113 protein-coding genes, 5 tRNA genes, 1 pseudogene and 1 riboswitch (1 of these 120 running past the window's edge) are annotated in these 112,568 nt (G+C 53.9%); of the genes and pseudogenes, 53 read left to right on the top strand and 66 right to left on the bottom strand.

The features are described 5' to 3' along the window. Positions 1–96 precede the first annotated feature (96 nt). From ACK4HN_RS01480 to ACK4HN_RS01490, 3 genes are read right to left on the bottom strand one after another with little or no spacing between them, the layout of a single operon-like run. Positions 97–630: a CRR6 family NdhI maturation factor gene (locus ACK4HN_RS01480; RefSeq protein WP_409877125.1), complete on the bottom strand. Its 534-nt coding sequence runs from the start codon at positions 628–630 to the stop codon at positions 97–99. A 29-nt stretch (positions 631–659) separates the two neighbouring features. After that, positions 660–902: a NifU family protein gene (locus ACK4HN_RS01485; protein ID WP_181495240.1), complete on the bottom strand. Its 243-nt coding sequence runs from the start codon at positions 900–902 to the stop codon at positions 660–662. Between the two features lie 45 nt (positions 903–947). Further along, a complete protein-coding gene (locus ACK4HN_RS01490; RefSeq protein WP_409877126.1) occupies positions 948–1,082 on the bottom strand; it encodes a hypothetical protein in 135 nt (44 codons plus the stop codon). On the opposite strand from ACK4HN_RS01490, the gene efp reads away from it, so the two are divergent. The 3 genes from efp to ilvB all read left to right on the top strand — a co-directional run bounded on the left by efp (position 1,081) and on the right by ilvB (position 4,153). After that, positions 1,081–1,638 carry an elongation factor P gene (gene efp / locus ACK4HN_RS01495; protein WP_297049585.1) on the top strand — a complete coding sequence of 186 codons (558 nt, stop codon included), beginning with the start codon at positions 1,081–1,083 and terminating at the stop codon, positions 1,636–1,638. The genes ACK4HN_RS01490 and efp overlap by 2 nt on opposite strands. An 11-nt stretch (positions 1,639–1,649) precedes the next feature. Next, positions 1,650–2,129: an acetyl-CoA carboxylase biotin carboxyl carrier protein gene (accB, locus tag ACK4HN_RS01500; RefSeq protein WP_409877127.1), complete on the top strand. Its 480-nt coding sequence runs from the start codon at positions 1,650–1,652 to the stop codon at positions 2,127–2,129. A 215-nt stretch (positions 2,130–2,344) separates the two neighbouring features. Beyond that, complete coding sequence (ilvB, locus tag ACK4HN_RS01505) at positions 2,345–4,153, top strand: biosynthetic-type acetolactate synthase large subunit (RefSeq protein WP_409877128.1); 1,809 nt, start codon at positions 2,345–2,347, stop codon at positions 4,151–4,153. On the opposite strand, the gene ACK4HN_RS01510 is transcribed toward ilvB, so the two are convergent. From ACK4HN_RS01510 to ACK4HN_RS01530, 5 genes are all read right to left on the bottom strand, one after another. Continuing rightward, positions 4,150–5,271 (bottom strand): glycoside hydrolase family 10 protein, encoded by a 1,122-nt coding sequence (locus tag ACK4HN_RS01510; protein ID WP_409877129.1) that lies wholly within the window; start codon positions 5,269–5,271, stop codon positions 4,150–4,152. The genes ilvB and ACK4HN_RS01510 overlap by 4 nt on opposite strands. Beyond that, positions 5,198–5,638, bottom strand: coding sequence for an ATP-binding cassette domain-containing protein (locus ACK4HN_RS01515; RefSeq protein ID WP_409877130.1), 441 nt, complete (start codon positions 5,636–5,638; stop codon positions 5,198–5,200). Before ACK4HN_RS01515 ends, ACK4HN_RS01510 begins: the two co-directional genes overlap by 74 nt. A gap of 3 nt (positions 5,639–5,641) precedes the next feature. Further along, positions 5,642–6,913 (bottom strand): dihydrolipoamide acetyltransferase family protein, encoded by a 1,272-nt coding sequence (locus ACK4HN_RS01520; RefSeq protein WP_409877131.1) that lies wholly within the window; start codon positions 6,911–6,913, stop codon positions 5,642–5,644. A gap of 65 nt (positions 6,914–6,978) precedes the next feature. Next, positions 6,979–7,425 carry a YlqD family protein gene (locus ACK4HN_RS01525; RefSeq protein ID WP_409877132.1) on the bottom strand — a complete coding sequence of 149 codons (447 nt, stop codon included), beginning with the start codon at positions 7,423–7,425 and terminating at the stop codon, positions 6,979–6,981. A 5-nt stretch (positions 7,426–7,430) separates the two neighbouring features. Next, entirely contained in the window at positions 7,431–9,407 is a 1,977-nt protein-coding gene (locus ACK4HN_RS01530; protein ID WP_409877133.1) for a long-chain fatty acid--CoA ligase, read from the bottom strand. A 114-nt stretch (positions 9,408–9,521) separates the two neighbouring features. Between ACK4HN_RS01530 and ACK4HN_RS01535 the strand changes: the two genes are divergently transcribed. From ACK4HN_RS01535 to ACK4HN_RS01545, 3 genes are all read left to right on the top strand, one after another. Next, on the top strand, positions 9,522–10,124 hold the full coding sequence (locus ACK4HN_RS01535) for a nucleoside triphosphate pyrophosphatase (protein WP_409877134.1): 603 nt from the start codon (positions 9,522–9,524) through the stop codon (positions 10,122–10,124). Positions 10,125–10,176: 52 nt separating this feature from the next. Further along, a complete protein-coding gene (gene rplS, locus ACK4HN_RS01540) occupies positions 10,177–10,539 on the top strand; it encodes a 50S ribosomal protein L19 (protein ID WP_181495230.1) in 363 nt (120 codons plus the stop codon). Positions 10,540–10,547: 8 nt separating this feature from the next. After that, a tRNA-Trp gene (locus tag ACK4HN_RS01545) sits at positions 10,548–10,620 on the top strand. Here ACK4HN_RS01545 and ACK4HN_RS01550 read toward each other — a convergent pair. Continuing rightward, positions 10,621–11,823, bottom strand: coding sequence for a site-2 protease family protein (locus ACK4HN_RS01550; RefSeq protein WP_409877136.1), 1,203 nt, complete (start codon positions 11,821–11,823; stop codon positions 10,621–10,623). A gap of 141 nt (positions 11,824–11,964) precedes the next feature. Here ACK4HN_RS01550 and ACK4HN_RS01555 point away from each other — a divergent pair, with 141 nt between their 5' ends. Both ACK4HN_RS01555 and ACK4HN_RS01560 read left to right on the top strand, forming a co-directional pair. Next, positions 11,965–12,177 carry a hypothetical protein gene (locus ACK4HN_RS01555; protein ID WP_409877137.1) on the top strand — a complete coding sequence of 71 codons (213 nt, stop codon included), beginning with the start codon at positions 11,965–11,967 and terminating at the stop codon, positions 12,175–12,177. 18 nt (positions 12,178–12,195) lie between these two features. Continuing rightward, positions 12,196–12,555: a phage holin family protein gene (locus ACK4HN_RS01560; protein WP_409877139.1), complete on the top strand. Its 360-nt coding sequence runs from the start codon at positions 12,196–12,198 to the stop codon at positions 12,553–12,555. Here ACK4HN_RS01560 and cobJ read toward each other — a convergent pair. The 7 genes from cobJ to ACK4HN_RS01595 all read right to left on the bottom strand — a co-directional run bounded on the left by cobJ (position 12,529) and on the right by ACK4HN_RS01595 (position 19,179). Beyond that, a complete protein-coding gene (gene cobJ, locus ACK4HN_RS01565; RefSeq protein ID WP_409877140.1) occupies positions 12,529–14,376 on the bottom strand; it encodes a precorrin-3B C(17)-methyltransferase in 1,848 nt (615 codons plus the stop codon). The two genes, ACK4HN_RS01560 and cobJ, sit on opposite strands and share 27 nt — an antisense overlap. A 3-nt stretch (positions 14,377–14,379) precedes the next feature. Continuing rightward, positions 14,380–14,898 (bottom strand): TM2 domain-containing protein, encoded by a 519-nt coding sequence (locus ACK4HN_RS01570; RefSeq protein ID WP_409877142.1) that lies wholly within the window; start codon positions 14,896–14,898, stop codon positions 14,380–14,382. 87 nt (positions 14,899–14,985) lie between these two features. Next, positions 14,986–15,660 carry a GTP cyclohydrolase I FolE gene (gene folE / locus ACK4HN_RS01575; RefSeq protein WP_409877144.1) on the bottom strand — a complete coding sequence of 225 codons (675 nt, stop codon included), beginning with the start codon at positions 15,658–15,660 and terminating at the stop codon, positions 14,986–14,988. Positions 15,661–15,707: 47 nt separating this feature from the next. Next, positions 15,708–16,415, bottom strand: a complete 708-nt coding sequence (locus ACK4HN_RS01580) for an SDR family oxidoreductase (RefSeq protein ID WP_409877145.1) — start codon at positions 16,413–16,415, stop codon at positions 15,708–15,710. Beyond that, on the bottom strand, positions 16,412–17,386 hold the full coding sequence (locus ACK4HN_RS01585; protein WP_409877146.1) for an acetyl-CoA carboxylase carboxyltransferase subunit alpha: 975 nt from the start codon (positions 17,384–17,386) through the stop codon (positions 16,412–16,414). Before ACK4HN_RS01585 ends, ACK4HN_RS01580 begins: the two co-directional genes overlap by 4 nt. A gap of 23 nt (positions 17,387–17,409) precedes the next feature. After that, complete coding sequence (locus ACK4HN_RS01590) at positions 17,410–18,438, bottom strand: long-chain acyl-[acyl-carrier-protein] reductase (protein ID WP_409877147.1); 1,029 nt, start codon at positions 18,436–18,438, stop codon at positions 17,410–17,412. Positions 18,439–18,483: 45 nt separating this feature from the next. Then, positions 18,484–19,179: an aldehyde oxygenase (deformylating) gene (locus tag ACK4HN_RS01595; protein ID WP_409877148.1), complete on the bottom strand. Its 696-nt coding sequence runs from the start codon at positions 19,177–19,179 to the stop codon at positions 18,484–18,486. 437 nt (positions 19,180–19,616) lie between these two features. On the opposite strand from ACK4HN_RS01595, the gene grpE reads away from it, so the two are divergent. After that, positions 19,617–20,318, top strand: coding sequence for a nucleotide exchange factor GrpE (gene grpE / locus ACK4HN_RS01600; protein WP_409877149.1), 702 nt, complete (start codon positions 19,617–19,619; stop codon positions 20,316–20,318). A 15-nt stretch (positions 20,319–20,333) separates the two neighbouring features. Next, positions 20,334–21,689, top strand: a complete 1,356-nt coding sequence (gene miaB, locus ACK4HN_RS01605) for a tRNA (N6-isopentenyl adenosine(37)-C2)-methylthiotransferase MiaB (protein WP_409877151.1) — start codon at positions 20,334–20,336, stop codon at positions 21,687–21,689. Here the strand turns inward: miaB and ACK4HN_RS01610 are convergent. Beyond that, a complete protein-coding gene (locus ACK4HN_RS01610) occupies positions 21,686–22,795 on the bottom strand; it encodes an ATP-dependent 6-phosphofructokinase (RefSeq protein ID WP_409877152.1) in 1,110 nt (369 codons plus the stop codon). The genes miaB and ACK4HN_RS01610 overlap by 4 nt on opposite strands. Positions 22,796–22,988: 193 nt before the next feature. Between ACK4HN_RS01610 and dnaG the strand changes: the two genes are divergently transcribed. Next, complete coding sequence (gene dnaG / locus ACK4HN_RS01615; RefSeq protein WP_409877154.1) at positions 22,989–25,091, top strand: DNA primase; 2,103 nt, start codon at positions 22,989–22,991, stop codon at positions 25,089–25,091. Here the strand turns inward: dnaG and ACK4HN_RS01620 are convergent. The 3 genes from ACK4HN_RS01620 to ACK4HN_RS01630 form a co-directional block, all read right to left on the bottom strand. Continuing rightward, positions 25,080–25,892 (bottom strand): ABC transporter ATP-binding protein, encoded by an 813-nt coding sequence (locus ACK4HN_RS01620; protein WP_409877155.1) that lies wholly within the window; start codon positions 25,890–25,892, stop codon positions 25,080–25,082. The genes dnaG and ACK4HN_RS01620 overlap by 12 nt on opposite strands. Next, positions 25,882–27,132, bottom strand: a complete 1,251-nt coding sequence (locus ACK4HN_RS01625) for a branched-chain amino acid ABC transporter permease (protein ID WP_409877156.1) — start codon at positions 27,130–27,132, stop codon at positions 25,882–25,884. The genes ACK4HN_RS01620 and ACK4HN_RS01625 overlap by 11 nt, the downstream gene beginning before the upstream one ends. Before the next feature lie 190 nt (positions 27,133–27,322). Next, complete coding sequence (locus tag ACK4HN_RS01630) at positions 27,323–28,648, bottom strand: PrsW family glutamic-type intramembrane protease (RefSeq protein WP_409877158.1); 1,326 nt, start codon at positions 28,646–28,648, stop codon at positions 27,323–27,325. 185 nt (positions 28,649–28,833) lie between these two features. Between ACK4HN_RS01630 and ACK4HN_RS01635 the strand changes: the two genes are divergently transcribed. Together ACK4HN_RS01635 and ACK4HN_RS01640 are read left to right on the top strand one after the other, a co-directional pair. Next, positions 28,834–28,906, top strand: a tRNA-Ala gene (locus tag ACK4HN_RS01635). Between the two features lie 26 nt (positions 28,907–28,932). Further along, positions 28,933–29,454, top strand: a complete 522-nt coding sequence (locus ACK4HN_RS01640) for a hypothetical protein (protein WP_409877159.1) — start codon at positions 28,933–28,935, stop codon at positions 29,452–29,454. Here ACK4HN_RS01640 and ACK4HN_RS01645 read toward each other — a convergent pair. Together ACK4HN_RS01645 and chlG are read right to left on the bottom strand one after the other, a co-directional pair. Continuing rightward, positions 29,451–30,380, bottom strand: coding sequence for an RluA family pseudouridine synthase (locus tag ACK4HN_RS01645; protein ID WP_409877160.1), 930 nt, complete (start codon positions 30,378–30,380; stop codon positions 29,451–29,453). The genes ACK4HN_RS01640 and ACK4HN_RS01645 overlap by 4 nt on opposite strands. A gap of 9 nt (positions 30,381–30,389) precedes the next feature. Next, complete coding sequence (chlG, locus tag ACK4HN_RS01650) at positions 30,390–31,385, bottom strand: chlorophyll synthase ChlG (protein ID WP_409877161.1); 996 nt, start codon at positions 31,383–31,385, stop codon at positions 30,390–30,392. Between the two features lie 205 nt (positions 31,386–31,590). Between chlG and ACK4HN_RS01655 the strand changes: the two genes are divergently transcribed. The 5 genes from ACK4HN_RS01655 to ACK4HN_RS01675 all read left to right on the top strand — a co-directional run bounded on the left by ACK4HN_RS01655 (position 31,591) and on the right by ACK4HN_RS01675 (position 35,227). Continuing rightward, complete coding sequence (locus ACK4HN_RS01655) at positions 31,591–34,398, top strand: CHASE2 domain-containing protein (RefSeq protein WP_409877163.1); 2,808 nt, start codon at positions 31,591–31,593, stop codon at positions 34,396–34,398. Positions 34,399–34,537: 139 nt separating this feature from the next. Further along, positions 34,538–34,792, top strand: coding sequence for a cytochrome b559 subunit alpha (psbE, locus tag ACK4HN_RS01660; protein ID WP_409850592.1), 255 nt, complete (start codon positions 34,538–34,540; stop codon positions 34,790–34,792). Positions 34,793–34,799: 7 nt separating this feature from the next. Further along, a complete protein-coding gene (psbF, locus tag ACK4HN_RS01665; RefSeq protein ID WP_011057382.1) occupies positions 34,800–34,937 on the top strand; it encodes a cytochrome b559 subunit beta in 138 nt (45 codons plus the stop codon). 12 nt (positions 34,938–34,949) lie between these two features. After that, complete coding sequence (locus tag ACK4HN_RS01670; protein WP_149820459.1) at positions 34,950–35,063, top strand: photosystem II reaction center protein L; 114 nt, start codon at positions 34,950–34,952, stop codon at positions 35,061–35,063. Between the two features lie 41 nt (positions 35,064–35,104). After that, positions 35,105–35,227 (top strand): photosystem II reaction center protein J, encoded by a 123-nt coding sequence (locus tag ACK4HN_RS01675; RefSeq protein WP_181495209.1) that lies wholly within the window; start codon positions 35,105–35,107, stop codon positions 35,225–35,227. Here ACK4HN_RS01675 and ACK4HN_RS01680 read toward each other — a convergent pair. Next, positions 35,224–36,120, bottom strand: a complete 897-nt coding sequence (locus ACK4HN_RS01680) for a carbohydrate ABC transporter permease (RefSeq protein ID WP_409877204.1) — start codon at positions 36,118–36,120, stop codon at positions 35,224–35,226. The two genes, ACK4HN_RS01675 and ACK4HN_RS01680, sit on opposite strands and share 4 nt — an antisense overlap. A gap of 117 nt (positions 36,121–36,237) precedes the next feature. Between ACK4HN_RS01680 and ACK4HN_RS01685 the strand changes: the two genes are divergently transcribed. From ACK4HN_RS01685 to ACK4HN_RS01700, 4 genes are all read left to right on the top strand, one after another. Further along, on the top strand, positions 36,238–37,227 hold the full coding sequence (locus tag ACK4HN_RS01685) for a ribose-phosphate pyrophosphokinase (RefSeq protein WP_409850598.1): 990 nt from the start codon (positions 36,238–36,240) through the stop codon (positions 37,225–37,227). 36 nt (positions 37,228–37,263) lie between these two features. Continuing rightward, positions 37,264–38,820, top strand: coding sequence for a bifunctional phosphoribosylaminoimidazolecarboxamide formyltransferase/IMP cyclohydrolase (gene purH / locus ACK4HN_RS01690; protein WP_409877164.1), 1,557 nt, complete (start codon positions 37,264–37,266; stop codon positions 38,818–38,820). 9 nt (positions 38,821–38,829) lie between these two features. Then, positions 38,830–39,924: a metallophosphoesterase family protein gene (locus ACK4HN_RS01695; RefSeq protein WP_409877165.1), complete on the top strand. Its 1,095-nt coding sequence runs from the start codon at positions 38,830–38,832 to the stop codon at positions 39,922–39,924. 88 nt (positions 39,925–40,012) lie between these two features. Next, positions 40,013–41,152, top strand: a complete 1,140-nt coding sequence (locus tag ACK4HN_RS01700; RefSeq protein WP_409877166.1) for an AI-2E family transporter — start codon at positions 40,013–40,015, stop codon at positions 41,150–41,152. A 1,252-nt stretch (positions 41,153–42,404) separates the two neighbouring features. Here ACK4HN_RS01700 and apcD read toward each other — a convergent pair. After that, a complete protein-coding gene (gene apcD / locus ACK4HN_RS01705) occupies positions 42,405–42,890 on the bottom strand; it encodes an allophycocyanin subunit alpha-B (protein WP_409850606.1) in 486 nt (161 codons plus the stop codon). Positions 42,891–43,112: 222 nt separating this feature from the next. Between apcD and serS the strand changes: the two genes are divergently transcribed. The 3 genes from serS to ACK4HN_RS01720 all read left to right on the top strand — a co-directional run bounded on the left by serS (position 43,113) and on the right by ACK4HN_RS01720 (position 45,865). Beyond that, positions 43,113–44,405, top strand: a complete 1,293-nt coding sequence (gene serS / locus ACK4HN_RS01710; protein WP_409877167.1) for a serine--tRNA ligase — start codon at positions 43,113–43,115, stop codon at positions 44,403–44,405. Then, a complete protein-coding gene (gene murF / locus ACK4HN_RS01715) occupies positions 44,375–45,745 on the top strand; it encodes a UDP-N-acetylmuramoyl-tripeptide--D-alanyl-D-alanine ligase (RefSeq protein WP_409877168.1) in 1,371 nt (456 codons plus the stop codon). The genes serS and murF overlap by 31 nt, the downstream gene beginning before the upstream one ends. A 48-nt stretch (positions 45,746–45,793) precedes the next feature. Continuing rightward, positions 45,794–45,865: transfer RNA gene (locus tag ACK4HN_RS01720), tRNA-Asn, on the top strand. A 1-nt stretch (position 45,866) separates the two neighbouring features. Here ACK4HN_RS01720 and ACK4HN_RS01725 read toward each other — a convergent pair. The 3 genes from ACK4HN_RS01725 to ACK4HN_RS01735 form a co-directional block, all read right to left on the bottom strand. Next, positions 45,867–46,481 carry a response regulator gene (locus ACK4HN_RS01725; protein WP_409877169.1) on the bottom strand — a complete coding sequence of 205 codons (615 nt, stop codon included), beginning with the start codon at positions 46,479–46,481 and terminating at the stop codon, positions 45,867–45,869. Positions 46,482–46,600: 119 nt separating this feature from the next. Next, positions 46,601–47,509, bottom strand: a complete 909-nt coding sequence (locus tag ACK4HN_RS01730) for an AAA family ATPase (protein WP_409877170.1) — start codon at positions 47,507–47,509, stop codon at positions 46,601–46,603. Further along, positions 47,502–48,449, bottom strand: coding sequence for a bifunctional riboflavin kinase/FAD synthetase (locus ACK4HN_RS01735; RefSeq protein WP_409877171.1), 948 nt, complete (start codon positions 48,447–48,449; stop codon positions 47,502–47,504). Before ACK4HN_RS01735 ends, ACK4HN_RS01730 begins: the two co-directional genes overlap by 8 nt. Before the next feature lie 113 nt (positions 48,450–48,562). Beyond that, positions 48,563–48,701, top strand: a riboswitch (cyclic di-AMP (ydaO/yuaA leader). Positions 48,702–48,794: 93 nt separating this feature from the next. Between ACK4HN_RS01735 and ACK4HN_RS01740 the strand changes: the two are divergent. Then, positions 48,795–49,604, top strand: a pseudogene (locus ACK4HN_RS01740) (SLC13 family permease). A 23-nt stretch (positions 49,605–49,627) separates the two neighbouring features. Here ACK4HN_RS01740 and ACK4HN_RS01745 read toward each other — a convergent pair. The 6 genes from ACK4HN_RS01745 to ACK4HN_RS01770 all read right to left on the bottom strand — a co-directional run bounded on the left by ACK4HN_RS01745 (position 49,628) and on the right by ACK4HN_RS01770 (position 54,472). After that, on the bottom strand, positions 49,628–49,873 hold the full coding sequence (locus tag ACK4HN_RS01745) for a 2Fe-2S iron-sulfur cluster-binding protein (RefSeq protein ID WP_409850618.1): 246 nt from the start codon (positions 49,871–49,873) through the stop codon (positions 49,628–49,630). Continuing rightward, positions 49,870–50,865 (bottom strand): aspartate carbamoyltransferase catalytic subunit, encoded by a 996-nt coding sequence (locus ACK4HN_RS01750; protein WP_409877172.1) that lies wholly within the window; start codon positions 50,863–50,865, stop codon positions 49,870–49,872. The genes ACK4HN_RS01745 and ACK4HN_RS01750 overlap by 4 nt, the downstream gene beginning before the upstream one ends. After that, positions 50,862–51,380, bottom strand: coding sequence for a phosphoribosyltransferase (locus tag ACK4HN_RS01755; protein ID WP_409868768.1), 519 nt, complete (start codon positions 51,378–51,380; stop codon positions 50,862–50,864). Before ACK4HN_RS01755 ends, ACK4HN_RS01750 begins: the two co-directional genes overlap by 4 nt. Positions 51,381–51,385: 5 nt before the next feature. After that, entirely contained in the window at positions 51,386–52,321 is a 936-nt protein-coding gene (locus tag ACK4HN_RS01760) for a phytoene synthase (protein WP_409868769.1), read from the bottom strand. Then, positions 52,305–53,738, bottom strand: coding sequence for a 15-cis-phytoene desaturase (pds, locus tag ACK4HN_RS01765; protein ID WP_409868770.1), 1,434 nt, complete (start codon positions 53,736–53,738; stop codon positions 52,305–52,307). Before pds ends, ACK4HN_RS01760 begins: the two co-directional genes overlap by 17 nt. Before the next feature lie 98 nt (positions 53,739–53,836). Then, positions 53,837–54,472: a chorismate lyase gene (locus ACK4HN_RS01770; protein WP_409868771.1), complete on the bottom strand. Its 636-nt coding sequence runs from the start codon at positions 54,470–54,472 to the stop codon at positions 53,837–53,839. Between the two features lie 129 nt (positions 54,473–54,601). On the opposite strand from ACK4HN_RS01770, the gene ACK4HN_RS01775 reads away from it, so the two are divergent. From ACK4HN_RS01775 to ACK4HN_RS01785, 3 genes are all read left to right on the top strand, one after another. Next, positions 54,602–55,258, top strand: coding sequence for a Mo-dependent nitrogenase C-terminal domain-containing protein (locus ACK4HN_RS01775; RefSeq protein WP_409868772.1), 657 nt, complete (start codon positions 54,602–54,604; stop codon positions 55,256–55,258). Positions 55,259–55,277: 19 nt separating this feature from the next. Next, positions 55,278–56,600 carry a 30S ribosomal protein S12 methylthiotransferase RimO gene (gene rimO, locus ACK4HN_RS01780; protein WP_409877173.1) on the top strand — a complete coding sequence of 441 codons (1,323 nt, stop codon included), beginning with the start codon at positions 55,278–55,280 and terminating at the stop codon, positions 56,598–56,600. A 76-nt stretch (positions 56,601–56,676) separates the two neighbouring features. Continuing rightward, on the top strand, positions 56,677–57,915 hold the full coding sequence (locus ACK4HN_RS01785) for a sensor histidine kinase (RefSeq protein ID WP_409868774.1): 1,239 nt from the start codon (positions 56,677–56,679) through the stop codon (positions 57,913–57,915). Here the strand turns inward: ACK4HN_RS01785 and ACK4HN_RS01790 are convergent. Both ACK4HN_RS01790 and ACK4HN_RS01795 read right to left on the bottom strand, forming a co-directional pair. Next, positions 57,885–58,739, bottom strand: a complete 855-nt coding sequence (locus ACK4HN_RS01790; RefSeq protein ID WP_409868775.1) for a DNA-formamidopyrimidine glycosylase — start codon at positions 58,737–58,739, stop codon at positions 57,885–57,887. The genes ACK4HN_RS01785 and ACK4HN_RS01790 overlap by 31 nt on opposite strands. A gap of 11 nt (positions 58,740–58,750) precedes the next feature. Then, a complete protein-coding gene (locus ACK4HN_RS01795) occupies positions 58,751–58,981 on the bottom strand; it encodes a photosystem I reaction center subunit IV (protein WP_011057407.1) in 231 nt (76 codons plus the stop codon). Between the two features lie 199 nt (positions 58,982–59,180). Between ACK4HN_RS01795 and ACK4HN_RS01800 the strand changes: the two genes are divergently transcribed. Beyond that, complete coding sequence (locus ACK4HN_RS01800; protein WP_409868776.1) at positions 59,181–59,519, top strand: STAS domain-containing protein; 339 nt, start codon at positions 59,181–59,183, stop codon at positions 59,517–59,519. A 14-nt stretch (positions 59,520–59,533) separates the two neighbouring features. On the opposite strand, the gene ACK4HN_RS01805 is transcribed toward ACK4HN_RS01800, so the two are convergent. Genes ACK4HN_RS01805 through ACK4HN_RS01820 form a run of 4 tightly spaced genes read right to left on the bottom strand, consistent with a single transcriptional unit; the run spans position 59,534 to position 62,964 of the window. Beyond that, positions 59,534–60,595 (bottom strand): 3-deoxy-7-phosphoheptulonate synthase, encoded by a 1,062-nt coding sequence (locus tag ACK4HN_RS01805; RefSeq protein WP_409868777.1) that lies wholly within the window; start codon positions 60,593–60,595, stop codon positions 59,534–59,536. A 35-nt stretch (positions 60,596–60,630) separates the two neighbouring features. Further along, complete coding sequence (locus tag ACK4HN_RS01810) at positions 60,631–61,767, bottom strand: LptF/LptG family permease (RefSeq protein WP_409868778.1); 1,137 nt, start codon at positions 61,765–61,767, stop codon at positions 60,631–60,633. Positions 61,768–61,769: 2 nt separating this feature from the next. Further along, complete coding sequence (lptB, locus tag ACK4HN_RS01815) at positions 61,770–62,558, bottom strand: LPS export ABC transporter ATP-binding protein (RefSeq protein WP_409877175.1); 789 nt, start codon at positions 62,556–62,558, stop codon at positions 61,770–61,772. Next, the gene (locus ACK4HN_RS01820) at positions 62,515–62,964 is read right to left on the bottom strand and encodes an LptA/OstA family protein (protein WP_409868780.1); all 450 of its coding nucleotides are present in this window, start codon (positions 62,962–62,964) and stop codon (positions 62,515–62,517) included. The genes lptB and ACK4HN_RS01820 overlap by 44 nt, the downstream gene beginning before the upstream one ends. Positions 62,965–63,022: 58 nt before the next feature. On the opposite strand from ACK4HN_RS01820, the gene holA reads away from it, so the two are divergent. Further along, positions 63,023–64,030 (top strand): DNA polymerase III subunit delta, encoded by a 1,008-nt coding sequence (holA, locus tag ACK4HN_RS01825; RefSeq protein ID WP_409868781.1) that lies wholly within the window; start codon positions 63,023–63,025, stop codon positions 64,028–64,030. Here the strand turns inward: holA and ACK4HN_RS01830 are convergent. Further along, positions 63,967–64,422, bottom strand: coding sequence for a hypothetical protein (locus tag ACK4HN_RS01830; RefSeq protein WP_409849240.1), 456 nt, complete (start codon positions 64,420–64,422; stop codon positions 63,967–63,969). The genes holA and ACK4HN_RS01830 overlap by 64 nt on opposite strands. A gap of 305 nt (positions 64,423–64,727) precedes the next feature. On the opposite strand from ACK4HN_RS01830, the gene ACK4HN_RS01835 reads away from it, so the two are divergent. The 3 genes from ACK4HN_RS01835 to ACK4HN_RS01845 are packed head-to-tail and all read left to right on the top strand — an operon-like array spanning position 64,728 to position 66,229. Continuing rightward, the gene (locus ACK4HN_RS01835) at positions 64,728–65,051 is read left to right on the top strand and encodes a metal-sensing transcriptional repressor (RefSeq protein ID WP_181495181.1); all 324 of its coding nucleotides are present in this window, start codon (positions 64,728–64,730) and stop codon (positions 65,049–65,051) included. A gap of 27 nt (positions 65,052–65,078) precedes the next feature. Then, positions 65,079–65,372 (top strand): YggT family protein, encoded by a 294-nt coding sequence (locus ACK4HN_RS01840; protein WP_409849236.1) that lies wholly within the window; start codon positions 65,079–65,081, stop codon positions 65,370–65,372. Positions 65,373–65,407: 35 nt separating this feature from the next. Next, entirely contained in the window at positions 65,408–66,229 is an 822-nt protein-coding gene (locus tag ACK4HN_RS01845; RefSeq protein ID WP_409868817.1) for a DNA adenine methylase, read from the top strand. Positions 66,230–66,266: 37 nt separating this feature from the next. Here the strand turns inward: ACK4HN_RS01845 and ACK4HN_RS01850 are convergent, their stop codons facing one another. Further along, on the bottom strand, positions 66,267–66,692 hold the full coding sequence (locus ACK4HN_RS01850; RefSeq protein WP_409868782.1) for a DUF4388 domain-containing protein: 426 nt from the start codon (positions 66,690–66,692) through the stop codon (positions 66,267–66,269). A 172-nt stretch (positions 66,693–66,864) separates the two neighbouring features. On the opposite strand from ACK4HN_RS01850, the gene ACK4HN_RS01855 reads away from it, so the two are divergent. Then, positions 66,865–67,089, top strand: coding sequence for an IS630 transposase-related protein (locus ACK4HN_RS01855; RefSeq protein WP_409868818.1), 225 nt, complete (start codon positions 66,865–66,867; stop codon positions 67,087–67,089). Positions 67,090–67,183: 94 nt separating this feature from the next. Here ACK4HN_RS01855 and ACK4HN_RS01860 read toward each other — a convergent pair whose 3' ends face one another. Further along, positions 67,184–70,054, bottom strand: coding sequence for a UPF0182 family protein (locus ACK4HN_RS01860; protein WP_409868783.1), 2,871 nt, complete (start codon positions 70,052–70,054; stop codon positions 67,184–67,186). A gap of 75 nt (positions 70,055–70,129) precedes the next feature. Here ACK4HN_RS01860 and ACK4HN_RS01865 point away from each other — a divergent pair, with 75 nt between their 5' ends. Then, positions 70,130–70,669, top strand: coding sequence for a peroxiredoxin (locus ACK4HN_RS01865; protein ID WP_409868784.1), 540 nt, complete (start codon positions 70,130–70,132; stop codon positions 70,667–70,669). A gap of 7 nt (positions 70,670–70,676) precedes the next feature. Here the strand turns inward: ACK4HN_RS01865 and ACK4HN_RS01870 are convergent, their stop codons facing one another. Beyond that, a complete protein-coding gene (locus ACK4HN_RS01870) occupies positions 70,677–71,522 on the bottom strand; it encodes a tetratricopeptide repeat protein (protein ID WP_409868785.1) in 846 nt (281 codons plus the stop codon). 122 nt (positions 71,523–71,644) lie between these two features. Between ACK4HN_RS01870 and ACK4HN_RS01875 the strand changes: the two genes are divergently transcribed. The 3 genes from ACK4HN_RS01875 (at position 71,645) to ACK4HN_RS01885 (ending at position 73,415) form a co-directional block, all read left to right on the top strand. Continuing rightward, entirely contained in the window at positions 71,645–71,872 is a 228-nt protein-coding gene (locus ACK4HN_RS01875; protein ID WP_409849224.1) for a hypothetical protein, read from the top strand. Positions 71,873–71,884: 12 nt separating this feature from the next. Beyond that, positions 71,885–72,910 (top strand): ABC transporter permease, encoded by a 1,026-nt coding sequence (locus ACK4HN_RS01880; RefSeq protein ID WP_409868786.1) that lies wholly within the window; start codon positions 71,885–71,887, stop codon positions 72,908–72,910. Between the two features lie 67 nt (positions 72,911–72,977). After that, positions 72,978–73,415, top strand: coding sequence for a peroxiredoxin (locus ACK4HN_RS01885; RefSeq protein WP_409868787.1), 438 nt, complete (start codon positions 72,978–72,980; stop codon positions 73,413–73,415). Between the two features lie 78 nt (positions 73,416–73,493). Here ACK4HN_RS01885 and ACK4HN_RS01890 read toward each other — a convergent pair. Continuing rightward, a tRNA-Ser gene (locus ACK4HN_RS01890) sits at positions 73,494–73,580 on the bottom strand. An 82-nt stretch (positions 73,581–73,662) separates the two neighbouring features. Between ACK4HN_RS01890 and ACK4HN_RS01895 the strand changes: the two genes are divergently transcribed. Next, on the top strand, positions 73,663–73,926 hold the full coding sequence (locus ACK4HN_RS01895) for a zinc ribbon domain-containing protein (RefSeq protein ID WP_409868819.1): 264 nt from the start codon (positions 73,663–73,665) through the stop codon (positions 73,924–73,926). 120 nt (positions 73,927–74,046) lie between these two features. On the opposite strand, the gene ACK4HN_RS01900 is transcribed toward ACK4HN_RS01895, so the two are convergent. From ACK4HN_RS01900 to ACK4HN_RS01920, 5 genes are all read right to left on the bottom strand, one after another. Beyond that, positions 74,047–74,385: a hypothetical protein gene (locus ACK4HN_RS01900; protein ID WP_409868788.1), complete on the bottom strand. Its 339-nt coding sequence runs from the start codon at positions 74,383–74,385 to the stop codon at positions 74,047–74,049. 19 nt (positions 74,386–74,404) lie between these two features. Beyond that, entirely contained in the window at positions 74,405–75,508 is a 1,104-nt protein-coding gene (cbiD, locus tag ACK4HN_RS01905; protein WP_409868789.1) for a cobalt-precorrin-5B (C(1))-methyltransferase CbiD, read from the bottom strand. Between the two features lie 5 nt (positions 75,509–75,513). Next, positions 75,514–76,194, bottom strand: coding sequence for a HEAT repeat domain-containing protein (locus ACK4HN_RS01910; protein ID WP_409868790.1), 681 nt, complete (start codon positions 76,192–76,194; stop codon positions 75,514–75,516). Between the two features lie 107 nt (positions 76,195–76,301). After that, positions 76,302–78,707 (bottom strand): phosphoenolpyruvate synthase, encoded by a 2,406-nt coding sequence (gene ppsA / locus ACK4HN_RS01915; protein WP_409868820.1) that lies wholly within the window; start codon positions 78,705–78,707, stop codon positions 76,302–76,304. A 359-nt stretch (positions 78,708–79,066) separates the two neighbouring features. Further along, the gene (locus ACK4HN_RS01920) at positions 79,067–80,362 is read right to left on the bottom strand and encodes a glutamate-5-semialdehyde dehydrogenase (protein ID WP_409868791.1); all 1,296 of its coding nucleotides are present in this window, start codon (positions 80,360–80,362) and stop codon (positions 79,067–79,069) included. 121 nt (positions 80,363–80,483) lie between these two features. On the opposite strand from ACK4HN_RS01920, the gene glgA reads away from it, so the two are divergent. The 5 genes from glgA to ACK4HN_RS01945 all read left to right on the top strand — a co-directional run bounded on the left by glgA (position 80,484) and on the right by ACK4HN_RS01945 (position 86,534). Then, positions 80,484–81,908 (top strand): glycogen synthase GlgA, encoded by a 1,425-nt coding sequence (glgA, locus tag ACK4HN_RS01925; RefSeq protein WP_409849210.1) that lies wholly within the window; start codon positions 80,484–80,486, stop codon positions 81,906–81,908. A 20-nt stretch (positions 81,909–81,928) separates the two neighbouring features. Beyond that, positions 81,929–83,227: a recombinase family protein gene (locus ACK4HN_RS01930; protein WP_409877177.1), complete on the top strand. Its 1,299-nt coding sequence runs from the start codon at positions 81,929–81,931 to the stop codon at positions 83,225–83,227. A 134-nt stretch (positions 83,228–83,361) separates the two neighbouring features. Continuing rightward, on the top strand, positions 83,362–84,417 hold the full coding sequence (hrcA, locus tag ACK4HN_RS01935; RefSeq protein WP_409868793.1) for a heat-inducible transcriptional repressor HrcA: 1,056 nt from the start codon (positions 83,362–83,364) through the stop codon (positions 84,415–84,417). A gap of 93 nt (positions 84,418–84,510) precedes the next feature. Further along, complete coding sequence (gene carA, locus ACK4HN_RS01940) at positions 84,511–85,659, top strand: glutamine-hydrolyzing carbamoyl-phosphate synthase small subunit (RefSeq protein WP_409868794.1); 1,149 nt, start codon at positions 84,511–84,513, stop codon at positions 85,657–85,659. Continuing rightward, positions 85,656–86,534: a carbohydrate ABC transporter permease gene (locus ACK4HN_RS01945; RefSeq protein WP_409877178.1), complete on the top strand. Its 879-nt coding sequence runs from the start codon at positions 85,656–85,658 to the stop codon at positions 86,532–86,534. Before carA ends, ACK4HN_RS01945 begins: the two co-directional genes overlap by 4 nt. On the opposite strand, the gene ACK4HN_RS01950 is transcribed toward ACK4HN_RS01945, so the two are convergent. The 8 genes from ACK4HN_RS01950 to ACK4HN_RS01985 all read right to left on the bottom strand — a co-directional run bounded on the left by ACK4HN_RS01950 (position 86,527) and on the right by ACK4HN_RS01985 (position 96,138). After that, on the bottom strand, positions 86,527–88,551 hold the full coding sequence (locus ACK4HN_RS01950) for an IMS domain-containing protein (RefSeq protein WP_409877179.1): 2,025 nt from the start codon (positions 88,549–88,551) through the stop codon (positions 86,527–86,529). The genes ACK4HN_RS01945 and ACK4HN_RS01950 overlap by 8 nt on opposite strands. Positions 88,552–88,760: 209 nt before the next feature. Continuing rightward, positions 88,761–89,213, bottom strand: a complete 453-nt coding sequence (locus tag ACK4HN_RS01955; protein WP_409868797.1) for a hypothetical protein — start codon at positions 89,211–89,213, stop codon at positions 88,761–88,763. Positions 89,214–89,244: 31 nt separating this feature from the next. Next, on the bottom strand, positions 89,245–89,775 hold the full coding sequence (locus tag ACK4HN_RS01960; protein WP_409868798.1) for a hypothetical protein: 531 nt from the start codon (positions 89,773–89,775) through the stop codon (positions 89,245–89,247). A 50-nt stretch (positions 89,776–89,825) separates the two neighbouring features. Continuing rightward, positions 89,826–90,419 carry a prolyl hydroxylase family protein gene (locus tag ACK4HN_RS01965; protein WP_409877180.1) on the bottom strand — a complete coding sequence of 198 codons (594 nt, stop codon included), beginning with the start codon at positions 90,417–90,419 and terminating at the stop codon, positions 89,826–89,828. Positions 90,420–90,452: 33 nt separating this feature from the next. Then, positions 90,453–91,682, bottom strand: a complete 1,230-nt coding sequence (gene lptC / locus ACK4HN_RS01970) for an LPS export ABC transporter periplasmic protein LptC (protein ID WP_409868800.1) — start codon at positions 91,680–91,682, stop codon at positions 90,453–90,455. Beyond that, a complete protein-coding gene (locus ACK4HN_RS01975; RefSeq protein ID WP_409868801.1) occupies positions 91,669–92,364 on the bottom strand; it encodes an NYN domain-containing protein in 696 nt (231 codons plus the stop codon). Before ACK4HN_RS01975 ends, lptC begins: the two co-directional genes overlap by 14 nt. Positions 92,365–92,429: 65 nt before the next feature. Then, the gene (gene metG, locus ACK4HN_RS01980; RefSeq protein ID WP_409868802.1) at positions 92,430–94,019 is read right to left on the bottom strand and encodes a methionine--tRNA ligase; all 1,590 of its coding nucleotides are present in this window, start codon (positions 94,017–94,019) and stop codon (positions 92,430–92,432) included. Between the two features lie 13 nt (positions 94,020–94,032). Next, positions 94,033–96,138 (bottom strand): recombinase family protein, encoded by a 2,106-nt coding sequence (locus tag ACK4HN_RS01985; protein WP_409868803.1) that lies wholly within the window; start codon positions 96,136–96,138, stop codon positions 94,033–94,035. A gap of 65 nt (positions 96,139–96,203) precedes the next feature. Here ACK4HN_RS01985 and pxcA point away from each other — a divergent pair, with 65 nt between their 5' ends. Next, on the top strand, positions 96,204–97,598 hold the full coding sequence (gene pxcA, locus ACK4HN_RS01990; RefSeq protein WP_409868804.1) for a proton extrusion protein PcxA: 1,395 nt from the start codon (positions 96,204–96,206) through the stop codon (positions 97,596–97,598). On the opposite strand, the gene ACK4HN_RS01995 is transcribed toward pxcA, so the two are convergent. Continuing rightward, complete coding sequence (locus ACK4HN_RS01995; RefSeq protein WP_409868805.1) at positions 97,599–98,015, bottom strand: heavy metal-responsive transcriptional regulator; 417 nt, start codon at positions 98,013–98,015, stop codon at positions 97,599–97,601. Between the two features lie 129 nt (positions 98,016–98,144). On the opposite strand from ACK4HN_RS01995, the gene ACK4HN_RS02000 reads away from it, so the two are divergent. The 5 genes from ACK4HN_RS02000 to ACK4HN_RS02020 all read left to right on the top strand — a co-directional run bounded on the left by ACK4HN_RS02000 (position 98,145) and on the right by ACK4HN_RS02020 (position 102,504). Next, positions 98,145–98,225 (top strand) — tRNA-Leu (locus tag ACK4HN_RS02000). A 193-nt stretch (positions 98,226–98,418) separates the two neighbouring features. Then, complete coding sequence (gene folB / locus ACK4HN_RS02005; protein ID WP_409849178.1) at positions 98,419–98,808, top strand: dihydroneopterin aldolase; 390 nt, start codon at positions 98,419–98,421, stop codon at positions 98,806–98,808. Continuing rightward, positions 98,792–100,843 carry a thioredoxin domain-containing protein gene (locus ACK4HN_RS02010; RefSeq protein ID WP_409868806.1) on the top strand — a complete coding sequence of 684 codons (2,052 nt, stop codon included), beginning with the start codon at positions 98,792–98,794 and terminating at the stop codon, positions 100,841–100,843. The genes folB and ACK4HN_RS02010 overlap by 17 nt, the downstream gene beginning before the upstream one ends. Then, positions 100,836–101,912 carry a glycine cleavage system aminomethyltransferase GcvT gene (gene gcvT / locus ACK4HN_RS02015; RefSeq protein ID WP_409868807.1) on the top strand — a complete coding sequence of 359 codons (1,077 nt, stop codon included), beginning with the start codon at positions 100,836–100,838 and terminating at the stop codon, positions 101,910–101,912. Before ACK4HN_RS02010 ends, gcvT begins: the two co-directional genes overlap by 8 nt. Before the next feature lie 49 nt (positions 101,913–101,961). Continuing rightward, entirely contained in the window at positions 101,962–102,504 is a 543-nt protein-coding gene (locus tag ACK4HN_RS02020) for a hypothetical protein (RefSeq protein WP_409868808.1), read from the top strand. Here ACK4HN_RS02020 and ACK4HN_RS02025 read toward each other — a convergent pair. The 8 genes from ACK4HN_RS02025 to ACK4HN_RS02060 form a co-directional block, all read right to left on the bottom strand. Beyond that, positions 102,501–102,968, bottom strand: a complete 468-nt coding sequence (locus ACK4HN_RS02025) for an EVE domain-containing protein (protein WP_409868809.1) — start codon at positions 102,966–102,968, stop codon at positions 102,501–102,503. The genes ACK4HN_RS02020 and ACK4HN_RS02025 overlap by 4 nt on opposite strands. A 17-nt stretch (positions 102,969–102,985) precedes the next feature. After that, positions 102,986–103,939 carry an NAD-dependent epimerase/dehydratase family protein gene (locus ACK4HN_RS02030; RefSeq protein ID WP_409868810.1) on the bottom strand — a complete coding sequence of 318 codons (954 nt, stop codon included), beginning with the start codon at positions 103,937–103,939 and terminating at the stop codon, positions 102,986–102,988. Next, complete coding sequence (hemE, locus tag ACK4HN_RS02035; protein ID WP_409868811.1) at positions 103,939–104,970, bottom strand: uroporphyrinogen decarboxylase; 1,032 nt, start codon at positions 104,968–104,970, stop codon at positions 103,939–103,941. Before hemE ends, ACK4HN_RS02030 begins: the two co-directional genes overlap by 1 nt. A 158-nt stretch (positions 104,971–105,128) precedes the next feature. Beyond that, a complete protein-coding gene (locus ACK4HN_RS02040; RefSeq protein WP_409868812.1) occupies positions 105,129–105,686 on the bottom strand; it encodes a hypothetical protein in 558 nt (185 codons plus the stop codon). 185 nt (positions 105,687–105,871) lie between these two features. Continuing rightward, positions 105,872–107,575, bottom strand: a complete 1,704-nt coding sequence (locus tag ACK4HN_RS02045; protein ID WP_409877182.1) for a R3H domain-containing nucleic acid-binding protein — start codon at positions 107,573–107,575, stop codon at positions 105,872–105,874. After that, positions 107,568–108,596: an LdpA C-terminal domain-containing domain gene (locus ACK4HN_RS02050; RefSeq protein ID WP_409877183.1), complete on the bottom strand. Its 1,029-nt coding sequence runs from the start codon at positions 108,594–108,596 to the stop codon at positions 107,568–107,570. The genes ACK4HN_RS02045 and ACK4HN_RS02050 overlap by 8 nt, the downstream gene beginning before the upstream one ends. Before the next feature lie 19 nt (positions 108,597–108,615). Beyond that, a complete protein-coding gene (locus ACK4HN_RS02055; RefSeq protein WP_409877185.1) occupies positions 108,616–109,401 on the bottom strand; it encodes an RNA polymerase sigma factor SigF in 786 nt (261 codons plus the stop codon). 273 nt (positions 109,402–109,674) lie between these two features. After that, the gene (locus ACK4HN_RS02060) at positions 109,675–110,496 is read right to left on the bottom strand and encodes an undecaprenyl-diphosphate phosphatase (protein WP_409877186.1); all 822 of its coding nucleotides are present in this window, start codon (positions 110,494–110,496) and stop codon (positions 109,675–109,677) included. A 161-nt stretch (positions 110,497–110,657) separates the two neighbouring features. Here ACK4HN_RS02060 and ACK4HN_RS02065 point away from each other — a divergent pair, with 161 nt between their 5' ends. Continuing rightward, complete coding sequence (locus ACK4HN_RS02065) at positions 110,658–111,518, top strand: hypothetical protein (RefSeq protein ID WP_409868867.1); 861 nt, start codon at positions 110,658–110,660, stop codon at positions 111,516–111,518. Positions 111,519–111,533: 15 nt separating this feature from the next. Next, positions 111,534–112,568, top strand: the 5' portion of a protein-coding gene (recG, locus tag ACK4HN_RS02070; protein WP_409868866.1) for an ATP-dependent DNA helicase RecG. 1,353 nt of this gene lie beyond the right edge of the window; the window shows 1,035 of its 2,388 coding nt (coding positions 1–1,035); the start codon lies at positions 111,534–111,536; its stop codon lies beyond the right edge, outside the window.

Here is a 112,568-nt window from a genome sequence, read left to right on the forward strand (position 1 = left end):
CACTTGTCTAGAAACTTCCAGCTCGCAAACCCTCTATTCATTGTCGCTACGGCACTATCGCGAATCCCTTCTATCACTTCATCTTATAAACTTAGGTCATGCTTCACCTTTTTTCGATCCTCTCAAACTGTCGTTCAACGGTTTTGAGTGTGACTGAAGCAATGTAAAGAGTTCTCTATCTAGCTCGTAGCCAAACATCGCCGCCATTCCCTTAATCTTTTCAGCCGCAGGATACCCCTGTGCCTGCAGCCACTGCCAAAGGACAAATACTTTGGACATCACAAAAATATCAAGGGCTTGAGGATTGAAGATAATGCCCTGCTGGGGATGAAATTCGTGGGGCACCAGCATTGCCCCATAACGCACCAGCTCGCCTGCTGACCAATCCAGTAAGTAGGGTAGCCACGGATAGCAGACATCGGCACGAATAAACCAAAGGCGAACCGACGGTAATTCCGAAAGCTCTAGGTTAGGCTCATCCGCCGGCCGAGGATAGTCAATTGTAAAACGCAGCGCTTGATGGTAATCCAACAGTCGCCGCTCAGTAATCAGGGGTTCTAGGAACTGTTGCAGGGGAGAGAGGTCTAAACGATCGATCTCCTCCGGGGTTAACTTGATCGCGATCGCCACTTTCTGTCTCTCCCCAGCAGACAGCTAGGTTAAAGAACCTGCTGGACTTCAGCAATCTCTGGAATGGCTTCCTTCAACTTGCGCTCAATACCCATGCGCAGCGTCATCGTCGAACTAGGGCAGGAACCACAGGCGCCCTGTAGGCGCAGTCGTACCACAGGTCCTTCAATTTCCACGAGTTCGACATTACCACCATCGGCCATCAAATAGGGGCGGAGTTCATCAAGGACTTTTTCGACGTTTTCTTGACTCAATTCAAGGGTTGCAGCCATGGTTACTGTCCTTGGCGTATCGTTCACACTTCCTTAGTCTAGCATTTACAGGGGCGATCGCCCTTTGGGAATTCCAAGGGGTGCCAATGGATCTGGCTCTAGGGAAATCTGCTCAACAGTGTTAGGAACGGCAACGCTCAAGGCTACAATAATAGCTTGGTGAACTGCACGGTAGGACATGATTTCCAGTAATGATTTTCGCCCCGGTGTAAGTATTGAGCTGGATGGTGCCGTCTGGCGAGTCGTCGAATTCTTGCACGTCAAACCCGGTAAAGGCTCGGCCTTTGTGCGCACCAAACTTAAAAATGTGCAAACGGGCAACGTGATTGAGCGCACCTTCCGCGCTGGCGAGACCGTCCCCCAAGCTACCCTTGAAAAACGCACCATGCAGCATACCTACAAAGATGGCGAAGACTATGTCTTTATGGACATGGAAAGCTATGAGGAGGCTCGCCTCACGCCTGCCCAGATTGGCGATCGCGCCAAGTATCTCAAGGAAGGTATGGAAGTGAATATCGTCAAATGGGGTGAGCAAGTCCTTGAGGTGGAGCTACCCAACTCCGTTGTTTTAGAAGTGGTGCAAACCGATCCCGGTGTCAAAGGGGATACGGCCACCGGTGGATCAAAGCCTGCTATTGTCGAAACCGGTGCCCAAGTCATGGTACCGTTATTTATCTCCGTAGGCGAGCGGATTCGCATTGATACTCGCTCAGATACGTATCTTGGCCGCGAATAGGAGTAACGGGTGTGGAGCTTGACCTCAACCAAGTACGCGAACTGCTACTAATGTTTGACCAGACCAGCGTCACCGAACTCAACCTCAAGAGTGGCGAACTGGAACTTCAACTCCGCAAGCGTGAACAGATCAGTGGCAGCGCCCCTGTGGTTGTGGCTCCAGCTCCTGCATCAACCATCACGCCCACCCCTGCGCCTTCGCCAGCTATGCCAGCTGATCCTGAGCCGCCACCCCCCCCTGGGAATCGCAAAACCGTGGACATTGTGGCGCCGATGGTTGGCACCTTTTATCGCGCCCCCGCTCCCGACGAACCCCCCTTTGTGGAAGTGGGGGACACAGTCAGAAAAGGCCAAGTAGTCTGCATTATTGAGGCTATGAAGCTAATGAACGAGATTGAATCTGAAGTCAATGGGCAAGTGGTGGAAATTTTGGTGCAAAACGCTGAACCCATTGAGTATGGCCAAGTCTTGATGCGGATTTTGCCGAACTAGAATTTTTGACAAGTTTTAATCATTTGGAGGTCCATTTAGGCAACTCACCGCTTGCGCTTCCGAAAGATAAAGCTTTAATTGCAAAGATATGTTAAGCATTGAGGAGTTCAAGGCCAACGATTCAATGCTTTCAAGCCTTTGCGCCCTTGCCGAGACCCTAATTGAAAAATTAGAATTTAGAAACATCTACCACCACTGCCTGACGAGGTTGGCCTGTGCAAGCAACTGGAGCATACATTCTTATTGATACCCTATGCCGTCACGGCGTTAAGCATATTTTTGGCTATCCTGGTGGAGCAATTTTACCGATTTACGATGAACTGTACCGGGCTGAGTCCAAGGGAATTATTCAGCACATTCTGGTGCGTCACGAACAGGGGGCAGCCCATGCCGCTGACGGCTACGCTCGTGCTACAGGTCAAGTGGGGGTGTGTTTTGGCACATCAGGGCCGGGGGCGACGAACTTAGTGACAGGCATTGCCACAGCCCACATGGATTCCATTCCACTGCTGGTGATCACAGGTCAGGTGCCTCGCTCTGCCATTGGTACCGATGCCTTTCAGGAAACGGATATCTTTGGCATTACGCTGCCGATTGTCAAGCACTCCTACGTCGTGCGTGCAGCCAAGGACATGGCACGGATTGTTGCTGAAGCGATTTACATTGCCACCACCGGTCGGCCAGGGCCTGTGCTTGTGGATATTCCCAAAGATGTGGGGCTAGAAGTCTGTGAGTATGAACCGATTGAGCCGGGTCAAGTCAAGCTGCGGGGCTATCGTCCCACGATTCGCGGTAATGCCCGTCAAATTGCCCAAGCCGTTCAACTGATCCGTGAGGCCAAGCGACCCTTGCTCTATGTGGGAGGTGGTGCGATTACCGCGGGTGCCCACGAGGAAGTGCTCAGGTTAGCAGAGCTATTCCAGATTCCGGTGACCACAACCCTCATGGGTAAGGGGGCGTTTCCTGAGTCCCATCCCCTCTCTGTGGGAATGTTGGGGATGCACGGCACCGCCTATGCCAACTTTGCCGTCAGTGAATGTGATTTACTGATTGCTGTGGGAGCGCGGTTTGACGATCGCGTAACCGGTAAGCTGGATGAATTTGCCTCCCGCGCCAAGGTGATTCACATTGACATTGATCCTGCCGAGGTAGGCAAAAACCGTGTGCCCGATGTGCCGATTGTGGGCAGTGTTAAACCCGTGCTTCAGCAAATCCTCAAACACATTGAAGACAGCGGGGAACCTGTGGAACCTGCCACCCAAGCATGGCTAGAGCGGATCAGAGTCTGGAAAGAGGACTATCCCCTTGTCGTGCCACAGCCTAGCGGTGAACTCTCCCCTCAAGAGGTGATTGTTGCCTTTGGTCGCCATGCGCCTGATGCCTACTACACCACGGATGTGGGTCAGCACCAGATGTGGGCGGCGCAATTTCTGAAAAATGGCCCTCGGCGGTGGATTTCCAGTGCGGGCTTAGGTACGATGGGCTTTGGCATGCCCGCAGCAATGGGGGTGAAGGTGGCATTACCAGATCAGCAGGTCATCTGTATTAGTGGCGATGCCAGTTTCCAGATGAATTCCCAAGAGTTGGCTACATTGGCGCAGTACGGCATTGCCGTCAAGACGGTGATTATTAACAATTTCTGGCAGGGAATGGTGCGGCAGTGGCAGCAGGCCTTCTATGGGGAGCGTTATTCCCATTCCAATATGGCCAAGGGGATGCCCGATTTTGTGAAACTAGCGGAGGCCTACGGCGTCAAGGGGCTACGGGTCACAGATCGCCACAATTTGGATGCGATTGTCCAAGAGGTTTTGGCTTACGATGGCCCTGTGCTCCTCGATGCCCATGTCACCCGCGATGAAAACTGCTATCCAATGGTCGCCCCCGGTAAGCCCAACTCCCAAATGCTCGGTTTGCCGGAACGCAAGGTACTTGAGAAAGCAGCCGAGTTGATTTATTGTGCCAACTGTGGGGCAAAAACCATCTCTACTCATCGCTTTTGTCCAGAGTGCGGCAGTAAGCTCTAGGCCTTTGGACACGCTTGAGCAAACAATCGCCTTGGTAGGGGCTGGCGAAAGTGAAAAAGAATCGTGTTTTGACGGCGATCGCGGGGTTCCGGTCCTCGCCCCCACAGGGTCTCAAAGGAGAAAAAGGACACCCCGAACCCTGATCGCAGGGCAACTTCCACCTTGGCATCCACCAGTTCAATGGGCACAGGGTTAGTACGCAGTCCCGTGAGGACACCAACGGCAGTGGGAATTTTGGTTTGCGCATGCAGAATTTCCGGTTGCGTTAACTGCTGCACAAAGCTGGGAAGATTGTAGCGATAGACCTGCATAATCACTTCATCAAGGAGTCCAAGGGCGACCCACTGTGGCCAATCTTGGAGAAATGTTTGGTAGGCGGTGGGCAATGTGGTCGGTGCAACGGAAAAAATGGCATTGGGAAATTCCTGCTTTACCCGCTGCCGCAACCTTTGCACAAAGGCGGTGAGTTTGTCTGCGCGCCAACGCATCCAGTCCGGATCGCGGGGATTGTCGGGAACGGGCTTTTGGGTTTCCTGCTGATAGAGGGCACGGGTATAGGTATCGTAGCCAAACTCCACGGGCAGGCTGAGGTGGTCATCAAACTGCACACCATCCACTGGGTATTGTCGCAATACCTCAAGAACAATATTGGTGAGAAATTCTTGGACTTGCGGATGAAAGGGATTGAGCCACGCCACTTCCCCGGCCGCCGTCAAGCGAGTCGTTTGACCATTGACCCCTTGGGTGAGCCAGTTGGGATGGACAAGGGCGAGTTCTGAGGTTTCCGGCACCATGAAGCCAAATTCAAACCAAGGAATGACTAAGAGATTACGACAATGCGCCTGCTGGGTGAGTTCGGCGAGAATGTCATAGCCCTGAATTCCCCGCAGTACAAAGGGCTGAATGCCTAGATTTCTCGCTGTGGCACTGGGGAAACCCACATAGCCAGCATTCCAGACAACAGGATAGAGGGTGTTGAAGTTCAGCCGCTGTAATTCATTGAGGGTTGCCACCAAGCGAGGGCGATCGCGCAGGATCGGTAAATCATTGGTTGTCAGCCAAACGCCGCGAATCAGCGTTGAGTTTTGCGCCTGTACGGGCCAAATCGTCCAACACAAACTCCAACAGAAGAGAAAGAACAACAGCCAAATGCGACGATGCAGCATAAATTACAACGCCAGTGGATGGAGATATCCTGACTCTCACGGTCGCGCCAATTAATTGATCCGCCGGCTGCTGCAACACAACGCCCACCGCTGGTTGAAACTGTCCAGCCACCACTGACTGTCCCAAGCAGGTAATCGTTCCCCGCTGTGGCTTGAGAACAGCAGCACAGAGAAGCAGGAGTGTGGTTTTGCCAGAGCCATTGTCACCAATAATGCCAAGGCGATCGCCCGCCTTTACGGTCAGATCAATCCCTTGCAGTAGCGAGGGCGTTGCTCCATAGCCAAAATGCAGATCTCTAATTTCCAACAGGGCAGTCACAGCCTAGAGCGTCAGTGCTTGGGGATTGGTTTCAATCAGTTTCGCCAAGTCCTGAAGGAAAGCGGCGGCATCGGCACCATAGATCACGCGGTGATCGCAGGTAAGATTCACCTTCATTTGCCGTTTTACCCCCAGCAGGCCATCCTCTGTGGCAACGACCGTCGGCCGCGATGCCCCCACCGCCATAATCGCCCCTTGACCGGGCGTGAGAATGGCATCAAAGGAGTCAACGCCAAACATGCCGAGGTTCGAGAGGCTAAAGGTGCCCGTGCTGTACTCCTCGGGTTGCAGTTGCTTGGCGCGTGCCCGCTCCACCAAGTCTTTCCAAGTACGAGAGAGGCTGTAGATGTCAATTTGATCCGCGTTCTTCAGCACCGGTGTAATCAGACCCCCCCCCGGCATCGCCACAGCCACAGCAATGTTAATGTCGCGGCGGTATTGAATCCCTTGCTCCGTGTAATAGGCATTCATAATGGGGTGTTTTTGCAGCGTCAGGGCGATCGCCTTCGCCAGCAGAGCTGTCATCGTCACCCCTTTGGCTTTAATTTGCTGGTACAGCCGATCCAGTGCATCCGTGGTAATTGTGTAGGCCACATGGAAGTCAGGAATGCTAAGGCTGGCTACCATATTCCGCACAACGGCATTTTGTAGCGTTGTCAGGGGCACCAAATCCTCTTTCGCCACAACTGGAGCCGTGGCAGTGGATGCTGTGGGGACAGGGGCAGGGGGCGTCGCCACTGGTGTAACAGGAGTTGCGGGCGCACCAATCAAGGCTTCCACATCGGCAGCGGTAATCCGACCATTGGGACCCGTTCCCTTAAGCGTCTTCAAATCAATTTTGTGTTCCTTGGCCAATTTGCGGGCACGCGGCGAAGCAATCACCCGTCCAGTCGGCGCAGTGGGAGCACTAGGGGGAGAAGCTACTGCGACAGAGGTTGTTCCTGAGCCATTACTTGTAGCCGCAGAAGGAGCAGCCGTAGAACCTGTCGCCGCCCCAAGGGATTTGGCCTTTGCCTGTGCTTCAGCAATTTCTGCTTCTGTTTCTGCCACCAGACCAATGGTGGCGCCGACGGGTGCCACTTCGCCAGCCGGTACGGTAATCACTGCCAAATAACCGTCGTAGAAGGACTCCACATCCATATCGGCCTTGTCAGATTCCACAATCAGCACGGTTTCCCCTTTGGCCACCTTATCGCCAGGAGATTTCAGCCAAGAGACAATTTTCCCTTCGGTCATGGTGGAGCTAAGGGCGGGCATGAACAGTTCACGAATCATAGAGGCTGCTATCCTTCGTTGGCAATCGAGAGGGAGTCAAACTTACTAGAAATGAAAGGTAAAAGTTAGAGCGTGCCGCGAATTTCTTCGATGACGCCGTTGCGCAGGAGAATTTCCACCTGCATTTTTTGGATCAGGTTGTCCCCTTTCGTGACATAGAAGAAATTATCTACCTGACCTTGATCTACCTCCTGACCCATTTCTAAGCGCTGCACCTGATCCAGTTGCTGCAGAATTACATTTTTTTGCTGCAAAAGTTGCGCTTTTTGGTCGTTGGCTTGCGCCTTAATGTCCTGAATACGGGGGTTGATTGCCTCTGGTGCTTCACTACTTTTGCGCAGCTCCTCAATCACCTTCTGCAATTGAAAATCCAACTGCTGAATTTGGCCATCCACCTGATTCAGTTGGGCTTGAAGCTGCCTTTGGGCATCCTCTTTCCACTCAGGTGTCACGATGGCTTTGACTGTAATCTGGCGCCGCAGGAGCAGTTTTGTGTCCATAGGGTCTGTCATGGAGATTACTCAAACATGGCGTTAATCATATCGCGGTAGCGATCGCTCACGACATGACGGCGAATTTTTAGGGTTTGGGTCAAAAGACCATTCTCTATCGTAAAGGGTTCGAGGACAAAGCGAAATGTAGCAATGCGATCATCTGGGCGATAGCCAGGGCGATTTTGCACTTCCCGCAACAGTTCTTGACGGTAGAGATCAATAATCACTTTACTCTCCAGCGTCACCAGTTCACCACTGCCCGTCGGTGCCGGTCGGTTAGGCAAGGCCAGTCGGTACCCCTTGGCAGCCACCCACTGCTCTAGCGCCTCCAAATTGGGCACAATCAGCGCACCTAGCGCCTTTTGATCTTGTCCCACGAGCATGATTTGATCAATGTAGGGGCTGCGCACACAGGCATCCTCAATGGGCTGTGGTTCAATATTTTCACCGTTGCTCAGCACAATAGTGTCCTTTTGCCGCCCCGTTAGTACCAGATCGCCGTTGGGGGTGAGGTAGCCCAAGTCCCCCGTGTCCAACCAACCCTCCGCATCCAGTACTTTAGCAGTGGCCTCCGGCTTGTTGTAGTAGCCGCGCATCACCTGCGGCCCTTTAGCCATCACCAGTCCCTTTTGACCAAACTCAACCGTAGCTTTGGTTTCTGGATCTACAATCTTGATGGCGGTATCAGGAATGGGACGACCCGCGGATCCGCGCAGGTTTGCCCAAGAGCGGCGAGCAGTCAGCACCACCGCCGTTTCCGTGAGGCCATAGCCCACCAGCACTTCTAGGTTGATGGCTTCATAGAAGGTATCCAGATGGGGAGCGAGGGCACCGCCACCACTGATCACCTGTTTAATTTCACCGCCCGTGGCTTCGCGAATTTTGCTATAGACCCGCTTCTCCCCCACTGCGTAGAGGGGCTTCAGGAAGAAGGTTTGCAGGCGGGCAAGAAATTTCTGCCAACGGCTGGGATGGGGGTTGTTTAGGCTCAGCCCTGTAAGCAGTCGCCGTTGCAGGACATATTGCTGGCCGACACTGAGGAAAAACTGGGCAAGGTATCGTTTGAGGGGCGGGGCATCCCGCAGTTGCCTTTGCAGCCCTTCATAAAAGCCTTCCCAGATGCGCGGTACCGCAACCATGTAGTGGGGTTTGCAACGTTTTAAGTCATTCTTGAAGTGGCGCAGGTTGGTGTAGGTTTGGCTACAGCCACAGGCAAAGAGAAAGTACTCAACCACCCGTTCGTAGGCGTGCCAAATAGGTAAGATACTGAGGACGCGATCGCCCACCTGCGGTTGCACAATGGCCCAAAGATTGACGATTTGACTCAGTAACCCCCCATGGGTGACCATTACGCCCTTGGGTTGCCCCGTGGTACCAGAGGTGTACATCAGCGTTGCTAAGTCATCGCGGGTAATGGCTACCGCCCGCACGGTGCCATATTGTCCTTCGGTAAAGACTTGGCCAAAGTTCAAAAGCCGCAGGGGAAAATGCTCAAGTTCTGGGGGTTCGGCACTCAAGAGAACAACCGTTGCCACCTGTGTATCTGCTAAACCCTCTTGGAGCTTGCGCAGGGTAGCCAAGTTTTCAATCAGTAGGAGGGTTGAACCACTGTCACGCAAAATGTAGAGAAGCTCTGGGGCGTCAGCAGTCCCACTGCGCACGACATTAATGGCACCGGCCATCATGCTGCCTTGATCGGCAATCAGCCAGCGGGGACTATTGTCCGCAAATAAGGCCACGCGATCGCCCGCAGCAACACCCAGGGCTTGGAGACCAGCGGCAAAGCGTTGGATGCGTTGATAAAGCTCACTGTAGGTAATGCGAGTTGGCGGGTTTTCGTAGGGAGCATCAAGCGCCACCACATCGCCATGGCGGTGCGCCAAAAGAGGCCATATTTCCGGTAAGGACTGAAGCGTTTTATAGGGCAAAAAGTGATCGGGTAACGGCGCATCCTGGGGCAATCCGCCGGGGGGCGTGTAGGTGTAGGCCGCACTGGTCATTTGTTTGGCTCCAGACGCAACACCTAGATAATAAGTCCTCAATGGCTTAGTGCATGCAGTTTTAATAATTTCAATATGAGATCATGAAGATTTGGTGACTTTGCAAACAGTGCTATGGTGCCCTTTATCCTTGCTTCTGCCTCCCCTGCCCGCCGCCAATTACTGCAACAAATCGGTATTGAGCCAATCATTCAACCCAGTCACTTTGATGAATCAGTGATTCAGGCAACAACACCGACAGAACTGGTGCGCTTACTGGCACGGTGTAAAGCAGAGACGGTAGCTCGAAGCTGCTCTCCCCCTGCCTTAATTTTGGGCTGTGATTCTGTCTTAGTTCTTGGCAGCGAAATTCACGGTAAGCCGGCCTCGCCAGAGGTGGCGATCGCCCGCTGGCAACAAATGCGCGGCCAAACAGGAGAGCTGCTCACTGGTCATGCCTTGATTGATCTGGGGCAGGGCCGCACCTGTGTTGAGGTGGAGTCTACCCAAGTCGTTTTTGCAGATATTAGCGATGCGGAGATTGCGGCCTATGTCGCTTCGGGTGAACCCCTTGCCTGTGCGGGTTGCTTTGCCCTTGATGGCCAAGGTGGCGCCTTTGTCGAGAAAATTGTTGGTACTCCCAGCAATGTCATTGGCTTGAGCTTACCCCTGCTACGGCGGATGCTGCTGAGCTTGGGATACACCCTTGGCGATGTGCAAACCCAAAAATTGGCCTAGACAAGTCTAAATGCTTAGGGTATGCTAAGAGATTGCGAGTTAAGGAACTGTCATGAACGCCCAAGACATTATTCGCTCGATTGAAGCGGAGCAAATGAAGACTGACTTGCCCGTGATTCATGTGGGCGATCGCGTTCGGGTTGGAGTCAAAATTCAAGAAGGGGGTAAAGAGCGCGTCCAACCCTATGAAGGGGACGTGATTGCCATGCGCGGTACGGGGATTAATCGCACAATCACGGTGCGCCGGGTCTTTCAAGGTGTGGGCGTTGAGCGTGTCTTTTTGCTACATTCGCCGCGAATTGATAGTATAAAAGTAATTCAGCGGGGTAAAGTCCGCCGTGCCAAACTCTACTACCTGCGCAACCTCGTGGGTAAAGCCTCGCGCATTAAGGCACGGTTTGATCGCCCTCTGTAAATAGCCTTGCGTCCTTAGTTCAGTTGGTAGAACGTCGGTCTCCAAAACCGGATGTCGGGGGTTCGAGTCCTCCAGGGCGCGTCAGTTCATCGCTGTTTTTGCCAGTTCCAACAATTGCAGTTCAGGGGGATAATGCTTTTCTCGCTTGAGGCGTTGAATATCCTGTTTCCCCAGTTGCCAGTGCAATTGCTTGGCCAGAGCCAGCAGAATATCGCCGCGATCAATGACGCCAGCCACCGCACCCGCAGGGGTTAAAACCGTAACAAAACGCTGCTGCTGCTCCTCTAGGGTGCAAACTGTCTTGGCGAGGGAATCGGTTTCTTTGACGGTGGCGATCGCCCGCAGAGGAACAGCTAACTCTTCGACTGGCGTCACTTCCCAGCGGCTGCGCTCCACATGGTTCAGGGCTTGGGAATCTAAATAGCCCCGGTAGCGGCCATCGGTGGCAACAAAGTAGGCTGTGGGCTGGCGATCGGCCAGCAGGAGATAGCGATCGGCAAACTCCCGCAGCGATAGCGTTCCCTCAATCACGCGAAAATCCCGTGTCATGGCATCCGCCGCCGTCAGGGTAACCAATGCTTCTTGGAGTTGACTGAGGCGATGGTAGAGTGTGGCGTTTTGTAGGGCAAACCACCCCAATAGACCCAACCACAGCCCATTGCCACTCCCAAGGAGGGTCACAAACAGTCCAAAACTAATCGCCAACCAGCCCAATACTTGTCCCAATCGCGCCGCCCAGCGCATCCCTTGAAAGCGATTGCCGGTCAATTTCCAAACGGCTGCCTTGAGCACTTGGCCACCATCGAGGGGAAGTCCCGGCAAGAGGTTAAAAACCCCCAAGACAAAGTTGATATTGGCCAGATAGAGCACCAGTTCATGGAGGGGATGATCTGCCGGCAGTACCACGGCTGCCCCTTGCAACAGGGCAAAAAGGGCAAAACTCACCAAAGGCCCCGCGATCGCCACTTGAAAAGCTTGACCGGGGGTATTGGATTCCCGTTCAATGGCCGCCATGCCGCCAAAGAGAAAGAGGGTAATTGAGCGCACGGTAATCCCTTGGGAGCGCGCCACCAAGCTGTGCCCCAATTCATGGAGCAATACTGAGGCAAACAACAGCAGGGAAACCACAAATCCCATTAGCCATACCAGTACTCCCCACTGCGGGTACGTGGCCTGCCAGTCACTGCCATTGAGAAAAGCAAACAGCAGAATCACCAGAAACCACGACCGATCAATATAGAGGGGAATGCCAAAGACACGCCCCACTTGCCAACCTTGTCCCATGCTGACCTCAGTGCATCGCGCTCTATCTCCATTATCGCCCCAGATTCTAACGGCACATAGCTTAACAAGAATTTATGTCTCAAAACGTTACCTTCTCGCCTCTGTCCTAAAATAAAGGCAGCGCTGCTAAAGGATGGTGCGATGTCTCAAGCCCCTGTACTGGTGTCTGGCAATGGCCATGTGCTAGATGTACCTTTTGATTCCTTATGGCAAAGGGTGCAGGAGCTTACCTCCCATTTGCTGTGGTCGCTGTCTCTCTCGCTACTACTGAGTCTTTTCCTGAGCCTGATTAGCTACTGGTTTAGCGTAGCCTTTGGGGTACCAGTATTCCCCTTCTTCTTGATCATTGTCTAATGTTGTGAGGAGTTGCATATGTGGGGTTTACTTATTACTTGGATTGTCACCAGCATTAGTTTGTTTATTGTGTCGCGCCTCTCATTTTTGGGCGTGGAAATTGATAATTTCACCACAGCGTTGTGGTCGGCGATTGTTTTTGGTTTGCTGAATGCCACGTTGGGAGCTATCCTAAAATTCTTTGCCTTCCCCTTTATTTTTCTGACATTTGGCTTGGTTGCGCTGATTATCAATGCCGCCATTTTTGCCCTTGCGGCAGCCCTTGTGGATGGCTTTAGACTACGCAATGGCTTTTGGAGTGCCCTGTTGGGCTCGATCGCCCTCAGTATTGTCAACTGGGCTTGCTTTAGCTTACTCGCTCGGGCAGGCTTGCTCTAGAGTTGCCAAATAGCCGCGAGGGGTAATGAGCCAATCGTGGAAGCGGCGAGTGCTGGCATTGCCGATCAGTACTAAGCTGAACATATCCACTGCTTCTGGTTGAAATGCGCCAAGCGTCGTTAAGGTAATCTGCTCTTCAGGTCGGTAGGCGGCACGGACGATCGCCACGGGGGTGTGGGGTGAACGATATGCTAAAAAAATTGCCTTGGCTTCCACTAATTGCTTCTGGCGATCGCGCGAACGGGGGTTATAAAGAGCCGTCACAAAATCCGCTTCTGCCGCCGCCCGCAGGCGCTTCTGAATGACTGGCCAAGGGGTCAGGCGATCGCTCAGGCTAATCGTACAAAAATCGTGCATCAGGGGCGCCCCTACCCGAGCGGCAGCGGCATTCACAGCACTCACTCCCGGAAACACCTCCACTGGGAGATCGCTAATCCCTGCCTCTGCCAGTAGCTCCAGTACAAGACCCGCCATGCCATAGATGCCACAGTCCCCCGAAGAGACCACAGCGACATTGAGTCCCCACTGGGCGAGAGTAATTGCCTCTTGGGCACGCTGTCGCTCTTGGGTAATGGCATAGGCGGCAACCATCTGTCCCGGTCGCCGCAGCGGAGCCAGCAAGTTCAAGTACAGCTCATAGCCAATGAGAATGTCAGCAGCCAATAGGGCAGAGCGGGCTGCTAACGTGAGTTGATCCAATGCCCCCGGCCCAGTGCCAATGAGGCTAAGGGCGCCTAGGCGGGGAATGAATTCCCGCTCCGATTGGGCAATGGCGATCGTCACCGCACCGGGTTCACCCCCTTGCCGCAAGATCTGCTTGGGAACGATTAAATTGCCCCCATTGCTTGCTAACATGGCTGCGGCTTCAGCCACACTGGGGGTGCCCATTTCTGCCGCCACAATTGCTGAGGGGGTAGGTACAGCAATGCGGGCTAATTCTTGAGCAGTAAACCAACGGGTTGGCCAATGGTGCTGCCTAGCGACTTCACATAAACCTGCCTCATCGGATTTGCGATCAATACTGGCAAGGCCGGCGATCGCCAGCGGGCTTAAGCCGGCTTGGGCAAGGGTCTGATCAATCGCCTGCTGGATCAGGGCTGCCGAGGTTCCCCGTTCACAGCCAATGCCCAGCCACAGTACCCGTGGATGCCAAGCCACACCTGAGGTCAGAGAGGGAGGCAACGCTTTTTCCGTAATCCAAACGGCATTTTCTAGGGGTGGGGTGCTGACAAACTCAAGGGAGTGGTCTGAGCTGAGACCCGTACGCCAGCAAGAACTCCCACAGGTTTGATAGACGTGCAGCGGTTTTCCTTGAGCCTGTTGGCTGGCGATCGCATTCCAGTCTCCCGCTCCCCGTTGCCACCCCAAGGCTATCCCCCAGGTATCCACAGCAAAGTAACCCTGGGCATGACTTGCCCCCGTGAGAATTGGTGTTGCACCAATTGCCGCTGCCAGAACTTGACACAGGCGATCGCCCCCAGCGCCATGACTGCCTAACAAACTCACGATCCATTGGCCATCCTCAGAAAGGACACAGACTGCTGGATCCTGTCTTTTGTGGGTCAACAGGGGGGAGATTAACCGCACCACCGCACCGCAGGCTAGGGTAAAAATCCAAGCCCGATAGTGACTCCAGTGCTCTTGCAAATGGCTTGCCAAGGGGCGATGGTAGGTTTGCACGCTACAAGGAGCAGATTCTAAGTGGGGGGGAATCCAAATCGTGAGAGGAATGCCGCTCTCCACAAGGCGTTGCAGTTGGGTCAGCCCTTGGGCAGTGGTGGCGATCGCCCCCATGGGTTGAAAATCGTCTAACCGTGGCATGAACTAGACATCAAAGCGATAGCGCACTGCGCCCGTTTCTGGATCATTAAACACATAGGCGTAGCCCAGCCGCTGAGCCTCAAACAGTAGCTCCTCAATTTGCTTAGCATCAAAACCGGTATGAAGGGCCGCTTGAGCCGCAGAGAGCACTCCACCCTGTTCCTTAGCCACTTGGAGTAAACGCTGCATGGGGGTGATGGAGGTTGAATTGGGTTCGGTTTCCTGCGCTCTTGCTAGATAACTTACCTCTAGGGCCATCAGATAACGTCCCCGCAAGTAGGTGTTGCGCTGCTCTACCATGCTCGGAATCAAAAAGAGGTCAATGAATTGACCTACACCACAAAAGCCAAAGGTAATCAGGTAGAACAGACCCATCATTGGCTGGCCCACATAGAAGCGCTGCAGGCCGCAGAGTCCCATTAGGCTGGCACACCAGAGGAGATAGGCCATCCCCACGCTTAAGAAACTTGGCCGGGGCTGCACTTGCGGGTCGTTGATTCCACGGTAGCGGGATTGTCCCATAGTCTCAGGGGGATTCTACTATTCCCTATCCTAGCCTAAGGGGCCTAGAACCTAGGGCGACAAGCGATCGCCCCCACCAGATACGGCCTAGAAATTCGGCTGATGGCGAATTAGATTGAGAAACTCCTCACGGGTCTTTTGATCCTCACGGAAGACTCCCAGCATTGAACTGGTGACTGTCCAAGAGCCGGGTTTTTGGACACCGCGCATCACCATGCACATGTGGCTGGCCTCCATGACCACCGCCACGCCTTTTGGATCAAGCACCGTTTCAATGGCTTCGGCCACCTGCCGGGTCAGGCGCTCCTGCACCTGTAGCCGCCGTGCGTACATTTCCACAATGCGTGCCAATTTGCTGAGGCCAATCACCCGCTGGTTAGGAATATAGGCCACATGGGCTTTGCCAATGAAAGGCAACATGTGATGCTCACAAAGGCTAAAGAAGTTGATGTCGCGCACCAAAACCATTTCGTCGTGGCCTTCATCAAAAATCGCCCCGTTGACAAGGGTTTCCAGGGATTGACTGTAGCCACTGGTGAGAAATTGCATCGCTTCGGCGACCCGCTTGGGGGTTTTGAGCAATCCCTCGCGATCGGGATCCTCACCCACATTGAGCAAAATCGTGCGCACTGCCGCCATGATTTCTTCCTTGGCGACATCTGGAGGGGGTGGGTGGGGAATCGCTTCTTTGCCTTGGTGCGTGTTGCGATCGGGCAGAATTGCCGAAGGGGTCGCTTTACCGTTAATGATTGAATCGGGCATGTTGAACGTTGTCATAGAAAGCGTGACAAGTGAAGGACAAAGGGAGCCTAGACGGTTCCGCTAAGGGGCATCACCACTAGCTCTTCAACAAAGGCCGTTTGCGGCAGTTGAGTCGTGTACAAAATTGTGTTAGCAACGTGTTCGGGGGTGAGCATCCCCGTGCGGTCAAAGTCGCCAGCGACATCGTCCCAAATGGGGGTATCAACGGCGCCAGGACAGATGGCGATCACGCGGATACCGTGGGCGCGTTCTTCAGCCGCCATTGTTTTGGTCAAGGCCATGAGGGCAAACTTCGAGACACAGTAGGCGCCCCAGTCGGGAAAAACTTGGCGGCCAGCAATTGAAACAACATTTACTATCGTACCGCACTGGCGAGATCGCAGTTGCGGCAGTACTGCTTGGGAACAAATCAAGGCACTGGTGAGGTTGACGTTAAGAATTTGCTGCCAGTCCGCCAAGGGTTGATCAATGAGGGGCGCGGTTCTTGCGATGCCGGCATTATTCACCAGCACATGCACCTCCCCCACCCTCGCCAGAATCTCGTCAAGGCGCGATCGCAGGGGTGCAGGATCGCTAAAGTCGACGCTAAAGGTATGGGCTTCAACCCCACAGGCCACCACTTGGGCATGCACAGCCGCCAGTTTAGCTGGCGATCGCCCCAACAGCACCACATTAAACCCCGCTTGGGCAAAGGCAATGGCTGTGGCTGCCCCAATACCACTACTGGCTCCCGTGATTAAGACTTGTTGGGTCATACCGTTTCACTAAAGACTCCCATGCGCCGGAACTTCTGGTAACGCAACTCGCGCCGCTCACTACTACTGAGGGCTTGGACTTCGGCTAAGTTGCGCACTAGCGCCGCTTTCAGGTTTTCTGCTGCTTCCACGGGATTATTGTGAGCTGCCCCTAAGGGTTCTGGCACAATTTCGTCAATAATCCCTAGCTTCAGGAGATCGCGAGCGGTAATTTTCAGGGCTTCTGCCGCTTGGGGCGCCTTTTGGGCATCGCGCCAGAGAATCGCGGCACAGGCTTCCGGAGGTGCCACACTATAGACGGCATGTTCAAACATCAGCAGGCGATCGCCCACCCCAATGGCCAAGGCACCGCCAGACCCGCCTTCGCCAATCACGGTGCAGATGATCGGTACTTCAAAGCGAAACATCTCCCGCAGATTGTAGGCAATGGCTTCCCCTTGGCCAAACTTTTCGGCATCCACCCCTGCCCAAGCTGCTGGTGTATCAATAAACGTCAGGATAGGCATTTGAAAGCGGTTGGCGTGCTCCATCAGACGCAGCGCCTTGCGATAGCCCCCCGGCGAGGCCATACCAAAATTGCGAGCCACATTATCCTTGGTGTCGCGACCCTTTTGCTGCCCCAGCATCACGACCGGTTGACCATTGAGGCGACCAATACCCCCGACAATGGCCGGATCATCACTGCCTCGGCGATCGCCGTGGAGTTCAATCCACTCTTCGCTAATGGCTTGGATGTAATCCAATGTACTGGGGCGGCGCGGATGGCGAGCCACCTGCAGAGTTTGCCCCGGCGTCAGCTTACTGAAAATTTCATAGCGCAGTTGCTTGGCGCGCTCCTCCAACTCACGGAGTTGCTCTGAGACATCAACACCAAACTCTGAGGACTTATCTCGCACCTGCTGAATTTGAGCTTCTAGCTCCACAAGGGGCTTTTCAAACTCCAACAGAAGCGTGCGACGTTCGTTTGCCATAGGCGATTGGGTTCCTTTTGGTTTTACTGAGGGTTTAACAGTAGGGGCTTAAATCCGTGTTTGCGGGAGACTTCACCAATCTGCTGCATCTTTTCTACCGTGATTTGATTGCGCCCCCACGAAAAGTTCGTGTGCCAGCCCTCAAAATCTAACAGCATGGCCTCGGCAAAACAGGCAAACATCTGCCGCGAGGGCACATCCATATTCACAATTTCCATAATTTTCCAGTCAATATCGAGGGCGTGCTCGACAATGCCCCCATTGAGGACATGAATCTCCGGATGCTGAATTTTAGTGCCCATATTTTTGGGGTAGCCGCCATCAATCATTAGCGAGGGACGTTTTAACTGCTCAACGCTCAGCTCAACTCCCTTGGGCATACTGGCCACCCAAACCACAATATCGGCAAGGGGCAAGGCATCCATTAGGTCTAGAATTTTTCCGCGTCCCAATTCCGCCTGAAGCGCCAGCAGGCGATCGCGATTTCGAGCCACCAATAAGAGATCTTGCACATCCAAACAGGTGTTCAGCCAGCGACACACCGCACTTCCAATATCCCCTGTAGCCCCACAAACGGCAACAGTGGCCTGACGCAAATCAATTCCCACCTGCGGTGCTGCCTGCTCAATTTGTTGGCAGATGATATAGGCAGTGTGGGTATTACCCGTAGTAAAGCGGCGAAAATCCAGCTCGATATTGCGAACATGGGAGATTTTCTGCAGATCAAAGTTCTCAAAGATAATCGAGGAGAAGCCGCCCAACGCCGTAATGTCAATACCGTGCTTTTGGGCATGAGCCATGGCATTAATGATCTTGCGAGTTGCCGCCTTCACCCGCTGGTTAGCTAGCATTTCCGGCAAGAAGCAGGACTCGACGTACTTGCCATAGATAGTTTTGCCCGTTACGCTCGTCACCGTAATTTCATCAACGATCTGTGGCGGTGCCATACACCAAAAATCCAAGCCCTGATCGGCATATTCGGGATAACCTAACTGATGGGCAACAGTTTGGGCGTGCTGCAGATTCGTCAGATGACCAATTAATCCAAACATACAAAGGGTGTGGTGACTGAAATGTAACGATAGATTAAGCCACCATTATGCCGCAGTTAGGCCATAAACTGACATCTTCATAATTTCACGGGTGGTAAAGCCGATATTTTCTAGGGCACCACTGTACTGAATCATGAAGTCTTCCACGAGGGCGTCTTTTTCCATGCCCAGCACTTTGGCATCGGCTTCCACTTGGTTGAGCATTTTCCAGACCAAGGGCAGGTTGGCACGATTGGCTTCTTCAAGTTCTCCTTTGACGTTCTCAAAGTTTTCCTTTAGCCAGACTTCGCCAAAGTTGAGGTGGGTGTACTCATCCTTGACCACGCCCTCAGTAATTTTGCGGGCAAAGGGATCTGCCATGGGGATGTAGATGTTGTAGGCCGCGATCGCGAAGCACTCGATGATCAAAGCTTGAATCAGCAGACAAGTCGCAATTTTCCCCTCTGCCAGTGCCGCTTGAAAGTTGCCGCGCAGTTTTTCAAAGAAGGCTTTGGCAAATTCCATATCTGGGGTCACGCTCAGGTTGCGACCACAGGCCTCAAACCCTTTTTTGTGGCGGGCTTCCATCTTGGCAAGACGGGTGAGTTCCTCTTGATGCTGCGGCAGCAGCTTGGCTAAATCAATGTAGTTGTCGTGGGCTTCCTGCTCACCTTCAATGACAATGGCGTTGATGCGGCTGTAGGCATCCTTGTAGCGATCGCTGCGGTAGTCCAGCGCTGGTGTAGCGGTAGCCGTTGTCATTGCAAGCTCTCCTAAAGACAGAAAATTTATCAGAAGTTGTGAGGTAGCAGGGCTTCTGTTATCATATCGCAGCAGCGATCCCCTGACCAAGGGCAGCGTGCCAGAGATTTTCGAGTTCCTCAATAGGCGAATCTCTATGCACCAATAGCTCTAAAGGACATGAAGACCCACCTTTGACCTTGTTTTAGGAAAATTTTCCATCGTTAATGGCTAGGACCCATGAGCTGAGTTTCAGACATTCTCAGAGTAGTATCTCTAGAGCAGAGAGTAGTATTTATTGTTTCCCTTCAGGCATAATCCTGCAATAGGTGTAGAGAAGTCCGTAATCGACGGATGCCTCGCCCCTATTGATACAATGGGGGAAGTGATAGGCTAAAACCATTGAACGCACAGCAGTGCGCAATCTACAGTCTAAAGGGCATAACCTGAGTCAACCTATGAGTGATGAAACCTTAACCAATCCTGCTGCTGAAGCCCAAGAAGGCGAAATGACCCCCAATGTCCTTGAGAATCATGCAGAGGCCACTACAAGCGAAGAGGGTCAAGCGCCTGAAGCCACCTCTACGACAGAAACTCCTGCGGATGCAGCGGATTTGCTAGAGAAAGTTGCTGCCCTTGAAGCTGCTAACGCCAGACTTTCGCAGGTCGTAGAGGAGCGCAATAACCAATACATGCGCCTTGCCGCTGACTTTGAAAACTTCCGCAAACGCACCCAGCGGGAAAAAGAGGAACTAGAGCTACAGATTAAGTGCAGTGTCATTGCTGATTTGCTGCCTGTGGTGGATAGCTTTGAGCTAGCCCGCACCCACATTCAAACGGAAACAGAGGCGGAAGAAAAAATCCACCGCAGCTATCAGGGGGTTTACAAGCAACTAGTGGAGTGCCTCAAGCGTATTGGCGTTTCGGCGATGCAAGCCAAAGGCAAGCCCTTTGATCCCAATCTCCACGAGGCGGTGCTGCGGGAAGCTACGAATGAACACCCCGAAGGCACAGTGCTTGAAGAACTCAAGCGGGGGTACATGCTGGGCGATCGCGTGTTGCGCCATGCCATGGTCAAAGTTGCCGCGCCTGCGGAAGAAAGCAGCGCCAATGACACCAACCCCACCAACAATGCCACCAACGATGTGACGGACGTATAGGGGCACTTCACGGGAATGCCACGCCGCTACTACATCACCACCTTTGGCTGTCAAATGAACAAAGCCGACTCTGAGCGCATGGCCGGAGTCTTGGAGGCAATGGGCTTAGAACCGGTTCCTGAACCGGATGAGGCCGATGTGCTGCTCTACAACACCTGTACGATTCGCGAAAACGCGGAGCAAAAGCTCTATTCTTATTTAGGGCGGCAGGCTAAGCGCAAGCATCAAGACCCCAATCTAACGCTGATTGTGGCTGGTTGTGTGGCTCAACAGGAGGGGGAGCGACTGCTGCGGCGAGTCCCCGAAGTCGATCTGGTCATGGGGCCACAGTATGCCAATCGTCTTGGCGAGCTGCTGGAGCAAGTGTGGCAAGGGCAGCAAGTGGTGGCAACAGAACCACTGCACATTGTTGAGGACATTACCAAACCCCGCCGTGATAGCACGGTCACCGCTTGGGTGAATGTCATTTATGGCTGTAATGAACGCTGCACCTACTGTGTGGTGCCGGGGGTACGGGGACAGGAGCAATCTCGCCGCCCCGAAGCAATCCGCGCTGAAATTGAGGAGCTAGCGGCCCAAGGCTACAAGGAAGTGACGCTCCTCGGCCAAAACATTGATGCTTATGGTCGCGATTTGCCGGGAATTACCCCAGAGGGGCGACGCCAGCACACGTTTACCGATTTGCTTTATTACATCCATGATGTGGCAGGGATTGAGCGGATTCGCTTTGCCACCAGCCATCCCCGCTACTTTACAGAGCGCTTGATCCGCGCCTGTGCCGAACTTCCCAAGGTGTGTAAGCATTTCCACATTCCCTTTCAGTCGGGGGATAATGAGATTCTCAAGGCAATGGCACGGGGCTATACGCGCGAGCGCTATCTGCAAATCATTGAAACCATTCGCCGCTATATGCCCGATGCTTCTATTAGTGCCGATGCCATTGTGGGTTTCCCCGGCGAAACGGAAGAACAATTCCAGCGCACGCTGGATCTGGTGGCGGAGGTGGGATTTGATCAACTGAACACGGCAGCCTATTCTCCCCGACCCAATACGCCAGCGGCCACGTGGGAGAATCAAGTACCGGAAGAGATTAAAGAAGATCGCCTCCAACGGCTGAATCATTTAGTGGCGACGATCGCTAGCGATCGCTCCCAACGCTACTTGGGGAGAGAAGAGGTAGTGCTGGTGGAGGGAGTCAATCCCAAGAATCCGAAACAAGTCTATGGTCGTACCGATGGCAACCGCCTCACCTACCTGCCCGGCGATATTGAGACCTTGCGGGGACAACTGGTGCGTGTCCGTATTACGGACGCACGAGCCTTTAGCCTTAGTGGGGTGCCCCTTGCGGATCATGCGTTAGCTGGCGCTTAGATCGCACAAATCACCTCATTGCGGCAGAGGATAGGATCCACGTAGGGCAACATCGGCTTATCGCCAACATAAATGCCCAAGCCTTGGGCAGTGCGAATCAAAAAGCTATCGGGATCCACGTGGCGCGGGCATTTAGCAACCACCTCGGCAATGGGAACGGTGACAACTTGCCCTGCCTGCCATGCCACCATCCGACCAAATGTCCCTTGGGCGGCGAGATCCACGGCAGTATTACCCATCCCTGCTGCCAGTAGCCGATCCATGGCCATCGGGGCACCCCCGCGTTGAATATGACCCAACACTGAGACCCTTAGCTCAATGGGGATAGGACTGTGCTGGACGATTTTATCGGCAATATAGTGGGCGATACTGGCATGATGGCAATGGTTGGCGTCCTGCTCTAGGGGTTTGGCGCCCTCGGCAACGACAATGAGGGCAAATTTGCGTCCCCAGCGATCGCGCAACTTCTGGAGGTGCTGGCAAATGCCTTCAATGGAGTAGGGAATTTCTGGAATCAGGATAATATCAGCGCCCCCCGCAATCCCCGAATACAGCGCCAAGTGACCAGCGGTACGCCCCATCACTTCCACCACAAACACCCGATCATGGCTAGCGGCGGTGGAGGTAATCCGACTCAGGGCTTCGACAACAGTGTTAACAGCCGTATCAAAGCCAATGGCGCGATCGGTCAAGGCGACATCGTTATCTATGGTTTTTGGAATGGCTAGGAAGTTCCAGTTTCCCTTTTGTGCCAGTTGATGCAAAATTTTCAGGCTGCCATCGCCACAAATGGCAATGAGGGCATCTAAGCCCAATTCATGGTACCCTGCAATGACTTCATCGGCATGACCAAGGGTATCGCCCTTATTGATCGCTCCGAGAATGGTTCCCCCCATGTTGAGCAGCACGTCCATCCCCCCCAGTCCTTCTGCATTTAGGGGGATTGCTTTGCGCTCCATTAGCCCTTGGGTAGCGTGGAGAATGCCAAGCACTTCCCAACCGTAACTTAAGGTGGCATGGGCAACAATAGCACGGATGGCCGTATTCAGACCTGGGCAATCTCCGCCACTGGTGAACACACCCAGTCGTTTGCGGCTGGTACTCATGAACGTTTGCTCCCTAATATGAACAGTTGTGGCGTCAAGGACTGCCTCTGCGCCTAACAAAGGCACCGTCAACATCCTAGCGAAGCTCAATCGCCCTTGGCTGCTTGAGTTAAGAGCTTGCAACATCCTTAGGAATCGTTGAATTCTCAAGAGGGAAACATCTGATTGAGAGGATCGATTAGACTGGTAATCTATGGAAATTCCTCGCCTACACCCCGATACGATTGAGGCTGTGCGCCAAACGGTCAACATTGTGGATGTGGTGGCCGAGCACGTTGTCCTACGCAAGCGTGGGCAAGAATATGTGGGCTGTTGTCCGTTTCACGAGGAAAAAACCCCCAGTTTTACCGTCAGCCCCCTGAAGGGGTTTTACTACTGTTTTGGTTGCGGTGCCGGGGGCAATGCCATTAAGTTCCTGATGGAACTGCAAAAGCGCTCCTTTGCCGAGGTAGTGCTCGACCTTGCCCAACGCCATCAGATTCCAGTGCGCACCCTTGATAATGCGCAAAAACAAGCACTACAGGCACGGCTATCCCTGCAAGAGCAACTGTACGAAATTCTGGCGATCGCCACCAGTTTCTATGAACACGCCCTGCGGCAGCCCATTGGCCAAGCGGCTCAAGCCTATTTACAGCAACGCCGCCTACAAGAGGAGACTATCCAACAATTTCGTTTGGGCTATGCCCCTGCGGGTTGGCAAGGGCTCTACAGCTATCTTGTGGAGCAAAAGGGATACCCTGCTGCTTTAGTTGAACAGGCGGGCTTGATTATGCCTCGGCGGACAGGGGATGGCTACTATGACCGCTTTCGCGATCGCCTGATGATCCCGATCATGGATGCCCAAGGACGGGTGGTGGGGTTTGGCGGTCGTACCCTGAGCAACGAAGAGCCGAAGTATCTCAACTCGCCAGAAACTCCCATTTTTAACAAGGGACAGTTGCTCTTTGGCCTTGATAAGGCACGGCAAGCCATTGTCCAAAAGGATCAAGCCATTGTGGTTGAGGGTTACTTTGATGTGATGGCATTGCACCAAGCGGGGTTTCCCCAAGCGGTGGCCAGTTTAGGCACTGCCCTCACTCAAGCCCAAATTAGACTGCTGCTGCGCTATACCGAGTCGAAACAAATTATTCTCAACTTTGATGCGGATCAAGCGGGACAGCGGGCTGCCGATCGCGCCATTGGCGAGGCTGCGGATTTGGCCTATCGGGGAGATCTGCGACTGCGCATTCTCACGTTACCAGCAGGTAAAGATGCGGCTGACTTTTTCACGGATGCGGCGGAGTCCTTAGAGGCACGGCGCAATCGCTACCAAACCCTCTTAGATCAAGCGCCCCTCTGGCTCGATTGGCAAATCCAAAACATCTTGCAGCAGTACGATCTCGACCAAAGCGATCAATTTCAGCAGGCGAGCCAAGCCTTGAGTGAACTCTTGGGCAAACTCCCCAATGCCACACTGCGCAGTCACTACATTCACCACTGTGCTGAGCTACTGGGACGCCACGACAGTCGCTTTATCCTCCGCATCGAAGAATCGCTGCGGCAACAGGTGCGAGGTCAGCGCTGGCAGGGGCGATCGCAAAAATGGCAACGTCCAGCGGACTATAATTTGCGTCAAGCGGCTGAAGAACAGCTACTGCGCCTCTATCTGCACTGTGGGGAATATCGCCCCCTGATTCGGCAAACGCTGCAAGCACGGGAGATTGAATTTAGCCTCTCCCACCATCGCTGGCTGTGGCGGCAAATCTTGGCCATTGAAGAAGAACACTGTGCCGGTCTGCCTGCACCGGATGATCCCTATACCGCTGAGTGGCCCTTGCCTTCACCCACCGAGACGGGAACACCACTGACGGACCTGGATTTGGTCACCCATCTTTTTGATCGCCTCGCCGAAGCGGGAGAAGCTTCCCTGATGACTCCGCTCCTACATTTAGATGAGACCACTGCCGTCAGTCTCGATCGCCCCGAACTTGTCATCCAAGCCGCTACCGCCGCCCTTGAGCGCATTGCCGTTGAAAAGCGGTGTCGCTACATCCTCCAGTCTTGGCAGGAGACGGTTGCCCTGATTTTAAGTGAATCTCCCACCAGTGAAGCCCTACGCCACTATCTGAATCGCTTGCTGACCGACAGCAACAGTGAGATTGACGATATTCCCGGAGTGGCACCAGAGCGGCTACAACAGCTTGAAAAACTTCGCCATGACTACTACCAACATCGCCAATACCTTCAGCAATTGGATCAGCAGCGCTGCCCTTCCTTGGCAATGATCCGTGGCCATTCCAAGGACTCATTGTCCTAGGTAAGCTCTCAAGACCTCAGGATTGGTTTGAATCTCACTGGGAGGGCCATCCACAAGATTTCTCCCCTCGGCCAAGACCCAGATGTGCTGACACAGGGACATCACGACGTCCATATTATGTTCAATAATCAAAAACGTCACGCCCTCCTGATTCCAGCGCAGGATGTGCTCGCAAATTTGGTTGATCAAGGTCGGGTTGACGCCGGCGGCTGGCTCATCGAGGAGTACCATGCGGGGGCGGTGCATCATAACCCGTGCCATTTCAAGGAGTTTGCGCTGCCCTCCCGACAGGGCACCGGCATAGTCATTGGCCTTGGCTGCTAGCCCTACAGATTCCAAAATTGCCCACGCCCGTTGCCGCAGTTCCTGTTCCTCTTGGCGGATGCGCAGGGGTTGCAGCCAGCTATTCCAAAACTTCTCCCCCGTTTGCAGTGGCGCGGCTAGGAGCATATTCTCGAGAACCGATAGGCGCGAGAGTACACGGGGCACTTGGAAGGTGCGCAGGAGTCCCTGCAGGGCAACTTGGTGGGGGGGCAAATGGCTAATGGGGGTACCATCAAAAATCACACGGCCTTGGTCGGGGGTGAGGAAGTTGCACAACAGGTTGAATAGGGTGGTTTTGCCGGCACCATTAGGGCCAATGAGACCGGTGATACTGCCGCGGGCAACCCGAATGTCGGCATGATCCACGGCGCGAATGCCGCCAAAACTTTTGCATAGCCCCGTAGCCACTAGCAGGTCTGAGGGCAAGACTGGACTGACACCGCTAGAGACGGGGGCGAGAGAAGGTTCATCGACCAAGGCTGAGTTCCTCCTTTTTGCCCAAAATACCTTGGGGTCGCCACATCATCAAGAGAATGAGGACAAGGCCAATGAGCATCATCCGCAAGGCCTCTAGGCGACCGCCATCAAGGGGAATAAAGCGGGTCAGGGCCGTGTAGGCCCAAAAGAGAGCAGCGCCGAGAAGGGTACCCATGTTGTTGCCTGCGCCCCCTAAAACGACAATTGTCCACGCCTGAAATGTAATCAGGGATACAAAGCCATCGGGGTTAATAAATGTGAGCTGCCACGCATAAAAAGACCCTGCTACCGCCGCGATCGCCCCTCCCAACAGCAGTGACTGCATTTTGTAGGCAAAGACATTCTTGCCTAGAGCTTTGGCCACCTCTTCATCTTCGCGGATGGCTTTGAGCACCCGTCCCCAAGGGGAATGAATCCACCGCTCTAACTGCCACACCACCAAGGCCAACACCAACACCAACAGCCACAACAGCCCAGCCCGGTAACTAAAATCCCACAGGCCAAGAGTAAGGGCTTTGGCCACCAAACCCACCAGAGCAGCAGCCAGCGTATTCAAAGCGATGGGAACCACTGCTGGTTTTTCTGAACGGCAATAATAGCTCACGAGGGCGATCGCCCCACCCAGTGTCACCAGCGTCAACCCCAAGGGAAAAAGGGCTATTCCTCGTCCTAAGCTCAAGGGGAGCAATGTTGCCCACAGGCTGAGGGTACCGGCAATCAATAAAGCTGCGTAGCTAGGGAGTAACCAGCGGGGGTGTGATCCCCCATACTGCCGCTCTAGCCATTGCCACCACTGCCATGCCGCCGCCCCCACCACCGCCCAAAAAAGGGCAATCATCCCCAGCTTGGTTGGCAGATTGGGGTTGAACTGCGCAAGGGGCAAGGGAAAGCCATACACGCCGCGCCCCCCACGGGTGAGCCAGTCCTCATTGAGGGCAATCAGGCGGACAATTTCCGCCATGCCAATCGTCACAATCGCAAGGTAATCTTCCCGCAGTCGCAGCGTAGCAATCCCCATTAAAAAGCCCAGTCCCATGGCTAGCACCACCCCAGCAAGAACGGCAAAGACCATGGGCACGCCAGCAATCCCCAACAAAATCGTGGTGTAGGAACCAATGGCCAGAAAGCCGACATGGCCAAAGTTAATTAGCCCCGTGTAGCCCCAGTGCAAATTCAGCCCCAGGCTAAAAAGGGCAAAGGTGGCAGTGAAGATACCAAGGGAAATGAGATAGCCAACCATTGAGATTGTCGAAGTAAAAGGTGATACAGTTCCGCTGCACTGTTGCGATCGCGCCAGTGGATGAAGGAATCAAAATGAGTCTATTTTATACATCAATGCTTGCGCCTAGAGCTACAGAGCAAACCCATATTAGAAAAGTCAGCCAATCATTTCTGGGAATGCCACCCTGCTCTCCTCACCGACGTAGAGATTAGCGATAACCATAGAATCGGGTGGCAAAGTTTTGCGATCGCGTCGGAGACAGTTGACGCGCTTTCAAAATCGCGGCGGTAAGAAACACATAGGCCAAAATCCCCACCACGGCCAAACCCATCGGACCAAAACGGGCGGCAGCCGTATTCCAAAGGGCATGGAGAAAGGCGGCTAGACTTAGGCCAACGATTAAAATCAAGGGTGCGCGATGGGGGCGCAATACACTCAAGCCCACACAATAGCCCAAGTAGCCCGTGTAGGCCATGTGCCCCGTTAGGGATCCCAATACCCGCGGAATCAGCACTTGCAGACCAGCTAAATGACCAAACTGACCTGCAATACTAGGGACATACTGCCCAAGGGTCTCTGTCCACGTAAAACCGAGGCCGGCGGCGGCCCCCAAAAGAATGCCATCGAGGGGTTCCCATACGCCCACCTTTTGTTTCCATGGACTCGGCAGCCATCGCCCTAACCCATAGGCCACGACAATTGGTAAGGCCTTGAGTAGCTCTTCCATTAGCCCAGCACCAATGAAGTTGCGGCCGAATAGCACCCAAAATGAAGAATGGGGCGGATGCAGTTGACCCGGTAAGATTGTGCGAAAGAGATAGATCATTGCTGGCAAAATCGGGCTTTGCAGAATCAAAATTTCCAGCGTCAACGTGCCCAGTAAAACCCATACAGGTTTGCGTTTGCCACAGAGTTGATAAATGAAGTAATAGGCAGCACTGCCCAAATAGAGCGCCAAGATGACCTTGAACGCGTCGGGGGAGCCAGCCGTGGCAAAAAGTAGGATGACCGCAACAACGGTAACAATCCCCGGTACCAGATAGGCTTTGCGTACCCAGTCGGGATGAATGGCCAAAATAGGCAGCAGTTGCGTGAGGGTGAGGGGCGAATCGGACTGGGTACTCACAACTTCGGTAAGGGGCAAGTATTCTAGGACAAATTCAGGCCCTTGGCGCCCCAATTGAATGCGATCGCCCGCATTGAGCACCGTTAATGTCTCCACGCGCTGTTGATTGACATAGGTGCCATTGACACTCCCGAGGTCAGCGATCGCCCACACGGGAATGCTACCCCGCTTTTGACAGGTAAGTTGCGCATGGTGGCGGGAAACAGAGGTATAAATGTGAGCGTCAAGGACGATGTGGCAAGTAGTGGGGTCACGGCCAATAATGGTTACCTCCTCTTGGGACAGCCAAAACTGCCCCATTTCAGGGGAGACTTGCCGCAGTACACCCGCATACTTCAGCGTTGGATTGAGGGGGGAGCGATCGCGATTCATTAGCACCCGGATCAACTGCAAGGGGGACGATGACAATCCCAACGTCCTAACCTGCTCAGCACTCACCCCCACTATACACTGGCCGCTTAGGACTTCCTTATAATCAGGAGAGTAAGTAGAACTCCCAAGTGTCCCTTCTTCGCTTTAGGCAACGGAGGCAACAGAGGCAACAGAGTTGACAAAAGGCAGCACTTTGTGTGAGAATAAAAATCTGCTGATTCGGGGCTATAGCTCAGTTGGTAGAGCACTTCAATGGCATTGAAGGGGTCAGCGGTTCGAGTCCGCTTAGCTCCATTAAACTAGAAACTCCCCTCTAGTCAATGAGTGAGTCCGCAACCCAGTCTGAATTGAGTCAAGTCTTGGAGTCCATCCAAGGCATTCAGAATGCCATTCAGCAAATTGATAAAAAGCTAGACATCCATATCGCTACGACAAATGAGCGTTTTCAACGCCTTGAAGAGAAAATAGATGCCGTTGAAGCTAAACTAGAGCAGCGGATTAATGCTGTTGAAGCCAAGCTAGAGCAACGAATCAGTGCTGTAGAATCAAGATTAGAACAACGGATTAGTACCGTTGAATCAAAGCTAGAGCAGCAAATCAAGGCCGTTGAGTCTAGGTTAGAACAGCAAATTAGCGCCGTTGAATCAAAGCTAGAGCAGCAAATTAAGAGCGTGGAAGCACAATTGGGACAACGAATCTCCACCATTGAGGTGACGTTGCAGGACATCTCCAAACGCCAAGCGGGAACAGATGCACGCCTATGGGGATTTCTGGTGGCACTCTTGATCGCTACCGTGGGTTTGCTGGCCAAACTATTGATGTTTGATCTGCCGCAGCCCTAGGGGAGAGTCTGCTGCCGCAGGAGACGCAGCAGCTTTTCTAAATGCTCTGGCAGGGGAGCGATCGCCACCACTGCTTGACCTGTACGTGGATGCTGCAACTGTAAGCGATAGGCATGAAGCGCTTGGCCGGGAAGCTTCACTTTTAGCGGCGTGCCTCGGCCATAGAGGGGATCCCCCAACAGTGGCCAACCCAAGTGGGCGGCATGAACCCGAATTTGATGGGTACGACCGGTTTCAAGGTGGAACTCGACAAGGGCACAGTGGCGAAAGCGCTCTTTTACATACCAGTGGGTAATGGCGATGCGGCCTTTTTCAGGGGGCACCACCGCCATTTTTTTGCGATCCACCGGGTGACGGCCAATAGGTGTAATTACCGTTCCCGTATCTTCAGGGGGTTGACCATAGACGACACCAAGGTAGTGGCGCTGCATTTGTCGTGCTTTCAGTTGTTGTTGCAGATGGTGTAGGGCAGACTCCGTTTTAGCGACAACCATGACGCCAGAGGTGTCTTTGTCTAGACGATGCACAATCCCCGGCCGCTGCACACCGCCAATGCCCGTCAAGTTAGGACAGTGGGCTAATAGACCATGAACGAGCGTACCGCGACTATGACCGGGGGCGGGATGCACCACTAAATTCACCGGTTTATTGAGAATGAGTAACTCCTCATCCTCGTAGAGAATACTCAGGGGCAGGGGTTCAGGGATTAAATCCAATGGCTCTGGCCCAGGGAGCGCCACCTCCAGCACTTCACCCCCACTGAGGAGCTGATTTTTGCGATCGCACACTTGGCCATTGAGGCGTACGTGCCCCTGTTGGATCAATTGCTGCCAGCGCGATCGCGAGAGTTCAGGATGCTGTTGGGCAAGGAAGGTATCGAGGCGATCGCCCCCCTTTTCTACCCTGAAGGTCAGCGATGCTATCATGCCCCCCAACTACACCAGCGTATGGCCAAGGGCTAACCCCACCACCAGCATCCCTAACACTAGAAAGGGTTGGGCACTGGCTTGGTACTTCACGTCATTTTTCAAAGGATCCCGCAGGAAGTACATATCCTGAAACACAATTTGGGGAATAATTAGCAAAATCAACAGCACGGCGTAAAGATTGGCATGAATCGCCATCAAGTAACCTGCAATTCCCAACTGGAAAATGTCAATCATCAGGACACAGATCCAAGCAGCCGTGGTGACACCAAACATCACTGGTAAGGAGGCCAAGCCCAGCTGGCGATCGCCCTCAACGCTTTTGAAGTCATTGACAATGGCAATGCCCAAGCCTGCCAGACTGTAAATCAACGTCAAAATCACAATTGTCGGCGTCAATTCACCAAAAAGCGCATGGCCTGCCCACCATGGCAGCGCAATATAGCTTGCCCCCAAGGCGTAATTACCGAGCCAACCATTCTTTTTCAATTTCAGAGGCGGTGCAGAGTAAATATAGGCCAAAAAGCCCCCAAGCAAAGCAATTTTGGTCACGGGGAAGGTGGGATGATTAGCCCACAGATCTAATAACAGGGCTAAGGCCAGACCCGCCACAAGCAGCAAGATAATCTGTGCTCGCACTTGATTGAGGGAAATCGCCCCCGCGGGAATCGGGCGGTAAGGCTCATTGATCGCATCAATCTCGCGATCGTAGTAATCGTTAAGGGTTTGCGTGTAGCCAGCCATCAAGGGGCCTGAGAGCAGCATACAAGTCGCTGCCTTGAGCACGTCCTCCACACTCCACGTAAATTGCCCCGAAGAGGCAGCGCCACAGACCACCCCCCACATCAGAGGAATCCAGGTGATGGGCTTCATCAATTGCAGGCGAATTTTCCAAAGATTGGTCTCGCCGCTTTTGGCACCTTTCATGCCCAGCAGTTGGCGCGCTGCTGCTGTGGTGCTTTCCGCAGGGGTCGAACTCGTCGTTGAATCGGGCATTTCCGTCATAGCGCTTGTTGTGCTCAGCAGTCACCTCACTGATTATAGTCGTTTCCCCTTCCACCACCTATGGGGATAATACTGTTCTCTAGCGCAGGGAGGATGTTAAGGGTTATCCTCCTCAATTTGCCGATCGCCAGTGCCGTAGGTCAGGATAGAAGCAAAACTGCTTTTAGAATCTTTCAGCGTCAGCAGAACAGCCCCAGAGTGTGCCATGACCTCTGTATCTAGCCCTGAGCATCTTAAACGCGCTTTACCGGCGGCGGTCATTGCGACGGCGATCGCCACAGTGGGCGTCCTTGCCCTGCGGCTGGGCGGCCTGCTGGAACCCTTGGAACTGAGAGTCTATGACCAATGGCTGCGCTGGCGATCAACAGCGGCTACCTCCCAGCGGTTACTGATTGTTCAAATTACCGAGGCTGACATTCAAACCCTCAAGCAGTACCCGATTCCGGACGAATTGCTCATTCAGGCCGTCAATGAATTGCAAAAGTATCAACCCAAGGTCATTGGCATTGATATTTTTCGCGATTTTCCCGTGCCCGATCGCTTCAAACCGCCGACCGATGTGCTGCCCTCCCTCGGACGGGTGATGATGACCCAACCCAACACCGTCATTGTCTGTAAAGTGCGGAGTGAAGAGGATCCCGGCATTGCCCCTCCCGCTGGACTGCCGAATGAGCAGGTGGGGTTTGCGGACATTCCCATTGATAATGATGGCGTGGTGCGTCGCGCTATTCTTGCCAGCCAACCCGAAGGGGGCGATCGCTGCTCCACGCCTCAATCCTTTGCCCTGGCCTTGGCGCGTATTTTTCTGGGGATGAATCCCCAAGCTGTGGCTCAGAACCGCCTTGAATTAGGAACGGCTCATTTTCAGGCCTTAACCAGTAACTGGGGGGGCTACAACAACCTCGATGCTGCCGGGTTTCAAATCCTAATCAACTATGCCCACCCCATCCAGCCCTATGAAACAGTCACCCTAAAGGAGGTGCTGACAGGTCAAGTGCTGCCCTCGAAGGTACGCGATCGCGCCGTACTCATTGGCCTTACCGGCAGCAGCAGTAACGACAAGTTTTTGATTCCGATTACCCTGCCGGGGCAAACCAACCGCCTTACCCCCGGTGTTGTCGTGCAAGCAGCGATCCTTGAAGATCTGCTAGCAGCGGCTCTGGATAACCGTTCTCCCATGGGTACATGGCCACAGGAGGCGATCGTCCTTTGGATACTTGTTTGGTCTGGGCTTGGTGCCCTGATTATCGCCAAGGGACACCGTTGGGTAATTGTGCCATTGTTGGTGGTTGGGGGACTGGGCTTAAGTGGCCTCACCTTTCTCCTCTTTTTACAGGGGAGTTGGATTCCACTGATGGCACCTCTGGTTGGCTTTGGCAGTGCGGCGGTTTTGATGCTGGGCTACCGTGCCTTGAGTCCTGCTGAATCCACCTCTACCCCCTCTGCACCGACGGCTGTTCCCAGTAATCTCTCGGCGACTCCCTTAGAGTTGATCACTGAAGGTATCAGTCAATCACCCCCACCTGAATCAGCCCCCATTTTGGAAATCCCTGAAACCGCGCCAACGGAAGTCTCTTGCCTAGAGAGGGATGCCAATGCAACGGTGCTACAACCGGAAACAGAAATTTCCTTTACTCCCATCGAACCCACACCAGCCCCTGCCACTGGAGATAAACCCCACACAGCCCCTACTCTCCTCACCTCCGTGGTCGATCAGATTCCCTCCACAGAGATCCGCGAGACACGACACCCTGATTTCCCAGAAACCCAACTGACGGCTCCCGAAGCCTTAACAGCGATGCCGGAGACCCCTAGCATCCCTACTGTTGATTTACCTGAAACACAACTCACCCTACCTGAACCACTGACCACCCCAGACCTGACCTCGACCCCCTCAGCCCAATTCGCAACTAGTGTGGACTTGCCTGAAACCGAACTGTCTATTCCTGAAACGCGACCGGACATTACCTCAACTCCACCCACTCAATTCGCAACTAGCGCAGACTTACCGGAAACACAACCATCCAGCCCTGACCCCTTGACCTCGCTGTCTGCGGATTCGACCCAGCTTCCAGAGGTGATTCCCGCCACGACAGTCCCCTCGCCACCACCCCCAACCACAGAGACGCAAACACCGAGCGGCACCCAACCCAAAACCACCGTCATTTCTGACATCAGCGAAGAACCCAAGGAACCGCTGCCCCAAACTGTGGGGGGACGCTACCGTGTCCTGAGTCAACTCGGGGAAGGGGGATTTGGGCGCACGTTCTTGGCGGCGGATTTGCACCTGCCGAATCATCCGATTTGTGTGGTCAAGCAGTTGGTGCCCTCCCGTAAGGATGAACGTTTTTTGGCCATTGCTCGTCGCCTCTTTCAGCGGGAAGCGGAAACCTTAGCCCAATTGGGTCAACACGAGCGTATCCCCCGATTACTGGCCTACTTTGAGGAGGGGGGATATTTCTATCTCACCCAAGAGTATGTGGATGGCGAATCCCTCAAAGAAGAGTTTGAAAAGAAAATTACCCTCTCCCAACCCGAAGCCCTCGCCATCCTCAAGAGTATTCTGGAGATTTTGCAGTATGTGCATCAGTTTGGGGTGGTGCATCGGGATATTAAACCCGCTAATATCATGCGCCGCCGCAGTGATCAACAACTGTTTTTGATTGACTTTGGGGCGGTACGCCATGTCCAGCCCGAGGATTTGCTCCAGCACGGCAAATATACGATCTCAATTGGTACCCGTGGCTACGCCCCTAGTGAGCAAATGGCAGGACGACCCGTGATTGCCAGTGATATTTACTCTTTGGGCATGGTGATTGTGGAAGGTCTGACGGGACTTGCCCCGATGGATTTGCCCTCTGACCCGTACACGGGGGATATTGTCTGGCAGCCGGGACGGCATCTCTCGCCGCAGTTTGTTGCCATTATCAATAAAATGATTAGGTACAACTTTCGCGATCGCTACCAGAGTGCAGAGGAAGTGCTTAATGATTTAGCCAAAGCAGGATTTTAGGCTGAAGGTTGAGAATTTTAAGGCTGTAGAGGGAACTGGCGGTTCTGATTGATTGGGCTAAATCGTTGTGAAAAAAGGCTGTATGATGGATAGTACCGTTTCCTTTTTTTAACATTAGACACTTTGGAGGCATCGCAACGTGGCTGGAACGACAGGAGAACGACCATTTTCCGACATTATTACCAGTGTCCGTTACTGGGTGATTCACAGCATCACCATTCCGGCGTTGTTCATTGCTGGCTGGCTCTTTGTCAGCACCGGTTTGGCCTATGATGTGTTTGGCACACCACGCCCCGATAGCTACTATGCCCAGGACCAGCGATCAATCCCGCTGGTGACCGATCGCTTTGAAGCCAAACAACAAGTCGAAACCTTCTTGGAACAGTTGAAGTAGGATTGCCATGACCAGTAACACACCCAATCAAGAACCCGTCTCCTACCCGATTTTTACGGTCCGCTGGGTGGCCGTTCACACGCTTGCTGTGCCCACGATTTTCTTCTTGGGGGCGATCGCGGCAATGCAGTTTATCCAACGTTAGGAAGGTGCAGCCATGGAACCGAATCCCAATCGTCAGCCGGTCGAACTGAATCGCACATCCCTGTACCTAGGGTTGTTGCTGATCTTCGTCCTTGCGTTGCTCTTTTCCAGCTACTTCTTTAACTAAATCCCTTCGCTATAACTGAATCTGCTTAGGAGGAATTGATCATGTTATCTGAAGGTGGACGGATTCCCCTGTGGATTGTGGCAACGGTGGCCGGTATGGGAGTGATTGTGATTGTGGGGCTGTTCTTCTACGGTGCCTACGCTGGCCTTGGCTCCTCCCTCTAGAGATTGGGGTCTTGGCGCGTACGCAATTGTAGCCAGATAAGTCCAAGGGTGACTCCCAAAAGAACCGCTGCTGCCGCAGCGGCATAACCAAAGTCAAATAGTGCGAAGGCCTGTTGGTAAATATAAAATACCAGCAGGTTTGTTGTATCTAAGGGGCCGCCACCGGTGACCACATAAACCTGTTCAAAACTGCGCAACGTGAAAATCGTTGTTGTGACAAACACTAGAATTAAAGTGGGTCGCAGCCCCGGCAGCGTAATGTAGCGAAACCGTTGCCAAGCGTTGGCACCATCGAGGAGGGCAGCCTCGTAGCGATCGCGGGGAATCGTTTGCAATCCGGCTAAAAAGACGACGAGATTAAACCCCAATTGCTTCCAACTACTGAGCAAAATCAGCACTGGCATTGCCCAATTGGGGTCACTCAGCCAAGCAATGGGTTCACCTCCTAAACTTTGCACGAGTTGATTCACTGGGCCATCCCTTTGAAACAACCAACGAAAGCCTAAACCGGCGGCGACAATTGAGGTCATGGTTGGCAAAAAGTAGGCCGTACGCAGGAGATCCCGTCCCACAATGGCTTGATTGAGACCTACCGCCAGCAGGAGGGGCAGCCCAATCGTGGGTAGCACCGTTGCCGCTGTGAAATAAAGGGTATTACCAATGACTTGCCAAAAGTCGGGACTGAGGAACAACTGTTGATAGTTCTGGAGGCCAACCCAACGCACCCCTTCTTGACTAAAACTACCGGTCGTAAAGCTAAGATAGACAAGGTACAAAATCGGCAAAAAAACAAAAATTGTCAGAAACAAAAGTGCAGGTAAAAGGAATAACCAAGCTACTACTGTTGGTGACAAAAAAACATCCCCCAATCGTCGGAATCGCGATCGCGCCATTGGCAAAGATGATGACCTCAAAACTTGTCTTGCTATAAATTCAATCCTAGGGTAGTGGCTGCCGAAATTGGAAGTGATAAGATTGAATCAAAACGCACGCCATCTTGGGGAGATGCTGTGATTCACACTGCGCCATTGCCCACGACGACCCCCTCTCACATTTCTGATCATAGTCGTCTAAAGCTGTTTTCGGGTTCTGCCAATATTGCCCTTGCTCAGGAAATTGCTCGCTACCTCGGTATTGATCTTGGCCCCATGGTGCGCAAACGATTTGCCGATGGGGAGCTATATGTGCAGATTCAGGAATCCATTCGCGGTTGTGATGTTTACTTGATTCAACCCTGCTGCCGGCCAGTCAACGACCACCTGATGGAACTGTTGATTATGGTGGATGCCTGTCGCCGCGCCTCCGCCCGTCAAGTCACTGCCGTCATTCCCTACTATGGCTATGCCCGTGCCGATCGCAAGACCGCTGGCCGTGAATCCATTACCGCTAAATTAGTGGCCAATCTGATCACTCAAGCAGGGGCAAGTCGCGTCTTGGCCATGGATCTGCACTCCGCACAAATTCAAGGCTACTTTGACATTCCTGTAGATCATGTCTATGGCTCGCCCGTACTCCTTGACTACCTGCGCAGCAAAAATCTAGAGGATATTGTGGTTGTCTCCCCCGACGTGGGTGGGGTAGCCCGCGCCCGTGCCTTTGCCAACAAGTTGAATGATGCGCCCCTTGCCATCATTGATAAACGTCGCCAAGCCCACAATGTGGCTGAAGTAATGAATGTGGTCGGCGATGTTAAGGGCAAAATAGCCGTGCTTGTGGATGACATGATTGATACCGCTGGCACGATTTTAGAAGGGGCACGGTTACTGCGGCGGGAAGGGGCTAAGGAAGTCTATGCCTGTGCCACCCATGCGGTCTTTTCTCCGCCGGCGATCGAGCGCCTGCAAGGGGGTGACTTTGAAGAGGTCATTGTGACCAACACCATTCCAGTGCCAGAAAACCAACGCTTCCCTCAACTGACAGTGCTTTCGGTGGCGAGTATTCTCGGAGAAACTATCTGGCGCATCCATGAAGATAGCTCGGTGAGCAGCATGTTCCGCTAAAATAGGCTTTCTTAGTCACCGAGGAGGATTATAGGCATGGGGCGAATTGCCTTACTCAGCACCAGCAATAAGCAAGGACTGGTGGAGTTGGCTACGGCCTTGGTGCAGGAGTTTGGCTTTACGCTCCTGAGTAGCGGTGGCACCGCAAAGACCTTGCAGGCGGCGGGGATTGCCGTGACACCGGTTTCGGAGTACACAGGGGCACCGGAAATTCTTGGGGGGCGGGTCAAGACTCTGCATCCAAAAATTCATGGCGGCATTTTGGCACGGCGCGATCGCCCCGAAGACGAGGCTGATCTGCAAGCCCAAGGCATTCATCCCATTGAGCTAGTGGTGGTCAACCTCTATCCCTTTGCCGAAACAATTGCTCAGCCCAACGTTACCCTTGCTGAGGCGATCGAGCAAATTGATATTGGTGGGCCGACGCTGATTCGCGCTGCTGCCAAAAACCATGCCCATGTGACGGTGCTGGTAGATCCCAGCCAGTATGAGACCTATCTTCAGGAACTGCGGCTGCACGGAGAAGCCCAACCTACTTTTCGCCTTGCCTGTGCCCAGCGGGCCTTTGCGCTGACGGCCAGTTACGATCAGGCGATCGCTGAGTATCTACAACAACTCACCTCTCCCAACACGACCCCAGAAATACTGCCCCCTGTCTTTCACCTCACGGGACAGCAAAAACAACTCCTGCGCTACGGCGAAAACCCCCATCAACGGGCTGCTTGGTACATCAGTGGGTCACACCCTAGGGGTTGGGCTGCTGCCGACCTGCTTCAGGGCAAAGAACTCAGTTACAACAATCTGCTCGATTTAGAAGCTGCACGGGCAGTAATCAGCGAATTCCTCGGGGAGAGTGCCCCTGCCGCCGTCATTATTAAACACACCAATCCCTGTGGCGTCGCTGAGGGCAAAACCCTTGTGGAGGCCTACGAACGTGCCTTTGCAGCCGATAGTGTCTCTGCCTTTGGCGGCATTGTTGCCCTGAATCGCCCCTTGGATGTGGCCACTGCTGAAGCCTTGACCCGTACCTTTTTAGAGTGTGTGGTGGCTCCGGCCTGTGAGGCAGCGGCACTGCCGATCCTGAAAACCAAGCCCAAAATGCGGGTTCTCACCCTACCTGAGTTGCAGACGGCTCCCACCACGGCCATTCAAACCATTGCTGGCGGCTTTCTTGTCCAAGATATTCACCCCACTCCCATTGAACCAGAGGCATGGCAAGTGGTCACAGCCACCGAACCCAGTCCAGCGTTGATGGCGGAGCTAATCTTTGCGTGGAAAGTGGTGAAGCACGTAAAGTCCAATGCTATTGTTGTCAGTCGCGATCGCCAGACCCAAGGGATTGGTGCCGGTCAAATGAATCGTGTCGGCGCGGTGAAAATTGCTTTAGATCAAGCCGGTGAAGCGGCCCATGGTGGTGTGCTGGCCAGTGATGGCTTTTTCCCCTTTGCCGATTCGGTGCAGGCCGCTGCCCATGCTGGTATTGCGGCGATTATTCAACCGGGGGGCAGTTTGCGGGATAATGAGTCCATCCAAGCAGCCAATGAAGCGGGAATTGCCATGGTCTTTACCAACCGGCGACACTTCCGCCACTAAGAAATAGCGATGGCGGTGCGACTCGGTATTATCAGTGATCCCCACATCGCCCTGCCGGAGACAATTCCGACAGATTATTCCCCCATTTTTCTCTACGAAGTCAGTATTCCTGCCTTTGAAGCCGCTGTCAGCCATCTCCTCGAGTTAGGAATTGATGCCCTACTGCTGCCGGGGGACTTAACGCGGGATGGGGAAGTGCTCAACCATCGCTGGCTCAGCACCTATTTGCAAAGCCTGCCCGTTCCCTGCTACGTGATCCCAGGGAACCACGATGTGCCTCTGCCGCTAGGGGATAACAACCGTATTGGTTGGGCTGACTTTCCGCAGTGGTATGCCCACGCTGGCTACGGCAAGGGTGCCAAGCATTACTATCACACCCTGCTTGCAGATAACCTGCAACTGATTGCTCTGAATTCCAACCAATTTAGTGCGACAGGTCAGCAGGTGGGGGCAGTGGATCAAGAACAACTGGCATGGTTGGCGGCTCTATTGGCAGAACCCTTTGCTGGACTGCGCCTTGTGATGATTCACCACAATCTCCTTGAGCATTGGCCACAGCAAAGCCAAAGTCCGATGGGGCAGCGCTACCTCTTGGAGAATCGAGCGGAGTTATTGAACCTGTTGCGATCGGCGGGGGTGGCTTTGGTCTTAACTGGACATCTCCATGTCCAAGATATTGCCTATGAGCAGGGGCTATTTGACCTAACCACCGGTTCCCTAGTGAGCTATCCCCATCCCTATCGGCGGCTCATTCTGCAGGAACGCTCCTCAGGGGGCTGGCGGGTGGATGTGGAATCCTATCGCATTGAATCCCTCAAGGCCTATCCCACCCTAAGCGACCTCTCACGGTCATGGATGGTGCAGCGGGGAGCAGGATTTATGGTGCGCTTTCTCACCCTGCCGCCCTTTAATTTACCAGAAACTGAGGCCAAGCCCCTTGCCCAAGCTCTCTCGTTCCTCTGGCCGGAAATTGCTAAGGGAGATACGCAAGTCACGCTCCCGACTTTACCGGAACCCTTGGCCGCCTACTTTGCTCAGTTCAATCACAGGCCCCCAGTGGAGTATCCCCAGCTCCGCGACAACAATACCGTCTTTGTCCTCTAGCCGAGTCGGTGGTTGGACGGGGAGGATTTCAAAACCTGCTCTAATCCTGTTCTAATAAGGAGTTGAGGTCGGGATTGGATAGAAAACGGTGACGTTTGGGCAGTGGATTGGGCTATTGGTTTTGGGGGTGTGTCTCTACATCCTCTGGGAGATTCGCCAAGTGTTGCTTTTAGTCTTCTTGGCGGTGGTCTTGGCCACGGCGCTCAACTGGCTGCAACTGCGGCTCCAGCACTGGGGACTGCAACGGGGGCGGGCGATCGCCATCAGTATTAGCTTGACTTTCCTGATCATCTTTGGCTTCTTTTGGATGATTATTCCCCCGTTTTTGCAGGAAGCGCAGCAACTGGGGGTTTTAATTCCCAAGGGTCTAGGACGGGTGGAAGCATGGCTTGATGACATTGCCCATCTTTTGCCGAGTAGTGGCTTTGATGACACTCCTGTAATCAATCGGCTGATTATGCAGTTAGAGCCATTCCTCGAACAAATCTTTAATAACTTCTTTGCCCTCTTTTCCAATACATTGGCGGTCTTGCTGAATACGCTGTTGGTGTTAGTGCTAACAGTGATGCTGGTGCTGAATCCCCAGCCCTACCGCCGAGGGTTTATTCGCCTGTTTCCAGCCTTCTACCGCTCCCGCATTGACACCATTCTCACCGAGAGTGAACAGGCACTCTTGGCGTGGCTGGCGGGGACAGGTCTGAATATGCTTGTGATTGGTGTGGTCAGTGGTATTGTTCTTGCTTTGCTGGGAGTGCGCTTGGTTCTAGCCAATGCCTTCTTGGCCGGTCTCCTTGAGGCAATTCCCAACATTGGCCCTGCCCTGAGTGTGATTCCACCAATGATCATTGCTTTTATTGACAATCCGTGGCGGGCGGTGGCCGTTCTCATTGCCTACATTGTGATTCAACAGTTGGAGCAATACCTGCTAGTGCCAGTGGTTATGGCCAAACAGGTAGAGCTACTGCCAGCGGTCACCCTCGTTTCACAAATTGTTTTTGCGATTTTCTTTGGTTTTTTGGGCTTACTGTTAGCACTGCCCCTCGTGATTGTGGGTCAGATTTGGTTTACGGAAATTGTGCTCAAGGACATTCTCGATCGCTGGCAGCCCAGCCCGCCACCTGAAGCGTCAATTGCACCAATTTTGCCGCTGCCCCCGCCGCCCCCACCTGCTGCCGCAAGTCCTGGCGCATCTGATGCAATTTCTGAGGATGGCTCAATAGAGACTTAATCTGATCGGCAACAATCGCTGGCTCAATGGGACCCACCAGCTCCGGTACAATTTCTCTGCCCGCCCAGATATTGGGCCACGCTTTGTAGCCGAGACCCTGTTTCACTAAGTCCCAATCCATCTCTGGCGATCGCCACAACTGCCAAAAGCGTCGCCAGCCCAATCCTTTGGCAACAAGTGCCCAAAACACCAGCGCCGTCCACTGTCGCCCGATCCCCGGCAGGCCCATCAGCAACCCGGCCAAACCATCCCAAGGGTGCGCCCGCTGTACCCGCAGTTGTTGGGCGGGCAATAGGACAATCATCGGCACATTCAAGGCAGCCAGTTCAGCGGTATTGGCGCCAACGGTGGTCACACAGAGGGTAACCTGCCGCAGCAGAGGATAGTTGGGTAACTGCTGCCAGAGATAGATTTTCGTGCCCCTCGGCGTCTGAAGATAGGGTAGCCCTTCCCTCGGCTGGATGAGTGTCGCAGTCGTACCCTCCACGTGCTTGAGTTCGGGGTTAAAGCGGGGATCGGCGTAGCGGCTAAGGGTATTGACAGTGAGAGTAGGGGCCACGGGAATCACACACTGAATCGGGGGATGAGCGGCAGCTAAATGGTCGGCGATCGCCAGCGAAAGGGGCACCCCCAGCTTGAGCTTATTGGGCTTGGAACCTACCATCAGACCCACAAGGGGAGCCTCTGGGGCAAGGCCTAACTGCTGGCGTACATCAGGCAAAGAATCGAGGGCAAGGGCTTGCACATCGGTCATCAGATCCCCCACCACTGCCACCTTGGCTTTTGTTTTGCCCACGGGTAGAGGACGCCGCAGCCCAATGCCATCCACCCACCCTTGCCAGCGTGCCTGCCACTCACAGTAGAGCACACAGCAATAGCCTAACCGCTTGGCCAGCAGCACCGCAAAGAGCTGATCGCCTCCCAAGAAGACCACAACCCCCTGGGGAAACCAATCCCAATGGCTGCGGGTGGTTTTTGTGCGTACAAGGTGCCAAAACTCTGTTGCCGGCAGCACCCGATCCACCCCCCGATAGCGGCGCGCAATCTCCGCCTCCTGACCACTGGCATGGGGACAGGGAACCATCACCACTGAAACTCGAATTCCCTCTTTGACCTCTTGCCGTAGCGCTGTCACAAAAGGATAGACCCAAGTGGCCAGTTCACCGGGGCCATTGCTAACAACAACAACTTCAAGGGGAGATGTCATGGATGGTGTTCCCCTTGAATGCTAAATTGGCTGCCGTCCGTCTCCCTAGGACATTTCTTGAATAATGTAGTCAAAGTAGGGTGCCGCTACTTCAGCATCTTCGGTGCTTAGCAGTGCCAAGGAGGCGTCCTTGAGGCAACGAATGGCTTCTGCCATCCCCGCCATTGGCACACCAAGGGAGTTGTACATTTCTCGTACCCCAATAATCCCCGTGCGCTCAATGGGATCCTTGTCACCCGCGAGGATGCCATAGGTAATCAGGCGCATATACCAGCCATAGTCGCGCAGACAGAGAGCACGCTGTTTCTGGCCGTAGGCGTTGCCCCCCGGTGAGATGAAGTCAGGCCGCTTCTGCCACAGTTTTTTGCTGGCTTGCTCAACAATGCGTTTCTCATTTTCGGCCAGTGTCGTGGCGATGCGGAGGCGTTGTTCACCCGTTTGGAAAAAGTCAGTAATCGTCTGGAGTTCGCCCGTGGTGGGGTAGCGCAATTCATCGTCCGCTTTAAGAAGAACCTGACTAATGACACTCATATTGCTAACACCGCTTAATACATCCCTCATTTTAGAGGACGGCGACCCCTTGTTGACGCTACTGAGGATCAAAATCTCGACGGTTGATAGACAATATAGATGTCTTGAGTTAGATGGCTTGAGGGCAAACTATTCCCTTAAAACAGCAACACTATCCCCTAGAGTCAATCTTCCCCCTTGGTGTTAGGATCAATTGCGGTTTGCACTGGTTTTCGTCCACCTGTGATTGATCTCAAACAACTGCGAGAAAATCCCCAAGCCTTTGGCGATCGCCTGCGGCGGCGCGGCGGTGACTTTGATCTCGAGCGGATTTTAGAGTTGGATGCGCAGCAGCGACAGCTTGAACAACGGCGATCGCACCTCCAAGCCCGCAGTAACGAAATTGGTGCCCTCGTCGGCAAAAAGATCAAGGCTGGCGTTGCCGCCACTGACCCCGAAATTCAAGCCCTCAAGGCTGAAGCCAATGATCTCAAGCAGCAACTTAGTGATCTTGAACCCCAAGAACGGCAACTCAAAGAGGAATTGGAGCGCCTGCTGCTGACCATTCCTAACCCTCCCAGTGAGACCACCCCCATTGGCCGTGATGAAACTGAAAACGTTGAGGTACGCCGCTGGGGTGAGGAATATAAACCGAGCCAGCCTTGCCAGCCCCACTGGGACATTGCCACTCAATTGGGACTCTGGGATGTGGAGCGATCGGTGAAAGTGGCGCAGAGTCGTTTTGTGACCCTCTTGGGCATGGGGGCGGCCCTTGAGCGAGCCTTGATCCAATTCATGCTTGATACCCACCGCGATCGCGGCTATGTGGAAGTCTTGCCCCCCTTGCTGGTCAATAGTGCCTCGCTGACGGGAACGGGGCAGTTACCCAAATTTGCCGAGGAAAGTTTTCGCTGCGCCGATGATGATCTTTGGCTAATTCCGACAGCGGAAGTGCCAGTGACGAATCTCTATCGCGATGAAATTTTAGCCGCCGATCAACTGCCCATTTACCACTGTGCCTACACCCCCTGTTTTCGTCGCGAAGCGGGAAGTTATGGCAAAGACACACGTGGTCTGATTCGCCTACACCAATTCAACAAGGTGGAGCTGGTCAAGTTTGTCCACCCAGAGACTTCTGCTGCTGAACATGAAGCCCTTGTGGCCGATGCTGAGTTTATTCTCCAAGCCCTGAAGCTACCCTACCGCGTGGTTGAACTCTGTACGGGGGATTTGGGATTTGCCGCGATGAAGTGCTACGACCTAGAGGTGTGGCTGCCGGCTGCGGGTTGCTACCGCGAAATTTCCAGTTGCTCCAACTTTGGGGATTTTCAGGCGCGGCGTGCCAAGATTCGCTTCAAAGGCGCTAAGCAAAAGGGAACACAGTTTGTGCATACCCTCAATGGCTCTGGCCTAGCCGTCGGACGGACGATGGCGGCTATTCTGGAAAACTACCAACAACCCGATGGAACGGTGCGGGTACCGGAGGTGCTGCAACCTTATCTAAAATGCAGCCAGATTGGTGGGGCGACAGCGTGAAGACCACCCTAGGGGCGATCGCCCAAGCGTTGGGGTTAGCCACAACTCATCCAAACTTACCCATCACAGGCATTTGTACTGACTCCCGCCAAATTGCAGCCGGCAACCTGTTTGTTGCCCTGCGGGGGGAAACCTTTGATGGCCATCAATTTGCGGAACAGGCAGCCGCCGCCGGAGCGATCGCCCTAATTGTCGAGACCCCCCTTGCTTCGCCGCTTCCCCAGCTTCGGGTGCCAGATACCCTGAGGGCCTATCAACGCTTGGGACAGTGGTGGCGGCAGCAGTGCGCAGCCAAAGTCATTGCCGTCACTGGCTCTGTGGGCAAAACCACCACCAAGGAAATGATTGCTGCCGTTTTAAGTCATTATGGGACCGTTCTCAAAACTGAAGCCAACTTCAACAATGAGATTGGCGTGCCTAAAACCCTGTTGCAACTGGAACCCCATCACCAATTTGCCGTGATTGAGATGGGGATGCGCGCTCGCGGTGAAATTGCCCTGTTGAGCCAGATTGCCCAACCGGACGTTGCTGTGATTACCAATGTCGGCACCGCCCATATTGGCCGCCTCGGTTCCCGTGAAGCCATTGCCGAAGCCAAATGCGAACTGCTTGCGGAAATGCCCCCAGGGGGAATAGCCGTGCTCAATGCCGATAGCCCCCTCCTTTTGCCGACAGCGGCGCAGGTCTGGTCAGGGCGCACCATTACCTATGGTCTTGAGGGGGGCACCCTGCGGGGACGCTACCAACCCCCCCAAACCCTGCATGTGAATGGACGCACCTACACCGTTCCCCTTGCAGGAGCACACCATGCCCTTAACTTTTTGGCCGCCCTTGGTGTCTTGCAGGCCTTGGACTTAAAGAGCGATTGCCTGCCGCCGCAGTTGAGCTTGGAACTGCCCAAGGGTCGCGGAGGCCGCTATCTTCTTGAGCCAGACATTCTGCTCTTGGATGAAACCTATAACGCCGGTCTAGAATCCATGGTGGCAGCCTTGCACCTGTTGCGATCGCTCCCCGGTCAGCGGCATCTGGCGGTTCTTGGCCCCATGCGTGAATTAGGAGCGTTTTCTCTCTCCTTCCATGAGCAGGTAGGGGCCACTGTTGCTCAATTAAACCTCGACGGCCTCTTTATTCTCGATAAAGGTGATGAAGGAGCAGCCCTTGCAAGGGGAGCAGGGCGCGTTCCCACTCAGCAATTTGCTTCCCATGAAGAACTGGTGGCGTACCTCTTGAGGGAGTTACAGGCGGGCGATCGCCTTCTCTTTAAGGCCTCCCACGCTGTTGACCTTGAGCGGGTGGTGACTGAGCTGCGGCAGCGCTGGCCAAAACGACAGGCCTGTTGAGACTTGCCAAGAACGGTGAACTACGCTATATTAAAAAATCGTCAATATTCCTCAGTAGCTCAGCGGTAGAGCGGTCGGCTGTTAACCGATTGGTCGCTGGTTCGAATCCAGCCTGGGGAGTTTAATAACTTGAGCCACGGTAGCGACGGCGACGTTCTCCCTCCTCCTCTCCCTTTACCATTGGCGCTGTATCCGCAAGGGTGCGAATCCCCCGATATTGGATATTGGAGGGGGCAGCCAGAGGGGAAGGCAGGGGTGCTGTAGGCAGCGGGGCAGGAGTCGGCGTCATTAAACGGTTAAGGCTTTCCATGAGAGGCTCCTGCTGAATGGGTAGGGCATCAAGGATCTCCAACACGCGTGTTAGATGGGAAACAGCCGTGGCCATGAGACTAGATTCTTGAATCCCCGGCAGGAGATCCACAGCCCCCATGCGCAAGGCCCAGCGCCGCTCTGCCGCGGTAATCTGGTGATCGCTACCCGCTGTAATCACTACCGCTATTCCCGGAAAGCGAGACTGAGCCACCTGACAAAAACGGTAGGGATTGGTAACCGTCATTCCCATATCCAGCAGAAGCAGTTGGGGCAACGCTAAGCCGGCCGTTTCCATGCCCTCTAGCACTGCAAAGAGGTCAGCATCTAGGTTTTCCCAGAGGACGGTGAGGTTTTGACTGCTGAGGATGCTGTGCCAAATTTCTCCCTGCCGTTGGAGGGCTTGGGTCATGAGTACTGTGGTCATAGAGGCCTAAATCCTTCGAGGGGAGTGAGGGCGATCGCGCTGTGTTAAAAACACTTAACACTACAATGACAGGTTGGCGATCGCAGAGATGTTCACAGCGAACAGTCGTCTCAGTTGACCTAGGGAACGGGCACCGTTTCCAGCAATTCTGCCACACAGGCTCGCCCCGACCGCCCTGCCGTGGTAATCAAACGATGGGCTAGGACATGGGGGGCTAAGTGCTTCACATCATCGGGGAGGACATAATCGCGACCATGGAGAAAGGCCATGGCCTGAGCTGTGCGCTGTAGCATGACCGTACCGCGAGGACTCACCCCCAAGGTAATGCGATCGCTCTCGCGGCTCGCCCGCACAAGGGCAAGAATGTACTTTTGCAACACTGACTCTACCCGCACCTGTAGCACCTGCTGCCGCAACTGTTGAATCTCCGCCAAGCTGAGGCACGGTTGCAGCTGATTGACATCCAAGCCCCCCTGCACCCGTTGCAGCATTTGTAGCTCCTCTTCCTCCGTGGGGTAGCCCAAACTAAAACAGAGGGCAAAGCGATCCAACTGGGCTTCGGGCAGCGGAAATGTACCTTGGTACTCCACGGGGTTCTGGGTGGCAATGACAAAAAAGGGCTGGGGCAAGGGATAGGTGACGCCATCAATGGTGACTTGGTACTCCTCCATCACCTCTAGGAGAGCCGATTGGGTGCGGGGTGTGGCACGGTTAATCTCATCCGCCAATAGGATATTGCAAAAGACAGGGCCGGGGCGAAACTCAAACTCTGCGGTTTTGGGATTCCAGATATTGGTGCCCGATAAGTCGGTGGGCAGTAAATCAGGTGTGGCTTGGATGCGCTGAAAGGTACCCGCCAGCGATCGCGCCAAGGCCTTGGCCAAGAGGGTTTTTCCTACGCCCGGTACATCCTCCAGCAAAACGTGTCCCCCCGCCAGCAACCCCACTAGCATGAGTTCAATGGCGGCTTCTTTGCCCACCATGACCTGTCCAAGGTTATTCACCAGTCGCTGTAGGAGTTCACGCATAGGAAACCACTCGTTCAAGAAGATTAGCCGCTACTTGGCAATCGGCAGCAATTTGCGCTTGGAGGGCAGCCAAACTAGGAAACCGTACCTCTGGGCGAATAAAGGCCTCTAGGTGGAGTGTAATCTCTTGGTTGTACAGGTTCCCTTGCCAGTTTAGTAAATGCACTTCTGTCGTCACCTGCCGGCCTGTCACCGTCGGTCGCATCCCAATATTCACCACCCCCAACTGCTCATTGGCAAACGCTGCCCCTGTAACGCGGCAGGCATAGACGCCGTAGCGAGGCAATAATTTGTCTGGGGGGAGGGCTAAATTAGCGGTGGGAAATCCCAACTGCCGTCCCAACTGTTCCCCTTGGATCACCGTCCCTGTCAAGCTGTAGGCGCGTCCCAACAGTTCCCGTGCCAAAGCGACATCTCCCTCAGCAAGGGCAGCTCGTACGGCTGAGCTGCTGACGCGATCGCTCCCCCGACAATAGGGAGGCACAATATGCACTGGAATGCCAAAGGCAGCACAGAGGGTGCGCAAATCTTCCGCTGTCCCCGATCGCCCACGGCCAAAGCCAAAATTAAAGCCAACACTCAATACCTTGGCCTGCAATTGCTGTACCAAAATCTGCTCCACAAACTCCAAGGGCGAAAGTTGGGCAAGGGCATGGGTAAAGGGCAGAACAATCACCTGCTCAATGCCATACTGGCTCAAAAGGGCACGTTTTTCCGCCTCTGGGGTCAGCAGCAGACGCGCTTCTCCCGTAAAAAATGCCTGCGGATGGGGCGAAAACGTAATCACTGACCGGTAACAATCGGGAGGCGCTGCTGCAACCAGCGTACGGATAACCTGTTGATGCCCTCGATGGACACCGTCAAAATTGCCAAGGGCGATTGCCGTAGGAGTTTGCAAGGGTAGGCCACTGTTAAATTGATACAGGAAATATTTTGACACATTCAACCAAGGAGCAACAGTCTGGGAAAGCGCTCATTAAGATTTTCTATTTACGTCATAGAAGAATTTCTCTTGAAGGATTCAAGAGGCCTATGCTACGTTGAGTAGCAATTTATCTTCTTGTGCCTAATCTGAGCCTTGGCAGCTTAGAGCGGAGGAACCAACGAAGCAGGGGCACATTCTCCACCGAGAAAGGATACCACTGAATCCTAGCCTGTCAGCTAACTTCGTCGGCATTCAGTTGGAGACTGGTTGTTTTTCGCAACTGCTCAGTCTTCCAGCGTTTCGGTTTCGTGGCGTTGACCGAATTTGTTACCTTAGCAATTTTTAGGAAGCCCAATGCTGATTGAACACTGGCATGCATTCGCTGCTGGCACAATCTTCCTAGGCCTGCTCCTTCTGATCATGACCGAGTGGATCAACATTACGATTGCGGCCTTTTTGGGAGCAATTCTCCTTGTCTTTCTCAATATCATGACCCTTGGGGAGGCCATTAGCTACATTGGCCGCAGTCATGGTACCCTCGCCCTCTTTTTTGGGGTCATGGTTCTGGTGCGCGCCTTTGAACCCACCAAGGTATTTGAGTATCTGGCAACCCAAATGGTGATCCTTGCCCGAGGTCAGGGAAAACGCCTGCTGTTGGAGATCGTGGCTCTAACAACCCCCATCTGTGCTGTGCTGCCCAATGCCACAACAGTGATGCTTCTTGCTCCCTTGTTGCCCCCCATGGCGGCTGAAGTGGGGGTGGACTTTGTGCCCCTGATTATCCTGATGGTGATTGTCTCTAATAGTGCCGGGTTGCTGACCCTTGTCGGAGATCCAGCGACTTATATTGTCGGGGATGCCATCAATCTTAAGTTTTGCCGATTTGTAGATGTGGGGCTAGCGGGTGCAGAAATTCTTCATGTCGGCTATGGTGGTGATTGACCAGCACAGGTACTGCCCCTGTTCTATGCCATGATGCTAGGAGCAACCTTGGGGGGCAATGCCACCCTTGTCGGTGCCTCTGCTAACATTGTCGGTGCGGGGATTGCCGAACTCCACGGCCGCCGCATTAGCTTCAAAACTTTCCTGCGCTATGGGATACCGATTACGGCGTTGCAGTTGGGGGTTTCGGCACTCTTTTTGACGGTGCGCTTTCTCATTTGGCAGTGACAGCCACCCAATTTTACTTTGAGTTACCAAGTCGGATCACGAAAAACGTAGGCAGTAATGTGGGTGCCATCGTCGCGATCGCCCGCAATGGTGGAAATACAGGCACGAATTTCTTCGCCATCTTCTAGTTCCACGGTACAAGCCCCACAACTCCCCATGCGACAACCCGTGGGAATGTCCACCCCAGCTCGCGCAGCCACACTCAGCCAACTTTCACCCGCTTCCGCTTCCACGGACACCTGATCCGGCAGAAACGTCACCCTAATCATGGCTTGACCTCGTGGTATGTTCCCATTAAGTACAGTAATGCCATTCGCACCGCCACCCCACTCGTAACCTGTTGAGTCACCAAGCTAAATTCTGGATCATCCAGTAGCGCTGAACTCAGTTCTACACCACGATTCACCGGTCCCGGGTGCAAAACCCGCACCGCTGGTCGGCACAGGCGTAGCCGCTCATGGGTGATGCCAAACTGCTGATGGTATTCGCGCAAACTGGGAATTAAGTACTGATCCATGCGTTCCCGTTGCAGGCGCAGCGTCATGACTATATCGGCGTCCACAAGGGCGGGTTCCACTGTCCAGTGGAGGGTTGCGCCATACTCTGCAAATTCCAGCGGTAGAAGGGTGGGTGGCCCTGCCAAATGCACATCGGCACCAGCGGTCTTCAGGCTATAGAGGTTTGATCGCGCCACGCGGGAATGACGAATATCGCCGACAATGGCAATTTTCTTTCCCTGCAACAGGGCACAGCGGGGCTGATGCGGATCGTAAAGCTGGCAGAGGGTAAACAGATCTAGCAGTGCTTGGGAGGGATGCTCGTGCAAGCCATCACCGGCATTGAGCACTGCCACCTGCGCACCAAGGCGATCCATCTCCGCTGCAATCGTCTGGGGCACCCCCGACTGCTGATGGCGAATCACCATGAACTCCGCTCCCATTGCCCACAGGGTCTTGGCGGTGTCGAGGATGGTTTCCCCTTTATTCAGCGCCGAGGTGCCAGGGGAAAAGTTGAGAATGTCGGCAGAGAGACGTTTAGCTGCTAGCTCAAAGCTATTGCGGGTGCGCGTCGAGTTTTCAAAAAAGAGATTGGCCACCACCCGTGCTTGGAGGGTGGGGACTTTTTTAGTGCGACGATTCAGGACTTCCTGAAAACTTAGTGCCGTCTGCAACACGATATCCAGCTCCGCCACTGTAAAGTCTTGCAGGGAGAGCACGTGGCGACGCTGCCATTTTTGGGGGGGAGTGAGGGTCGGGGTCATGGACAAGGACTGAGGGTTTGCGCTAGATCAGCCGCTGTGAGTTGTTCGTAGCGTTCAAAGGGTTGATGAATCCACGGATTTTCGGGCAGGTAATGAACGTAGTAATCGGGACGAATACAGGAGGCGGCTTTGTACCAGAGCACTGCCGTGCGCACTTCCTCAACGGCGAAGCCATATTTCAGCTCTAGCCACCGCAGCGTTTTTTTTAGGGAAAGGCCAGAATCCACCAAGTCATCCACCAACAGGACATGGCTGCCAAGGCTAGCGGTGGTCATGGTCAGGTCCCGCGCAAAGGTGATGCGCCCTCGCTCCTGGTTATTCACACCACCATAGGAGGACACCGCCAAAATTGCCAGGGGTTGATTGAACAGGCGGCTGAGAATATCCCCCACCCGCAGTCCCCCCTTGGCTAGGCAGAGGATTTGATTAAACTGCCATCCCGATTCATAGATGGCGATCGCCAACTGTTCAATCGTGCGATGATACTCGTCCCAATCCACGTAGAGATCTGCCATGGTGCCTAGAAGCTGGCCTTGAACCAAGCGACGGGAAGCAAAAGTAGTTTGCGCCAGTCGGAGACAAAGGCGCGGCGATTAAAGACATCGTAATCGTTGGCTTCGATGACATCAAGAATCTGGCGGTAGAGCATCAGTGCCGACCACACTGGCCAACGGGCATCCCGCTCTAGGTAGGCAACACCAACTTCCGCCTCACGATAAAATTGCCGTGCCCGCTGAATTTGAAAGCGCATCAGTGCTCGCCAGCGATCGTCAATCACCCCCCGCTGCAGATCTTCTTCCGTGTAGTTAAAGGCAGCCAAGTCTTCCAAGGGCAGATAGATCCGCCCCCGCCGCATATCTTCGCCCACATCCCGCAGGATATTGGTGAGTTGATTGGCAATGCCAAGGGCAATGGCTTGATCTTTGAGGGTGCCTTTGGCCTGATAGGGATCCACCCAAGGGGAACACAGGCGATCGCTATAGGGGTCTCCCCCCATCACCTGCAGGGACATTAACCCCACTGTACCGGCCACCCGATAGCAATAGAGTTCCAACTCAGCAAAGGTTGCATAGCGACTGCGGCGCAAGTCCATCCGCTGCCCAGCAATCATGTCCCGAAAAGGCTGGATGTCAAGGGGATACTGTTCCAGCGTTGCCATCAGGGCCAAATCCATGGCATCGTGGGGGCGGCCGGCAAAAATGTCCTCAAGGCGAGCTTCCCACTCATCGAGGGTGGCCATGGTGGTTGTGGTTGCCTGCGGCCCGTCCACTAGCTCATCGGTGCGCCGACACCAGACGTAAATCGCCCAAATGGCGCGGCGCTTGGCAGGAGGCATCAACAGCGTGCCTAGGTAAAAGGTCTTGGCATAGGCCGCCGTTACCTGACGACACAACTCGTAGGCTTCGTCAAGGGAAATCAAGGGAGGAATGTACTCGGCTCTAGGGAGTTGCAGCATTGGCGACAGTCTGAGTAGAGGGTTTGGGGGGCTGTGGGGCGTTATTCTCTGCAAGCCGCTTCGCGATCGCCTGCGCTGCCAGCTTACCAGAAAGTACCGCCCCTTCCATACTCCCCAAGTAGGGCTGCATCGTGTAGCTCCCCGCCAAGAAGAAGTTGGGAATGGGCGTGGCCTGATCCGGACGAAAGGCTTGGCGACCGGGGGTGGCTTTATAGACTGAGCGGGGGGTTTTCACCACCGCCGTTTTCAGCACTTTAGCAGGTTGCGGTAGGTGATTGGGGAAGAGCTTGGCCAGTTCCGCAAGGGTCGCCTCAACAATCTCCTCATCGCTGCGGCCAATCCACTCAGCGGCGGGCGCCAATACCAGCTCCAGCATGGATTTGTCGGGATCGGCATAGCCCTTGCAGGTTTCGCTCATGTCGGCATAGACACTCAAGAGGGGCGATCGCGAGAACAGGAGATGATCTACTGTGGGCAACTTGCGATCAAACCAAATTTGCACGTTAATCACAGGGACGCCTTCCAGGCCATTGAGTTTCTGGAAAAAGGGCAGGTCTTGCCACGGCTTGGGCAGTAGCAACTTAATGGCATCCACCGACATCGCTGAAACATAGGCATCGGCGGTGACTTCAAAGCGCTGCTGCCCCTCGCGATCAGCCATGACAAAGGAGCGCACAGAGAGGTCCTCATTGAGCACAATCTCCCGCAGGGCCACATTGGTGTGCACTTCACCACCCCGCGCTGTTACGTAATCCACAATGGGCTGACACAAGCGCTCGGGAGGCGCCCCATCCAAGAAGGCAATTTTTGAGCCATAGCGTTCCCGCAGGAAGCGGTTCATGGCCGTCAGGGGAATTGTTGCCGAGACCTCGTCCGGGTTGAGGAAGGTGAGAGCCTTGGAGGCGGCAATAAAAATGTCGGAGTTTACCCGCTCATCAATGCCTTGACGCCGTAGCCATTCAAGCAGGGTGTACTTGTCCATGGCTTCGACGTATTTTTGACCCCGCACGATCGCGGGCCACAGCCCCACAGCAAAACGGAATTTCTGCTCCCATGTCAGCATATCGTTGTTGCGCAAAATCGAGAGCAGCACATTAAAAGGCGCAGGAATATCGGGGACATCAAACCAGGAGAGCACGCCCGGCTTTTCCGGTTGGTTAAAAATCAGGGCATGGCGTTTCCATTGCAGGCGATCGCTAATCCCCAATTCCTCGAGGAGTTGCAGCATATTGGGATAGGCGCCAAAGAAGGCGTGCAAGCCCGTTTCCACCCAATCTCCATCGGCATCCTGCCATGCCGCCACCAAGCCACCAAGGACATTGGCACGCTCAAACACCAAGGGGGTATGTCCTGCATCCACTAGATACTTGGCACAGGCTAAGCCCGCTAAGCCACCACCGGCAATTGCAACTCGCATGAATGACGCTACCCTAACTGACGAAAATGAACTTGGCTCCCTGAAGGGACAAAAAGCTGTTCATATTATATTTACAAAACGTTACAGAGACACCCGCTCTAGGCTAATGTTGGGGCTGAATTTGCCAAGTAGGCCGTACTTCCCATCGGACCAAGGTAACGGCAAAGGTAGGGAGAAAAGACTTCGTAAATCAGCGTAATGGGACGGCGATCGTGCCAAAAGAGATAGTGCCGCCCCCAAAACGGCCCTGCTTCGCCAAAGGCCGCCGCCAAGGTTTCAGAGTGCCCCAGATACACGGCTTGAATATCCCGATAAAGCTCCACCTTGCGCTGGGCGAGGTTTGTCCAAATGGGCATGGCACGGTTTTGCAAATACTCATCCACATGGGCGGCTTCCCACCAAGAGGTGGCATAGGCCAAACGTTGACCTGAGGCGGTACGTAGCCACACTTGACGCCGCAGCCGCGGCCCCGGAATCAGTTGTAGTTGCGCTGGGGCGCGATCGCTGGCATGGCCAATGGCCGACATATCAATCACATCCACTTCCGTAGTTTCACCGGTCAGCAGTTGTAAGTGGCGAGTGGGGGAGCCATCCCCCAGAATCAGGATTTGCCACGCGGGCGCCAACAGATCATGGGGCAAGCCTTGGGCGATCGCTGCCGCATCCCCCTGCCAAATGGGATCAAGGGCATACCAAGGGCTAGCGCAGGTGGAGGTCAACAGCGAAACAGTCAAGGATGTGACACACTGCTTAACAAAACGTTGTTAATTGTAGCAAGGATTTTCCCCCTACCTTTAAGAGGCCATCAAGGGCTAAGACCTAAAATACACTCGTAGGGAACAATCACTTTAGTTGTAGTCTGTATGACAACCCCAGCTACCTCTACCCTTGAACTCACCCCCGAACAAACAGCCCTTTGGATAAAGGGACTCCTGAACATTGCCTGTGCCGATGGCCACTTTGACCCCGAAGAGAAACAACTGATTGCCAGCCTAATTCGCGAAGAAATGGTTCCAGAACTTGATCTTGAGAGTTGCGCTACTGTTACAGAGGAGGAACTGACGGCAGCCTTTGGGGGCGATCGCCCCCTTGCGGAAAATTTCCTGCGCACCGCCGTGATGGTGGCCTTGGCCAATGGCATCTACTCCCAATCGGAGGATGCCGAACTGCAACGCTTCTGCCGTGCCCTAGGACTGGAAATTGATGCCTTGGACTCCCTAAAACATACCCTTGATGGCCAGCACGAGAGCAATGAGCAAACCCTGCGCCTGTTGGATCCGGTGCGCCGCTGGCTGGATGGGTTAGAGATCAAGGATGCGAGAGTCGCCCGCTTTCTCTGCCGCCTGATTCCTCCCCAGTGCCCCTTTGAGCGCGACATTACCCTCTTTGGTCGCAAGATTGTCCATATTCCCCCCTTGTGCAAACTCAATCCCCTTTATGATCAATTAGTGGGGTTGCGCTTCCGCTCGCTCACCTACTTAGCCGAGGAGTGTGGCGAAGATATTACCCCCTACTGTTAGAGGGCACCGAGTCGCTTAGATGTCAAAACCCAGCAAACCCAAAATTGCCTTTGCCCACCTAGGCTGTGACAAGAACCGCGTGGACACAGAGCACATGATTGGTCTGTTGGCGGCAGCGGGCTATGGGGTAGGAACCGATGAAACTGAAGCCGACTACGTGGTGGTTAACACCTGTAGCTTTATCCAAGCTGCCCGCGAAGAGTCGGTGCGCACCCTCGTCGAACTGGCGGAGGCCAATAAGAAAATTGTGATCACCGGCTGCTTGGCCCAGCACTTTCAAGGGGAACTGTTGGCGGAGATTCCCGAAGCCGTGGCCGTTGTTGGCAGTGGCGACTATCACCACATTGTCGAGGTCATTGAGCGGGTGGAACGGGGCGAGCGGGTGCAGCAAATTAGTGCCGTCCCCACCTACATTGCCGATGAAACGGTTCCCCGCTATCGTACTACCCCGGCACCTGTGGCCTATCTGCGCATTGCCGAAGGCTGTGACTATCGTTGTGCCTTTTGTATTATTCCCCAGCTGCGGGGCAACCAGCGATCGCGCCCCATTGAATCCATTGTGCGGGAAGCCCATCAACTGGCCGATGAGGGCGTGCAAGAACTCATCCTTGTTTCCCAAATTACAACCAACTACGGCATTGATCTATATGGCCAACCCCAACTAGCGACCCTCATTCGTGCCCTTGGGGAAGTGGAGGTGCCCTGGATTCGCCTGCACTATGCCTATCCGACGGGACTGACGCCGGAGGTGATTGCGGCGATGCGGGAGACGCCCAACATCCTGCCCTATCTCGATTTGCCGCTACAGCATTCCCACCCAGAGGTGCTACGGGCAATGAATCGTCCCTGGCAGGCGGGGGTCAACGATCGCCTGATTGAACGGCTGCGGCAGGACTTACCCGAAGCAGTAATGCGCACGACCTTTATTGTGGGGTTTCCCGGTGAAACGGAGCGCCACTTTGAACACCTCTGCCAGTTTGTGCAGCGCCATGAGTTTGACCATGTGGGGGTCTTTACCTACTCCCCTGAGGAAGGCACTGCCGCCTATGAGCTGCCGGATCAGATCCCCGAGGAAATCAAAATAGCGCGGCGCGATCGCCTGATGCAACTGCAACAACCCATTGCCCAGCGCAAAAATGCTGCCGAAGTGGGCAAAACCGTGCCTGTGCTCATTGAACAGGAAAATCCGCAAACCGGCGAATTCATTGGCCGATCGCCCCGATTTGCCCCGGATGTGGATGGCGTTGTCTATGTCAAGGGAGTGGCCACCTTAGGCACGATTGTCCCCGTAGAAATCACCGCTGCTGATATTTACGATCTGTACGGCAGCATCCCCGCCTAAGTTCGGTTTTACCCCTAGGCAAGTGGGCAACGTTGGGGCTATGGTCAAGGCAGTGGGGGACGTTGTATCGGCTGCGATGGGACGCACGCATTTCACTCTTGATCGTGAGGATAGCCGTGCCGGCGATCGCTTTTGGCAGTGGCAAGCGGGGGTTGCCGCCTTAGAAAAGTTATTGGTAGTGACACATCCCATTGAGGGCTTTTTAGTCTCCTTCCCCAGCCTGATTCTTCAAGATTGTCCCCTAAAAACCTATGTCCTGCTGCCCCAAGGGCGATCGCTCCGCTACCTGCCCCCCACAAACGCCAACCCTGCTTTGCCGGCAATGACCCTTTTGCCCGCAGTGTGGGAAGGCATGAATCCCTTTTGCCTACTTCTGAGTCCAGAGGTCAATCTTTTGCTGGTCTATCGAGGGGAGCGCGGACTGCACTTTTCCTTTGCTCCTGAGGAAATTCGTGCTTTTTGGCAGCAGTTGCGGCAGCAACTTCCTTTGACTGATCTCCACCCGATTGATCAGTGGCTGGCCAGTGTGGAGATGGTGCCCCCCAGCTATCGTTTGGTGAGTCAATTTGGTCAATGGCTGCTGGACTATAGTCAACCGCCGGCCACACCCCTGACAGTGACTGCCAACCCAATAGCTGCTGACATTAGTCTTCTTCAAGCCCTCTCCCATGAGGTGCGCACTCCCCTCACCACCATCAATACCTTTATCCAATTGCTACAACGGCAAGAGGATCTACCCCAGCGCACGTACCAGTATCTACAAAAGATTGGTCAGGAGATTCAAGACCAAATCACCCGCTTCAATCTCCTGAGTGATGCCGCTGAAATCTTCACCCGTCCTAGCTCCAAACCCCCCCTTGCTTTTGGCCAGACCCACTTGCCGGAACTCTTCACGACAAACTTGGCTCGCTGGCAAAAACAGGCGGCGCGTCGTCAAGTCAAATTGGTTCTTGAGTATCCGCCCAATTTACCCCTTGTTCTCAGTGATCCAACGTCTTTAGATCAGGTCTTGACCGGGTTAGTGGAATACTATAGCCAAACCCTTGCCCCGGAGAGTGAACTGCAATTGGTGGTACAGCGGGCAGGACAGCACGTGAAGTTAGAATTGCGATCCCCCCAGTACAAACACCGTAGCGATCTAGCCGCCTTGGGGCGCCTGCTCCTGTGGCATCCGGCGACCGGCCAACTGAGTCTCAATTTTGAAGCTGCCAAACTCTTGATTGAGGCAGTCGGGGCTAAGGTCATTCAACGGCGCGATCGCCAAGCGGGAGAAATTCTCACCCTTTATTTGCCCATTGCCAAAGACAGTGGCTGACATCGAGGGCAATAGTGACTGGAGCGTCCTGCCAAGCGCAGCCGTTCAATCCTTGTGCCGCAGACGCGGCAGGCTTCCCCCTTGCGACCATAAACCCATGCCTGACCCCCATAGCGACCATTTACCCCCTCTAGGGTCACAAAGCTACAAATTGTCGTGCCACCCGCTGCAATCGCTTCCCTTAGCACTCGGCGAATGACTTGGTGCAGGTGAGCGATCTGCTCAATCGTTAGGGTGCAAGTGGGGAGGGCGGGGTGCAGACCACTCAAGAAAAGACTTTCATCGGCATAGATATTCCCCATGCCCGCAACAACGGCCTGATCCAAGAGTGCCGTTTTCAGGGCGCGACGATAATGCACCAAGCGCTCCGCCAAGAACCGAGCTGTAAAGGCTTCACTTAGGGGTTCCGGTGCCAATCTGGCCAGTGTGGGAATCGCCTCTTCTGGGCGGCAATGGGCAGGAATCCACCAACAGCGACCAAACGTCCGTTGATCGACAAAGCGAAGTTCCGCGCCCGTTGCAAAAAACCAGCGCACACGAGTATGGGGACAGGGGGGCTGGGGGGTTGTCAGCCACAACAACTGGCCACTCATGCGCAGATGAATCACGAGGCGACTTCCATCATCTAAGGTGGCCAAAAGGTACTTGCCCCGCCGGTGCCACTGTTGAATGGAGCGATCGCGTAGGTGATCAATAAACCCTTGAGGCTCTTCAGGAAGCGCAATAGAACGGGCTAGAAGCACCTCGACCCCAAGAATAGGTTGCCCTAGGGTGACGACCTCTAGCCCACGACGTACCGTTTCAACTTCTGGTAATTCCGGCACGGTCTCAGAAACTATTTACCTTTTTTGGGAGGAGCCACTTCTTGCACTTCGTGAAGCGCAAAGTTATTGGTGTTCACACCGCTGGCACTGCCGCTGTAGCCGGTGTAATTGACTTTGTCGAAGCGCACAATCACCGGATATTTGACGCCGGGGGTTTGATCCACAGAGGCGACGGTGCCCACTTCGTTGTACCAGTAGGATTCAGGGCGGAGAATCTTGACTTTAGAACCACGTTGCACCATGAGTTATCGTCCTAAAAATTTCTCAACGGCTAGAGTTAAGCCTACTATGACTACTACGGCTTGTTACGCTCGCTCCACAAAATTTCACAGAGGAACAGCCTCGAGAACTCAGAAAAGGGCGGTTATGGGTTTGTCCCGTTACGAATCTCTGTAAAGAAAGGCTGTATACTAGCGGGGAAGGCTTTTCCATCATCCTGTTATGGCCAACACTGTCGAAGTGATGAAGCTCTCTGGGGTCTTTGGTGGCCCCCAAGCTCAGGAATTTCGTCAAACCATTAGTGAGCTGGTTCAAGAAGGGACTCAAGCCCTCTTGCTGGATTGTGCTGATGTCACCTTCATTGACAGTTCTGGCTTAGGCGCTCTTGTTGTTGCTCTGAAAACAGTGCGGGCAGGAGGAGGACAACTTTACCTCTGCAATATTCCTAAACAAATGATGATGCTCTTTGAACTCACGAGCATGGACAAGGTCTTTCAAATCCTCAAAGATGAGGAAGAATTCTTTTCGTTGAATCCCCCTCCCCAAGAGGCAAGGGACTAGTTTTTGCAATCCAGTTATCTGGCCACTAGTTGTGACCCCACAGCACTCGCCAACTGTTCAAGCATTGTTACTGTTGTTGCAAAGTCCACGCAGGGATCGGTAATACTCTGGCCGTAGACCAACTGTGAGAGATCCTTGGGAATCGGTTGATTACCCGCCTTGAGATGGCTCTCGATCATGACACCCGCCAAATAACGGGAGCCTTGCTGTACCTGCTGGGCGAGGTTTTCACACACTAGCACTTGGCGTTGGGCATCTTTGGCAGCGTTGGCGTGGCTACAATCCACCATCAGGCGGGGGGTGAGTCCCTTACGCTCAAGGAGCGCAGCCGCCATTTCAATGTGGGCAGCAGAGTAGTTGGGGCCGTCTTTGCCGCCGCGCAGTACAAGATGGGTATCGGGATTCCCCGTGGTGGCCACAATACTGGCACGACCTTCAGCGTTAATGCCCAGAAAGTGGTGGGATTGACGGGCAGCAATCATGGCATTAATGGCCGAGTCTAGGTGACCATCGGTGCCATTTTTGAAGCCTACGGGCATCGAGAGACCTGAGGCCATTTGGCGGTGGGTTTGGCTTTCAGTGGTGCGTGCCCCAATGGCGGTCCAACTCACAACGTCAGCAATGTACTGGGGAATAATCGGGTCGAGCAATTCTGTGGCAGCGGGTATCCCCAAGTTGGCCAAATCCAGTAGCAGCTTGCGGGCAAGGCGTAGCCCGGTGTTGATGTCATAGCTACCATCGAGGTGCGGATCGTTGATCAGCCCTTTCCAGCCTACCGAGGTTCGTGGTTTTTCAAAATAAACCCGCATGACGATTTCAAGACTATCCCGCAGGCGATCGCGCACCCGAGCCAACTTTTCGCCATATTCCAAAGCCGCCTTAACATCGTGAATGGAACAAGGGCCTACAATGACTAGCAGTCGGCGATCGCGCCCCTTGAAAATGTCACGAATGCGATCGCGGGTTGTCGCCACAAGGGTGGCTTGGGCTTCCGTCAGCGGCAGATCCGCCAGCAGCGCAGCAGGCGTCAACAAGGGTCGTGTCTCAACAACGTGCAGATCAAACGTTTGCGGCATGGATGAGCAATCAGCACTGTTTCCATCATAACTCCCTAGCGGTGATCCGCACGCCACAGTAGGGCGATCGCCACTGCCAAACCAATACCATGGGGCAACCACGCCGCCGCAAGGGGAGAGAGCGTACCTATCTTGCCCAAGGCGCCGAGAAAAAACGTGAGCACGTACTGCGCAAAAACTATCGCCACACTAATGCCAAATCCCTGTCGTCCCCGTCGTTGGGAAGGACTGAGACCAAACCCCACCCCCAACAGAGCAAAAACCACAGCTAAGAAAGGCTGGGCATAGGCCTGAGCCAAATGAACCTCTAGGGCACGCACGAGTTCCGGATCTTGATCGGGATCGAGACGTTGCAGGGCACGGCGTGCTTGGGTAATTGACAGATCATCCACATCCCTTGGCTGCAGTTGCTGAGATTGAGCAGGCCGAGGCAAGCGGATCTCCTCCTGTTCAAATTGCAGCAAATTGCGGCTCACGCCTGTGTGGCTGATCAAATAGGCTACCCCCTGCGAGAGTAACCAGCGACTCGCACGCACATTCCACGCCGCGGATTCAGCACTAATGACCTGAGTGACCTCGGGTTGGGAGAAGTCCAAAACTGTGATTCCCTGAATGCGGCTGCCATCAAAGCGATGCCCATAATAGAGCCGCCGCACATCGCCGTCGCGATCGTACTCCGGGTAGAAAATATCGGTGCCTGAGCCGAGGGTGCGCTCCTGTTGCAGCAACTCCCGCATGAGTTTTTGCGATTCATACTTGGCGATTGGGACAGCAATTTCATTGAGGGCAAGGGTCAACCCACTGACAAACAGAGCAAAAACCATCACGGGGACAAGGACACGGCGCAGACAAATGCCCACACTGCGCAGGGCAATCCACTCCCCCTCCTCCGAGAGCCGACTCATCGCCCCCACCACCGCTAGCAGCACGGCCATCGGAAAGACCAAGACCAAGACGGTCGGCAGTTGATAGCCAATCAATTGCAGCAAAATCGTTAGGGGCAGTTGAGCATCGGCAATTTGCCGCACCAGATCAAAAATCGTGCCGACCGTCAGCGCCAAAGTGGTAAAGATTGTAACGCCAAAAACAAACCCCGGCAGCAGCAGCGAGAGCAGATACTGATCTAACTTGGAGAGGGTCGGCAGCCAGATCGGCCGCAGTGCTCTGATCATGCCTAGAAACGAAAATCCTCACCGAGGTAGTATTGCCGCACTTTGGCATCCTGTGCCAATTCCCAGCTATTCCCTGCGGCCAAAATCTTCCCTTCCCGTAAAATGTAGGCGCGGTCAATAATTTCCAGTGTTTCCCGCACATTGTGATCCGTGATCAGAATGCCCATCTGGCGATCGCGCAGCTTGGTAATTATGTCCTGTAGGTCATGTACGGCAATGGGATCTACCCCTGCAAAGGGTTCATCCAATAGCAGGAAACTGGGACCTTGGACACCTGCCGCTAAAGCACGAGCCAATTCGGTGCGCCGCCGTTCTCCCCCTGAGACTCGCCGACCGAGGGTGTGGGCAATTTGGGTCAAGCGAAATTCCGTCAGGAGTTGATCCAAGCGATCGCGCCACTGTCGCCGAGGCACTCCCGTTTCTTCTAAAACTAAGAGGATATTTTCAGCCACGGTTAACTGGCGAAAGATACTCGGTTCTTGGGGCAAGTAGCCAATCCCGCGCCGCGCCCGCTCATGTAACGGCGCATGGGTAATCTCCTCATCATCCAGCCAGACTCGACCATAATCCGGTCGTTCAATCCCTGTCGCAATGTAAAAGGTGGTTGTTTTCCCTGCCCCATTGGGACCTAAAAGACCCACCACCTCTCCCCGTACCACCGAGAGACTGACGTGATCCACTACCCAGCGACTGCCATAGCGTTTACACACTCCCTCTAAGCGCAGCGTGGTTGGTAACGCACCCCCCCTACTCGGGCTGCACAGGTGTAAAAACTTGTTGGTTTGGGTCATCACGGATCATCAGGATAGATTCAACTTGGCGACTAGGGGCAGGTAAGGCCACAAACTTTCCTTCCCTAATTAGATAAGTGACGGTGTCGGCCCGCAGGCTATTCCCCTGCTGCAATACATAGACGTTGCCACTCAGAACAATGCGTTCCTCGCGACTAAAGTATTGTGCCTGTGCCGCTGTGGCCTGAATTTGGCGAGCAGGATAGCGCAACTGCACATTGCCCCGCGCCGTGATCACTCCTGTAACTGCATTGGCCTGCTGCACGTCAGCGAGAATGGTCAGGGCTTGGGAGGGGGGTTCTTGGGAGTCTGCGGCCTGCCCAAAAAGGGGAGCGATCGCTAGCCCTACCCCCAATGTAGTGAGCGCCAAAAGATGGCTGGGCCATCGAGAACAAGATTCCCACATGTTCTTATTCTCCGCCACAATGTCTTTATCCTAGTGGATGAGGGAAAGGTTCTGCATCGTGCCCGTTTACTTCTACTGGGGGGAAGATCAATTTCGCCTTGAGCAAGCCGTGAAAGACCTACGGCAACAGGTGGTGGATCCCCTGTGGGAGAGTTTCAACTTCGAGAAACTGGCCGGCGAGGATCCCCAAGCTGTGCAAGCCGCGTTGGCGCAGGTGATGACGCCACCCTTTGGCGGCGGCGATCGCTTAGTGTGGTTGGTGAATACGACACTGGGTCAACGCTGTAATGCCGAACTACTCGCAGATTTAGAACTGACCCTACCTCAAATTCCCCCGAACTGTCATTTGCTCCTCACGAGTACTCAAAAACCCGATAGCCGCAGCAAAGCTGTCAAACTGCTGCAACAGCATGGCAACATTCAGGAATTTAGTCCGATTGCTGCTTGGAAAACGGCTGAGATTGAACAGCAAATCCGCCAGGCGGCTCAGCGCTATCAACTGCACCTGCCCCCAGAAGCGATACAACTTCTTGCGGAAGCTGTGGGTAATGACAGCCGCCAACTCCACAACGAATTAGAGAAATTGGCTCTGTTTGCGGGCGATCGCCCCCTTACCCCTGAGGACATGACCGCCCTTGTACATGCCACCCAACAAAGTAGCCTCACCCTTGCCAGCACCCTCTTGCGGGGAGACACAGCCACTGCCCTGAGCCAACTAGAGGACTTGCTGCTACAAAATGAACCGCCCTTGCGCCTCCTAGCGACTCTGACGAAACAATTTCGCACGTGGTTGTGGGTCAAATTGCTTAGCCATGAGCGCGACAATCAACGCATTGCCAAGCTCGCCGAAGTGGGAAATCCGAAACGGGTCTATTTCCTGCAAAAAGAAGTGAACGCTGTTGCTTTGCCGTCCCTTCAAGCCTGCTTGCAGATTCTCTTAGCCACGGAGTATCAACTCAAGCTAGGGGCTGAGCCAGTGGCCACCCTACGCCAAGGGATGATTCAGCTTTCCTTGGCCTGTTCACGGCGTTCTTGGGGCGATCGCTCTGGTGGTCGCGAGAGCTGACTGGGGGGAAGCCGCGAAGGTTTGCGACTGGGACGGTTCCATGTTTGCCATGCGGCTTTTATTCCGGCAAAGACGCTACGGGTGGTTATTTTTGCCTCTTGCACCTGTCGTTTTGCTACCGCAATGCCTTGATCCACCTGCTTCACCACATTCCCCGCACTTGCTACCCCCTGGCTAATGTCATCGGTAAGATCGCTAATCTCCAAGCCCGTCAAGCGAATTGCTTCTAGGGTGGGGGGAAGTTCACGGCTCAACGTATCAAAGAGCTTTTCAGCACTGCGCGCCGCCCGTGCCAACTCCATAAATGCCGGGATAGCGGCAACCAAAACGGCTGCCAAGCATACGGCCACTAATACCAGTGACACCGCCAACCAAAAAATTGGTTCTGTCACGTCGGTTCGTCCACTGAGTCCTGCGGGGGATGTGTCCCGATACTATCACGACTTCCCTAGGGGCAACAGTTACGGGAGTGACGCCCAAAGCAAACGCCCACTTAAAAACTGAGAAACAAGCGCTAACATTCATGACCAAAACTAAGCGCAGCTAGCAAGTTTGCTACAATTGCTGTGCAACTATTAGTTGCTGTTCCGTTAGTCAATCTACGGAATTACCTGCAACAGGGGGCAACAACGCCTTAATTTGTCGCGTTCTTGAGTGGTCTGCGAATCGTTGTACTGATTGTTTAGGACTGTTTGCCGTGGGCACTGAATCCCATTCCCATTCCTCCCCTTCTCTGCATTCCCATCCCCATTACCACAGTGAGGAGTCGCTGCGGGCGATCGTCAATCGGCTGTCGCGCATTGAAGGGCACGTGCGGGGGATCAAAACGATGGTACAAGACAGTCGCCCTTGCCCAGAGGTACTGATTCAAATTGCCGCAGTGCGGGGAGCGTTGGATCGGGTGGCACGGCTGATTCTCGATGAACATTTGAATGAATGTGTGACTCGTGCTGCTCAAGAGGGACGTATTGATCAGGAACTCGCAGAACTCAAGGCTGCCCTTGATCATTTTTTGGGATAATCGTTTGGGGTAGCGTAAGCAATGCCAATGTCTGCTGTTGTTGTCATCAATTGGGTGCTAGGCATTATCCTTGCCATTTTTACCCTCATCTTTCTGGTGCGGATTGTCCTCACATGGTACCCCCAGATCAACCTCACCCAAGGGCCATTGAAAGTGATTTACTGGCTCTCAGAGCCGGTGCTAGCACCAACTCGCCGCGTCGTGCCACCCCTAGGGGGAGTGGACATTAGTCCTGTGATTTGGGTGGGCATTGTCACCCTGCTGCGGGAATTGCTTGTGGGGCAGCAGGGACTGTTGTTCATCTTGTTTCCACCAGCCTAGGGGGGACAGCAGCGATCCTCAACCCGAAGCCATTTCTGAAGTGGGCGGGGGGTAAGTCCCAATTGCTGAGCCAAATGGCTCCCTATTTACCCCATCAATGTCGCTGTTATGCCGAGCCGTTTTGTGGCAGTGCGGCACTCTACTGGTATCTCTTTGGTCAAGCACAGCAGGGAAAATTCCACTTTCAGCAGGCGCGGTTGAGCGATCGCAACCCTGAATTAATTAACTGTTACCAAATCGTGCGCGATCGCGTTGAGGACTTAATTCAACAACTCACGGAGTATCGCCGACAGCACAGTGAAACCTTTTACTACCACATTCGTAGCTTAGATCAGCAGCAACTCGATCCCCTGACGCGAGCGGCTCGCTTGATTTATCTGAACAAAACCTGTTTTAACGGCCTCTATCGTGTTAATCGTGCCGGGCAGTTCAACGTTCCCATGGGTCGTTATCGCAATCCCCAGATTTTTGATCCAGAGGCTCTGCGCCAAGCGAGCATTGCTCTGCAAAACGTGACATTGAGTGTGGCGGATTTTCAAGAGGTCTTAACTTGGGCAACGGCGGGGGATTTTATCTACTTTGATCCGCCTTACTATCCTCTTTCCAAAACAGCCAGTTTCACCAGTTACACCGATCAGCCCTTTGGCGAGGCAGAACAGATTGCCCTAGCCAACGTTGTGGGTGAGTTAGCTCAACGGGGATGCTACGTCATGCTCAGCAATGCTTGGGTTGAACCGATGCTACAACTGTATCGATCTTGGCGCTGCATTGAACTCAAGGCCAGCCGTGTCATCAACTCTAATCGCCATAAACGCGGTAAGATTAGTGAGCTGCTGGTTGTCACCTATTGTTGTTAAATGTAGCAATTTTAACAAGACTCATCCGGGGAAGTATTTATAGCCCTTTCGAAAGAGAGTGGCATACTACAAAGAGAGATAGAGCTATTCCAATAAAGAGTGAGACATTATCCAGCACAATAGTTGAATCAGGCAAGGGCAACTTATCCATCAAGGCCGTCCAATCTCGCAGTAGCCGCAGACTCACTAAGGCCACATCTCGCGGCGGTGCGCTCAACCCTGTCATTTCTTCCAACAGCAGCGGGTGATTGGCATCAAACTTGAACCATCCTTCAGTAAGACTAGACAACTCTGGGATCGGCGTGGGAACCTGCTGCTTAAATAGCAACTGCAACTGTTGACTATCTAAAGCCCCTTGGCTTTTCGACAGCAGACCCAAGGGCTGGTTGAGAGGATATAGTTTGTATCGAAAAGCTCTAAGTGTAGTTTCTTCAGCAATTGATGATAAATTAACAGAACTCATAAAATCTTAATAGTTGTTGGTTACCTTAAGCTATAGCTATTTCCAATTAGCTATTTCAAAAAGGAGTGATATATTTTTAAGAGAGATAGGCTATACTTAAAGAGTCATAAACGTTGTCAAAGAATATGAGCTACAGCTTGGACTGACGAGAGCGGGTTGGCAAGGGTGCAAAATCAGTGAGGCCACTCAACTCTTTCAAGTAAGTTGTGCCACCATCCATCGCTGGCTGAAGCGAGAAAATCTTGCTTCTACGGTTGTTCCGCGCCGTCCTTGGAAACTGGATTGGGCGGCCTTAGCAGCGGATGTTGCGGCTCATCCCGATGACCAGTTAGAGGAAACGGAGGTGTATATCGATGAGAGGGGGGTTGACTCGCGGTTGGCGTGTGAGTATGGATAGTCAGCGCGAGGTCAACGGATTAACGGCGAGCAAGTTGGAGAGCGTAAGAGAAGGGAGAGTTGAGTGGCGGGACGGTATAGACACCAAAAAGACTTCATTGGGGAAAGAGCTGTTTGAGGGCTTCTTCGAGGGTAGGTGCCATCACAATCCGCTGGTTATCCATGACGATAACCCGTGCCAAGGTGGGCAGTTGATTTTGATCGGCTTCGAGGTAAATGGGTTCGACGTAGAGGAGCGATCGCTCGATGGGGATAATGAGGAGGTTGCCCTGCACGGATCTTGACCCTTGGCGATTCCAGAGGGAAATTTGCTGCGAAATGACGGGGTCTTGATTGATGCGTGCCTCCATTTGTTCCGGGCCAAAGACCAGTTCCTGCTTGGGAAAGACGTACAGCAGGAGCTTGCCATAGTTTTGACCATCGGAGCGAGCCGCCAGCCAACCAATGAGGTTCGGGCGATTCACAGGCGTAAAGGGGACAAGGAGAATAAACTCCTCCGTATAGCCAATGGGCAACTTGGTAATCAAGTAGTAAGGGGCAACGGCTTGGGGTTTTTCGCGGTAAATCTCCTTGGGAATTTGCCAGAGGTCTTCGCGGTTGTAAAACACCACGGGATCTGTCATGTGGTATTTCAGGAGCTGTTCTGACTGGACCTGCATCAAATCAATGGGATAGCGAATGTGGCGATAGAGACGATGGGGCATGGCACTCAAGGGATGAAAGAGGGTTGGGAAGATCCGCTGCCACGTGCGAATCATGACATCGTCGGGTTCCACCACATAGAAGGTGACATCGCCGTTATAGGCGTCCACCACCACTTTGACGGAGTTGCGAATGTAGTTAAACGAGTGCTCTCCCGGATCACCGTAGGGATAATAGCGACTGACGGTATAGGCATCAATAATCCAGTAGAGATAGCTGACCCCCGCCGTGCTTGGGCTAGCTGCAATGTCCTGTTCAGAGCGTGGATCGGCGACGACAAGGTAAGGTTCACTGTCAAGGCGCAGGAAGGGAGCGATCGCCCGCACCCGATCCTGAATCAAGCGCCGAAAGAGCACCCGTGAATCTGGCCGCAAGTTGGGGGTCAACAGCAGTTGCCAATCCCGAAAATAGACGCTATAGACCAAGCGTCGCCACCAACTGGCAATGGGCACGCCGCCCGTGCCGTCGTAGTGGTTATAGACATTCTCGGCACCCCGGGGAAAATCCAGTTCTGGGACATCAGAAGGGGCAAAGATATAGGTATTGGTGAGTTCACCGTAGTAAATTCGGGGGTAGAAAAAGGGGATACTCTCGCGAATCTCGGGGGGATTGACCAGTAGCTCACCCGTATCGCCAATATCGCGCACAAAGTACTTGGGCAGACCATTGGCTTCGGCGGTATTCACGGGACTCATGGTGAAGCCATAGCCGTGGGTAAACACGAGGTGCTCATTAATCCAAGTACGGGCAAACCGCTGCACGGCACTGTAGTCCACTTCGCGAGCGGCAATGAGGACTTGGCGAATTTCTGATTGGTCTTGCTCAGGATCTAGTTTCAGATAGTAGCGATCCAAAAAGGCTGCTGGAAAGCGATAATAGGAGCGCAATTGTTGCAGTTGGCGGTTAGTTTCAAGGAGAGGGCGGGTATCCCAAAGGCGAATGTTACGGGTCGTGGCCGCATTGGCAGTAATGATCTCGGCGTTGAGGTTATTTTCCGGCTGAAAGGGTTCGACCCGCATTTTTTCAAGGTTAAAGCCTTCGCGGGTGTGGGTAATCGTACGTTGAATGTAGGGCAGTTCCCGTTGCAGTTGGTTGGGTTGAACCATTACTGCTTCAATGGCGGTGGGTAGGAGCCAATCGGCAATCAAGATAACCACCAGATAACCCAATGTAAAACCAAACAGGCCCGGGGCAATGGGACCCAACCGCCGCTGCCCTTCGCCGCCTCGACGAATCGCAGACCAAGTCAACAAACAGGCGACGCCAAAGGCTGAAGCCGAGAGCCAACCGTAGAGGGGCAAGCGCACGGTGACATCGGTATAGCCTGCGCCAAAGGCCGCTCCATTGGTCGAGTAAAGAAGTTTATAGCGCTCTAGCCAGAAGCTAAAGGCCACTGTGGCAAAGACAAAGGCACTTAAGCCCTGTAAATGCCGCCGTTGCGATCGCACGAAACCGAGGAACTTGCCATGACTGAGACTTTCATTGGCAAGGAGATAACCCAAAGCCGTTCCCCCTAAGCCTACAACGCTGAGGTTCACCAACCAAAGGCGCAACAACTCCCACAGGGGGATTTGAAACAGATAAAAGCTAATGGAATGGTGAAATAGCGGTTCGCTATGGGAATCACTGGCGGCAAACAGTCCTTTGAGGACAACTGGCCAACTAAGGCTGGCGATCGCCCCCATGGCGAGGCTTAAGAGAATGCCTATCCCCTGAAAGAGGCGCACCGGCAACCACAGCCCCAGTACCAACGCCGCCAAACTCGGCACGAATAGCCAAGGATTCTGCACGATTTGCAGCGATAGCTCCGTCACCCGCCAAACACTCAATTGCGGTAAAAGAGGACTGTTAAACGTAATCTCTGAGCGCTGTTGCCAAAGTTGCAGGGCGATCGCCCCAATGTGATAGGTAGCCACAATTAGCAGCCAAGTTAAACCGCTGACACACAACAAAAGCCGCCATAGTCCGAGTCCCCGATAGGTGCTCTGTGCCGTCAGGGTGGGATCGACAGTCACGGTGCGTTGCCGCAGGAGCCAGTGTTGCTGCCAGCCATAGAACAGCGCCGATCCCCCTGCAACGGTGAGAAACAGTAAGGCTTGGACACTCCAGCGCTGCCAGACCACCGCCAAATAGCCCAGTTGATGAAACCAGAGGCTTTCGGCAATCAAGCAACACAGTCCCACCCCAAGGGCGATCGCCAGCACCAACGCACAAAGCCAGCGCGACCAACGGGGCATGGACTGTACAACGGAGAGGGACGGCATTAACCTCGAAAAATCGTGAAAACTAGGGTACAGTTCAGCTAGATGCTTTCCTAAGGCCAGTTTAGCGATTCAACCATGTTTCTGCGCTCATTACTTGTTGCCCTTTTGAGTTTGATTCTGTTTCTCAGCCCCTCAGCCCCCAGTTGGGCGCTTGGTGGTGAACTGCCGCCCCTCAATGCCCCCGCACCGGACTTTTCCCTTCCCAGCAGTTTGGATGGCCAGCCCATTTCCCTCAAGGATTATCGCGGTAAGTGGGTGGTGTTGTACTTTTACCCCAAGGACTTTACCTCTGGCTGCACCCTTGAAGCCCAACGCTTCCAACGAGACATTGAGCAATTTCATGCCCACAATGCGGAAGTCATTGGTGTCAGTGCCGACTCGGTAGATTCCCACGAAGACTTTTGTGACAGTGAAGGCTTGACCTTTCCCCTCCTCTCTGACCCTGATGGCCAAGTCAGCAAGGCCTATGGCTCGTGGTTGGGGTTTGTCTCACTACGCCACAGCTTCATCATTGATCCTGAAGGCATCCTACGGGAGCGTTATGTGAAAGTGAATCCAGCAACCCACAGTCAGGAGGTACTGGCTCGCCTTAAGGAACTGCAACAGCAAGTCTAGGTTCTATTTATTTCTGGGGTGAGGGTTCGGGCGTTTTTGCAGATTCCTCTTGCACCTGCTGCGCCGCCTGCTGAATGGCGTCTTTATACTTGGCGGGGGCTAATTCCACCGCTTTGGCATAGAGGGGAGCCGCTTCGGTCTTTTTCCCCTGTTCCGTCAGTGCCATCGCTTGGGCAAGAACGGGGCGAAAATCATTAGGGTTTTCTTTGCTCAGATTTTGGAAGAGGGTCAGTGCCTCATCGTAGCGTTTTTGAGCCATATAAACATCCCCAAGCAGGAGTTGTACCGCCGTGACATCCACACTCCCCGGTTGGACTTTGTTAGCTTGCTCTGCCCCTTGCAGCGTCTCTTCAATCAAGCCAATAGCCGCTTGGGGACGATTTTCCTTGAGGTAGAGATCCACCAGCCCCCGCAGGGCATTGAGGTTCCCCGGCGATTTGGCAAGAACCCCTTGAAAGGTTTGGGCAGCCCCCTCGCGATCGCCCGTTTGTTGTTGGGCTTGCGCCAAGAGAATGGCATAGTCTGTCTGTTCGGGGCGCTGCGCTGCCAACCGCCGCAGGGGATCAATTACGCTGGTCATCTCTCCTTTGCCCCGTTGAATCAGTTGCAGCCGCGTCAGCACCAAGCCTTCCAGTGCCGTGGCATTGTTGGGTTCACGCTCCAGCACCAGTTGATACCCCTTTTCTTGGGCTTGGAGTTCTGCGACTTTATCCCCAGCGGAGGGACTGGCCACAGGGCTAGGGGTGGCTTGGGGAGCCGTGAAGGCACTGGTGAGCAGGGGCATTAAGGAAATGGCGATGAAGGGAATCATCCCCAACACCAACACTAAAAGGGTGACCCATTTCTTGCGCATTCTGCCTCCTACTCAACGTTTCCCTTGCCAGTACGATTCTAGCCTAGGGGGTAGGGCAATCATTGCCAATTTTCTAGGGTCTTCCCCTTGCTAAAATTTGAAGGATTCCTCGGAGAGCTGCCATGAGCGAACTGACGCCAGAAACCATTAATTGTGCAGAGGCCTGTGTCAATGGCTGTGTCCTTGGCGATCGCTGTCCCAACCGCGAATACAGGGCTGCGGCCGTTAAGTTTATGAATGACACGCCCCTCGATCAAATTCTGCAAATTGCGGCAGACAGCTATCCCAAACGTCTCCTTGCCTCGATTGAGCGCGATCGCCAGCGAGCGGCCAACCCACCCCAAGAATAACTCGAGCGATTCATGTCTCGTCTGCGTGCATTGCAGGGGTACTTGCTCCTGCGGCTTTTACTGGCGCCGCTGATGCTGTGGACGATCGTCACTGTTGTCTTTTTGCTGCTGCGAGCCACGCCGGGGGATGCCGTGGATGCGATTTTAGGCCCCCGTGCCCCGGCGGCTGTCAAAGAGGCCTTGCGAGAACAATTGGGCTTGGCGCAACCCCTGTGGCAGCAATACTTGCATTATTTAGGGCAACTCCTGCGCTTTGATCTCGGAACCTCTCTCACCAGTCAAGGGGAAGCCGTCACCAGTATCATTGCCAAGCATTTTCCCGCGACAGCAGAGTTAGGCCTTGCGAGTCTGGCGATCGCCTTTGGTTTAGGTGTGCTCATTGGCAGTATGGCTGCGGTTAAGTCTGGCACGGTTTGGGATTTGGGGGGGCGTCTCTTTGGCATTATTACCTATGCTTTGCCCCTCTTTTGGTTGGGGATGCTCCTGCAACTGCTCTTTGCGGTGAATTTGCGTTGGCTTCCCTTGGGCAGCCGCTATCCGATTACCGAAACACCCCCCCTAGGCCCCACAGGGCTGTATGTGCTGGATGCACTTCTCAATGGCAATCTCCACCAACTGAAAACCGCATTGACCTACTTGCTCTTACCGTCGCTCACCCTAGCGATCGTCCTCAGTGGTATCTTTGAACGCATGGTGCGGGTGAATCTCAAGCAAACCCTGAGGGCAGATTATGTAGAAGCCGCCCGTGCCCGTGGGATTCCTGAGCATCGGATTCTGATTCACTATGCCCTCAAGAACGCTTTAATTCCAGTGATTACAGTTTTGGGTCTCACCCTTGCCAGCCTCTTGGGGGGAGCCGTTTTGACGGAGGTGACGTTTTCCTGGCCAGGACTGGGGCAGCGACTCTACGAAGCGATCGCGCTGCGGGACTATCCCACCGTCCAAGGGATTGTCGTTTTCTTTGCCGTGATTGTGGTTGCCGCCAGTATTCTCATTGATCTGCTGAATGCTTGGATTGACCCTCGCATCCACTACTGACTTTTTGGCACCTGCCGATAGAATAAAGAACGACGTAACAAATCTTAACGTTAGGAGGTTATCCGTCATGGCTCTCGCCGTTGGTACACCTGCACCCGCCTTTACGGCCAAAGACACCCACGGTAATACCGTCTCCCTGAGTGACTTCAAGGGCAAAACGGTAGTGCTTTACTTCTACCCCAAGGATGACACTCCCGGCTGCACCAAGGAGGCCTGTAGCTTTCGGGACAACTACGCTGCCTATCAGGACAAAAACATTGTGGTTTTGGGGGTGAGCGCCGACGACGAAACGTCGCACCAGAAATTCACCGAGAAATTCAATCTCCCCTTCCCCTTGCTTGCAGACGTGGATCGTTCCATTATCAAAGCCTACGATGTGGATGGCGGCGGCTATGCCAAGCGCGTCACCTATGTGATTGACGGCAACGGCATTATTTCCCATGTCTATACCAGCGTAAAAACCGATACCCACGCCACCGACATCTTGGCGGATCTCGGCTTATAGGTCTTGTAGCTCACGCTAAAAATCCTGATTTAGTTAAGGCGGCTAGAGACGTTCTGGCTGCCTTTTTCTTGATTGATACGGAGAGAGAGGGATTCGAACCCTCGGTGGCATCACTGCCACACTCGATTTCAAGTCGAGCGCATTCGACCACTCTGCCATCTCTCCATGGTTTATTTTACCCTTTCACGCCGTAAAGCCCCGCCATGAATGGCGGAAATATAAGGCCCATCTTGCATGCATGCGCAAGATGACATGTACTGGCTTATATGGCAATACTCACCAAGTCGTTCAAGCTGCCGTTTCTTCGGTTGAGCCGGTCGAAGGCGGAGATGTTCAAGCGGCTTCAGAACAGCGAAAGGCAAACGAATCCGACGCAGGAACAAACCGCGACTACTGGCCCTTCCACCAGCTTGAGACGTTCATTCGGTACAAGGCGATCGCAGCGGGTGTCAAAGTGGATGTCGTGCGTCTGCACTATACATCCAAAGCCTGCCAGCGCTGTGCGCACTGAACGAGAGAAAGAAATATGCCTTAAATATGCCTTAGAATCTAAGTTTTAGCTTTGAGAGGAATATTCGTTGGGACTAGTTTCATTGCTGACATTGTTAGTTTCATTATTGGTATTATTAATTTAATTATTGGCATCCCTAATTTCACCGGAAACATGAGTGTCAGCAGTTTCTTCGTCGGGATAGAACGCAATTTCTAGTCGAACGGTGCCCCTATGCCAACCTGTTTTATCAAGCATCATTACTCTTGCTGCAGCGCCTTCCACCAGTGGTGAAATCACATCAGGATTGCGAGAAATAAACCATAGAAATTCTGCTGGATAGACAGCACTACCAGTAAGCCTTTTACAAATAGCTTTTGAATTTCCGCATTCGTCGAGAAGAAAACGAATGACTGCTTCGCGGTCAAGAACACGGCCTTTTGTATTCATAAGTATTGGTACAGTTTCTACTAAATTCATGCTTATTATAGCCCATGGCCTACTGCCTGCAAATCCTACTCAAAATTAGCTCTCCGATTTCACTAGTGGTGACAATTTGACGATCGCGCCCAAACAAGGCACAACCTACTTGTAATGACCGTCCCAGGGGAGCGGCACAGTGGGCATGGATATAGGCAATGGCTCGTTGATCAATGCGGTTGGCAATTTGGCTAAGAATCTCAGGCAAGCTTTGGGGAGCCATTGTTTCTAAAAATTTGAGGGCAGCCTCAACCGTTGGTGCTTGCCACACCTGATGCAGAATCTCTGGGTCTAAGCCTGCAAGGGCACAAAAGGCGGTGAGAATTTCTTGGCGAGCGTCAGCAAGGTGGTGATGTGTGTGAAAAATGCCCCCTGCCAATTTAATAAGTTTGCCGTGGTAGCCCAACAGGAGTAGCTGTTGAACCTCGTGCTGTGCGGCTGCCACAAGCATTGGGCCTAGCCAATTGGCGGTTTTCACACAGAGGGAAGGGGGGATGTGGAGCTGTTGTGCCACCTGGAGGCCGTTCTCGCCAATGCAAAAGACAAGGGTTGGGGATTGCGCTGCCTTCTCGGCTAACTCTTGACGATAGCGCTCCAGTTGCTCAGGAGCGGTTAGGGGCTGGGCTAGGGCAGTGGTTCCCAGTAGGGAGAGGCCTTCCACAATACCAAAGGCAGCGTTTGAGGTGCGCTCTGCTAAGTCTGGCCCTTGAGGCAGGATAATTGTGACGGCGATCGCCCGCTCCTTGGGACAGTAGAACAACAAGTTGGTGGTTAACAACAAGCGGGCATAGCGATAGATAGCCGCCTCGCCTGTGGTGCGATCGCGCCCCACCCCAAAGCCCCCCTCAAGGTGAATTTTGGGAGACGTCGCCGCCTCTTGCCAGCGTACCCAAGCCCAGATTGGAGTATGGCGAGTGAGATCAAGGGGATCGCTGGGTTCGCTGTAGGTAATTGCCAAAGCCTGTTGGGAATCTAAGGGCGCCCCTTGGGCAATGGTAAAAGTTTCACAGCGATTGGGGCGTAGTAGGGCAAGGGTGACTTCCTGAGGACAGGTGCCTTCTGTGAGGCAACGCAATGCCGCCACCGCCGCCGCTGCTGCAAAAACCGGTAGCGTGTAACCCACAGATGCTAAGTAGTTAACTGAGCCAAACTGGTGCGAGCGGCTTCAGCAACCGCTGCGGCCGAATCCGTGGCCAATTGTTCAAGCAAAGGGCGAGCTTCAGGGGTGCCAATTTGGCCCAGGGCGATCGCCAGCCGATGGCGGACTTGCCAATCGGGATACTCGACAAACTGCCGCAGGTGAGCAATGCTTTCTGGCTGTTTCAGTTCACCCAAGGAACCAATGGCTGCCAGTTTCACCAATTCTTGGGGACTATTGAGGGCTTCCGTGAGCAGGTCAACAGCAGCAGGATTGCCTAGGGCACCCAAGGCCGCAATGATACTAAATTGCAATAGCCAGTCATTGGTACTGTGGTAGGCCGTTTCTAAATCTTCGAGGGCAAAGGGCACTTGCAAGGCAGCCATGGCATCCGCTGCGGCAGCACGGACATCCGTTTCGCTGTCATGGAGTAGGCGATCGCGCAACAGATCATGGGCTTGATTGAGGTTGACGTGCCCAAGGCTAGCAATTTGACTCACCGCAGCATAGCGGACGCGAGCATTTTCATCTTGGCTGAGGGGTTGAATCAGTGTAAAGGCGTCGTTGGGGTCAAGGCTGCGCAGTTGATTGATGCCCCGCAGGCGATCGCCCACATCCGCTGAGGTAATGAGTTCCTGAATTGCCGCTGTGTCCACGCCAATATTCTCCACCTGATTCCTTTGATCCTACTCGCTGGCGTTACCCACAGAAAAGGGCAGAGCGATCGCGGCTTCGATTCCCTGCCCTCAACTTAGGAGTTGTTACTGAGTTGTGCATTCTAGGCTTGTTTTTCAGCCTCCGCAACTTGCAGCATGGTCTTCAGGACGGAGTCAGGGTTGAGGCTAATGGAGTCAATCCCTTGCGCCACCAAGAACTGGGCAAACTCAGGATAGTCACTGGGGGCTTGACCACAGATGCCAATTTTACGCCCCTTGGCCTTCGCCGTTTGAATCGCTTGCGCCACCATACGTTTGACCGCTTCGTTGCGTTCATCAAACAAGTGCGCCACCAAGGCCGAATCCCGATCCAACCCCAACGTCAGTTGCGTCAAGTCATTGGAGCCAATAGAGAAGCCATCAAAGACTTCGGCAAAGGCATCCGCCAACACCACGTTACTCGGCAATTCGCACATCACATAGACTTGGAGACCATTTTCCCCCTGCTTCAGCCCATGTTTGGCCATTTCTGCCAGCACGCGCCGCCCTTCCTCTGGGGTGCGACAGAAGGGAATCATCAGGATCACGTTCATTAGACCCATCTCATCGCGGACTTTCTTCATGGCGCGGCATTCCAAGGCAAAGCCTTCGGCATAGTTGGGATCATAGTACCGAGACGCCCCCCGCCAGCCAATCATGGGGTTTTCTTCATGGGGTTCAAACTGGCGACCGCCTAAGAGGTTGGCGTACTCATTGCTCTTGAAGTCAGACATACGCACGACCACCGGCTTGGGATAAAAGGCGGCAGCGATCGCCCCAATACCCTGAGCCAACTTATCGACAAAGTATTCCGCCTTGTCGGTGTAGTTTTGGGTTAGCTCAGCAATTTTCAGCTTCGCTGCTTCATCAGTTAGCTCATCGTAGTGGAGCAGCGCCAAGGGGTGCGCCTGAATGTGGTTGGCAATAATAAATTCCATCCGTGCCAACCCGACCCCATCATTGGGAATTGCCGCCAAGCTAAAGGCCTCCTCGGGGTTACCCACATTCATCAGGATTTGGGTGCGGGTACGCGGCAGATTTTCGAGAGCTACTTCCTCCACATGGAAGGGCAGCAATCCTTGATAGACGTGCCCCTCTTCCCCTTCGGCACAAGAAACCGTGACCTCAACCCCATTGGGGATCGTTTCGGTGGCATCGCCACAACCGACAATGGCAGGAATACCCAACTCACGGGCAATAATCGCCGCATGGCAGGTACGTCCCCCCTGATCAGTGACAATGGCACTGGCTTTTTTCATGATTGGCTCCCAGTCGGGATCCGTGCGGTGGGTAACCAAGACTTCACCCGCTTGGAACTGATCGATATTGCTGACATGGAGGATGACGCGGGCACGGCCTTGGCCAATCATTTCGCCCACTGCCCGACCGCTGGCAAGGAGCGTCCCTTTTTCTTCAAGATGGTAGCTGCGCAGGACGTTCGTCGCCTTTTGGGATTGGACGGTTTCGGGGCGTGCTTGGACAATAAAGAGTTCACCCGTGACGCCATCTTTTGCCCACTCAATGTCCATGGGGGTATAGGTACCCCGCAGAGCCGAGTAGTGCTCCTCAATAAGACAAGCCCAGCGCGCGAGGGTGAGAATTTCCTCATCAGTAAGGGCAAATTGTTTCCGCAGTGTCTCAGGCACGGGTTCATTGCGGGTAAGCTTCGTCCCCCCGAGGTCATAGACCATGCGGATTTCTTTGGTGCCGAGGGCTTTTTTCAGGATGGGTTTATAGCCCGCCTTTAATGTTGGCTTAAAGACCAGGTATTCATCGGGGTTGACGGCCCCTTGGACAACGTTTTCACCCAAACCATAAGCAGCAGTAATCAGCGCCGTGTCCTTAAAGCCCGTTTCCGTGTCAATGGAGAACATCACACCAGAGCAGGCCAAGTCGGAGCGCACCATTTTTTGCACCCCCACTGACAGGGCCACATTGAAGTGGTCAAAGCCCTTGATCTGGCGGTAGGAAATGGCCCGGTCTGTAAAGAGCGACGCAAAGCAACGATGACAGGCATCAAGCACGCCCTTGAGGCTATGGACATTCAGGTAGGTTTCCTGCTGGCCGGCAAAGCTAGCATCGGGCAAATCTTCAGCAGTGGCACTGGAGCGAACCGCTACGTCTGTATTCGGGCCATAGCGATCGCACATTTTTTGGTAGGCAGCAGCGATGGCATCAGTCAATTCTGGGGGAAAGGGGGTATGCAAAATCAGGGAGCGGACTGCCTGACCCACACGGTGCAGTTCTGTGACATCCTCCACATTCAAGCCTTCGAGTAGTTGCCGCAGTTGTGTCTCAAGATTCCCTGATTGAATGAAGTAACGATAGGCATAGGCGGTGGTGGCAAAACCATCAGGGACATTAATGCCTTTGGGCGTGAGTTGTTGGAGCATTTCCCCCAACGAAGAGTTTTTTCCCCCCACGAGGGGCAGGTCTTTGCAGCTTAAGGAATTGAGTTCTAGAACAAACGCTGTTTCTCGATTGGTCATTTCACTGGTTGGTTTAGGGATTGCTTGAGTCATTGTTATGCTCCCAAACATTGAGTTTCATTGATGAAATTGCGGTTTGCTGTCTCTTTAGAGTTACAACAGCAATACTTGAGCCGTTAAAGTTTTGAGTGTCTTTGGCTCCCTTTGCTATCGTGAATAACTGCACGCAATTCCCAAGTCATAATTGTCCGTTGACAAACGCAGGCTGCTCCTTTGCTAGGAGACTGGGTAAAGCACACAATACATTTCCAACGGAGACTTGATAGGCAAGGTTGGTGGTTAAATCACTATTGCCCTATATCTCCATTCTGAAACAGAAAAATTGGCTTTGTTTGTTGCTTAACAATCCCTTAAATTCGTTAGGATTCCAAATCACGATGGGTAAAGGGTTTGGCACTAGCGCCGCTATAGGTTGCCACAATGTGGCCATTCCCCACCAGTTGGTATTTGTAGGTCACTAATCCCTCTAGCCCCACAGGACCTCGCGGCGGTAATTTGTGGGTACTGATGCCGACTTCAGCGCCAAAGCCATAGCGAAAGCCATCGGCAAAGCGAGTGGAGCAATTGTGAAAAACGCCAGCGGCATCTACCTCTTGGAGAAAACGGGCGGCGGCGGCAGCATCCTCGGTAACAATGGCTTCGGTGTGTCGCGATCCATAGGTGGCAATGTGATCCAGGGCGGCATCGAGATCGGGAACGACTTTGATGGAGAGGATCAAATCGCAGTATTCTGTCGCCCAGTCGGCTTCAGTGGCAGGGGTCATGGGCACGAGGTGGCAGGCGATCGCGTCCCCCCGCAATTCCACCCCTGCTTTCTCAAGGGCGGCAGCCACTTTTGGTAAAAAAGTCTCGGCAATCTGCCGATGGACAAGGAGCGTCTCAATGGCATTACAGGCGGCAGGGTATTGGGTCTTGGCGTCCAGAGTAATCGCGATCGCCTTCTCCAAATCCGCAGCCGCATCCACATAGAGGTGACACAGGCCGTCAGCATGTCCGAGGACGGGAATCCGCGTGTTGTTTTGGATATACCGCACAAATTCACTAGATCCCCGCGGAATGATGAGATCAACCCATTGATCAAGGCTCAACAGTTCGACCACCTCGGCGCGTTCCGTCAGAAGCGCGATCGCCCCAGCGGGCACTGCTGATTTTTCTAACCCCCTATGAATGGCCTGCACAATTGCTTGGCAGGAGCGACTGGCCTCCTGTCCTCCTTTAAGAACGGCGCCATTCCCCGACTTAATTGCCAAGGACGCAATCTGCACGACGGCATCGGGCCGCGCCTCAAAAATTACCCCCAGCACCCCGAGGGGACAGGTAACGCGACTGAGAATTAACCCCGTATCCAATTCCCGATGGAGTTGGCGCTGACCGAGAGGATCAGGGAGGACTGCCACTTGACGCACCCCGGCGATCGCCGCCGCCAGTTTACTGGGACTCAGTTCTAACCGCGCATAGAGAGAGGGATTGAGCTGATTGGCTTTGGCCTGCTCACAATCGGCAGCATTGGCCGCCAGAATCTCCTCGGTGGCGTCCTCAAGGGCACAGGCCACCTGTTCTAGGGCATCATTGCGGGCAGCGGCATCTAGGGTCGCCAACAGACGCGCCTGCTCATGAACGTCCTTGACCCGTTGTACAAGGGGAGACTCTGCCATAGGGATGCTGATTTTAAAGACCTCTCAAGGGCGATCGTACGCCAAATTGTGCCGCACTTGTGGTAGGTTAACGGCAATTGCGTTGCCCGCAGAATTGGCCAAAGACAGGTTCAGGAGGATCATGCGAATTCTATTTGTGGCTGCTGAGGCAGCACCACTTGCGAAAGTGGGGGGCATGGGAGATGTGGTTGGCTCCCTGCCCAAGGTGTTACGCCGCATGGGGCATGATGTGCGCATTTTTTTGCCCTACTATGGCTTTTTACCCGATAAGGTGGAGATTCCCAAGGATCCCATCTGGATTGGCCATGCCATGTTTCAGACGTTCCATGTCTATGAAACCGTGTTGCCAGGGTCGGATGTTCCCCTTTACCTTTTTGGCCATCCCTGCTTTAATCCCCGCCGCATCTACTACGGTGAGGATGAGGACTGGCGGTTCACCTTCTTTGCCAATGGGGCAGCAGAATTTGCTTGGAACTACTGGAAGCCCCAGATTATCCATTGCCACGATTGGCACACGGGGATGATCCCAGTGTGGATGCACCAAGATCCCGACATTACCACTGTGTTCACAATCCATAACTTGGCCTACCAAGGGCCTTGGCGGTGGCGTCTTGAGCAAATCACTTGGTGTCCGTGGTACATGCAGGGGCACAACACAATGGCGGCAGCCGTGCAGTATGCTGATCGCGTCAATACCGTTTCGCCCACCTACGCCGAACAGATTAAAACCCCCGAATATGGCGAGAAACTGGAGGGACTGCTGTCGTTTATTAGCGGCAAGCTCTCCGGGATTCTCAATGGCATTGATACAGAAAGCTTTGATCCCAGTACCGATCGCGCCCTTGCGCAAAACTACACCGTGGATACCCTCGAGCGCCGTAAGGCCAACAAAATTGCCCTCCAGGAGGAACTGGGACTAGAGGTGAACTCCGGCGCTTTCTTGGTGGGGATGGTTACCCGCTTGGTGGAACAAAAGGGGTTGGATCTCTTGATTCAGGTGCTGGATCGCTTTTTGGCCTACACTGATAGCCAGTTTGTTCTCCTAGGAACGGGCGATCGCTACTACGAAACCCAAATGTGGCAAATTGCCTCACGGTTTCCGGGGCGCTGTAGTGTCCAGTTGCTCTACAGTGATGTCTTATCACGACGCATCTATGGCGGAGCAGATGCCTTCATTATGCCGAGCCGCTTTGAACCCTGTGGCATTTCCCAAATGATTGCCCTGCGCTATGGCTGTGTGCCAATTGTGCGCCGCACGGGGGGTCTTGTGGATACGGTCTCTCACCATGACCCAGAGCAGCAAACGGGAACGGGCTACTGCTTTGACCGCTATGAACCCCTTGACTTCTACACCTGTTTAGTGCGGGCTTGGGAAGGGTACCGCTACAAACGGGAGTGGCACACCCTCCAGCAGCGGGGTATGCGTGAGGACTTTAGCTGGACAAAATCAGCACGAGCCTACAATGCCCTCTATAACTCCATTTATGGGTTGCCGCCGGACGCGATGCCCAATCCTAGTCCAACGCTGGTACCGGCAACGACCTGATCATTGGGACTATCTAATGCGTGGTCATTATTGCCTACGAGTACATTGATCCCCTCTGGCAGCCGCTACCCGATCCTCAAGCATGGGGGCCGGAGATTGATCACTGGGTGCTGGATGTACAGGCCAGCCGGCCGCAGTTGCGGTACTGGTTGCAGCGATTAGCGCCCGGGTATTGGCTGTTGCACCAGTTGAGTGCCCTAGGTCAAACGGTGGTGGAAGTGAGCGATCGCCTGCGGCAACTGGAGGCAGCGAATATCACTGTGATTGCCTTGGCCGAAGGCTATGTCAGCGATCGCCCCCCCAGTGGAGATCAAGTCCTATTCCTTTGGGATCAGGTAAAGCAACAACTCCACCAGCAAACCCTCTGCCACAGCCATGCCCGCAATCGTCTCAAGCGCCGTCCGCCGCCGGGGCGTGCCCCCTATGGCTATCGCCGGGGTAAAGAGCACTATGTGATTGATCGAGCGGCAGCCGTTGTTGTCAAGGATTTTGTTGAGCATTTTCTCCTCTACGGTTCCCTCAGTGCAGCAGTGCGCTTTATTGCCGACACCTACCACAAGCGGATTAGCGTGGCGACGGGTCGCCGCTGGTTGACCCACCCCGTCTATCGCGGCCATCTCTACTACCAAGGGAAGACGGTGATTCCCCATACCCATGCCCCCTTGATTGCGCCCGATGAAGCAGCTCAGGTGGATCGGCTGTTGCGGCGCCAACGCTCTCTACCCCGTCGCAGTGCCAGTGCGCCCCATCCTCTGGCGGGATTGGTCATTTGTGGCGAATGTCAGCAACGCTTTGGCCGGACTCAGGTGCAACCCTACCGCCAACCCAGCCAATATGCCTATTTGCGTCCCCTCCACTGTCCCTTTTCCCCCAAGTGTCGCAGCATTCCCTACGACGCAGCCCTAGCTGCTGTCATTGATCAAATTGCCAAACGCCTACCGCCTGCGATCGCCCAACTTTGCCTACCGTTGCCAACCCTCACCACCCAAATGGAAGCGATTGACAGGCAACTGCAACAACTCACTGAACTAGAACGCCAAGGCCTCTTAGACGGGGAAACGGCTGAGCTGCGCCGCTATAAACTGGCTGGAGAACGGGCACGACTGGAGGCGCAACAATCCCAATTGCCCCCTAGTAATCTTTTGCAACTGGCGGTTACCCTTGGTCAGCCGCAATTTTGGTACCAACTCTCAGCAGCAGAGCAACGGTTCTATCTACGGGAGTTTTTACGTGCCATAGAGGTCACCAGCCGCCCCCCACAGCCCTGGTCTATTCATCTGCGATTTATTTGGGAATCCCCTATTGGCGGTGTTTCTTAGGCATTTCTAGTACTCTTGAGGTAAGGTTCCCCCGCCATAACCCATAACCATGGCAGGGCATCATTGCTGAAATAGAAACGTTAGTTTATAGATAGATAAAAAACATCAATAAGAAATCGCAGGTGTAAGGGGTTATGACGATTGAACTCAGCGATCGCCAAAAGCAAATTCTTGGCGCCACAATTAACCATTACATTGCCACGGCAGAACCCGTCGGCTCAAAGGCGATCGCCACGGAGTACAACCTCAACGTTAGTCCGGCCACGGTGCGCAATACCATGTTACTCCTTGAAAAAAGCGGCCTACTTTACCAACCCCACACCTCCGCAGGGCGGGTGCCTTCTGATTCTGGCTATCGCGTTTATGTAGATGAACTGGTCCAACCTATTCCCGATGTCGCTCGCAAAGCCGAGACTCTCTTGAGTGAGCGGTTTATTTGGGGACAGCAGCGCCTTGAGGTGATCTTGCGGCAAGCGGCGCAGTTGCTCTCGGATCTTAGCGGTTACATTACGCTGATTACGCTGCCCAATCGCTTGGAGCGGCAGATTCGGGTGATTCAACTGGTTGCTTTGGATCCGCAGCAGGTGATGGTGATCCTTGTTCTCGATACCTATGAAACCCAGTCGGCGCTAATTCAGTTGGGTCAAGAAGAAGACCCTGAGCTGCGGGAACGCACATTGCAGGTACTGACCAATTTCCTCAATCATCAGTTGCAGGGGCGATCGCTGGTGGAACTCAGTGCCATTGACTGGCAAAAACTGGATTTGGAATTTCAGGCCTACAGTCAGCAGCTTCAAAGCCTACTGCAACAATTGAGCGATCGCTACAGTCACCAGGGCACTTCTTTTGTCATCAGTGGCCTTGCCGATGTCCTCCAGCAGCCGGAGTTTTCGCAAGTGGAACAGGTGCAAATGCTCCTGCATCTTCTCGAAGATCAACAGGATCAACTGGCTCCCCTGATCAGCGCTGATAGCCAAGCCCCCTCCCAAGTGCAAATCCGCATTGGTAAGGAAAATACCCTGGCGCCGATGCAGTCCTGTACATTAGTCTATTCCTGTTATTGCTATGGAGATTCTCCCGTAGGCAGTATTGGCATTCTCGGACCGACGCGGATGCCCTATGCACGGATTATTCCCCTAGTGGCCACAGCGGCAGATTATTTGACCGAGCAGGTGAGTCGCCGCAAGTAAGAAAATCAAAACATTAAACAATTCCTGCACAGTCAACGGCTGACTTTATCATGCACAATAAACTATTGGGCTTTCCCAGTTGGAGAGATTGAAATGCCTACACCCGCCTTGCTGGTTCTCGCCGATGGTTCAGTCTTTCGCGGTTTTTCCTTTGGGGCACCGGGAACGGCCATTGGCGAGGTGGTCTTTAATACGGGCATGACGGGTTATCAAGAGGTGCTCACTGACCCCAGTTATTGTGGTCAAATTGTGACATTTACCTACCCTGAGTTAGGCAATACGGGAACCACCCCCGAAGATGATGAGTCCGATCGCCCCCAAGTGCGCGGTGCGGTTGCTCGCAATATTTGTGACATTCCCAGTAACTGGCGATCGCAACAATCCTTACCTGATTACCTCAAAGCCCATCGCATTCCCGCAATTTATGGCATTGACACCCGTGCCCTCACCCGCAAAATTCGCACCGTCGGTGCCATGAATGGCGGCATCTCCACGGAAATTCTTGACCCCGTTGAACTGCTGCAACAAGTCCTTGCCGCCCCCAGTATGCAGGGACAAAATCTAGCTAAAGTGGTCACCACCCGCACCCCCTATGAATGGACAGAGCCAACGCCCCCCGCTTGGGAATTCCGTCCCCAAACCACCACTGAAGAGCCACCCTTGACGGTTGTGGCCATTGACTTTGGCGTCAAGCGCAATATCCTCCGTCGGTTGGCCAGCTATGGCTGCCGTGTGATTGTCGTGCCGGCAGATACATCAGCGGAAACGATTCTCAGCTATGACCCCGATGGCATTTTCCTCTCCAATGGCCCCGGTGACCCTGCGGCAGTTCAGGAGGGCATTGAGACAGTGCGCAAATTACTGGCGGCGCAGCGTCCCATGTTTGGCATTTGTCTGGGGCATCAGTTGTTGGGACTTTCCTTGGGAGCGGAAACCTTCAAGCTCAAGTTTGGTCACCGAGGGTTGAACCAGCCCGCTGGCCTGACGCGGGAAGTAGAAATTACCAGCCAAAACCACGGCTTTGCCATTACCGAAGAATCCCTTGCCCAAGCCCCCGTTGAAATTACCCACTTTAACCTCAATGACCACACCGTTGCCGGTCTGAAGCACCAAACCTTGCCCGTTTTCTCAGTGCAGTATCACCCTGAGGCCAGCCCTGGCCCCCACGATGCCGATTACCTCTTTGGCGAGTTTGTGGCGCAAATGCGTACCTATCGCCAGCAACATCCCCGCAACCCATGAAAGGGCGATCGCTCACCCCTTACCTCTTTCTTGCCCCTGCCGTGGGGTTGCTGACCTTAACCGTGTTCTGGCCAGCGCTACAGGCCTTTTTCCTCAGTTTCAGCCGCTATGAAACCGATCTCCTGAGTCCCCCTGTGTGGGTGGGGTGGGCCAATTTTGCACAGTTGTGGCGTGATGGTGTCTTCTGGAAAACCTTGGGCAATACTTTCCTCTATCTAGTGGTGGTGGTGCCGATTCTGGCGATCGCTCCCCTGCTATTGGCGATTTTGGTCAATCAACCCCTGCGGGGCATCCACTGGTTTCGGGCGGCTTACTATAGTCCGGTGATTGTCTCCATGGTGGTGGCGGGGATTGCTTGGCGCTGGCTCTACGCTCCCAATGGCCTCTTGAATCAACTGGTACAGGGTCTCCATCTACGGGACACCCCAATCCCTTGGCTGACGAGTCCCCACCTCGCCCTCTTTAGTGTCATGGCCGTCACCGTCTGGAAAGGCTTGGGCTACTACATGGTGATTTATTTGGCAGGATTGCAGGGGATTAGTAGTGAACTCTACGAAGCGGCAGCGCTCGATGGCAGTGAGGGATGGCAGCAGCATTGGGATATCACGTTGCCGCTGATGCGCCCCTATATTTTTTTGGTGAGCATTCTCTCGGCGATTTCTGCCACTAAGGTCTTTGAAGAGGTCTATGTGATGACCCAAGGAGGCCCCCTCAATAGCTCCAAGACTATTGTTTATTACATTTACGAGAATGCCTTTCAGCGTTTGGAAATTAACTACGCTTGCACGATGGGACTGGTTTTATTCCTATTTATCCTGTCATTGTCCCTTCTGAATCTTAAGTTTGGCCGCCAAGTGGAAATGCCCCTTAATTGAGCACCTGCATGCGTTGAATCAGCCACTGATCTCCGCGCCGAATCAAGGTGTAAATAACGCGGTAGGGATCGCTGTAGGAAATGTCATTGCGCAGTGTCCCCTGTTCATAAAAACGGGCATCCTCATGGACTTCCGTCAACACCTCCACGCGATCGCTCCCTTGGGGACGCACTTCCTTTACCTCTAGGTTCTTTAGGGTATAAACCCAATGGCTGCCCTCGGACTTTAAGCCCTGTGCCCGCGATCGCCAGCGGCTGAGTTCTGGCTCCGCCAAAATTGTTGCTAGTTTGTCTATTGCAAATGCCGTGCCAAGGGCTTGGGCCTTAATTTGCTGCCACGTGCGGAGGCGATCGCGCACCGTCTCCGGTGTCACGGATGTGGCTAAGGTCGTTGGTTGTGGAGTCGGGGTCGGCGTTGCTACAGGAGTCGGCATTGGTGTCACTGGCGGTGGCGGGGTGGGGGCTTCAGCCGTTTTGGCTGGCCAATAGAGTTTTGCCAAGGCCCCTAAACCAACCAAGACAACCCCTGCACCCATCCAAAACCAGGCCTGACGTTTTTTGTGATAACTAGCTGCGCTGCGCCGTTTGCGGGTGGAGATTTGGGGTGTGGCTGTCTCCGTTCTAGTCGCAGAAGCAGTGGAAGGCGGCACAGACAAGCCTTGACCGCAGCCAGTATGATACTCCAAAGGTAGCGTTTCCGCTGTGAAGGAGACAGGAGGCGGCACGGCCACCGTTGGTCTAATGACTTCAGGAAGTGGCGAGGCAGTGGTCGCCGCTGGTTCAGGGGTCATGGCGTTGTCACTGAGAGCCTCTAGGTAGGTTTGGATATTGGGATCGGCAAAGTAGGCATCCAAGGCTACTGGTGCTTCGCCTAGATCTCGAAAGGCAGGATAAATTTCCTCCCGTAGCCATTGCTCTGTGTAGTAGTACAGCCCCGGTAGCAGATCGCTAGAGTCATTGGAGTGACGGCGGATAAAGGCAAGACTCTGCTGATCTTGGGATTGATCAAGAGCGGCCAATGCCTCCGCCGGTTGTCCCAAAAGCAGTAAACAACTGGCCAGTTCAAGGTAGATGTCTTGATTGGGCAAGAGCCGCTCTAGTAAATCCTTGGCGTGGCGAATATAGGCGGGCTGAAGCTCTTGGACGCCCCGTGCCACCAGCGCATGAACTGCCAGATAAGTCGCAACTGCCGAGGGACGCCGCGATTCCCGTTCAAAGAGTTCCTGTTGCTCTGCGACGGTGAGATGGTTGCGCAGTTGCAAAATAAATTTCAGAAAATCCTCAACCCCTAGGCCAGAGTAATCGTCATGGCGACCTTCAATGCCCCCGCGATCCTTGAGCATCTCCCGCAGCAATAAAATACCCCGCTGCCGATTGACACTATCGGACAGAGGCCGTGCCAGTAACTCCAGAATGCGGTAGGGACGCAGGCGATTCAGTTCCGTCTGAAACTGCTCTTGAAGGTCGGGAAACAGGTTCCCCCGCTGAAGTACCCCTAGTCCGGCTTCTAGGCGAGAGGCGGCTGCTTGGTAGGACTGCCGTTGCCATTCCTCGCGTCCCAATTCCAGATAGGCCAAAGCCACAGTGAGCGTAATGTCAGCAACAGCGGCAGAGGAGGTATAGGGGCGGTTGAGATCAAAGGCATCCCCCTTTAGGAATTGTTCTCCCAGTTTGACCACTTGGGTATAGTTCCCCAGTTCATAGAGGAGAAGGAGCGCCCCCGAAAATTGCTGATCACTAATTTCAAGGTGGGGAGCGGTGGCATCGGAATCCAACTGGGCAATTAGATCATCGGGATCAGCGGTACGGCAGTGGCGATCGTAGGCCTGGCGCTGCTCCGGTTCTCGCAGTACCGCATAGGCTTGTTCAATCAGTTCACGACGGGTGGCAACGGTGACGGGAGAGTGTTGGTGGGTGGGCAGTTGCAACAAGCGGTCTTGAAACGCTTGCTCAATTTGCTCTGGCGTTGCCTGAATGGGCACACCGAGCACTTGGTAATAGTCGAGGGGAATGCGCACCTGAACCCAAACCTCTATAGATCAACCCGTCCATCAACAACAATGCTTTGTTTTTACAGCAAGAACAGGGAACCACTGCTAACCCTTGCTCTGTCTTAAGCAGAACACTGCAGAGTGTGAGTGTTCCCCAAACAAGGAAGCATCAGGCGTTCTAGGGTATCACAGTTTTTGCCCATTAGTCGGAGTGTGAGGCGCTCTGCAATGGGTGCTTAGCCCCGCACCTTTGACGTAAAGCCAGAGGCCTTAAATTGCTCTAAGTGCAAGGGCGTTGGTTGGTTGTAGGGCACGCTAATGCGGATTTCAAAATCACTGATGCCCGGTGGAATGACATCGATCGCGCCAACCCGTGTGCGGTTTTGCAACACTGGATTGCCATTGGCATCGTAGATACGACCAAAGACATCGGCATCCACCACCGTTTTGCCGGATTTATTCTCTGCTTTGCCAGTAATTAGGTAGCAGTTGGCCTTGAGGGTCGTGCCGCCGGAGGTCACTGAACCTTCGCCAATTTCTGGCGGACATTCGTGGTAACTCAAGTCAAAGAGCCGCACTGGAATGGTGGCGATCGCCGGCAGCGTGGCAACACTTGACCAGCACAGGACACTCAGGAGCAAGCACACCACTCCTCGACGCAGATAGCCCACAAACCGATTCGCACTCATGGTTATCGCTCAACACCTCGACACGCCCCCATTATCCCACAGTCGTTAGAATCCATAGATCCATGGCCAGTAGGAGCAGCGTAAAGACGGCCAAAATACCGTACATCCAAGGCTGCGCAAGGGGCTTAATCACCGCTGTGGGCAATCCCGTATGGGCTTCAATGGCACGCATCATTTGGGCAAACCCCGCTACTCGCATCGGCAGCAGATACCCTTGGCCGCTGGCAGTCACCAGATAATAGACCAAGCCCCCTTGGCTGGTGCTGCGGGGCTGCAGCCCTTGAATCTCTGACCAAGTCAGTTGCCACTGCCGCCGCAGGAAGGGGGGAACCCAACCGGGATAGGTGAGGCGAATCCCTTGCGCATCCAGTTCTACCCGCTGACTCAGCGCCCCCCAGAGCAACACGCCCCCGAGGGCGATCGCCCCCCAAAGGAGCAGGGGTGAAATGGGAGCCGCCGTCTGTACCGCCAAAAAGGGTAGAGGAAGGGTGAGGGCGCCATAGAGGGCAATGAGGGTTCCAGAAATCAGGGGCGAGGTTTTGAAGCGCAGGGGTTCACTCATGGTCGTTTGGTCGTTGCCTAGTTACTGCCTAAAGGATTCATCATCGTCCATCAATAGAATAACCAAGTGGCAAAGGCATATTTCGTACCCTGCACCACGGGCAAGGCAGCATGGGGATGGGTGTAGTAGGCAGGAAAGACGACAACATCCCCCGTGCGGGGGGTGATCTTTACCCCTTGGCGATCAAAATAGGTTTCTCCCCCCTGAAAATCCTCATTGAGATAGCCCACCAGACTCACATCCCGCGTTGGGATACCTTGCGCCAGTTCCATTTGCCGACTGGCTAGCAATAGGTTGTCCACATGGCGGCGATAGCCCTCACCCACGCGATAGCGCAGGATTGAGAAGTTCTCAATTTCAGGAAAGCGAATCCCATAGTGCTGGTAGAGGACGATTTGAATTATTTGCGTGGCTTGCAGAAGAATCTGCCGCATCATGTCCTGTTGGGGGTCTTGGGGATCAAAGCGCAGGAGACCGCCGCCGCGTACCGAACGATCCACTGTCCCCATGAGAATTTGCGCATCTTCAAACCCCACCTTCTCAGCCGTAGCAATCACCTGCTGACACTGCTGTGCCGGAATCAGACGCTGGAAGAGGAGAATCTCACCCCCCAAGTCAAGAATTTGCAGCGGTGCAGCACTCATAGGGCAAAGATTGTCGCTATCTCTACCATAGGCTTAGGGGAGGCGTAGTTGCACCGCCACTTTACTTTGAACCCTGCCATTGACAATCACCTCTTGGCGATCCAGCCACCCTTTTGCCCGCTCTCCCTGCACTTGCAGGCGGGGATTGCTCTGGCGGTAGAAGACGCCGCCCTGGGCTTCCACCTCCTGTTGGGGAATCCGCCAAATCAGTTGAGCGGTGCGCAGGTGGGCATTAGGTCGCTGAATTTCCACTTGACCGCTAGCTTCTACCCGCGCTTGGGAAATCCACCAATTGAGGCGTTGGGCACGCAGGTGTGCCTGTTGGGGTTGACTCTTGATCTGGGCATTGTCAAAGACGGCACGGTTTTCAGCAATCAGGAAGACACCGCGGTTGGCCTGCCCTTGAATGCCTTGGCTGGGGTATTGTACCCGCAGGGGGCGATCGCTCATCAATTGCTGCTGCGGCATCAACCAGCGCACCGTTTCGCCCTCAATCCGTAGGGCGGGGTTGGGAAGCTGCACCTGAACGCCCCCCTCAAGGATAACTACCTGATCCCGAATTGACCAGATGGCCCTTTGGGCTTGCAGCCGCTGTCCCTGGCGATCGCCCGCCACGCCGACAACTGTGACCCCCCCTTGACCCCTGACTCCTGCTAAGAGCCGATTGGGCTGCTGCTGCCACACCAGACTCTCCGTATTGAGTCGCAAATCCTTGGCATCCCTAGCGGGTGAAGTCACCTGAACGGCATTGAGGGCACGCAGTTCTTGACGTTGATTATCCGCTTCAAGGCGCTGGGCAGTAATGGTGACTTGGGGATAGCGGGCTTGCAGGTTCTTCTGGGCAATGAGAACGCGGCGATCGCCCTGCCAGACCAATTGCTCGGCAACAATGGTTCCCTTTTGCTGGAGATCTGTGACGGTGGTGCGACCCTCAATCCAGAGTTGCCCATCCCGCTGCCGCACATTGACCGCCTTGGCGTGCACCTTGTAGGCAGTTTTGCCCTCTGCTTTTAGCTCACCTGTCAGGTTTTGAATTTCCAATTGCTGGCGATCGTCATCGCGATAACGTGCTCCCGCCGCCTGCAGGAACCAGAGGAGTTCCCCCTTCTCATTGGTTTGCCGCAGTGTAAGGTTTTGCAGCTTCACCTCACCTGTAATTTCGGGTTCTGGCGATGGTTCCTCACCCACCCATTGATCCACCCAGCCACAGCCTGTTAAGGCCAGTACAAGGCAAAGGGGCAGGAAGGGTCTAGGCAGAGGCATTGTTATCTAGGTTCTCTAGGGTCTCGGGTGACTCATTGCCCGCAGCTTCGTTTTTGCTTTCGGCGGTATCTTGCTGCCAATGGGGGGTAACAATCGGGGGTGGCGTCAGGCTACCCGTGACGGGGCGGTAGGTATAGGTTGGACGGGGCGCCTTTTGGATTTCTTCGCGAATGCTTTCGAGATCAATGTAGCGATCGGCAACGTTAATCAGACTATCGCTGGTCATTGATCGCAGGCTTACCACCTCAACCCGTGCCCCTCGGTAACTCACCGCATCCACTGCATAGGCCAAATCCCCATCCCCACTGACCAAGATGGCAGTGTCATAGCAACCTACCAGTGCCATCATATCCACGGCAATTTCCACGTCAAGATTTGCCTTTTTAGAGCCGTCGGGGAGCTGAACAAGTTCCTTGGCTACAACACGATAGCCATTGCGGCGCATCCACAGCAGAAATCCCTGCTGTTTTTCATTGGTGGGGTCAACCCCCGTGTAAAAAAAAGAGCGAAAGAGACGGGAACCCTGGGTCAAGTGGCAGAGGAGTTTTGAATAGTCAATTTCAATGCCCAGTTGCAGGGCTGCATAAAATAGGTTGGAGCCATCAATAAAGATGGCAACGCGCCCGCGATTTTGTAACACCTGTTCTGGCGTGTAAATAACTGAAGACGACGATGTAACCATGTAGAAATCATCTCAAAAAAAGTGTGTTATCGAAATATGAAGTCATACCTCTAGGGTATCGCGGCTTAGGCAGAAGTGGCGACGCCTGAGGGAAGCGACAGTTTTTGGAAAATCGGCTCTGGAGTTGCCAGAGGTTGTGATGCCGGTAGAATACCCCATTGGGCTTGGCGATCGCCCAAAAGGTCTGGGGCAACTGGTTGGTTAAATTTTACACTGTAGCCCAGCTGCCCATAAATTGCTTCACTCAGTTGGGGGATAATCGGCGCCAATACATAGGCCACAAGACGCACTGACTCCAACACGCAGTAGAGAATCTCCGCCACTGCTTCAGTTTCCCCCGCCTTGTAGCGTTTCCACGGCGCCTCCTCATCGAGGAACTTATTCCCGGCCCGTGCCAGTGTGAGTGCCTGTTGACACACCTCATGGAAGGCCAGTTGGCGGTACCCTTGGCCATAGGTTTGGCAGAGCTGCTCTGCCAGTTGCCGCAGGGGGTGCTCTCGTGCAATCCCTGACCCTTCAACATTGGGCACTTTGCCATTGGTATATTTCCATGCCATTTTCAGGGTGCGATTGAGTAAGTTACCTAAATCATTGGCAAGATCCGCATTGAGGATATTCACAAAACGGGTCTCACTAAAGTCCCCATCACGGCCAAACTCCACCTCCTTCATGAAGTAGTAGCGCACCGCATCGGCACCGTATTGCGCCACCAAGGCAAAGGGATCAAGGGTATTCCCCAAACTTTTGCCCATTTTTTGGCCATCCTTGGTGAGAAAGCCATGGACAAAGATCTGCTCTGGTAGCGGCAATCCCGCCGACATCAACATGGCTGGCCAAGAGATGGCATGGAAGCGCAGAATATCCTTGCCGATAATGTGCAGGTTAATTGGCCACCACGTTTTGAGGGCATTGGCCAAGGTTGGCTCATCTTCAGGTTCTAGAAGCGCCGTGACATAGCCCAAGAGGGCATCAAACCAGACATAGAGGGTCTGCTCTGCATCCGTGGGCACGGGAAACCCCCACGCCAGATTCACCCGTGAAATGGAAAAGTCCTGAAGCCCCCGCTCAATAAAACTCAGCACCTCATTGCGACGGCTGGGGGGCTGCACAAAGTCAGGATGTTCAGCGTAGTAGTCCAAGAGCGGCTGCTGATACTTCGAGAGGCGGAAAAAATAGTTGTGCTCATCTCGCCATTCCACCGTCCGATTCACATGGATCGGGCAGCGCCGACCCTCAAGCAGTTCGCGTTCTTCCTTGAATTCCTCGCACTCGACACAGTACCAGCCCTGTTGTTGACCGAGATAAATGTCGCCGTTGTCCCATACCCGCTGAAAAAACTCGTTGACAATGGCGTGGTGGCGAGGACTAGTGGTGCGGCTAAAGCGATCGTAGTGGATATTCAGTTGTTGCCACAGGGCTTGAAACCCAGCGGCAATCTCATCGCAGTGGGCTTGGGGACTGAGGCCCCGCTGTTGAGCCGTGCGCTCAATTTTCTGGCCATGCTCATCCGTCCCCGTAATAAACCGCACCTGATAGCCCTGCAAACGATAAAAGCGAGCGAGCACATCGGCAGCAATGGTCGTGTAGGCACTGCCAATATGGGGAAGGGCATTGACGTAGTAGAGGGGGGTCGTCAGCGAAAAGTGCGGTGACAAGCAGTGTTTCTCCCTAGGAGGTCGAGCAAATCGCGTTATTTATCATAGTGCCATTGGTCACAGCTTGCGGGCGATCGCCCACCGCCAAATCTACCCAAGGACTCAGGGGACCTTCTTGCTCACTGCCATTGGCAGCCAAGTCACTGTGGCAAAGGAATAGGCGATCGCTCACCCGTGAGCACAAATCCACTAGCAAATGCTCTAGCCGTTCTGATGTCGACTGCCACAGCCGTGCACTGGGACTTGCCGCCCCCTGCCGCAAAAAAATGGGTGCCTGCCAGAGGCATTGCAAGCCACCATCCTGCCACCGCGGGCTTCCCACGTCTAGCCAAAAATGCCAAGGATGAGCCAATTGGGCACTGCGGTATTGAAAGGTGGTTGCCAGTAAGACCCCCTGAGGTTGTAGCAGGGTGGGGACGGGATCGGCGGTTACGGTTCCCCGTCGCAATAGAGCAATCCATTCCCGTAGTCGCTCAGCCGTTGGCGTGGTTCGGTATTCTGGGAGATGATCATAAGTTTGCCAGTAGGCGGCGGTGCCCTCAAGGAGCGATCGCAGGGGAGCCAATTCACTGGCCGTCAGGTTTTGGGGCCAGAGATAGCGTTGAATCGCCGCCTCTAGGATATGCACGGGGGGTTTCTCAGGATCAAGCCCCCTGAGCCACTCGCGCAGCTCCCCATAGGCCTGGGTGGCCCGATAGCCAAAGCGATCCCAATGGCTGTACTGGGTTGTGCTCAGCAGTTCAGCTTTTTCCAAGCCCGGCTGAAAACAATAGCAAGAGAACAGGCCTGACCGCACGGGATCAATTTCTCGCGGTAGCAAAACCGTCAACATCTCCGCAACCGCTGTTGCCTCTGGGATCATTCCCGTTCGCGGATAAACAAACAGCAACAGCGTCAAGAGGGCACGTACCAAGGGGGAGTGGATCAAGGGGCGCTGCTCATTCCAGATTACAAAGGGAATGCCGCGTTTCTTTAACTCGCTGCTGAGGACATAGCGGGCAATACTGTCTAGACCGGGGGCAAGGATAGCAATCTCGTTGGGCTGCACCCTCCCTTGATGAATGGCGGTGGCGATCGCCCCCACCACTTCCTGGAGCAGTTGCATTCGCGAGGTGGTTTGAATGGCCGCTATGCTTTCAGGCAGCGTGGATTGGGGGGTAGTGAGCAGCTCTTGAATTTGCCTTCTAAGACCTGTGAGATCAATCTCACCGAAAATGGTTCTTGCAAGGCGGCACTGCTCAATCACCGTGGCTTTGCTTTTCAGGCTGAGAAAGGCATCAGGATCGGCGCCGAGACCCAGACGCACAGCACCGATGGGTTGGTGGGTCAGGACAATCTCAATCCCCTGTTGGTTGCAGCGTTCGATTAAATCTGCCATCACCGCTGGATAGTTGTGGGTATTGTCAGCCAACAGACACTGAAACCGCTGCTTCAAGGAGGCTTGGTAGCGGGGATGATCAAGCAGAACGCGGCCAAATAGATACGTGGTGAGGCCGTAGGTGAGGAGGCTGTGGGCAGTACACCAACGTTGCCACTGTTTCAGGGCAGCCACGATCGCCTCCACGGTTTCTGAAGGCATCTCAAGCTGATGGTCACGAATCAGTTGGGGCAGGTCATCAAGGCTCAAGCGGGCAAAGGCCGCCAGTTGAAAAAGATCAAGGAGGTGGCGAGTGGCGCGATCGCCGACGGCGCAGCGGAGCTGTTCGCTATTTTCACTAAGGGCGGCAAAAGTATGGTTTGCTAGCCAACGCTGCCACAGGCGTTGTGCCCACACCAACTCCGTTTCCGGTTTCAGACGCAAAGGGGGATGGGGATCAACAGCCTTCGCCTCCACCAGCAGCGGCCAAAAAAGCTCGACCTCGTCCTGCATAAAGCCTATTGGCGTAGCGATATAGGGCACGTAGCCATGACCCAACTGTGCCTCAATTTCCCTTTGGATGGCTTGGCGGCCTTCGACAGTATCCGTCAAAAAGAGGAGCGATCGCTCTTTAGGAATCACTGAAGTCTCCTGCTCCCCTTTGACCCACTGAGCAAATGCCCTCACCAGTGCATAGGTTTTGCCACTGCGACTACCGCCACTAATCCACTGCAACACCGCCAACAAAGCCCACAAAGTCAATTTGCTACGATGCTATCTATCCTATCGATTTATTGCTTTTGCGGTAGCCGTCGAGAACAACAGCAATGTCCAGCAATCCCTTTATTCGCCTCAGAGACTGGATCAAGCGTGCACAACAGTGGTACCTCACAACCCCCAACCGCGCCCTCCAGGAAGCCTATGAAGCTGCTTTGAAAATTCGTGCCATTGAACTGGAACACTTTGACGGCCAACCCATTAGCCCCCTCAATTTGCCCGTGGGAGAAGTTTCCAGTTATTTCGAGATAGAGCTAAAACAACTGCTGAAAACCATTCGCATGCGGATGACAGAGTTCCGCGCCAGCCGCCAAATCTTACCCCTTGCGCCCCTCCAAAGCCCCCCCACTCCTGTCAATGGCAGTGTCAATAGCCCAACCGAGACCTATACAGTGAGGGCTACCGTCAGCAGCACGACGGAGGAACCCAGCGTCTATGAAAAGCTGCGGGTCATTGACGCCACCCTCAACCGCTATAAACGACAGCGGGAAAAGGAACTGAATGCCCTTGCCCGTCCCAGCCTCAGTCGCCAAGACCCTCAACAGCGCCAGCAGGCAGCAGCCCTCGAAAAACTCGACCAAATTGAGGATGATTCCCTTTACTTGTCGGAGTATATCAATGACGACCTCACCGACGATTCCAAACTTGACAGCAGCAGCTTTATTCCCCGCTCCATTTTGCGTACCGCCGATCGCTTTCGCCGTGAACTTAATTCCGATGAAACCACTGAAGCTGAGGTCGTTCGCGATTTTCGCACCTCAAAGCTGCGTACCCGTCTAGCAGTTCGCTTTATGCTACTGCTGGTGATTTTGCCCCTGTTGACCCAGCAAATTTCTAAAGCGCTGATTGTTAGCCCCCTTGTTAACCACTTTAAGGCCGTGGGTCAGATTGAACGCATCATTAACTCCCAACTGGAAGATAACATTCTCGATGAACTAGCCCGCTTTGAGAACAAAATTCGTTTTGAAAGCCTTGTCAGTAATGTGCCAGTGTCCCCAGAGGAGATTCAAGCCCGCATTCGCGAAAAGGCGATCGAGCTATCCACAGAATACCAAAAGGAACTCATTGAACCGCTGAAAAATATTCTCTCCGATGCTTTGGGCTTTACTGTCTTTCTGGTGTTGGTGTTTACGGGTCAACGGCAACTAGCGATTGTTAAAGCTTTTCTGGATGAAGTCGTCTATGGCCTCAGTGACAGTGCTAAGGCCTTTATCATTATTCTATTTACGGATGTCTTTGTTGGCTTCCACTCCCCCCACGGCTGGGAGGTGCTCGTTAATAATACTTTGGAGCACTTTGGCCTTCCTCGTAATGAGGACTTTATCAATATGTTTATTGCTACATTTCCGGTCATGTTGGATACGGTGTTTAAGTATTGGATTTTCCGTTATCTCAACCAGATTTCCCCTTCGGCAGTGGCCACCTACAAGAATATGAACGAGTAGTTAGGAGCGCGCCACAGGCTGAAGGATGGGACAGATGGTGCCCTCAAGGGGTTGTGCGGGCGATCGCCAGCCGGATAGGAGGCCTTGCAATTCCTGTTTAAGAATGTGCAACTGCTGAATTTGGGCTTCAATGGCGGCCAATTTCTCCTCTAACTTTTCCTTGATGTGGTCACAGGGAACTTCCCCGCGATCGTACACCTCAAGAAAAGCTTTGATGTCGCTCAGGGTGAGGCCAAGGGACTGGGCACGTTTAATGAAACTCAGGCGGGCAAAGACATCCTCAGCAAAGAGGCGATAACCCCCACTGGTTCTGCCGACGGTTCGCAACAGTCCCAATTCCTCGTAGTAGCGAATGGTTTTGACGGGCAGACCACTGCGGTGGGCAACGGTACCAATCAAATAGGCGGCTGCATGCATGGGCCTTCTTCCAAGGGTAGGACAAAGCGGTGGTGAGAGAGGGGCGCCCCCTCATCTCAATTTTCTGCCCCCGCGAACCCGATCGCCCCTTTCGGAAATTCAACCCTTTGCGTTATGATAAGAAACTACGCGGATGTGGCGGAATTGGTATACGCGCACGTTTGAGGGGCGTGTGGCTTTGCCTTGCGAGTTCGAGTCTCGCCATCCGCATTGCTTTTATAGGCTTTTATAGGTGAATGGCGATCGCCCCCTAAGAAGCGGGAAATACAAAGGGCAAAGAGAATAGCTAAGCCACTCAGACTCAAGCTCACCCTTGGCGGCATTTTGAGGATAAAGTTAAAGAGGTCAAAGGTCACAAACAGCAAGCAGCCCGCTAAAAATTTTTCTGTGTTGTTATGGATGCATGTCCTTGAGCGAATCAGCACTTGACTGTCTCCACCTCTCGGGAATTCGCTACTACGGCTATACGGGTGCCCTCCCAGAGGAACAAGTTCTTGGCCAGTGGTTTGAGATTGATATTCAGCTCTGGTTTGATATGGCACAAGCGGCGGCCAGCGATCGCCTTGAGGATACCCTTGACTATCGCCCTCTTTTGCAGGCCATTGAGCAGTTAATGCAGCAGCAGCGCTTTCAGCTCCTTGAGACCCTCGCAGCAGCGATTATGAACCTCTGCCTAGCTCCCCCCCAAGTGCAGCGAGCCGCTGTGCGAGTTACAAAGCTTGCTCCGCCGGTGCCCAACTTTACGGGTCAAATTAGTGTCGAAATGGTACGCTCCCATGCCAAATCGCCTTAGCCAGTGTCACAGCCTCTATCTGCGCAAGCACGCCGAAAACCCCATTGACTGGTGGCCGTGGTGCGAGGAAGCCCTCGCCAAGGCGGCAGCAGAGGATCGAGTGATTTTCCTTTCAATTGGCTATTCCAGTTGCCACTGGTGCACCGTGATGGAGGGGGAAGCCTTCTCAGATCCGCAGATTGCCGCCTATCTCAATGCCTATTTCCTGCCGATTAAGGTGGATCGCGAGGAGCGACCCGATATTGACAGCATCTATATGCAGGCCTTGCAACTGATGACGGGTCAAGGGGGCTGGCCGCTAAATATCTTTCTCACCCCTCAGGATCGCCGTCCCTTTTATGGCGGTACCTACTTCCCCGTGCAACCGCGCTATGGTCGTCCGGGGTTTTTGCAGGTGTTGCAGGCGGTGCGTCGCTTCTATGACCAAGAAAAGGAAAAGCTCGCTGCCCAACAGGCTACCCTCTGGCAATATCTCGCCCCCCCCGCTGAAATGGGAGAGGCCATCCCCCTGACAGAAGACCTCCTAAGGGCAGGGATTCGCCACGTCACCCCCCTGTTGCGGGATCGCTCCCACGGCACCTGCTTCCCCATGATGCCCTATGCCCAAATGTTGCTCCAGGGACTAGCTTTCAGTCCCAATCCCCCAGAACTGTTGCACCTGTGCTGCCTGCGGGGACACAACCTCTTGCAGGGGGGTATCTATGACCATGTGGGTGGGGGTTGGCATCGCTACACTGTGGATGCGCAGTGGACAGTGCCCCACTTTGAAAAAATGCTCTATGACAATGGCCAAATTGTGACCTATTTGGCGCGGCTGTGGCAACAGGGCGATCGCTCCCCCCAGATTCCCGCGGCCATTGCCCAAACCATTCAATGGCTAGATCGCGAAATGACCGCCCCGGAGGGTTACTTCTATGCGGCGCAGGATGCCGATAGCTTTGTCAATGCCAATGATTCTGAACCCGAAGAGGGCGCTTTTTATTGCTGGCAATATGCAGAGCTAGAGCAGACCCTAACCCCAACGGAATTGGCACAACTGCAAGCCCACTTTGACATCTCTGCCAATGGCAACTTTGAGGGCAAAATCGTCCTCAAGCAGATCCGTCCCCCTGCAGACCCTGCCGCGTTAAAACCAATTCTGCGCAAACTCTTTGCCCGCCGCTATGGTGCTGATACGCCCATGGATCAGCCCTTTCCTGTGGCCACTGATAATGCAACTGCAAAAGGGCGGTCTTGGCCGGCACGGATTCCCCCCGTCACCGATACAAAAATGATTTTGGCTTGGAATAGCCTGATGATTACTGGCTTAGCCACGGCAGCCCAAGTCTGGCGAGAGCACACCTACTGGCAGCGAGCAGCTAAAGCGGCGCAATGGCTTCATGCGCATCAATATCAACAGGGCAAACTCTACCGCCTCAACTATGGGGGCACCGTGGCCGAAGTGGCCCAGGCTGAGGATTATGCCTACTGGATTCAAGCCCTGCTTGCCCTGCATCAAGCTAGTTTAGCGGTGGGAGAGGCGGCGCAGCCATGGTTAGAGTTGGCCTGTGAGTATCAAGCCCTTTTTGATCAGGAATTGGCGGCAACAGGAGGCGGCTATTACAATGCACCCGAGCGACCCGACTTGATTGTGCGCCAGCGGGAAGGGCTGGATAATGCGACACCTTCGGCCAATGGGGTGGCGATCGCCAACTTGGTGCAACTCTTTTTGCTTACGGAGAATCCCGCCTACCTCGAACAGGCGGAAAAGGGACTGCGTTTCTTTAGCCAGTTGATGCAGGAGTCTCCCCAAAGTTGTCCCAGCCTTTTGGCGGCGTTGCAGTGGTATTTGCGTCCAGTGGGTGTCCAAGTGCGCCCTGCTCAGGTGGCAACCCTCTGGGATCGCTCCTTGCCAACGGCTGTCCTCAAGGTTCGCCATGACCTCGAACCGGTCGCCCTTGTCTGTGAAGGCTTGCGCTGCCGTGAACCGGCACTGACCCCTGCCCAACTGCAACAACAACTAGATGAGCTGTTTCCATCGGTGACCTATGGCTGAAGCGTTGCGTCGTACCCCCCTCTATCCCCTGCATCAAGGGGCACGGTTTACCCCCTTTGGCGAGTGGGAGATGCCCCTCCAGTACAGCAGCATTTTGCAAGAACACCAAGCGGTGCGGCAGCGGGTGGGGATGTTTGATATTTCCCACATGGGCAAGTTTCTGCTGCGCGGCTCTGCGGCGATCGCGGCACTACAAGAGCGAGTGCCCACCAATCTCAGTCGTCTCCAACCCGGCCAAGCAAAATACACTGTTCTCCTCAATGAGTCTGGGGGTATTGTGGATGATGTCATTCTCTACATTGGTGATGACCAAGTCCGCTGTATTGGGAATGCAGCCACCACTGCCAAGGACTGGGCATGGTTTCAGAAGTATTTACCCAGCGGTGTTGAGTTTATTGATGAGTCAGCGACACAGGTGCTGATTGCCCTCCAAGGCCCTGCCGCGACAGCGACCTTAACTTCCCTGTGCGATCGCCCCTTGGGGGAAATCAAGGCCTATCGCCACGCTCAGGTGAACCTACTCGGCCAGCCCGCTTGGATTGCCCGCACTGGCTACACAGGCGAAGATGGTTGGGAAATTCTTCTTCCCCCAGAATTGGGACAGCAGTTGTGGCAAACCCTGCTGGCATGCGGTGTCACTCCCTGTGGGCTAGGGGCGCGCGATACTTTGCGATTGGAGGCGGCCATGCTCCTCTACGGCCAAGACATGGATGAACAAACCACCCCCCTAGAGGCGGGACTTGATTGGCTGATTGATTGGCAGAAGCCCGATTTTGTGGGTCGTGCTGCCCTCTTGGCACAAAAGCAGCAGGGGATTGCGCGGCAGTTGGTGGGCTTAGAACTTCTGGGCAAAGGCATTGCTCGCCATGGCTACCCAATCTATGCGGGAGCACAGGTCGTGGGGGAAGTTACTAGTGGCACCTTATCTCCCACCTTAGGAAAGGCGATCGCTCTTGGCTATGTCTTTCCAGAGTTTGCCCATATGGGTCGTGAACTGGCGGTACAGGTGCGCGATCGCCAAGTCGCAGCAGTGGTGATTCCTCGCCCCTTCTATCGCCGCTCTCGGTAGCCGCTGCCATTCCGCTAAAATTTGATTCATCAGTGGTGACGCGCAACGAATGCTGGAAACTTGCCCTCGCTGTTCTGCCCGTTTAGGAAAGCCGCTGTCTTCTGGCCGTCAAGTGTGTAGTGCCTGTGGTTGGAGTACGGTGGTCATTGAGCGATCGCCCCCACCGCCCCCCACGGGATTGCCCCTGCTTTTAAGTCAGATCGGGCGGCTGATCAAGCGTTTTTGCCAGTATTTGGGGATGCAACTGCAACTACTGTGGCAATCGCTAAGCGCTCGTTCTCAGCAGCAACAACCGCGGCGCAACCTCTGGGAAAGCCTCGTCACCAAGCTCAAACACCTTGAGGAAAAAATTCCCACCGCTGATCCCAGCAAGGAGTGGCTCACTCCGGAAGAGGCCTTTCGACTCTTGGGCGGAAATCCAGACAACCCCAGCTCCAAGGTGAGTACCCTCGATGGCAGACGGCGGATTGGTTTCTCAGCCTTTCGGCGACTGGTGAATACCGCAGAATATGCAGATTTTGGCTTTCAATACTCTAGCGATCGCCACCTGAAAAATTTACCCTATTTGCGCCGTCTGCCTCGCCAACCCTAGGGCGATCGCAAGCCGAGAATAATCTGCCACTCCAACTCAGTAACGGGTTGGACTGAAAGACGGCAGCCCTTTTGCAGCAGCAGCATCGTCTCTAGGCCGGGCGTTTGCCGCAGTTCTGGTAGCGTAATTGGCGGTGAAAAATCGCGGCGGTACTGAATATCCACCATAAACCAGCGGGGATTCTCAGGAGTGCTTTTGGGATCAAAGTAGCGACTCTCGGGGTTCCAAGCAAAGTGGTCGGGATAGGCAGGCTTGACGACCTCGGCAATGCCCATGATTGCCGGTGGGTTGGCATTGCTGTGATAAAAGAGCACGCGATCGCCCACCTGCATGTGATCGCGGATAAAATTGCGGGCTTGGTAGTTGCGCACCCCTTCCCAACAGGTGGTTTGTTGTGGAGCTGCCTTCAAATCCTGCCAAGAAAAGACGCTTGGCTCCGACTTCAGTAACCAAATACCTGCCATCAAAGATTCCGCAATGGTTAAGTTGAGAGGTCTGCCGTGCCTAAACTACAGCGTAGCAAATCCGCCACCGTCGCACAGTAGGGGGTTAGCCCTAGAGCTTGAGGATTGAGCACCGTTTCATAGGTGAAGTTGCGATAGTTCAAGCAAAAGTAATCCCATGGCGACATTTGCACTCGAAATACTCGCACAAAGAAGTTAATCACCGGCAGTGTCAAGGGGATTTGCCCATAAATGGGCAGCTTGGCAGCGGCACACAACTGCGCCAACATCTCATTGACAGTAATAGGGGGATTGCCTAGAGCCACACGACGCGGTACCGGATACTCAGGATGCTGCAACAGGTAAAGAACGACTTGGGCAATATCGCGAGCATGCACAAAATGAAAACTAGCATCCGCACGGAAAAAGCGAGCCAACCACAGCCACTTGAGAACTTCGCGCAGGCTCTCCGTGATGAAAGAGGGACGCTTCCCATCGGCTCCGCCCCCAAACACCATTGTTGGAAACAGTTCAATCACGCGATCGCCCACCGGTAATTGCTCAATAGCATGGAGACACTGATACTTCGAGCGAATATAATCCGTTCCCAAGGTGCCTGCTTCCGGCAGCGGTTCCATCTGATGATTGAGGATACTTGCCGTTGAAAAATAAAAGACCCGCTGGCAGCGTTGGGGATCCAGTTGTTTGAGCAGGGCGCAGGTTTGCTCATAGTTGATGGCAAAGACATTGCTCCCTCCCCAAGCAGTTGCCGTTAGGATGGCAACATCGAGAGTGGGCAGTAGCGGTTCCAAGGGCGTCAAATCGATCAAATCCCCCTGAATCAGGTTCACCCCGGCTCTTTGATGGGGATTAATCTGCAACCGTGCTGGGTTCCGCACCAGCAAAAAGAGTTCGTGATCCGTCTCTTGGATCAGCGCCTCAGCGATGTACTGGCCAATGCAACCACTGGCACCCGTGATTAAGATGCGCATTAGCCCAAGGACTTCACCAGATCAAAGAGAAAACCCACATTCTCTTCAGGGGTTCCTTGGAGAACACCATGACCCAAGTTAAAGATATATTTGCCCTTGCGACCCGCCTCGATAATTGCTAGCGCCCGTTCCTTGAGCACCGGTTGGGGGGCAAAGAGCATGACCGGGTCTAAATTCCCCTGCAGACCGACACTGGCAGGAAACTGTTGGCGAATCGTGCCGATGTCCACTGTCCAATCAAGGCTGACAATATCTGCCCCGGTTGCTGCCATGCGATCTACTACTGCGGCACTGCCATTGATATAGAGGATGATTGGCACATCGGGATAGACAGCTTTGACCTGCTGAACTACCTGCTTTTGGTAAGGGAAGGCAAAGGTATCGTAGTCCTGACGACTCAGTTGACCCGCCCACGAATCAAACAGTTGCACCACCTGAGCACCACAGTCAATTTGATAGCACAGGTAGTCGGCAATGGCAGTGGCTAAATGGTTTAAGAACTTGTGGAGTAACTCTGGCTCACGGTAGGCCATCGTTTTGATTTCAATGTAGTCCTTGGAGCTTTTGCCCTCAATGGCATAGGCGGCAAGGGTCCAAGGGGCACCAGCAAATCCTAGCACTGTGGCGCGATCGCCCACCTCTTGGCGCAGGGTCGAAAGAATCGGACGAATAAAAGGACAGGCCGCCTCTGGTTCCAAGGAATGGAGTTGTTGCACCTGCTCAAGGGTGCGGATGGGCGGATCAATGATCGGCCCTTTACTCTCAACAATGTCAAAGGGAATCCCAATTCCCGGCAGGGGCGTGAGAATATCCGAAAAGAGAATCACACCGTCTGGGGCAAAGGCACGAAAGGGTTGGAGTGAAATTTCAATAGCCAGCTCAGGGATTTCCGATCGCTGGCGAAACGAGGGATAGCGATCGCGCAGGTCACGATAGACCTTCATGTAGCGTCCCGCTTGCCGCATCAACCAAATGGGGGGACGCTCAACACTTTCACCACGGGCAGCACGTAGGAGTAAAGGGGTGGTCATCCTAAAATGTGTAATTCCGATCGTTTTCAATGGCTCTGGAAGCGTCGCTCAGCAAGCCCTATTGAAGTCAGGCGTTGCCTGCGATTCACAGAGTTTAACCCTACAATCATACCCTAGGGGGCGATCGCTCTCACACCTCAGATGAGAATTCCCTTGCTTTACCACGCGCGGGGCTGAAACTGCGGGTCATTGAGAATCGCCACGCCATTCCCCGATTGTGCCAACACAAATAGACCCTGCCGATAGGCATAGCGAGCCACCTCAGGCGGCACAATTATCCCCGCCACTGCTCCTAAGAGTTTTGTGCCCCGATACTGATGAGCCAAACGGCGAAATTTGGCAATCCGCTCTAGGTGTTCATCGACATCACTTTGGCTAAGTTTGGTTTTCACCTCAACGAGAACCGCTTCATCGGTGTTAACGACCAATAGATCAATCTCTAGGCTTTCGTTCCCATCTTGGAGAATCACATCGCTGTAGAGTTGAGAAACGGCAATGCCCCGACTCTGAAATAAGCGCAGCACGGCTGGACGGACCTGCCATTCCACAAATTCCCCAAGACGATTGTCCAGCTTGCCAATTTGTTGGTTAAGTTGACGAGCTTCTTCTTGCAGTAAACGCTCCGTTTCTTGAAAGCGGCGTTCTGTTTCCTTTTGAGCTTCCAGTAGCTCCCCCAATAACCGCCAAACATCTTCAGCGGTGTATGCTTGTGTCATTTACGTATCATTTACGTAATTGATGATTGCCGACAGGCTGGGGTATTTCCCATACCATCATACCCTAGGGGGTCAGATACCTTTGCCCTACCGCGCGCGAAGCCAAAATTCCGCATCGTTGAAAAGTGCTACCCATTGACCGCATGGGACACTTTTTGCAGGAATTAGTGACCCCCTCTGCCTGATCAGCGCGAGAGATTGGGGTAGATCCGCAGCCGCCGATTCGGCTCTTCGCCAAAGCTACAGGAGGTCAACTGGTAGTGCTCAATGAGTTCATGTTGCATCCGCCGAATGTTGGCCGATCGCGGGAGTAGCTCCACTGCTTGCCCCTTGGGAATCACAATTTCCTCAACCGCTAGGCGCGCCTCCTCAAGGGCTTCCAACTCATCATCGCTGCCTGTCGGACTAAAGAGGGAGAGATCCGCTGATTCTGCTGGACTGGGGTCTTCAATGCCCAGCAAATGCCGTAGTCCCCGCACAATTTGCGCCATACTGTTAGTTTTAATGGCATGGACGGGTAGGTGGTGAACATGGGCAAGGTGCCGCAGCTTGCTTTCCCCCTTGAGATGGGAGCGGAGCGTCAAAATCACATCCGCTTGATCAATGTCCTTCGTGACAATAATGGGTAGGTTCAGGGTGCGAATGGCCTGTTCTAAGTGATGACGGCTGACAGCGTAAGGAAAGACATGGAGGGGCAGCTCTTCACCATTCGGCCCAACCGTGGGGGCATCTAATGTGGCTTCGAGCAGTTGGGCAAAATTTGCCCGCAGGGGTTCTTTATTGGCGTCAACAACGGGTAGCATCTGGCCGCTCTCGCGCCAGGAGGGACGCTGCGGCACAGATTTGACCTGCGATCGCTGGGGGGCAGCTTCAGGACGACTAATCACCACTGAGCCATCGGCAGCAACACTGCGAATTTCAGGGGCTGGTTGGCGACCTCGCAGCAGCAGATCCACACTAGCGGCTACATCGAGATGGACAACCCAGCGATCGCGCTCCAGCATTTCCACGGCGATTTGAAAGGTGGGAGGAGCTTTGCGTTCCAGAACACTCTTTTGGGTGCCCCGCCGCCGTGCTTCTTCATCCCCAAGGGTGACCGATTGAATGCCCCCCACCAAGTCCGCAAGGGTCGGGTTTTTTATCAAGTTCTCAATTTGATTGCCGTGGGCCGTGCCAATGAGTTGGACACCTCGCTCTGCAATGGTGCGTGCCGCTAGGGCTTCCAGTTCTGTGCCAATCTCATCAATGACAATCACTTGGGGCATGTGGTTTTCCACCGCCTCAATCATCACTTGGTGCTGAAGTTCTGGGCGTGCCACCTGCATGCGGCGTGCCTTGCCAATGGCGGGGTGGGGAATATCACCGTCGCCCGCAATTTCATTGGAGGTGTCAATAATCACTACCCGTTTGTGCAACTCATCCGCTAAGACGCGGGCAATTTCCCGTAGTGCCGTTGTTTTACCGACCCCCGGGCGCCCCAAGAGCAAAATGGACTGGCCACTTTCGACCAAGTCGCGAATCATGCCAATCGTGCCAAAGACGGCTCGCCCCACCCGGCAGGTCAAACCAATAATCGTCCCTTGGCGATTGCGCAGGGCACTAATGCGGTGCAGCGTACGCTCAATGCCGGCGCGATTGTCACCACTAAACTCGCCCACCCGATTCACGGCATATTGCAACATCTCACGGCTGACGGGAGTCTCGGCAAGGTATTGGGTGCTGTGGATAAACCGCGCTTCTGGCAATCGCCCTAAGTCCAGAACAATTTCTAAGAGTTCGTCTCGCTGCGGGTGATCGATAAGAGACTGCCCAAGGGGCGGCGGTAGGATGGCCAGTAGTTGATCGAGATCGTCAGTGACTTGGCGTTGTCCAGCAGTCAATTCAACCATAGGGTCCAGAGGGTGACGGGACAGATTTCAAAGGAGACACAAGGGTAGCTGCTTCGGCAACAGCCGCTGCAAGGACGTCAGGAACAGTTTGCCATGGTTGGTCGGCGATCGCGTGGAAAGGGGCAAGGCGTTTGCGAGCATAACTTCCATAGGCAACACCAGCAATTCCCTGTGGATTTAGCAATCCCATTGCCCTGAGTTTAGCAACCGTATGGCCATTTGTGCCGCCCGCTAACTGCACAAAGCCAGGTAAATTTGCGCCTAAAATGGCTTGGCCAAATTGGATTGTGGCTCGGGTTGCGCCATCGCCAATATCGCCACTCATGGGACGACCATCCGCCTGCCAAATGAGGGCGCATTCCAAAGGTTGAATCTGCCCATTGATCCAGCGCAAATAGTCAATCACTCCCTCCCCTTGGGGACAACTAATGGCCAGCACCTGCAAATAGCGCACCCAAGGACGGACTCGCTGCCAAAGCTCTTCAAAGGCACTGTAGCGCTGTGGTTGGGTATGAATTTCGAGGGCTTGAATTGTACCAGCGCTAATCAGGGGCGTGATCTGCTCAAACACTGCCGGTTGCTCATCGGCAATAATCAGTCCCCAAGGGCAGAGGGGTAAACAGCGGCCACAACCATAACAGCGATCGCGCACCACCCCCTGCACTGGTTCATCAAAGCGAATGGCGTCAACAGGGCAAATGCGTTCACAGGGGCGATCGCACGCTGGTGGACAGCAATTCGGATCAAACGTCGCCTTGCGAAAATGGGGATCCGCCCCATCGTTAATGCTCACCATGAGCAGGGGGCGAGTTGCACCGAGGCTCTCGGCAACCGTCAAAGCATCATTGGCGGCGTAAATCACAGCGGGGTCGGCGGCCACATCAATACAATCAGCCCCTGCCAACGCATAGGCCAATGTCAAGTTATAAATTTGGGCAACATCTTGGAAACTGGCACCGTTAATGAGTTTGAACCAACGATGTGCCGCTAAAGCCGCGAGGGGAGCAGCAAAATCAGCCATAGATATATTTTATGCGTTGTCAGGATTCACCGTCGTCGTGACTCATCATCCGTTGCAGGGCTTGGAGGCCTTTTTTAATTTGTCGAGAGACCGTGACCGCACTTAGACCCAAAAGTTCAGCGGTTTCTTTTTGACTGAGATCATGCAAAAAGACGAATTCCAGAATTTGACAGGTGCGGGCTTCCAGTTTTTGCAGACATTGCTGCAAACGAATGCGATCTTCTTCAGCCAGTTGAAAACTTTGGTACCGCTGATCGGGGACAATCTCCCCAAGAGAAACAGCCTCTTCTTCGCCCTCAAAGGTGGGGGCATCTAAGCTGACAGGGGTGGTGTGGTAGTTAGCAAATTTGGCTGCTTGCCATTCTTCAAGGGGGACATCGAGGGCTTGGGCAATTTCACTATCGGTGGGGGGGCGATGCAGTTGTTGGCGTAGCTCCTGAATCACTCGTTTTGCTTGGCTTTGCAGCATTTGCCAACGGCGGGGGACGCGAATTTGGGGACTTTTATCCCGCAGGTAGTGTTGAATCTCGCCGCGAATATAGGGAACGGCAAAGGAACTAAAGGCCACTCCTTTACTGGGGTCAAAGCGTTCAATGGCGTGAATGAGGCCAAGGGTGCCCACTTGCATGAGGTCGTCAAAGCTTTCTTGGCTGCACTGTACCCAGCGATGGGCTTCTTTGCGTACCAGTCCCATGTTCAACTCGACAAGGCGATTCCGCAATTCCGGTGCAGGGTTGTCTTGGTATGCCTGCAACAGCGAGAGGGTGGAATGTTTTAGGTCTGTATTGGCTGTCGTGCTAAACATAGGACACACAGTACCTTTAACCCCCCACGGCTTCAAAAGGAGCACATTAACGAACACACATAAAACGAACACACATAATCAATGAACACACACATATATGTGCTTTAGCTACTGAGTAATGGCTTAAATAGACAACTGCATGACTGGACTAAATATAAACTTCGGCTGTGGAAGCCTCTATTCTTACGATTCCACATTTAGTATGGCAAGGCATCCGCCGTTTCCCTGTGATCTCAACCACAAACTAGGTTAAATTTTACTAAATGCTGTTTCTTAAGTGTGCAGGCTACCAAGGCCGATCGCGCCCCAGAGGGTGGCTCCTAAGCCAATCCGATACCAGATAAAGACCCAAGTGGAATGGCGTTGCAGAAATCGCAGCAGCCAAGCGATCGCCAGATAGGAAAAGACCATACTCGAGAGTGTAGCAATTACAAGGGGAATAAACAGCGTCCCCTCATCAAAGACATCTTTGGCTTGCACAAGGGTGGCGATCGTCAGGGTGGGAATGCCCAACAGAAAGGAAAAGCGCGCTGCTGTTTGCCGCTCCAATCCCAAAAACAAAGCTGTGGTTAGGGTTGATCCTGACCGCGAAGCCCCCGGTAGCAGGGCAATCATCTGGCCACACCCCACCCAAAATCCATCGAGAACAGTAATGTCTTGGTACGTGCGCTTGCGTGAACCCCATTTTTCTGCAAGTCCCAAAAGAATGGCCATGGCGATCGCCATCGTGGCAATAATCTGAGGGCGATCCAGCTCTACTTTGGCGAATTTCAGAATCAGTCCAGCCGCTAGGGCAGGAATCGTGCCCACTGTGATACCCACCAACAGTTTCCATTCTTCCCGCTGCCAGTCCCGCTCTTGCCACGCTTGGGCAGCCCCTTGGAGAATTTGGCGAATGTCTTGCCAAAAGTAGCGAAAAACGGCAATCACACTCCCAAACTGCATCGCATCTAGGGCAGTTTTGTGCCAAACGCTTTTCCACCCCAAGAGGTCACTAAAGAGAATCAGGTGAGCCGTGCTGCTAATGGGTAAAAACTCAGTAATGCCTTGCACCAAGCCAAGGATGACTGCCTGTAGCCAAAGAACAATATCCACGTTTCTGCCTCACCTTTGCCACCTCACCATCTTGCCATGGGTCGGTGAACAGTCTATCCTCGCCAAGATTTTGTAATAGATTGTAGAAACATGCGCCTTACAAGGGCGCAGTCCTCTAAACACAGCAGCACTGTTTTGCCGTTTTGCCAATTTAGGCGTGTATGTCGGGTCACTTAGAAGCCGTTGAGCGGGAAATTTTAGGGTTACAGGGAATGCTATTGGCCGCGTTGGCGCAAATGCGTCAGCTTTATGATGTCTATCTGGAGATGCTCGCCCCCATTGCCCGTCAGCAGTTGATCACCGTCAGCTATCAGGTGTGTACCCAAGTCTTTCCAGAGCAATTTTTGACCCTAGAGGAGCCAGAGCGGCAGGAATTGCAGCGTCAGATTGTCGAACTGGCAACTGTCTTGGAAACCACTATTTTAGGCCTACAGCCCCGTCGCCAAGAAGACTCGACGGCAAAGCAAGGGGCGATGAATGGGGAGGAACCGTCAGAGGCAGACTCAGGCAAGGAACAGGAAACTCCCTCCCTAGCGGAGCAATTGAGCCAAGTCCTCTATCAGAGTTCACTCAAGATTAATCATTTGTTACAACGGGCAGCGATCTTACCCCCTGCTCCGATTGCGGTTATTTTAGAGATTGCCAGTAAGGCCGAAAATCGTCCCTTGGGCCGGATTCCCCATTTATTGACAATCATGCTGGATGAGCAGAAACTGCAAGGGGAGGGCGAAGAGGAGCAAAACACAACTGAGTCTCAACAGGAATCCTCTAGTCACCAGCCCATGGCCGCCATTTACCTGCAACTTGAGGAACTGGAGTTTCAACACCCCCCCCTTGCCAATCAGCGCAGTCAAATTCGCCAACTGGAAGCGCGTCTGGCCACTCTCCAGCAGCAACTGCACAAAAAACAGCGGCAATATCTGGTTCTCAAGGCCAGTCGGGCCTGGTGGCAAACTTGGAAAGCCAATGAGACTGCAGAGGCAACAGCGCCTATCCCCGAAGTTATGGATGGCGAGCAATAGGGAAGGAGGTTTGCAGTGTCCCTCGACTGGCCACGCCTGCAACGCGCCCTTGCCCTCGAAATGGAGCGGGGATTTTGCAACCTGCAGGGGAATACTTATCGGTTCAATGAGTATTTACACGAAGCGCTTACCCAAGCCCCCCTCCACCAACTGCCCCTTCAGGTGCGCGATCGCTGGCAGGAAACGGCAGCCGCCTATGCTCACTACAACGAGCTGTCCCCCCCTCAACGCCAGCATCTGGTCGTGAAAACACGTCAACTATTACAGGAGATCCACAAGCAACTCACCAGTCCACCCTCCTGCCCCCGTCCCCTTGATCCAGCGCTCAAAACAGTGCATGGGATTGGCGATCGCACAGCAGCTAAGCTGGAAAAATTAGGGCTTTATACGGTTGCGGATCTCATTTACTACTTCCCCCGCGATCACATTGACTATGCCCGCCAAGTCCCCATTGGACAACTCCAAGCCGGGGAGACAGTTACAATTGTAGGTAAGGTGCGCCGTTGCAACTGTTTTACCAGTCCGCGCAATGGCAAGCTGACCATCCTCGAAATTGTGCTGCAGGATGCCACGGGGCAAATTCGCCTCAGTCGCTTTTATGCCGGTGCCCACTATGCCCAACGCGGGTGGCAAGAGCAGCAAAAACGCCTCTATGCCCCCCAGACAGTGGTGGCCGCCTCTGGGCTTGTAAAACTGACAAAGTATGGCCTTACCCTTGAGGATCCGCAGTTAGAAGTCCTCGATCATGCGGGGGCAGAGATTGACTCTCTGACCATTGGCCGCATTGTGCCCGTCTATCCACTCACAGAGGGCGTTTCCCCCGATGTCATCCGCCGCGCGGTGAATCGCATTCTGCCTTTGGTGCAGGGCTATCCCGATCCCCTACCGCTGCCTCTGCGCCAACGTCACCGCCTCATTCCCCTAGACAGGGCGCTACAGTACATCCACTTTCCGCCCGATCAGACGCAACTGAGTCTAGCGCGGCGGCGACTGGTTTTTGATGAATTTTTCTATCTGCAATTGGGGTTACTCCAGCGCCGCCACCAGCAG

The organism is Thermosynechococcus sp., from assembly GCF_046299655.1.
Classification (GTDB): domain Bacteria; phylum Cyanobacteriota; class Cyanobacteriia; order Thermosynechococcales; family Thermosynechococcaceae; genus Thermosynechococcus.

Coding starts and splice junctions, on each gene's coding strand:
- ACK4HN_RS01485 (WP_181495240.1), bottom strand. CDS start 902: ATGGCTGCAACCCTTGAATTGAGTCAAGAAAACGTCGAAAAAGTCCTT.
- efp (WP_297049585.1), top strand. CDS start 1,081: ATGATTTCCAGTAATGATTTTCGCCCCGGTGTAAGTATTGAGCTGGAT.
- ACK4HN_RS01490 (WP_409877126.1), bottom strand. CDS start 1,082: ATGTCCTACCGTGCAGTTCACCAAGCTATTATTGTAGCCTTGAGCGTT.
- ACK4HN_RS01520 (WP_409877131.1), bottom strand. CDS start 6,913: ATGATTCGTGAACTGTTCATGCCCGCCCTTAGCTCCACCATGACCGAA.
- ACK4HN_RS01525 (WP_409877132.1), bottom strand. CDS start 7,425: ATGACAGACCCTATGGACACAAAACTGCTCCTGCGGCGCCAGATTACA.
- ACK4HN_RS01530 (WP_409877133.1), bottom strand. CDS start 9,407: ATGACCAGTGCGGCCTACACCTACACGCCCCCCGGCGGATTGCCCCAG.
- ACK4HN_RS01535 (WP_409877134.1), top strand. CDS start 9,522: ATGGTGCCCTTTATCCTTGCTTCTGCCTCCCCTGCCCGCCGCCAATTA.
- rplS (WP_181495230.1), top strand. CDS start 10,177: ATGAACGCCCAAGACATTATTCGCTCGATTGAAGCGGAGCAAATGAAG.
- ACK4HN_RS01550 (WP_409877136.1), bottom strand. CDS start 11,823: ATGGGACAAGGTTGGCAAGTGGGGCGTGTCTTTGGCATTCCCCTCTAT.
- ACK4HN_RS01555 (WP_409877137.1), top strand. CDS start 11,965: ATGTCTCAAGCCCCTGTACTGGTGTCTGGCAATGGCCATGTGCTAGAT.
- ACK4HN_RS01560 (WP_409877139.1), top strand. CDS start 12,196: ATGTGGGGTTTACTTATTACTTGGATTGTCACCAGCATTAGTTTGTTT.
- cobJ (WP_409877140.1), bottom strand. CDS start 14,376: ATGCCACGGTTAGACGATTTTCAACCCATGGGGGCGATCGCCACCACT.
- ACK4HN_RS01570 (WP_409877142.1), bottom strand. CDS start 14,898: ATGGGACAATCCCGCTACCGTGGAATCAACGACCCGCAAGTGCAGCCC.
- folE (WP_409877144.1), bottom strand. CDS start 15,660: ATGCCCGATTCAATCATTAACGGTAAAGCGACCCCTTCGGCAATTCTG.
- ACK4HN_RS01580 (WP_409877145.1), bottom strand. CDS start 16,415: ATGACCCAACAAGTCTTAATCACGGGAGCCAGTAGTGGTATTGGGGCA.
- ACK4HN_RS01585 (WP_409877146.1), bottom strand. CDS start 17,386: ATGGCAAACGAACGTCGCACGCTTCTGTTGGAGTTTGAAAAGCCCCTT.
- ACK4HN_RS01590 (WP_409877147.1), bottom strand. CDS start 18,438: ATGTTTGGATTAATTGGTCATCTGACGAATCTGCAGCACGCCCAAACT.
- ACK4HN_RS01595 (WP_409877148.1), bottom strand. CDS start 19,179: ATGACAACGGCTACCGCTACACCAGCGCTGGACTACCGCAGCGATCGC.
- grpE (WP_409877149.1), top strand. CDS start 19,617: ATGAGTGATGAAACCTTAACCAATCCTGCTGCTGAAGCCCAAGAAGGC.
- miaB (WP_409877151.1), top strand. CDS start 20,334: ATGCCACGCCGCTACTACATCACCACCTTTGGCTGTCAAATGAACAAA.
- ACK4HN_RS01610 (WP_409877152.1), bottom strand. CDS start 22,795: ATGAGTACCAGCCGCAAACGACTGGGTGTGTTCACCAGTGGCGGAGAT.
- dnaG (WP_409877154.1), top strand. CDS start 22,989: ATGGAAATTCCTCGCCTACACCCCGATACGATTGAGGCTGTGCGCCAA.
- ACK4HN_RS01625 (WP_409877156.1), bottom strand. CDS start 27,132: ATGGTTGGCTATCTCATTTCCCTTGGTATCTTCACTGCCACCTTTGCC.
- ACK4HN_RS01640 (WP_409877159.1), top strand. CDS start 28,933: ATGAGTGAGTCCGCAACCCAGTCTGAATTGAGTCAAGTCTTGGAGTCC.
- ACK4HN_RS01645 (WP_409877160.1), bottom strand. CDS start 30,380: ATGATAGCATCGCTGACCTTCAGGGTAGAAAAGGGGGGCGATCGCCTC.
- chlG (WP_409877161.1), bottom strand. CDS start 31,385: ATGACGGAAATGCCCGATTCAACGACGAGTTCGACCCCTGCGGAAAGC.
- ACK4HN_RS01655 (WP_409877163.1), top strand. CDS start 31,591: ATGACCTCTGTATCTAGCCCTGAGCATCTTAAACGCGCTTTACCGGCG.
- psbF (WP_011057382.1), top strand. CDS start 34,800: ATGACCAGTAACACACCCAATCAAGAACCCGTCTCCTACCCGATTTTT.
- ACK4HN_RS01670 (WP_149820459.1), top strand. CDS start 34,950: ATGGAACCGAATCCCAATCGTCAGCCGGTCGAACTGAATCGCACATCC.
- ACK4HN_RS01675 (WP_181495209.1), top strand. CDS start 35,105: ATGTTATCTGAAGGTGGACGGATTCCCCTGTGGATTGTGGCAACGGTG.
- ACK4HN_RS01680 (WP_409877204.1), bottom strand. CDS start 36,120: ATGGCGCGATCGCGATTCCGACGATTGGGGGATGTTTTTTTGTCACCA.
- purH (WP_409877164.1), top strand. CDS start 37,264: ATGGGGCGAATTGCCTTACTCAGCACCAGCAATAAGCAAGGACTGGTG.
- ACK4HN_RS01695 (WP_409877165.1), top strand. CDS start 38,830: ATGGCGGTGCGACTCGGTATTATCAGTGATCCCCACATCGCCCTGCCG.
- apcD (WP_409850606.1), bottom strand. CDS start 42,890: ATGAGTGTCATTAGTCAGGTTCTTCTTAAAGCGGACGATGAATTGCGC.
- murF (WP_409877168.1), top strand. CDS start 44,375: ATGCAGCCAGATTGGTGGGGCGACAGCGTGAAGACCACCCTAGGGGCG.
- ACK4HN_RS01725 (WP_409877169.1), bottom strand. CDS start 46,481: ATGACCACAGTACTCATGACCCAAGCCCTCCAACGGCAGGGAGAAATT.
- ACK4HN_RS01730 (WP_409877170.1), bottom strand. CDS start 47,509: ATGCGTGAACTCCTACAGCGACTGGTGAATAACCTTGGACAGGTCATG.
- ACK4HN_RS01745 (WP_409850618.1), bottom strand. CDS start 49,873: ATGATTAGGGTGACGTTTCTGCCGGATCAGGTGTCCGTGGAAGCGGAA.
- ACK4HN_RS01750 (WP_409877172.1), bottom strand. CDS start 50,865: ATGACCCCGACCCTCACTCCCCCCCAAAAATGGCAGCGTCGCCACGTG.
- ACK4HN_RS01755 (WP_409868768.1), bottom strand. CDS start 51,380: ATGGCAGATCTCTACGTGGATTGGGACGAGTATCATCGCACGATTGAA.
- ACK4HN_RS01760 (WP_409868769.1), bottom strand. CDS start 52,321: ATGCTGCAACTCCCTAGAGCCGAGTACATTCCTCCCTTGATTTCCCTT.
- pds (WP_409868770.1), bottom strand. CDS start 53,738: ATGCGAGTTGCAATTGCCGGTGGTGGCTTAGCGGGCTTAGCCTGTGCC.
- ACK4HN_RS01775 (WP_409868772.1), top strand. CDS start 54,602: ATGACAACCCCAGCTACCTCTACCCTTGAACTCACCCCCGAACAAACA.
- rimO (WP_409877173.1), top strand. CDS start 55,278: ATGTCAAAACCCAGCAAACCCAAAATTGCCTTTGCCCACCTAGGCTGT.
- ACK4HN_RS01785 (WP_409868774.1), top strand. CDS start 56,677: ATGGGACGCACGCATTTCACTCTTGATCGTGAGGATAGCCGTGCCGGC.
- ACK4HN_RS01795 (WP_011057407.1), bottom strand. CDS start 58,981: ATGGTGCAACGTGGTTCTAAAGTCAAGATTCTCCGCCCTGAATCCTAC.
- ACK4HN_RS01800 (WP_409868776.1), top strand. CDS start 59,181: ATGGCCAACACTGTCGAAGTGATGAAGCTCTCTGGGGTCTTTGGTGGC.
- ACK4HN_RS01805 (WP_409868777.1), bottom strand. CDS start 60,595: ATGCCGCAAACGTTTGATCTGCACGTTGTTGAGACACGACCCTTGTTG.
- ACK4HN_RS01810 (WP_409868778.1), bottom strand. CDS start 61,767: ATGATCAGAGCACTGCGGCCGATCTGGCTGCCGACCCTCTCCAAGTTA.
- lptB (WP_409877175.1), bottom strand. CDS start 62,558: ATGACCCAAACCAACAAGTTTTTACACCTGTGCAGCCCGAGTAGGGGG.
- ACK4HN_RS01820 (WP_409868780.1), bottom strand. CDS start 62,964: ATGTGGGAATCTTGTTCTCGATGGCCCAGCCATCTTTTGGCGCTCACT.
- ACK4HN_RS01840 (WP_409849236.1), top strand. CDS start 65,079: ATGTCTGCTGTTGTTGTCATCAATTGGGTGCTAGGCATTATCCTTGCC.
- ACK4HN_RS01850 (WP_409868782.1), bottom strand. CDS start 66,692: ATGAGTTCTGTTAATTTATCATCAATTGCTGAAGAAACTACACTTAGA.
- ACK4HN_RS01860 (WP_409868783.1), bottom strand. CDS start 70,054: ATGCCGTCCCTCTCCGTTGTACAGTCCATGCCCCGTTGGTCGCGCTGG.
- ACK4HN_RS01865 (WP_409868784.1), top strand. CDS start 70,130: ATGTTTCTGCGCTCATTACTTGTTGCCCTTTTGAGTTTGATTCTGTTT.
- ACK4HN_RS01870 (WP_409868785.1), bottom strand. CDS start 71,522: ATGCGCAAGAAATGGGTCACCCTTTTAGTGTTGGTGTTGGGGATGATT.
- ACK4HN_RS01875 (WP_409849224.1), top strand. CDS start 71,645: ATGAGCGAACTGACGCCAGAAACCATTAATTGTGCAGAGGCCTGTGTC.
- ACK4HN_RS01880 (WP_409868786.1), top strand. CDS start 71,885: ATGTCTCGTCTGCGTGCATTGCAGGGGTACTTGCTCCTGCGGCTTTTA.
- ACK4HN_RS01885 (WP_409868787.1), top strand. CDS start 72,978: ATGGCTCTCGCCGTTGGTACACCTGCACCCGCCTTTACGGCCAAAGAC.
- ACK4HN_RS01895 (WP_409868819.1), top strand. CDS start 73,663: ATGACATGTACTGGCTTATATGGCAATACTCACCAAGTCGTTCAAGCT.
- ACK4HN_RS01900 (WP_409868788.1), bottom strand. CDS start 74,385: ATGAATTTAGTAGAAACTGTACCAATACTTATGAATACAAAAGGCCGT.
- ppsA (WP_409868820.1), bottom strand. CDS start 78,707: ATGACCAATCGAGAAACAGCGTTTGTTCTAGAACTCAATTCCTTAAGC.
- ACK4HN_RS01920 (WP_409868791.1), bottom strand. CDS start 80,362: ATGGCAGAGTCTCCCCTTGTACAACGGGTCAAGGACGTTCATGAGCAG.
- glgA (WP_409849210.1), top strand. CDS start 80,484: ATGCGAATTCTATTTGTGGCTGCTGAGGCAGCACCACTTGCGAAAGTG.
- hrcA (WP_409868793.1), top strand. CDS start 83,362: ATGACGATTGAACTCAGCGATCGCCAAAAGCAAATTCTTGGCGCCACA.
- carA (WP_409868794.1), top strand. CDS start 84,511: ATGCCTACACCCGCCTTGCTGGTTCTCGCCGATGGTTCAGTCTTTCGC.
- ACK4HN_RS01945 (WP_409877178.1), top strand. CDS start 85,656: ATGAAAGGGCGATCGCTCACCCCTTACCTCTTTCTTGCCCCTGCCGTG.
- ACK4HN_RS01955 (WP_409868797.1), bottom strand. CDS start 89,213: ATGAGTGCGAATCGGTTTGTGGGCTATCTGCGTCGAGGAGTGGTGTGC.
- ACK4HN_RS01960 (WP_409868798.1), bottom strand. CDS start 89,775: ATGAGTGAACCCCTGCGCTTCAAAACCTCGCCCCTGATTTCTGGAACC.
- ACK4HN_RS01965 (WP_409877180.1), bottom strand. CDS start 90,419: ATGAGTGCTGCACCGCTGCAAATTCTTGACTTGGGGGGTGAGATTCTC.
- lptC (WP_409868800.1), bottom strand. CDS start 91,682: ATGCCTCTGCCTAGACCCTTCCTGCCCCTTTGCCTTGTACTGGCCTTA.
- ACK4HN_RS01975 (WP_409868801.1), bottom strand. CDS start 92,364: ATGGTTACATCGTCGTCTTCAGTTATTTACACGCCAGAACAGGTGTTA.
- pxcA (WP_409868804.1), top strand. CDS start 96,204: ATGTCCAGCAATCCCTTTATTCGCCTCAGAGACTGGATCAAGCGTGCA.
- ACK4HN_RS01995 (WP_409868805.1), bottom strand. CDS start 98,015: ATGCATGCAGCCGCCTATTTGATTGGTACCGTTGCCCACCGCAGTGGT.
- folB (WP_409849178.1), top strand. CDS start 98,419: ATGTCCTTGAGCGAATCAGCACTTGACTGTCTCCACCTCTCGGGAATT.
- ACK4HN_RS02010 (WP_409868806.1), top strand. CDS start 98,792: ATGCCAAATCGCCTTAGCCAGTGTCACAGCCTCTATCTGCGCAAGCAC.
- gcvT (WP_409868807.1), top strand. CDS start 100,836: ATGGCTGAAGCGTTGCGTCGTACCCCCCTCTATCCCCTGCATCAAGGG.
- ACK4HN_RS02020 (WP_409868808.1), top strand. CDS start 101,962: ATGCTGGAAACTTGCCCTCGCTGTTCTGCCCGTTTAGGAAAGCCGCTG.
- ACK4HN_RS02025 (WP_409868809.1), bottom strand. CDS start 102,968: ATGGCAGGTATTTGGTTACTGAAGTCGGAGCCAAGCGTCTTTTCTTGG.
- ACK4HN_RS02030 (WP_409868810.1), bottom strand. CDS start 103,939: ATGCGCATCTTAATCACGGGTGCCAGTGGTTGCATTGGCCAGTACATC.
- hemE (WP_409868811.1), bottom strand. CDS start 104,970: ATGACCACCCCTTTACTCCTACGTGCTGCCCGTGGTGAAAGTGTTGAG.
- ACK4HN_RS02040 (WP_409868812.1), bottom strand. CDS start 105,686: ATGACACAAGCATACACCGCTGAAGATGTTTGGCGGTTATTGGGGGAG.
- ACK4HN_RS02045 (WP_409877182.1), bottom strand. CDS start 107,575: ATGGTTGAATTGACTGCTGGACAACGCCAAGTCACTGACGATCTCGAT.
- ACK4HN_RS02050 (WP_409877183.1), bottom strand. CDS start 108,596: ATGGCTGATTTTGCTGCTCCCCTCGCGGCTTTAGCGGCACATCGTTGG.
- ACK4HN_RS02055 (WP_409877185.1), bottom strand. CDS start 109,401: ATGTTTAGCACGACAGCCAATACAGACCTAAAACATTCCACCCTCTCG.
- ACK4HN_RS02065 (WP_409868867.1), top strand. CDS start 110,658: ATGTCGGGTCACTTAGAAGCCGTTGAGCGGGAAATTTTAGGGTTACAG.